101 protein-coding genes and 1 other RNA gene (2 of these 102 cut by a window edge) are annotated in these 115343 nt (G+C 64.4%); 41 read left to right on the forward strand and 61 right to left on the reverse strand.

The features are described from left to right. On the reverse strand, positions 1-832 hold the 5' portion of the coding sequence (locus tag L867_RS0103075) for an FAD-binding oxidoreductase (protein WP_028735519.1). Its footprint begins 578 nt before the window's first position; only the first 832 of its 1410 coding nucleotides appear in the window; it begins with the start codon at positions 830-832; its stop codon lies off the left edge, out of view. Between the two features lie 175 nt (positions 833-1007). Here L867_RS0103075 and L867_RS0103080 point away from each other — a divergent pair, with 175 nt between their 5' ends. Continuing rightward, positions 1008-1970: an alpha/beta fold hydrolase gene (locus L867_RS0103080; protein WP_084638430.1), complete on the forward strand. Its 963-nt coding sequence runs from the start codon at positions 1008-1010 to the stop codon at positions 1968-1970. 10 nt (positions 1971-1980) lie between these two features. On the opposite strand, the gene L867_RS0103085 is transcribed toward L867_RS0103080, so the two are convergent. The 3 genes from L867_RS0103085 to L867_RS0103095 are packed head-to-tail and all read right to left on the reverse strand — an operon-like array spanning position 1981 to position 7185. Further along, the gene (locus L867_RS0103085; protein WP_028735521.1) at positions 1981-2727 is read right to left on the reverse strand and encodes a dienelactone hydrolase family protein; all 747 of its coding nucleotides are present in this window, start codon (positions 2725-2727) and stop codon (positions 1981-1983) included. A 40-nt stretch (positions 2728-2767) separates the two neighbouring features. Beyond that, entirely contained in the window at positions 2768-5944 is a 3177-nt protein-coding gene (locus L867_RS24455; protein WP_084638431.1) for an efflux RND transporter permease subunit, read from the reverse strand. Then, positions 5941-7185 (reverse strand): efflux RND transporter periplasmic adaptor subunit, encoded by a 1245-nt coding sequence (locus L867_RS0103095; protein ID WP_028735522.1) that lies wholly within the window; start codon positions 7183-7185, stop codon positions 5941-5943. The genes L867_RS24455 and L867_RS0103095 overlap by 4 nt, the downstream gene beginning before the upstream one ends. A 304-nt stretch (positions 7186-7489) precedes the next feature. On the opposite strand from L867_RS0103095, the gene L867_RS0103100 reads away from it, so the two are divergent. Together L867_RS0103100 and L867_RS0103105 are read left to right on the forward strand one after the other, a co-directional pair. Continuing rightward, the gene (locus tag L867_RS0103100) at positions 7490-10114 is read left to right on the forward strand and encodes an ATP-dependent helicase (protein ID WP_028735523.1); all 2625 of its coding nucleotides are present in this window, start codon (positions 7490-7492) and stop codon (positions 10112-10114) included. 419 nt (positions 10115-10533) lie between these two features. Beyond that, entirely contained in the window at positions 10534-10905 is a 372-nt protein-coding gene (locus tag L867_RS0103105) for an endonuclease domain-containing protein (RefSeq protein WP_028735524.1), read from the forward strand. Positions 10906-10945: 40 nt separating this feature from the next. Here L867_RS0103105 and L867_RS0103110 read toward each other — a convergent pair whose 3' ends face one another. The 4 genes from L867_RS0103110 to L867_RS0103125 all read right to left on the reverse strand — a co-directional run bounded on the left by L867_RS0103110 (position 10946) and on the right by L867_RS0103125 (position 14611). After that, a complete protein-coding gene (locus L867_RS0103110; protein WP_051438785.1) occupies positions 10946-11224 on the reverse strand; it encodes a DUF6074 family protein in 279 nt (92 codons plus the stop codon). 209 nt (positions 11225-11433) lie between these two features. After that, complete coding sequence (locus L867_RS26300) at positions 11434-12615, reverse strand: cytochrome P450 (protein WP_028735526.1); 1182 nt, start codon at positions 12613-12615, stop codon at positions 11434-11436. Positions 12616-12648: 33 nt separating this feature from the next. Continuing rightward, positions 12649-14070: a coproporphyrinogen-III oxidase family protein gene (locus tag L867_RS24465; protein WP_051438786.1), complete on the reverse strand. Its 1422-nt coding sequence runs from the start codon at positions 14068-14070 to the stop codon at positions 12649-12651. 196 nt (positions 14071-14266) lie between these two features. After that, positions 14267-14611, reverse strand: coding sequence for a hypothetical protein (locus L867_RS0103125; RefSeq protein WP_028735527.1), 345 nt, complete (start codon positions 14609-14611; stop codon positions 14267-14269). Between the two features lie 98 nt (positions 14612-14709). Between L867_RS0103125 and L867_RS24470 the strand changes: the two genes are divergently transcribed. From L867_RS24470 to panB, 4 genes are all read left to right on the forward strand, one after another. Next, positions 14710-15210 (forward strand): S-adenosylmethionine decarboxylase family protein, encoded by a 501-nt coding sequence (locus L867_RS24470; protein ID WP_232363868.1) that lies wholly within the window; start codon positions 14710-14712, stop codon positions 15208-15210. 55 nt (positions 15211-15265) lie between these two features. After that, on the forward strand, positions 15266-15895 hold the full coding sequence (gene pncA, locus L867_RS0103135; RefSeq protein WP_028735528.1) for a bifunctional nicotinamidase/pyrazinamidase: 630 nt from the start codon (positions 15266-15268) through the stop codon (positions 15893-15895). 97 nt (positions 15896-15992) lie between these two features. After that, on the forward strand, positions 15993-16865 hold the full coding sequence (gene panC / locus L867_RS0103140) for a pantoate--beta-alanine ligase (RefSeq protein ID WP_028735529.1): 873 nt from the start codon (positions 15993-15995) through the stop codon (positions 16863-16865). A gap of 1 nt (position 16866) precedes the next feature. Beyond that, the gene (gene panB, locus L867_RS0103145; protein WP_028735530.1) at positions 16867-17700 is read left to right on the forward strand and encodes a 3-methyl-2-oxobutanoate hydroxymethyltransferase; all 834 of its coding nucleotides are present in this window, start codon (positions 16867-16869) and stop codon (positions 17698-17700) included. A gap of 29 nt (positions 17701-17729) precedes the next feature. Here panB and L867_RS0103150 read toward each other — a convergent pair whose 3' ends face one another. Then, positions 17730-17978, reverse strand: a complete 249-nt coding sequence (locus tag L867_RS0103150; protein WP_028735531.1) for a DUF2164 domain-containing protein — start codon at positions 17976-17978, stop codon at positions 17730-17732. A 149-nt stretch (positions 17979-18127) separates the two neighbouring features. Here L867_RS0103150 and L867_RS24475 point away from each other — a divergent pair, with 149 nt between their 5' ends. Beyond that, positions 18128-18841: an AzlC family ABC transporter permease gene (locus tag L867_RS24475; RefSeq protein ID WP_037172368.1), complete on the forward strand. Its 714-nt coding sequence runs from the start codon at positions 18128-18130 to the stop codon at positions 18839-18841. Then, the gene (locus L867_RS0103160; protein ID WP_028735532.1) at positions 18838-19149 is read left to right on the forward strand and encodes an AzlD family protein; all 312 of its coding nucleotides are present in this window, start codon (positions 18838-18840) and stop codon (positions 19147-19149) included. Before L867_RS24475 ends, L867_RS0103160 begins: the two co-directional genes overlap by 4 nt. On the opposite strand, the gene L867_RS0103165 is transcribed toward L867_RS0103160, so the two are convergent. Next, entirely contained in the window at positions 19127-20974 is a 1848-nt protein-coding gene (locus L867_RS0103165; RefSeq protein WP_028735533.1) for an aminopeptidase P family protein, read from the reverse strand. The genes L867_RS0103160 and L867_RS0103165 overlap by 23 nt on opposite strands. A 294-nt stretch (positions 20975-21268) precedes the next feature. Here L867_RS0103165 and L867_RS27660 point away from each other — a divergent pair, with 294 nt between their 5' ends. Then, a complete protein-coding gene (locus L867_RS27660) occupies positions 21269-21442 on the forward strand; it encodes a hypothetical protein (RefSeq protein WP_028735534.1) in 174 nt (57 codons plus the stop codon). Between the two features lie 199 nt (positions 21443-21641). On the opposite strand, the gene L867_RS0103175 is transcribed toward L867_RS27660, so the two are convergent. From L867_RS0103175 to L867_RS27665, 3 genes are all read right to left on the reverse strand, one after another. Further along, complete coding sequence (locus L867_RS0103175; RefSeq protein WP_028735535.1) at positions 21642-22532, reverse strand: 50S ribosomal protein L11 methyltransferase; 891 nt, start codon at positions 22530-22532, stop codon at positions 21642-21644. Positions 22533-22655: 123 nt separating this feature from the next. Next, positions 22656-23255 carry an SCO family protein gene (locus L867_RS0103180; protein ID WP_028735536.1) on the reverse strand — a complete coding sequence of 200 codons (600 nt, stop codon included), beginning with the start codon at positions 23253-23255 and terminating at the stop codon, positions 22656-22658. 136 nt (positions 23256-23391) lie between these two features. Continuing rightward, positions 23392-23541, reverse strand: coding sequence for a hypothetical protein (locus L867_RS27665; protein ID WP_169734060.1), 150 nt, complete (start codon positions 23539-23541; stop codon positions 23392-23394). A 150-nt stretch (positions 23542-23691) separates the two neighbouring features. On the opposite strand from L867_RS27665, the gene L867_RS0103190 reads away from it, so the two are divergent. From L867_RS0103190 to L867_RS0103210, 4 genes are all read left to right on the forward strand, one after another. Next, complete coding sequence (locus L867_RS0103190) at positions 23692-24480, forward strand: DUF2189 domain-containing protein (RefSeq protein WP_028735537.1); 789 nt, start codon at positions 23692-23694, stop codon at positions 24478-24480. A gap of 238 nt (positions 24481-24718) precedes the next feature. Next, positions 24719-26689, forward strand: a complete 1971-nt coding sequence (locus L867_RS0103195; RefSeq protein WP_028735538.1) for a methyl-accepting chemotaxis protein — start codon at positions 24719-24721, stop codon at positions 26687-26689. Positions 26690-26691: 2 nt separating this feature from the next. Beyond that, positions 26692-27156 carry a chemotaxis protein CheW gene (locus L867_RS0103200; protein ID WP_028735539.1) on the forward strand — a complete coding sequence of 155 codons (465 nt, stop codon included), beginning with the start codon at positions 26692-26694 and terminating at the stop codon, positions 27154-27156. A gap of 246 nt (positions 27157-27402) precedes the next feature. After that, a complete protein-coding gene (locus L867_RS0103210) occupies positions 27403-27729 on the forward strand; it encodes a hypothetical protein (protein WP_028735540.1) in 327 nt (108 codons plus the stop codon). 296 nt (positions 27730-28025) lie between these two features. On the opposite strand, the gene L867_RS0103215 is transcribed toward L867_RS0103210, so the two are convergent. Continuing rightward, positions 28026-28514, reverse strand: a complete 489-nt coding sequence (locus L867_RS0103215; protein ID WP_028735541.1) for a CreA family protein — start codon at positions 28512-28514, stop codon at positions 28026-28028. Between the two features lie 49 nt (positions 28515-28563). Then, positions 28564-29175, reverse strand: a complete 612-nt coding sequence (locus tag L867_RS0103220; RefSeq protein WP_028735542.1) for a 3'-5' exonuclease — start codon at positions 29173-29175, stop codon at positions 28564-28566. 254 nt (positions 29176-29429) lie between these two features. Between L867_RS0103220 and L867_RS0103225 the strand changes: the two genes are divergently transcribed. The 3 genes from L867_RS0103225 (at position 29430) to L867_RS0103235 (ending at position 33122) form a co-directional block, all read left to right on the forward strand. Continuing rightward, the gene (locus L867_RS0103225; RefSeq protein WP_028735543.1) at positions 29430-31514 is read left to right on the forward strand and encodes a DEAD/DEAH box helicase; all 2085 of its coding nucleotides are present in this window, start codon (positions 29430-29432) and stop codon (positions 31512-31514) included. Positions 31515-31833: 319 nt separating this feature from the next. Further along, positions 31834-32703, forward strand: coding sequence for a TIGR02587 family membrane protein (locus L867_RS0103230; protein WP_037172369.1), 870 nt, complete (start codon positions 31834-31836; stop codon positions 32701-32703). 8 nt (positions 32704-32711) lie between these two features. Beyond that, positions 32712-33122 carry a TIGR02588 family protein gene (locus tag L867_RS0103235; RefSeq protein ID WP_028735545.1) on the forward strand — a complete coding sequence of 137 codons (411 nt, stop codon included), beginning with the start codon at positions 32712-32714 and terminating at the stop codon, positions 33120-33122. Positions 33123-33131: 9 nt separating this feature from the next. Here the strand turns inward: L867_RS0103235 and ligA are convergent, their stop codons facing one another. The 28 genes from ligA to L867_RS0103375 all read right to left on the reverse strand — a co-directional run bounded on the left by ligA (position 33132) and on the right by L867_RS0103375 (position 66532). After that, positions 33132-35291: an NAD-dependent DNA ligase LigA gene (ligA, locus tag L867_RS0103240; protein WP_028735546.1), complete on the reverse strand. Its 2160-nt coding sequence runs from the start codon at positions 35289-35291 to the stop codon at positions 33132-33134. A gap of 82 nt (positions 35292-35373) precedes the next feature. Continuing rightward, complete coding sequence (locus L867_RS0103245; RefSeq protein WP_028735547.1) at positions 35374-36189, reverse strand: endonuclease/exonuclease/phosphatase family protein; 816 nt, start codon at positions 36187-36189, stop codon at positions 35374-35376. A 115-nt stretch (positions 36190-36304) separates the two neighbouring features. Then, positions 36305-37753, reverse strand: a complete 1449-nt coding sequence (gene cls, locus L867_RS0103255) for a cardiolipin synthase (protein ID WP_028735548.1) — start codon at positions 37751-37753, stop codon at positions 36305-36307. Between the two features lie 62 nt (positions 37754-37815). After that, positions 37816-39489 (reverse strand): DNA repair protein RecN, encoded by a 1674-nt coding sequence (gene recN, locus L867_RS0103260; protein WP_028735549.1) that lies wholly within the window; start codon positions 39487-39489, stop codon positions 37816-37818. 32 nt (positions 39490-39521) lie between these two features. Continuing rightward, the gene (locus tag L867_RS0103265) at positions 39522-40331 is read right to left on the reverse strand and encodes an outer membrane protein assembly factor BamD (RefSeq protein ID WP_408605949.1); all 810 of its coding nucleotides are present in this window, start codon (positions 40329-40331) and stop codon (positions 39522-39524) included. Between the two features lie 302 nt (positions 40332-40633). Next, positions 40634-41590: a UDP-3-O-acyl-N-acetylglucosamine deacetylase gene (gene lpxC, locus L867_RS0103270; protein ID WP_028735551.1), complete on the reverse strand. Its 957-nt coding sequence runs from the start codon at positions 41588-41590 to the stop codon at positions 40634-40636. 283 nt (positions 41591-41873) lie between these two features. Further along, a complete protein-coding gene (gene ftsZ, locus L867_RS0103275) occupies positions 41874-43637 on the reverse strand; it encodes a cell division protein FtsZ (RefSeq protein WP_028735552.1) in 1764 nt (587 codons plus the stop codon). 97 nt (positions 43638-43734) lie between these two features. Beyond that, positions 43735-45066, reverse strand: a complete 1332-nt coding sequence (gene ftsA / locus L867_RS0103280; protein WP_028735553.1) for a cell division protein FtsA — start codon at positions 45064-45066, stop codon at positions 43735-43737. Beyond that, positions 45063-45962: a cell division protein FtsQ/DivIB gene (locus L867_RS0103285; RefSeq protein WP_028735554.1), complete on the reverse strand. Its 900-nt coding sequence runs from the start codon at positions 45960-45962 to the stop codon at positions 45063-45065. The genes ftsA and L867_RS0103285 overlap by 4 nt, the downstream gene beginning before the upstream one ends. Positions 45963-45982: 20 nt before the next feature. Beyond that, complete coding sequence (locus tag L867_RS0103290) at positions 45983-46909, reverse strand: D-alanine--D-alanine ligase (RefSeq protein WP_028735555.1); 927 nt, start codon at positions 46907-46909, stop codon at positions 45983-45985. Positions 46910-47139: 230 nt separating this feature from the next. Further along, complete coding sequence (locus L867_RS24480; protein ID WP_051438788.1) at positions 47140-47994, reverse strand: GGDEF domain-containing protein; 855 nt, start codon at positions 47992-47994, stop codon at positions 47140-47142. A 152-nt stretch (positions 47995-48146) separates the two neighbouring features. After that, the gene (gene murB, locus L867_RS0103300; RefSeq protein ID WP_028735556.1) at positions 48147-49121 is read right to left on the reverse strand and encodes a UDP-N-acetylmuramate dehydrogenase; all 975 of its coding nucleotides are present in this window, start codon (positions 49119-49121) and stop codon (positions 48147-48149) included. Beyond that, complete coding sequence (gene murC / locus L867_RS0103305; RefSeq protein WP_028735557.1) at positions 49122-50534, reverse strand: UDP-N-acetylmuramate--L-alanine ligase; 1413 nt, start codon at positions 50532-50534, stop codon at positions 49122-49124. Continuing rightward, a complete protein-coding gene (gene murG, locus L867_RS0103310) occupies positions 50531-51652 on the reverse strand; it encodes an undecaprenyldiphospho-muramoylpentapeptide beta-N-acetylglucosaminyltransferase (protein ID WP_028735558.1) in 1122 nt (373 codons plus the stop codon). Before murG ends, murC begins: the two co-directional genes overlap by 4 nt. A gap of 6 nt (positions 51653-51658) precedes the next feature. Next, positions 51659-52813: a putative lipid II flippase FtsW gene (ftsW, locus tag L867_RS0103315; protein WP_028735559.1), complete on the reverse strand. Its 1155-nt coding sequence runs from the start codon at positions 52811-52813 to the stop codon at positions 51659-51661. 1 nt (position 52814) lies between these two features. Then, entirely contained in the window at positions 52815-54224 is a 1410-nt protein-coding gene (gene murD / locus L867_RS0103320; protein WP_028735560.1) for a UDP-N-acetylmuramoyl-L-alanine--D-glutamate ligase, read from the reverse strand. A 7-nt stretch (positions 54225-54231) separates the two neighbouring features. After that, on the reverse strand, positions 54232-55332 hold the full coding sequence (mraY, locus tag L867_RS0103325) for a phospho-N-acetylmuramoyl-pentapeptide-transferase (protein WP_028735561.1): 1101 nt from the start codon (positions 55330-55332) through the stop codon (positions 54232-54234). A gap of 24 nt (positions 55333-55356) precedes the next feature. After that, complete coding sequence (locus L867_RS0103330) at positions 55357-56790, reverse strand: UDP-N-acetylmuramoylalanyl-D-glutamyl-2,6-diaminopimelate--D-alanyl-D-alanine ligase (protein ID WP_028735562.1); 1434 nt, start codon at positions 56788-56790, stop codon at positions 55357-55359. Next, positions 56787-58247, reverse strand: coding sequence for a UDP-N-acetylmuramoyl-L-alanyl-D-glutamate--2,6-diaminopimelate ligase (locus tag L867_RS0103335; protein ID WP_028735563.1), 1461 nt, complete (start codon positions 58245-58247; stop codon positions 56787-56789). Before L867_RS0103335 ends, L867_RS0103330 begins: the two co-directional genes overlap by 4 nt. Positions 58248-58308: 61 nt before the next feature. Then, complete coding sequence (locus L867_RS0103340) at positions 58309-60060, reverse strand: peptidoglycan D,D-transpeptidase FtsI family protein (protein ID WP_028735564.1); 1752 nt, start codon at positions 60058-60060, stop codon at positions 58309-58311. Next, entirely contained in the window at positions 60060-60434 is a 375-nt protein-coding gene (gene ftsL / locus L867_RS24485; RefSeq protein ID WP_037172371.1) for a cell division protein FtsL, read from the reverse strand. Before ftsL ends, L867_RS0103340 begins: the two co-directional genes overlap by 1 nt. A gap of 3 nt (positions 60435-60437) precedes the next feature. Beyond that, the gene (gene rsmH, locus L867_RS0103350; RefSeq protein WP_028735565.1) at positions 60438-61463 is read right to left on the reverse strand and encodes a 16S rRNA (cytosine(1402)-N(4))-methyltransferase RsmH; all 1026 of its coding nucleotides are present in this window, start codon (positions 61461-61463) and stop codon (positions 60438-60440) included. A 14-nt stretch (positions 61464-61477) separates the two neighbouring features. Continuing rightward, complete coding sequence (gene mraZ / locus L867_RS0103355; protein WP_028735566.1) at positions 61478-61918, reverse strand: division/cell wall cluster transcriptional repressor MraZ; 441 nt, start codon at positions 61916-61918, stop codon at positions 61478-61480. A gap of 418 nt (positions 61919-62336) precedes the next feature. Then, positions 62337-62735, reverse strand: an RNA gene (gene rnpB / locus L867_RS26330) — RNase P RNA component class A. Between the two features lie 82 nt (positions 62736-62817). After that, positions 62818-64005 carry an FAD-dependent oxidoreductase gene (locus tag L867_RS0103360; RefSeq protein WP_028735567.1) on the reverse strand — a complete coding sequence of 396 codons (1188 nt, stop codon included), beginning with the start codon at positions 64003-64005 and terminating at the stop codon, positions 62818-62820. 242 nt (positions 64006-64247) lie between these two features. Then, positions 64248-64769 (reverse strand): lytic transglycosylase domain-containing protein, encoded by a 522-nt coding sequence (locus L867_RS0103365; RefSeq protein ID WP_028735568.1) that lies wholly within the window; start codon positions 64767-64769, stop codon positions 64248-64250. A 267-nt stretch (positions 64770-65036) separates the two neighbouring features. Continuing rightward, a complete protein-coding gene (locus tag L867_RS0103370; protein ID WP_028735569.1) occupies positions 65037-65798 on the reverse strand; it encodes an N-acetylmuramoyl-L-alanine amidase in 762 nt (253 codons plus the stop codon). Then, positions 65795-66532 carry a J domain-containing protein gene (locus L867_RS0103375; protein ID WP_028735570.1) on the reverse strand — a complete coding sequence of 246 codons (738 nt, stop codon included), beginning with the start codon at positions 66530-66532 and terminating at the stop codon, positions 65795-65797. The genes L867_RS0103370 and L867_RS0103375 overlap by 4 nt, the downstream gene beginning before the upstream one ends. Positions 66533-66769: 237 nt before the next feature. Between L867_RS0103375 and L867_RS0103380 the strand changes: the two genes are divergently transcribed. The 4 genes from L867_RS0103380 to L867_RS0103395 all read left to right on the forward strand — a co-directional run bounded on the left by L867_RS0103380 (position 66770) and on the right by L867_RS0103395 (position 70697). Then, a complete protein-coding gene (locus L867_RS0103380; RefSeq protein WP_028735571.1) occupies positions 66770-67645 on the forward strand; it encodes a DMT family transporter in 876 nt (291 codons plus the stop codon). 93 nt (positions 67646-67738) lie between these two features. Further along, on the forward strand, positions 67739-68953 hold the full coding sequence (locus L867_RS0103385; RefSeq protein WP_028735572.1) for a pyrophosphate--fructose-6-phosphate 1-phosphotransferase: 1215 nt from the start codon (positions 67739-67741) through the stop codon (positions 68951-68953). Between the two features lie 47 nt (positions 68954-69000). After that, positions 69001-69636, forward strand: coding sequence for a LysE family translocator (locus tag L867_RS0103390; RefSeq protein WP_028735573.1), 636 nt, complete (start codon positions 69001-69003; stop codon positions 69634-69636). 104 nt (positions 69637-69740) lie between these two features. Continuing rightward, positions 69741-70697 (forward strand): lytic transglycosylase domain-containing protein, encoded by a 957-nt coding sequence (locus L867_RS0103395; RefSeq protein ID WP_028735574.1) that lies wholly within the window; start codon positions 69741-69743, stop codon positions 70695-70697. Between the two features lie 134 nt (positions 70698-70831). On the opposite strand, the gene L867_RS0103400 is transcribed toward L867_RS0103395, so the two are convergent. Beyond that, positions 70832-72205, reverse strand: a complete 1374-nt coding sequence (locus L867_RS0103400) for a serine hydrolase domain-containing protein (RefSeq protein ID WP_028735575.1) — start codon at positions 72203-72205, stop codon at positions 70832-70834. 187 nt (positions 72206-72392) lie between these two features. Between L867_RS0103400 and L867_RS0103405 the strand changes: the two genes are divergently transcribed. From L867_RS0103405 to L867_RS0103425, 5 genes are all read left to right on the forward strand, one after another. Continuing rightward, complete coding sequence (locus tag L867_RS0103405; protein WP_028735576.1) at positions 72393-73640, forward strand: DUF3419 family protein; 1248 nt, start codon at positions 72393-72395, stop codon at positions 73638-73640. Beyond that, a complete protein-coding gene (locus L867_RS0103410) occupies positions 73640-74305 on the forward strand; it encodes a class I SAM-dependent methyltransferase (protein WP_028735577.1) in 666 nt (221 codons plus the stop codon). Before L867_RS0103405 ends, L867_RS0103410 begins: the two co-directional genes overlap by 1 nt. A gap of 135 nt (positions 74306-74440) precedes the next feature. Next, positions 74441-75226, forward strand: a complete 786-nt coding sequence (locus tag L867_RS0103415; protein WP_028735578.1) for a glycoside hydrolase family 25 protein — start codon at positions 74441-74443, stop codon at positions 75224-75226. 221 nt (positions 75227-75447) lie between these two features. Continuing rightward, entirely contained in the window at positions 75448-76632 is a 1185-nt protein-coding gene (locus L867_RS0103420) for a lytic murein transglycosylase (RefSeq protein ID WP_028735579.1), read from the forward strand. 227 nt (positions 76633-76859) lie between these two features. Further along, positions 76860-77777: a DMT family transporter gene (locus tag L867_RS0103425; RefSeq protein ID WP_028735580.1), complete on the forward strand. Its 918-nt coding sequence runs from the start codon at positions 76860-76862 to the stop codon at positions 77775-77777. A 452-nt stretch (positions 77778-78229) separates the two neighbouring features. On the opposite strand, the gene metF is transcribed toward L867_RS0103425, so the two are convergent. From metF to ettA, 3 genes are all read right to left on the reverse strand, one after another. Next, entirely contained in the window at positions 78230-79144 is a 915-nt protein-coding gene (metF, locus tag L867_RS0103430; protein WP_028735581.1) for a methylenetetrahydrofolate reductase [NAD(P)H], read from the reverse strand. Next, positions 79145-80164: an ArsR/SmtB family transcription factor gene (locus L867_RS24490; RefSeq protein ID WP_084638433.1), complete on the reverse strand. Its 1020-nt coding sequence runs from the start codon at positions 80162-80164 to the stop codon at positions 79145-79147. Positions 80165-80363: 199 nt separating this feature from the next. After that, positions 80364-82013 (reverse strand): energy-dependent translational throttle protein EttA, encoded by a 1650-nt coding sequence (gene ettA / locus L867_RS0103440; RefSeq protein WP_028735582.1) that lies wholly within the window; start codon positions 82011-82013, stop codon positions 80364-80366. Between the two features lie 274 nt (positions 82014-82287). Between ettA and L867_RS0103445 the strand changes: the two genes are divergently transcribed. The 4 genes from L867_RS0103445 to L867_RS0103460 all read left to right on the forward strand — a co-directional run bounded on the left by L867_RS0103445 (position 82288) and on the right by L867_RS0103460 (position 87218). Beyond that, entirely contained in the window at positions 82288-83238 is a 951-nt protein-coding gene (locus L867_RS0103445; RefSeq protein WP_028735583.1) for an alpha/beta fold hydrolase, read from the forward strand. A 154-nt stretch (positions 83239-83392) separates the two neighbouring features. Beyond that, positions 83393-84355, forward strand: a complete 963-nt coding sequence (locus L867_RS0103450) for a DMT family transporter (protein ID WP_028735584.1) — start codon at positions 83393-83395, stop codon at positions 84353-84355. Positions 84356-84366: 11 nt separating this feature from the next. Continuing rightward, on the forward strand, positions 84367-85569 hold the full coding sequence (locus tag L867_RS0103455; protein ID WP_028735585.1) for a CaiB/BaiF CoA transferase family protein: 1203 nt from the start codon (positions 84367-84369) through the stop codon (positions 85567-85569). After that, positions 85566-87218: a thiamine pyrophosphate-binding protein gene (locus tag L867_RS0103460; protein ID WP_028735586.1), complete on the forward strand. Its 1653-nt coding sequence runs from the start codon at positions 85566-85568 to the stop codon at positions 87216-87218. The genes L867_RS0103455 and L867_RS0103460 overlap by 4 nt, the downstream gene beginning before the upstream one ends. Here the strand turns inward: L867_RS0103460 and L867_RS0103465 are convergent. Further along, the gene (locus tag L867_RS0103465; protein ID WP_028735587.1) at positions 87215-88114 is read right to left on the reverse strand and encodes a LysR family transcriptional regulator; all 900 of its coding nucleotides are present in this window, start codon (positions 88112-88114) and stop codon (positions 87215-87217) included. The genes L867_RS0103460 and L867_RS0103465 overlap by 4 nt on opposite strands. Positions 88115-88220: 106 nt before the next feature. Between L867_RS0103465 and L867_RS0103470 the strand changes: the two genes are divergently transcribed. Next, positions 88221-89045, forward strand: a complete 825-nt coding sequence (locus L867_RS0103470; RefSeq protein WP_028735588.1) for an SDR family oxidoreductase — start codon at positions 88221-88223, stop codon at positions 89043-89045. A gap of 63 nt (positions 89046-89108) precedes the next feature. Here L867_RS0103470 and L867_RS0103475 read toward each other — a convergent pair whose 3' ends face one another. From L867_RS0103475 to L867_RS0103490, 4 genes are all read right to left on the reverse strand, one after another. Beyond that, positions 89109-89450 carry a RidA family protein gene (locus L867_RS0103475; RefSeq protein ID WP_028735589.1) on the reverse strand — a complete coding sequence of 114 codons (342 nt, stop codon included), beginning with the start codon at positions 89448-89450 and terminating at the stop codon, positions 89109-89111. 69 nt (positions 89451-89519) lie between these two features. Further along, a complete protein-coding gene (locus tag L867_RS0103480) occupies positions 89520-89858 on the reverse strand; it encodes a TIGR01244 family sulfur transferase (RefSeq protein ID WP_028735590.1) in 339 nt (112 codons plus the stop codon). A gap of 92 nt (positions 89859-89950) precedes the next feature. Further along, entirely contained in the window at positions 89951-90781 is an 831-nt protein-coding gene (locus L867_RS0103485) for a DUF4432 family protein (protein WP_028735591.1), read from the reverse strand. After that, the gene (locus tag L867_RS0103490; protein ID WP_037172373.1) at positions 90778-91260 is read right to left on the reverse strand and encodes a MarR family winged helix-turn-helix transcriptional regulator; all 483 of its coding nucleotides are present in this window, start codon (positions 91258-91260) and stop codon (positions 90778-90780) included. The genes L867_RS0103485 and L867_RS0103490 overlap by 4 nt, the downstream gene beginning before the upstream one ends. Before the next feature lie 183 nt (positions 91261-91443). Between L867_RS0103490 and L867_RS0103495 the strand changes: the two genes are divergently transcribed. Further along, positions 91444-92775 (forward strand): L,D-transpeptidase, encoded by a 1332-nt coding sequence (locus L867_RS0103495; protein WP_037172526.1) that lies wholly within the window; start codon positions 91444-91446, stop codon positions 92773-92775. 102 nt (positions 92776-92877) lie between these two features. Here L867_RS0103495 and L867_RS0103500 read toward each other — a convergent pair whose 3' ends face one another. From L867_RS0103500 to L867_RS0103525, 6 genes are all read right to left on the reverse strand, one after another. Continuing rightward, the gene (locus tag L867_RS0103500) at positions 92878-93597 is read right to left on the reverse strand and encodes a ParA family protein (RefSeq protein ID WP_028735594.1); all 720 of its coding nucleotides are present in this window, start codon (positions 93595-93597) and stop codon (positions 92878-92880) included. Positions 93598-93831: 234 nt separating this feature from the next. Beyond that, on the reverse strand, positions 93832-94977 hold the full coding sequence (locus tag L867_RS0103505) for an iron-containing alcohol dehydrogenase (protein ID WP_028735595.1): 1146 nt from the start codon (positions 94975-94977) through the stop codon (positions 93832-93834). Next, the gene (locus tag L867_RS0103510; protein WP_028735596.1) at positions 94974-96359 is read right to left on the reverse strand and encodes an aldehyde dehydrogenase family protein; all 1386 of its coding nucleotides are present in this window, start codon (positions 96357-96359) and stop codon (positions 94974-94976) included. The genes L867_RS0103505 and L867_RS0103510 overlap by 4 nt, the downstream gene beginning before the upstream one ends. A 252-nt stretch (positions 96360-96611) precedes the next feature. Further along, entirely contained in the window at positions 96612-97976 is a 1365-nt protein-coding gene (locus tag L867_RS0103515) for a glutamine synthetase family protein (protein WP_028735597.1), read from the reverse strand. 110 nt (positions 97977-98086) lie between these two features. Then, positions 98087-99637: an amino acid permease gene (locus L867_RS0103520; RefSeq protein ID WP_028735598.1), complete on the reverse strand. Its 1551-nt coding sequence runs from the start codon at positions 99635-99637 to the stop codon at positions 98087-98089. A 109-nt stretch (positions 99638-99746) separates the two neighbouring features. After that, the gene (locus tag L867_RS0103525) at positions 99747-100520 is read right to left on the reverse strand and encodes an N-formylglutamate amidohydrolase (protein WP_028735599.1); all 774 of its coding nucleotides are present in this window, start codon (positions 100518-100520) and stop codon (positions 99747-99749) included. Positions 100521-100701: 181 nt separating this feature from the next. Here L867_RS0103525 and L867_RS0103530 point away from each other — a divergent pair, with 181 nt between their 5' ends. The 8 genes from L867_RS0103530 (at position 100702) to L867_RS0103565 (ending at position 108525) form a co-directional block, all read left to right on the forward strand. Then, entirely contained in the window at positions 100702-101574 is an 873-nt protein-coding gene (locus L867_RS0103530; RefSeq protein WP_028735600.1) for a MurR/RpiR family transcriptional regulator, read from the forward strand. Between the two features lie 151 nt (positions 101575-101725). Then, the gene (locus tag L867_RS0103535; RefSeq protein ID WP_028735601.1) at positions 101726-102832 is read left to right on the forward strand and encodes an ABC transporter substrate-binding protein; all 1107 of its coding nucleotides are present in this window, start codon (positions 101726-101728) and stop codon (positions 102830-102832) included. A 95-nt stretch (positions 102833-102927) separates the two neighbouring features. Further along, on the forward strand, positions 102928-103818 hold the full coding sequence (locus tag L867_RS0103540) for an ABC transporter permease (protein WP_028735602.1): 891 nt from the start codon (positions 102928-102930) through the stop codon (positions 103816-103818). Continuing rightward, positions 103815-104597, forward strand: a complete 783-nt coding sequence (locus L867_RS0103545; RefSeq protein ID WP_028735603.1) for an ABC transporter permease — start codon at positions 103815-103817, stop codon at positions 104595-104597. Before L867_RS0103540 ends, L867_RS0103545 begins: the two co-directional genes overlap by 4 nt. A gap of 12 nt (positions 104598-104609) precedes the next feature. Beyond that, positions 104610-105668, forward strand: coding sequence for an ABC transporter ATP-binding protein (locus L867_RS0103550; RefSeq protein ID WP_028735604.1), 1059 nt, complete (start codon positions 104610-104612; stop codon positions 105666-105668). Between the two features lie 165 nt (positions 105669-105833). Then, complete coding sequence (locus L867_RS0103555; protein WP_028735605.1) at positions 105834-106994, forward strand: polyamine ABC transporter substrate-binding protein; 1161 nt, start codon at positions 105834-105836, stop codon at positions 106992-106994. A 470-nt stretch (positions 106995-107464) separates the two neighbouring features. Beyond that, positions 107465-107953, forward strand: coding sequence for an HPP family protein (locus tag L867_RS0103560; protein ID WP_028735606.1), 489 nt, complete (start codon positions 107465-107467; stop codon positions 107951-107953). A 2-nt stretch (positions 107954-107955) separates the two neighbouring features. Further along, on the forward strand, positions 107956-108525 hold the full coding sequence (locus tag L867_RS0103565; protein WP_028735607.1) for a TetR/AcrR family transcriptional regulator: 570 nt from the start codon (positions 107956-107958) through the stop codon (positions 108523-108525). Positions 108526-108534: 9 nt separating this feature from the next. Here L867_RS0103565 and metH read toward each other — a convergent pair whose 3' ends face one another. Then, the gene (gene metH / locus L867_RS0103570) at positions 108535-112302 is read right to left on the reverse strand and encodes a methionine synthase (protein ID WP_028735608.1); all 3768 of its coding nucleotides are present in this window, start codon (positions 112300-112302) and stop codon (positions 108535-108537) included. A 194-nt stretch (positions 112303-112496) separates the two neighbouring features. Here metH and L867_RS0103575 point away from each other — a divergent pair, with 194 nt between their 5' ends. After that, on the forward strand, positions 112497-113753 hold the full coding sequence (locus tag L867_RS0103575) for an AGE family epimerase/isomerase (protein ID WP_037172375.1): 1257 nt from the start codon (positions 112497-112499) through the stop codon (positions 113751-113753). 7 nt (positions 113754-113760) lie between these two features. Here the strand turns inward: L867_RS0103575 and L867_RS0103580 are convergent, their stop codons facing one another. Both L867_RS0103580 and L867_RS0103585 read right to left on the reverse strand, forming a co-directional pair. Continuing rightward, on the reverse strand, positions 113761-114228 hold the full coding sequence (locus tag L867_RS0103580; protein ID WP_028735610.1) for a hypothetical protein: 468 nt from the start codon (positions 114226-114228) through the stop codon (positions 113761-113763). Between the two features lie 74 nt (positions 114229-114302). After that, on the reverse strand, positions 114303-115343 hold the 3' portion of the coding sequence (locus L867_RS0103585; RefSeq protein WP_028735611.1) for an efflux RND transporter periplasmic adaptor subunit. 162 nt of this gene lie beyond the right edge of the window; the window shows 1041 of its 1203 coding nt (coding positions 163-1203); its start codon lies beyond the right edge, outside the window — the gene reads right to left on this strand; its stop codon occupies positions 114303-114305.

Raw genomic sequence — 115343 nt, forward strand, 5'->3', positions numbered from 1 at the left:
AGAGCTTGGAATAGGCGTTGACCGCCTTCATCTGCATCTCGTCCAGAAGCTCGATGCGGGCGACCGGAATGCCCATCTGGATGGTCATGATCACGGTGTCGCAGGCCGCCTTGAGGCTCGGAAAGGCACAGACACCGCCGGAGATCTTGGCCGGAATGCCCTGCAGCTTCAGCGTGATCGAGGTGATGATGCCGAGCGTACCCTCGGCCCCGACGAACAGCCGCGTCAGGTCATAGCCGGCCGACGACTTGCGGGCGCGCTGCGCCGTCCGGATCTCCTCGCCGTCGGCGGTGACCACGGTGAGCGCCAGCACATTGTCCTTCATCGTGCCGTAGCGGACCGCATTGGTGCCCGAGGCGCGCGTCGAGGCCATGCCGCCAATCGAGGCATTGGCGCCGGGATCGATCGGGAAGAACAGCCCGGTGTCGCGCAGATAGGTGTTGAGCTCTTCGCGGGTGATGCCGGGCTCCACGGTGCAGTCGAGGTCTTCTGCATTGACCGACAGCACCTTGTTCATCCGGGTGAAATCGACCGAAATGCCGCCGCTCGGCGCATTGATATGACCCTCGAGCGAGGAGCCCGTGCCGAACGGGATCATCGGCACCTTGTGCGCCGCACAGGTCTTCACCACCGTCTTCACATCGTCGCTCGTCTCGACGAAGACAACGCCGTCGGGCAGCTGGGCCGGGAGATAGGAGGTCGTGTGGCTGTGCTGCTCGCGGAAGGACTGGCCGGTCTGGAAACGCTCTCCGAAGCCCTGCTTGAGGATGCCGAGCACGGCCGTGATCCCCTCCTCGTTGCGAACCCCTGCGACGACATCCTTCAAGGCCATGCGAACCGTCTCCCCCGCTCTGCCATCTCGGCAGTATGCTCACCAAAACAGGACCGAGCTATGGGCCAAGTCGCTCCCGCTTGTCCAGTGCCGAGACCATGCCCGTCGACGGTAATGCACAAATCGGCGTGGCGAAAGCATTGCGGTGCGAAATGGCGATGCGTTAGATGGCTTCATGAGAACTCTCCTCAAAAGCCTCGCCATCGTCCTTGTCCTCCTCGGTGCCGCCAGCGGTTATGTCTGGTGGAATTACGCTGCCATGGTGACGATGATTCTCAAGCCCCAGACGGCGACCGCCGGTGACATCACCGAGGAGAGTTTCGGCCTCGTCACGCCCGACGGCAAGCGCTTTGCGCTCGGCGATCTCGAAGGCGCGCTGTCAAGCTTCAAGCCCTCCGCCGATGGCACGCCGCGCCCGCTGGTGCTGTTCGTCCACGGCTTCGGCCCCGATCCGGACGGCGAATTCGGTCTCTATACGATGGGCGAATTGGCAAAGGGAGCGGACGCCGATGTGTTGATGTTCAACTGGCCGTCCTGGATCTCGATGACCGAATTTCCCGTGCTGAACGCCAAGGCGGCGAGCGAACGGCTGATCGTCCTGCTTGAGAAAGTGGCCGAACTGCGCGGCCCGGACCTGCCGCTGGCGGATCGCCAAGTGATGATCGTCGGCCATTCGATGGCCGGCGAGGTCTTCCGCCATCTGGCCGAGGCGGCTCCCGACCTGCCAGCCGGTCTGGTCAAACGCATCCTCCTCGCCGTCCCGGAAACGGCGCTGCCCGATCACCGGCTGTGGATGGAGAAACTCGGCTTTGCCGACGAGATCTTCGTCTTCGTCAACGCGGACGATCCGGCCCTGCAGGTGACCACGCGCATGTACAACACCGCACGGCTCGGCAGGACGCTCACCAATCTCGACGGCTCGGCCGAACCGCTGGCGCAGAATGCGAACTACATCCTGCTCGACCCGGAAAGCTGGCGCCACTATTTCTTCGTCTCCGGCCAGCGCAGCGAAGCGATCGACCAGATCTTCGCCGACATCCTGAAGAACGGCACCCCCGCCCTGAAGAACGACTACCTGCGGCCCGAACCCGCCGGCAATGTCTTCGTCGTGGTCGGTCCGGGCGCCGAAGGCAGCTGACGCCGGGCGATCACGCCTTGAGCGTCTCGGCAAGGAAGGTGGTCAACCGCCGCCAGTGCCGCTCGGCACCAGCCTCGTCGTAGACGCTATGGTCTGGCACACACCAGCCATGCGCCATGCCGACATAGTTCTCCAACAGAAAATCCACCTCGGCCAGACGAAACGCCTCGACGAGACGTGCCGCCTGCTCCGGCGTGAACGACCCGTCGACGCCGGCCGAGCCGATATGCACGCGCGCCTTGATGGAAGCGGCTTTCAGGTGCGGGCTGTCCGGCTTGTCGCTCGCCAGATTGCCGCCGTGGAAGCTCGCGGCCGCCGCGATCCGCTCCGGATAGGCCGCTGCCGCCGAAAGCGCCCGCGAACCGCCCATGCAATAGCCGACCACGCCGGCCGAACCGTCGGCGCCGGCTTCCGTCAGCGCGTCGAGGAAATACGCCGTATCGGCCGCCGTCATCGCCTGGCTCGTGCCGTCGATCATCGCCCGCAGTTGCTTGGCGCTCGCGTCCTGCCTGAACGCGGTCTTCGCATCGAACGGACCATAGGCGCCGAAGCGGTAAAACAGGTCCGGCACCAGCACGACATAACCCTCGCCCGCCAGCCGCTCGGCCATCCCGTCAAGCGCCGGCCTGGGCCCGAAGGCATCCATGTAGAGCACCACGCCCGGGCGAATGATCGCCGGGCTTGCGGCATCGGGCAGAAACAGCCCGGCCTTCGCCGCGCCGTCCCCGGTCTTGATGGCGATCTCGCGTTTGCTCATGGACCGTTCCTCCCGTCTTTCGGCCAGGCGGCGAAGCGGATCACTCGGCCGCCTCGATCGCCGCGGCGACCTGCATTTCCTTGTGCAGCCGCGCCTCCTCGTCGGCATGCGGCTTGGAGAAGCGCGCAAGTCCCAGATAGGCGAGCGGCGTCACGTAGAGCGTGACGACCGTGGCGAAGCCGAGCCCGCCGACGATCACCCAGCCGAGCGCGATGCGCGCCTCGGCACCTGCCCCATGGGCCAGCACCAGCGGTACGCCGCCGAGGATCGTGGCGATCATCGTCATCATCACCGGGCGAAGACGCAGATTGGCAGCGTTCTCGATGGCTTCGCGCACCCCCTGCCCGCGATCGCGCAACTGGTTGGCGAATTCGACGATCAGGATGCCGTTCTTCGCCATGATGCCGACCAGCATGACGAGGCCGATCTGACTGTAGACGTTGAGGCTCGTGCCGGTCAGCAGCAGCGCGAAAACCGCGCAGGCGAGCCCCAGCGGCACCGTCGCCATGATGATGATCGACGACAGCACGCTCTCGAACTGCGCCGCCAACACCAGGAAGATGATGACGATGGCAAAGCCGAAGGTCGAGCCCATGCCGCCGCTGTTTTCGCTGAGCGTCGCCGCTTCTGCGAGCGGCAGAAGCCGCGCACCCGGCGGCAGATGCGGCCCGGCGAGTTCAGTCGCCTTTTCCAGCGCCGCGCCGAGCGACAGCCCGGGTCCGAGACCGGCGGTAATCTGCACGGCGGCGAGCTGCTGTTCGCGCGCCAGCGACGGCGCCACCGCCTTCTCCTCCAGGCTGGCGATCACCGACATCGGCACGGTCTTGCCGTCCGCGGTCTTCAGGAAGATGTTCTCGAGATCGGTCGGATCGTCGATCGGCCGTGTCGTCGACGCCAGCTTGACCGGATAGGCCTCGCCATCGACATAGACGTCGCCGATCGAGCGGCCGTCCAGCAGCGATTGCAGTGCCTGGGCAAGCCCGGTGATGTCGATACCGAGATCGGCGGCCCGCTCGCGATCGATCGACACCCCGAGCTGGGCCTGGCTGATGTCGTTCGACAGGCGCGGATTGTCGAAGCTGCCGTCGGCCTCCAGATCCCCCACCAGCTTGATCGCCGCCTGGGTCAGCTGTTCATGGCTCGAACCGACGAGCGCGAACTGCAACCCGCTGCCGCCGCCGCGGATTCTCAGGCTGTTCGGCTGCATGGCAAAGGCGTTTACGCCCGGAATGCCGGACGCGATCCGCGTCACGTCCTGGACGATCGCGTCCTGGCTGCGCTCACGCTCCCCCCAGGGGGCAAGGGTCAGCACCATGAAGCCGCTGTTCTTGTTGCTGCCGAATCCGGAGATCGAAAACAGGTTGGCGACCTCGCCGCTGTCGCGCAGCGGTTTCATCGCCTCCTCGATCCGCTGCATCTGGTCCTGCATGTAATCGAGGCTCACCCCTTGCGGCGCCGAGACGCGCACCATCACCGCCGAGCGGTCCTCGCGCGGCGTGAGTTCACTGGTGATCAGCGAGAAGGCGGCGAAGGCGACGAGCGAGAAGGCGAAGCAGACGGAAACGACGACGATCGGCGCATTGAGGCAGGCGCTGAGGCTCCGGCGATAGAAGCGCGAAAACGCGTCGCCGAAGCGGGCCAGCGGCCCGCTATTATGCTCGATTGCGTGCGCCGTCAGCATGCGCGAGGCGAGCATCGGGCAAAGTGTCAGCGCGACGATCGACGACAGCGTCACCGAGAAGGCCAGGACGAAGCCGAATTCGCGGAACAGCCCGCCGACCTGGCCCGGCAGGAAGGAAAGCGGAATGAACACGGCGGCAAGCGTCGCGGTGGTGGCGATGACAGCGAAGAACACCTCGCGCGTGCCGAGCACGGCCGCGGCCCGGGGTCCGAGCCCCTGGCTGCGCCGGCGTACGATGTTCTCCAGCACCACGATCGCGTCGTCGACGACGAGACCGGTCGCCAGCACGATGGCGAGCAGCGTCAGGATGTTGATCGAGAACCCGACCAGATAGACGGCCGCCACCGTGCCGATCAGCGAAACCGGCATGGTGACCGCCGGAATAATCGTGGCGCGCCAGTCGCGCAGGAAGAGGAAGATGATGCCGATGACGATCACGGCGGCGAGGATGAGCGCGTTGACCACCTCGTCGATCGAGCCGCGGATGAAGACGGCGTCGTCGCTGGTGATGCGGATCTCGGTGCCTTCAGGCAGTTCCGCCTGCAGGCGCTCGACCATGGCCTTGACGCCATTGGAAATGCTCAGCGTATTCGACTGCGCCTGGCGGATGATGCCCATGCCGATCCCGGCCTTGCCGTTCGAGCGCAACGCCGTGGACGACAGGTCCGGCCCGAAGGTCACGGTCGCCACGTCGCCGAGCCGCACATTGTCGCCGATGAGCAACCGGGTGAAATCCTCCGGCGTCTTCAGGTCGGCGGTGGCGCGCACCACGATGTCCTGCGTCGACGACGTGATCGAGCCGGCCGGAACGTCGAAGGCGATGTTGGATAGGGCCGAGGTGAGCGTCGCAACCGTCAGCCCCCGGCTCGCCAGCGCTGCCTGGTCGACGTCGACGCGGAAGATCTTGTCCTGGTCGCCATAGAGTTCGATGTCGGCCACGCCGTCGACCGAGGCCAGCCGGTCAGCGATCTCGTTGTCGACCAGCAGCGTCAGGTCTTCGAGGTTCATCCGGTCGGAGGTCACCGCCAGCCGCATGATCGGGTCGCTGTCGGAATCCGCCTTGACGATGCGCGGTTCGTCGGCATCGTCCGGCAGGCTGTTCGACACCCGCGAAATGGCATCGCGCACGTCGCTCGCCGCGACATTGAGGTCCGTCGTGTCGGAGAATTCGAGCGTCACGCGGCTCGATCCGAAGGACGAGGTCGACGACATGGACTTGAGCCCGGCGACGCGCGCCACGGCCCCTTCCACCACTGTCGTCAGCTGCTGGTCGATGGTCTGCGGCGAGGCCCCGTCAAACGAGGTCCGAACCGTGATCACCGGCCGGTCGACGTCGGGCAGTTCGCGCACCTCGATACCGTAGAAGGCGGCAAGCCCGGCCACCACCATCAGCGCATTGGACACCGCCGCAAAGATCGGCCGGCGGATGAAGAGCGCGGTGAAACCGGTCTGCTTGTCGGGCGCCGCGCCCGCAGCAGCGCCGTGTACCTCGCCGTCGCCGTTCTTGCCGTCGCTCAAATCCCTGTCCCCGCTCATCGGCTTGCCACCGGTTTTTCGCCGTCGGCGGGCTTCGCGCCGGCTTCGTCGCCGATCACCTGGACGGCCCGGCCGGCGCGCACGCGCTGCACGCCCTCGGTCACCACCCGGTCGCCTTCGGCAAGCTCGGCCTCGACCAGCACGGTGTCCGGATTGCGCTGGACGATCCGCACCGGCACCTTCTCGGCCTTGCCGTCGGTCACGCGCCAGACGAAGGACCCGTTGCTGTCCCACTGCACCGACAGCGGATCGACGGCGGGAAAGCGCTCGCCGTCAAAGCTCATCGCCACGGTAAAGGCCATGCCGGCGCGCAGGTCGTCGTTCTCGTTGGCGATCTTGGCGCGAATGCGCAGCGTGCGGCTCGCCTCGTCGATGCGGTTGTCGACCGCCGCCACGCTGCCCTCGTAGAGCTTGCCCTGACGCGCCACCGCGGTCGCCGTCAGCGGCTGGCCGACCTTGATGATCGGGGCGAAACGTTCGGGCACCCAGAAGTCGATCAGCAGTTCGGAGCGGTCGTCGACCGTGGCGATCGCCGTCGAGGTGGTGACATTGTCGCCCGGATTGACGGTGACGATGCCGGCGACGCCGCCGATCGGCGCGACGATCTCGCGCCGCTTCAGTTCCAGTTCGGCCGAGGAAAGCGCGAGCTTCGCCCCTTCGAGCGCGATCGCCGCATCGAAGGCATCGATGCGGGACACAGCGGATTTCAGGTTCGCATAGAGCTGGTTCTTCTCGGTCGCGCTCTTCAGCGCCACCTGCGCCTGATCGCGGGCGATGCGCTGCTCCTCGTTTTCCAGCCGGGCGATCACCTGGCCCTTGGCGATCCGGTCGCCGGACTTGATGGCGATCTCGGCCAGCATGCCCGAGACCTGCGGCATGACGGTGACCGACTGGATGGCATCGCCGGTGCCGAGCGCCGAAAGCCGGTCGTTGACCGTGCCCACCTCGACCGGCCGCACGACCACGAGCGGCTGTGCCCCTGCCCCGCGGCGGTTGCCGCCCTGGCCCTGCGCGACGCCCTGTCCGGCTCCTTGCCCCTGTGCACCCTGGCCCTGCCGCGCCTGGCCGTTCCCTGCGGCCTCGCCCGCCTCTTCCGCCGCCGGTGCGACGAGCGCAACCACGCTTTCGGGCACGCCGATCCGCCGCAGCACGCCGTCGGCGCCGGGCACGAACCAGACCCACAGGAAAATGCCGGCGGCGATCGCCGCGAGACTGAGGGTCAACTGCTTCCAAAATGCCATGGGGAACTCCGGCCTGTGCCGCATCCGCCGCGCGCCCCGTGGGCACGCAAGGCCAGCATCAGGCGAACTGCGCGATCTTCATTGCCGGCAATATTTCGCTGCAAGGCACAAACGGCAAGGCGCAATGGCCAACATTACGAAATTGTCATCTCGCAAGCCTTCACGCCAATGCGCACAACGGATGAGATCGCCTTGCCGCCCGCATCGGTAAAACCGTCGAAATTCCCTGCGGATAGCGCCCGGATCAGAATGAAAGGGGAACATCTTTTCTGGTCTTTCCGATCCGAATCACTACATTGGCCGCATGAGTAACGGTTTCGACGACATACCCTTCTTCGACGACGAGGAACCCGCCCCGCGCAAAACCGCCGCCGAAGGACGCGCACCCGCTGCGGCACCCGCCGCCGGCGGCCTCGGCATTGCGGCACGCGCCATGGCGGCGCGCGACCAGAACCGCGTGCCCGACTATCTCTCCGGCCTCAACCCGGAACAGCGCGAAGCCGTGGAAACGCTGGACGGCCCGGTCCTGGTGCTTGCCGGCGCCGGCACCGGCAAGACCCGGGTGCTGACCACCCGCATCGCCCATATTCTTGCGACCGGCCGCGCCTTTCCCTCCCAGATCCTTGCGGTCACCTTCACCAACAAGGCGGCGCGCGAGATGAAGGAGCGCATCGGCCTTTTGGTCGGCGGCGCCGTCGAGGGCATGCCCTGGCTCGGCACCTTCCACTCGATCGGCGTCAAGATCCTGCGCCGCCACGCCGAAATGGTGGGCCTGCGCTCCGATTTCACCATCCTCGACACCGACGACGTCATCCGCCTGATCAAGCAGATCATCCAGGCCGAGGGCATCGACGACAAGCGCTGGCCGGCCAAGCAGTTCGCCCAGATGATCGACGGCTGGAAGAACAAGGGCCTCGACCCCTCGCAGATCCCCGAGGGCGACGCCCGGGCCTTCGCCAACGGCAAGGGTCGCGAACTCTACGCCGCCTACCAGAATCGCCTGAAGACCTTGAACGCCTGCGACTTCGGCGACCTGTTGCTGCACCCGATCCGCATGTTCCGCGCCAATCCGGACATCCTGAAGGACTACAACGAGCGCTTCCGATACATCCTGGTCGACGAATACCAGGACACCAACACCGCGCAATATATGTGGCTGCGGCTGCTGGCGCAGCGGTCGGGTCCCTCCTCTCCCCAGCGGGGAGAGGGTGGCGCGAAAGCGCCGGGTGAGGGGGCGGCACCCACGAACCTTGGCGGACAGGCCCCCTCATCCGGTCCTTCGGACCACCTTCTCCCCGGTGGGGCGAAGGGAAAGCCGGTCGTCAACATCTGCTGCGTCGGCGACGACGACCAGTCGATCTATGGCTGGCGCGGCGCGGAGGTCGACAACATCCTGCGCTTCGAGAAGGATTTTCCCGGCGCCAAGGTCATCAAGCTTGAGCGCAACTACCGCTCGACCGAACACATCCTCGGCGCCGCCGGCCATCTGGTCGCCCATAACGAGGGCCGTCTCGGCAAGACGCTGTTCACCGACCGCGTCAATCCCGACGACGAGAAGGTGGTGGTGCACGCCGCCTGGGACAGTGAAGAGGAAGCCCGCGCCGTCGGCGAGGAGATCGAGCGGCTGCAGCGCGGCGATGCCGACGGTAAGAAGCACGCCCTCAACGACATGGCGATCCTGGTGCGCGCCTCCTTCCAGATGCGCGAGTTCGAAGACCGCTTCGTCACGCTCGGTCTCAACTACCGCGTCGTCGGCGGCCCGCGCTTCTACGAGCGCCTCGAGATCCGCGACGCCATGGCCTATTTCCGCCTGGTCTGCCAGCCGGCCGACGACCTCGCCTTCGAGCGCATCGTCAACACCCCGAAGCGGGGCCTCGGCGACACCACCATCCGCACGCTGCACGACTATGCCCGCGCCCGCGACGTGCCGATGCTGGCGGCCGCCGTCGACCTGATCGAGACCGACGAGGTCAAGCCCAAGGCCCGCAAGGCGCTGTTCGACGTGATTCAACACTTCAGGCGCTGGTCGGAACTGCTTGAAACGGTACCGCATACCGAGCTTGCCGAGCAGATCCTCGAAGAGTCGGGCTATACCGACATGTGGAAGAACGACAAGTCGGCGGAAGCCCCCGGGCGCCTGGAAAACCTGAAAGAACTGATCCGCTCGATGGAAGCCTTCGAGAGCCTGCGCGGCTTCCTCGAACACGTCTCACTGGTCATGGACACCGAGCAGAATGCCGAGATGGACGCCGTGTCGATCATGACGCTGCATTCGGCCAAGGGGCTGGAATTCGAGACCGTCTTCCTGCCCGGCTGGGAGGAAGGTCTTTTCCCCCACCAGCGCGCGCTCGATGAAGGCGGCCGCTCCGGCCTTGAGGAGGAGCGTCGCCTCGCCTATGTCGGCATCACCCGGGCAAAACGCCGCTGCCACATCTGGTTCGTCTCCAACCGCCGCATCCACGGCCTGTGGCAGTCGACCATGCCGTCGCGCTTCCTCGACGAGCTGCCGGTCACCCATGTCGAGGTCGCCGAGAGCGAGCAGTCCTATGGCGGCTATGGTCGCGGCGGCTACGGCCAATCGCGCTTCGACAAGGCCGATCCCTTCGCCAACAACTATTCTACCCCCGGCTGGAAACGCGCCCAAGCCAACAAGTCGGACGCCACCCGCGACAACTGGGGCAACCGCTCCGGCCACGCCATCGAGCGCATCGGCTATGGCGAGAGTGGCCCGAAGGCCAAGACCATCGACGGCGAACTGGTGGCCAAGTCCACCACCACCGAACCGTCGAAATTCACCATCGGCGACCGCGTCTTCCACATCAAGTTCGGCAACGGCAACATCGCCTCGATCGAGGGCAACAAGCTCACCATCAACTTCGACCGCGCCGGCGAGAAACGCGTGCTGGACGGGTTTGTCGAGAGGGTGTGAGGACGGCGTCGACTGGATTGAACTTCCGGCTACCCCCCTCTGCCCTGCCGGGCATCTCCCCCTCAAAGGGGGAGATCGGCCACACGCCTGCCTCGCGATTTCGGTCTCCGCCGAACACCGCAGGCCTCGCGCTGTCCGCGTTCATCCCATTGCAGCAGGTTTCCCACATCGCAGCAGAGCATCCCGCGCCATCGACACACGGAAAGGTTCGGAAGCGCGCCGCGATTTGACACGTTCAAGGCGGGCACGACGTGTCCGCCCCGATCTCCCCCCTTGAGGGGGAGATGTCACGAAGTGACAGAGGGGGGTGTCTTGCGCAGCCGCTAGGAAGGAGTCGCCTCGACAAATACCCTCAAATTCAGTGATTTTGCGCGCGGGACAGCTCTGCCAGACTGGATGCAACCGTCTGGAGCCACCGCATGCCGCACCATTCCGTTCCGCACGTCAACCGGCGCCATGCGCGGCGCATGCGCAAGGCGATGACGGATGCGGAATTGAAATTCTGGAATGCGGTGCGTGCCCACCGGCTGATGGGTCTGAGCTTTCGCCGCCAGTTGCCGATTGCAGGTTACATCGTCGATTTCGCCTGCCCCGAACACAACCTGATCATCGAAATCGACGGAAGCACGCATAGCCACGACCACGCAATTTCGCGCGACGCGGCACGGGACGAAAGGTTTTCGGCGCTGGGCTGGCGGGTGATCCGCGTGACCAATGACGAGGCGATACGCCACCTCGACGAGGTATGCTCACACATTGTCCGGGCGATCGGTGGGGAAAGCCACGAATGACCTACGATGTCGCTCCCTGAAGCGGTAGCGACCAAGCCCCTCACCCCCGCGCCTCTTGCGCCCGGTGCAGCCACATCAGTTCCATCTGCACCGCCGCCTGGAAATCCATGATCTCGGCGCGCATGTCTTCTTCCGGGCAGCCGAGCGCCAGAAGCTCAGTGCCGAGCGCGCGGCAGGTCGTGCGCCAGAAATCGACGGCGGCCGGGCCATGGCATTTGTCGAGCGCGACAGCCGAGCGGCGAACGAGGTCGCGGCGGCTGGCAAGCGGGAAAAAGGCGATGGACGGGGTGGCCTGGCCGATCATGGCGTCGTTACTCATGCGTTACATCCTCACGTTGACAAAACACGTGTAGAATCAACATGGTTAACGTTCCGTTGCCGGGCCTGGAGAATGCGCCCGAAAAGGAACGGCACGCCCGTTTGCCGTCCGAAAAGCCGCAGGTGACGCCCCCGCAGCGACCGACCCTCTGGCAAGCGGCGGCCGAAAGCCCCCTGCCCGGCCAGCCTCCGCCGAGCCACGGTCAGCGGTCAAAGGCTGAGCGCAAGTCCCCCGAAGGAACGGCCGGCAAGCCCGTGTTCGAAGCTTGACGCGTGAACGCAGAGCCGGCGTTCGCCGAGGAAACGTAAGGCCGCCGCGAGAAAGACCTCCGCCTCGACCAGAGCGAGGTTCATGCCGACGCAGCGGCTGGCTCCAAGGCCGAAGGCCAGCAATCCGCCGCCACGCCGCCGCGGGTCGAAGCGGTCGGGCGTCGCGAAGCGGTCCGGATCGCGGTTGGCGGCACCGACATGGAGAAAGACGCGCTCGCCGGCGCGGATCCGGCCGCCGGCACCGAGATCGAGATCGTCGCGCGCCACCCGGCCGATCAGTTGGATCGGGCTGTCAAAGCGCAGCGCCTCGAGCAGATGGGCGCGCAGGTCCGACGCCCTGCCGGGCCGCATCGCCGGATCCCCCAGCATCCCAAGGGCCGTGCCGAGCGCAAAGGCGGTGCTTTCGTGCCCTGCGACCAGGGTCAGCGCATAGTCGGCGATCCAGCGCTCTCTGTCGTCGATCGGCTGGCCGTCGCAGCCGCGCAGCCGGTCGAAATGCGCGCCGACATAGTCGCCGAGCAGCGCCAGCGAGGCCGCGGCCCCCGCAGCACTGCCGGTCGTCGCCTTGCCGTCAAGGAAATCGGCATAGCCGTAGATGAGCGGATAGAGCGCGGCCCGTTCCGCCTCCCGAAGCGACAGCCGCGCGGCGACCGCCCGCGACACGTAGGGGCGCAGCGCCATGCGGTAGAAATCCGGAGCCGCCGCGTCGAAGGTGGCAAAGGTCGCCGCGGCCATGTCGGCCAGCGCGCGGCGGAAGGCGCTCCTCCCGTCGATCGTGAGGATCCGCTGCCAGCGGTGATGCGAGCGGCCAGCGGACTCGCTTTCGTCGAACGACATCTGCCGCCCGACGATCTCCTGGGCGCTGAGGGCGAGATCGCCGAGCCGCTCCCGGACGGCCGGCGTGTCGAGCCGCAGCCGGGATTTCGACAGCGCCGACGAGGCCAGAAGCCGCGCGCAGAGCGCATGCCCGGTCACCACCCAGGCCTGCATGTCGGGATCGAAGAACAGCCGACGTTCGCCACCCAGCGCCCGCAGCGCCTGATAGTAGCCGCTGGCGTCGTCGCCATGGGCTTCGAGCACCTCGCGCACGCTGCCCTGCGTCGGACCTAGGCTGATCGGCATGGGGAACCTCCGGGGTAAGACGCCACAGATTGCTCAGGCGACGCGTGTCAGTCGGTCTATCGTGCCCTTGGGAAGCAACGAGCCCTCGGCATCGCGCATGACGATCGCGGCAATGGCGGCCTGTTCCCCGGGCGGCGCGAAGTAGAACATCAGGTTGACATACCAGTGCCAGCCCGCGTGGGTGAGCCTCAGTTCGTCCTCGTCCCGCTCCACCAGGCCATGGTCGATCGCCTCGCCCAGCTGCCGGGCCGTCTGGTCCGGCAGGTCCTCGAAACGCACCCGGTCGAGCGGCAGATGGCCGAGATAGGGCAGGCTGATGGCGATCGCCTTGCTGGCGTTCACCGGCGGCGGGTGCCGAACCACATCGACGGCCAGCCGGTTGCGGCCGAGAAGATCGTTGACGTAGCGCTGGCGCGACATCTCGTTGGTCAGCGTGCGCCCGCCGACATAGGACAGCGCGCTGTTGCCGATGCCGATATATTCGTTGTCGTCCGGGCCGTAGACATGCTGGTGGTACTTGAAGGCATAGCGCCGGGTGACGACCGGATTGCGCGCAGCCTCCTCCGCCGGCACCCGCACGAAGCCGTGCCCGTTATGCGGCAGGAAACCCTTGTCGCGCATCAGCTCGCGCAGCGCCCGCGTCATGTGGAACTTGGTCGCGCCCGACAGCGGCTCGACCGCCTCGCCCTGATAGTTGCGGTGCAGCTTCTTCTGCACGACGAAGACGTTCAGCGGATAAAAATCGATATTGTCGAGGCCAAGGCCCGTCACCGCCTCGATGTCGTCGACGAACTCGTCGCCGGTCTGCCCGTGCAGGCCGTAAAGCATGTCGCCGGAGGCATGCGGAAAGCTCTTCCTCAGCAAATCCGCCGCCCGGCCGATCTGCTCGATCGAGGCGGTGAGGTTGAGCGAGCGGCGATGGCGGGGACTGAAGGTCTGGATGCCGAAGCGGGCATGGGTCACGCCGATGGCGCGAAAGGCCGCGACCCGCTCGGGCGTTATGCTCTTCGCCTCCATCTCGACGGAGAATTCCTCGAGCGCGGAAAGGTCGAAGGCCTCTGCCAGCGCCACGCCGATCCGCAGGATCTGCGCCGGCTGCAGCAGGGACGGCGTACCGCCGCCAAAGAAGATCGCCCGGATCGGCAGCCGCGCAAGTTCGCCGATCCCGCCCTTCAGCGCAATCTCGGCGATCACCGCGCGCACATAGACCTCCAGCATCTCGGCATCGGCCAGCGGTCCCTTGACCAGCGGACAGAAGGTGCAGATCGTGTCACAGAAGGGAACGTGCAGGTAGAGCGCCCGCGCCCGGCCGGAGCGCCTCTCGCCATCGCCCGCCAGGGGCATCGCCCCGGCTTCATAGACGCCGGCCGAACGCTGCCCGGTGACCGGATAGATCCAGTTGTAGATCGGCGAGAAATGGCTGAACGGATAGACCGGATCCTCAGTGAAACGCATGCTCCCTCCCCCATCCATCGATCCCGGCGCCCCGTGCGCCGGGCCATGCCGCCCGCGCGCAGCCAGCCGCTGCAGGGGCAAAGGACATCCACCAAGACATCGAACCCGAGCCGGCGGCGCCAGCCCGCGTGATCGCAGCGCGGGCCGATCGGGCCGGCCCCCCGGCCAGCCCAGCCAGTCCCGCCAGCGGTTCAGGTCACCAGGCGACCAGAACCGCCGATATGCCGCGACCCTTCTCCACCTGCTGCAGCTCGCCCAGCAGGCTGCTCAGTTCGGCGGTCCAGGCTTCCGGCTTGTCCGCCTCGCCCGACAGCGCCGCCGAGGCCTTGGAGTAGGCCGCGGCGATCCGGGCAACCGTCGCGTCGCCCTTGCGGTCGAGCCGCTCCAGCGCGAAAGCCCGCGATGCCTGGATGTGCTGGTTGCCGGGATCGGACGCCAGCAGCTTGTTGAAGGTCTCGAGTGCCTCGCTGTCCTTGCCCTGCTCCTGAAGAAGCCGGGCGTTGAGGAAGCTCTTCCATTGTTCGGTATTCAGGCTAGCCATGCTCAACTCTCCCATTGATTGAGTGCAATTTCACTTTACACGCACTAAGGGCTTTTGCAATAGTTGCATCACCTAAATTAACAACCATAAAGGGAGCCATGAAGATGATCGTTCATGAGACATTGGCAGAGATCTACGGCTGCACGCGTCTGCTGGAGGACGGCGAGGCCCTCAAGCGCCTCGCCCGCGAGGCCGTCGTCTCGCAGGGTGCCACGGTGGTCGGCGCCTCGGAGGTCCACTATGTCCCGCACGGACTGACGATCGCCCTGTTCCTCGCCGAATCCCACATCATCCTGACCACCTGGCCGGAACTCGGCCTGCTGCTGGTCGATGTCATGCTGTGCAATCCGGCCATGGACTGCTGCCGCGTGCTTGACCGCATCCAGGAGGCCGTCGCGCCGCAAGGCAGCCGTGTCGATCACCATGTCCCGAGGGCGCTTGCCCGCACGCCGCACGCGGCGACAACCTGGCCGCATGCCGCGGAGGCGGCAGTCCAGCTTGGATGCCCCCCTCTGTCGGCTACGCCGACATCTCCCCCACAAGGGGGGAGATCGCACGCCGGCCCCAGCGACACGCAAACACGACCGCTTCCCCCTTGATCCCGCCGTCCCGCCTTGCCATCTTGCGCCGCACCCGAACCAAAGGACGACGACCATGACCAAGGCTCTGCTGCTGATCGATATCCAGAACGGCTTCTGCCCGGGCGGCAATCTGCCCGTCGAAGATGGCGACAAGGTCGTGCCCGTCGCCAATGCGCTGATGAAGAGCGGTCGCTACGACCTGATCGTCGCCTCGCAGGACTGGCACCCCGCCGACCATGGCAGCTTCGCCTCGCAGCATACCGACGCAAAACCCTTCGACATGGGCGAGCTCTCCGGAAAGCCCCAGGTGCTGTGGCCTGACCATTGCGTTGAGGGCACGGCCGACGCCGAATTCCACCCCGGTCTCGACCTCTCCGCCATCGCCTATGTGCAGAAGAAGGGCGAGAACCCGGCCGTCGACAGCTATTCCGCCTTCCGCGACAACGACCGCGCAGCACTTACCGGCCTTGCCGACTATCTCAGTCAGAAGGGCGTGACCGAACTCGACCTCATGGGGCTAGCCACCGACTACTGCGTGAAATTCTCCGCCCTCGACGCCATCGACATGCTGCCGGGCGTCAAGGTCCGCTTCATCGAGGACGGCTCGCGCGGCATCGACCCGCAAGGCGTGAAGGCGGCGATCGACGAGATGAAATCCGCCGGCGTCGCCATCGTATCGAGCAGAGACATCCTCGCCGCCTGATCCCGCGGACTCCCTTCCCCCTCCTTACGGCCGATTGATTTCCCCGCTCATCCACGCTAGGGGACCGGCGCGCCATAAGGTATTGCGGAGGACCGATATGGAGACCGTCACCACCATTGCCGAACTCAGGGAGAGGCTGGCCCCCCATCGCCGGGCCGGACGCTCGATCGGCTTCGTGCCGACCATGGGCTATCTGCACGAAGGTCACCTGACGCTGGTCGGCCGGGCGAAAGCGGAAAACGCCGTCACCGTCGTGTCGATCTTCGTCAACCCGCTGCAATTCGGCGCCAACGAGGACCTGGCGAAATATCCGCGTGATCTTGAGCGCGACAGCGCCCTGCTCGATAAGGCCGGCGTCGACTTCCTCTTCGCCCCCGGCGTCACCGACATGTATCCGCACCCGATGCAGACCGTCGTCGACGTGCCAAAACTCGGCTCGGAACTCGAAGGCGCCGCCCGCCCCGGTCATTTCGCCGGCGTCGCGACCGTCGTCACCAAGCTATTCAACATCGTCCAGCCCGACGCCGCCTATTTCGGCGAGAAGGACTACCAGCAGGTGGCGATCATCCGCCGCATGGTGGACGACCTCGCCCAGCCGGTCCGGGCCGTGGCCGTGCCGACCGTGCGCGAGGCCGACGGCCTCGCCTGCTCGTCGCGCAATGTCTATCTGACGCCCGCCGAGCGCACCGCCGCCGTGATCGTGCCGAGCGCCCTCGACGAGGCCGCAAGGCTGATCCGCTCCGGCCTCAAGGATATCGCCGCGATCGAGACGAAGATCGCCGATTTCATCCGCGCCGAGCCGCTGGCCGAGCCCGAGGTCGTGGCGCTCCGCCACCCCGAGACGCTCGCCGAGATCGACACTGTCGCCGGCCCGGTCCTGCTGCTGCTCTTCGTGCGCCTCGGCCAGACCAGACTTCTCGACAACCGGGTGATCGACATCGCATCCGAGAACGGCATGGAGGCCGCCTGACATGAGCACCCCGCCCCGCCAGAAGCGGCTGACACCGAACGACATCACGGCGCTCAAGGGCCAGCGTCCGGTCGTCTCGCTCACCGCCTACACCACGCCGATGGCGCGTCTGTTCGACCCGCATTGCGACCTGCTGCTGGTCGGCGACAGCCTCGGCATGGTGCTCTACGGCATGGACACCACGGTCGGGGTCACCGTCGAGATGATGATCGCCCATGGCCAGGCAGTCATGCGCGGCGTGACCCGCGCCTGCGTCATCGTCGACCTGCCCTTCGGCTCCTACCAGGAATCGAAGGAACAGGCCTTCCGCACCGCCGCCCGCATCATGAAGGAAACCGGCTGCGACGGCGTCAAGCTCGAGGGCGGCGAGGAAATGGCGGAAACCGTCGCCTTCCTGGTGTCTCGCGGGGTGCCGGTCTTCGGCCATGTCGGGCTGATGCCGCAGCAGGTCAACACCTCGGGCGGCTACCGCTCCAAGGGCCACACCGACACGGAAGCCGACAAGATCCGCCGTGATGCCCGCGCCATCGACGAGGCCGGCGCCTTCGCCATGGTGATCGAGGGAACGGTCGAGCCGCTCGCCCGCGAGATCACCGGCACGGTCTCGGCCGCGACCATCGGCATCGGCGCCTCGCCGGCCTGCGACGGTCAGGTTCTGGTGTCCGACGACATGCTCGGCCTGTTCAACGACTTCAAGCCGCGCTTCGTCAAGCATTTCGCCGAACTGGCCGAGGTCATCTCCAGGGCGGCCGAAGACTACGCGACCGAAGTTCGGGCGCGCACGTTTCCCGGGCCGGAACACACATTCCAGATCCGCCCGAAGAAACAGGACTGAAAAAACGGAAACGACATGGCCCGGCAGCCTTATTTGCCGGGCGATTGCTCAAGCTGGTAGATCGCGTCGTTGATCACCTCGATCTGGTTGGTGATCACCGCCTGGGCGTCGTAAAGCCCGCGATTGTAGAAATGCGCGCCGATCTCCTTGGCGAAGAACTCCAGCATGGCTTCGGCTTCGAATCGACCGACGTCGAGTTCGAATTCGGTGAGGAAATAGTCCCGCACCTCAGCGACGATCGCCGCCTGGTCTTCATTGGAGAAATCGAGTTTCGGCACCGACCAGTTCCCTTGTGTTGCCCACCTCATCCGGACGCCGAGAGACTAGGGCGACATGTCAGGGGAATCAATCGATCCATCAGGCTTATTCGTTTGTTTGGACGGCGGCTTGCCTCTAAGGGCTTTCCTCAAACGAGGTGCGACATCCGATGAATTCCGATTTTACCGAGGGTCTGCGCGGCAGCACGCCGATCCTCGTCTCGACCATCCCCTTCGCCGCCCTGTTCGGCGCGATTGCCGTCAGCAACGGCCAGACGGTCGCCGAGGCGACGCTGATGAGCGCCATCGTCTTTGCCGGCGCCAGCCAGCTGGTGGGCATAGAGCTGTTCGGCCATTCGGTGCCGCTCTGGGTCATCGTGCTGTCGATCTTCGCCGTCAACTTCCGCCACATCCTCTATTCGGCGGCGATCACGCCCTTCATCGCCCATTTCTCCCCGCTGCAGAAAGCCGTGTCATTCTTCCTGCTGACCGATCCGCAATTCGCGCAGACCCTGACGCGCGGCGAGACCGGACGGAGGGTGTCGTTTGCCTGGTACATGGGATTTGCCACGACGATCTATGTCGGCTGGGTCAGCGTCAGCGCGATCGGCGCCGGCTTCGGCAGGCTCATCGGCAATCCGGCGGCCTGGGGCTTCGACGTACTTCTGCCGATCTATTTCATGGGGCTGGTACTCGGCTTCCGCAAGCGGGCGAACTTCCTCGCCGTGGTCTTCGTCAGCGCCGTGGTCTCGGTGCTGGCCCAGCAGCTGGTCGGCTCGCCCTGGCATGTCAGCATCGGCGCGCTTGCCGGCGTCATCCTCGCAGCCCTGCTGCCGCCCAAGGCTGCCACAGCGCCTGCTGCCGAAGGAGAGGACAAGGCATGAGCGAGTTCTTCACGCCCTACATGACCCTGCTGATCCTCGTCGGCGCGGTCGCCACCTACCTGACCCGGATCGGCGGCTACCTGCTGATGAGCCGGCTGAAGAACGTGCCGCCGCGCGTCGATGCGGCGCTCAATGCCGTGCCGGCGGCGGTGCTGACCACGCTGGTCGCCCCCGCCTTCTTTTCCGGCGGGCTGGACGTCAAGGTCGCCATGGCCGTTTCGCTGGTGATCGGCCTTGGCGCCTCCTCCATCCCCATGCTGATCGGCGGCTGGATCGTCGTGATGCTCATGCGCCAGCTGATAGGCTGAACGGCTCGGTCGCCCGCTCAAGCCACGCCTTCGCCTTTTCGTCGTGCATCAGCGGCATCAGCTCGTCTCGGGTCTTGGCATGATAATCGTCGAGCCAGCGCAATTCCTCGTGCGTCAGCAGGTCCGTCACCACGAGATATTTGTCGATCGGCACATAGGTCAGCGTCTCGAAGCTCATCATCGGCATGTCGCCGCCTTCCACCGCCTCGGCCTCGCGCACATAGACGAGATTCTCGATGCGGATGCCGAAGGCGCCCGGCCGGTAATAGCCGGGCTCGTTGGAGAGGATCATGCCGGGCAGCAGTTCCTGGGTGGCGAGACGGGCGATGCGCTGCGGCCCCTCGTGCACGGAGAGATAGGAGCCGACGCCATGGCCCGTGCCGTGGGCATAGTCGGCGCCCGCCTTCCAAAGCGCGATGCGCGCCAGAGGATCGAGGTCGCAGCCGCGCGTGCCCTTGGGGAAGCGCGCCGTGCTGATGGCGATCATGCCCTTCAGCACCAGGGTGAAGAAGCGCTTGTGCTCGTCCGACACCGCGCCGATCGCCACCGTGCGGGTGATGTCGGTCGTGCCGTTGACATATTGCGCGCCGCTGTCGATCAGGAACAGGTCGCCGGAATGGATCGGCCGGTCGGACGTGGTCGTGGCGCGGTAATGGATCACCGCCCCGTGCTCGCTGGCACCGGCGATCGTGTCGAAGGAAATGTCCTTGAGCGGGTTCTGCATGCGCTCGCCGACGCGAAGCCGCGCCTCCTCCAGCGCCTTTGCCGCGCCGATCTCGGTAATCGTGCCCGGATGCTGGTCGTCCAGCCAGGAGAGGAATTCGACGACCGCCGCGCCGTCCTGCAGGTGGGCGGCGGCCGAGCCGTTGAGTTCGACCGAGTTCTTCACCGCCCGGGCGATCTTTGCCGGATCGGCACCGGTCACGACTGTCCCGCCGTGGCCGCGAATGAGTTCGACCAGGGCGAAGGGCGCCAATTCGGGGTCGACCAGGACACGCTTGCCCTCGACGGAAAGCTTCTCCAGATGCGCGACCAGCATGCGCGGGTCAAGCTGGCGGCACATCTGCCCCAGATAGGCCTCCGCCTCGATGCCGGTCTTGCGTTTGTCGAGGAAAAGTTCGGCCGCGCCATCGGCCTTGATGATGGCGCGGGCCAGCGGATGGGGCGTGTGCGGCACGTCGCTGCCGCGGATGTTGAAGATCCAGGCGATCGACGAGGGATCGGTGATCAGCGCGGCGTCGATCTGCTTGTCGGAAAGGTCGGCGGCGATCCGGGCGATCTTGTCTTTGGCCAGCACGCCGGAATATTCGATCGGCTGGATGACGACCGGACCGAGCGGCTCGGCCGGACGATCCGTCCAGATCGCGTCGAGCGGATTGGCGCCGAGAACCACGAGCGCGCCGTCCTGCTCGGCGAGCGCCTTTTCCAGCCGCTCCACCTCCTGGCTGGTGTGCAGCCACGGATCGATGCCGAGACGAAAACCCTTGTGCGCGTGCTTGACGATCCACCTGTGCGGCGGCTCGCCCACCAGATCGCCGGGGGAGAACACGGCGGGGTCGACCTGCTCGGCCAGCTGCGTCACATAGCGCCCGTCGACAAAGACCACCGCCTTTCCCGTGGTGATCAGTGCCTGGCCGGCCGAGCCGGTGAAACCGGTGAGCCAGGACAGCCGCTCGGCACAGGCCGGAACATATTCGCCCTGGTATTCGTCGGCGCGCGTCACGAGGAAACCGTCGATGCCGAGCGCGTCGAATTGCGCCCTAAGCGCCTCCACCCGTTCGCGGCCGAACTCAGGCGTGGAGGTGACATCGAAGGATTGGAACATGGCGGCCGCTTTCTTCAGGCTGGAATCTGGAACGCCCCTTATAGCAAGACGCGCCGATCCTGCACCATGGCAAAAGCCGCCACACGCCCGGCTCCGCAGAATGCCGCAATGCACCATGAAGAATGCAAGACGCCCAATTTTCGATCAAAGATTCAGCACAAATGGCGCATGGAAGCCATACTCATGCGCCAGACGCATAACACCCATGTAGCAAGCCCTCTCACTCAAAGCGTTTGCAGCGCCTATATTCCTCTCATTGAACAATACAGACGCAACCGTGCAAGGACTATGGCAATGGCAAACTCCTTCTTCCGCAATGCCTTCAACCGCTTTGTCGCAGCCCGCGAACTTCAGGCCAGCCGCCACGTCAACAGCGCCCTGATGAGCCTCGACGACGAGACCCTGAAGTCGCTGGGCACCAGCCGCGAAGAGCTGCGCCGCAAGGGTGTTCGCGCTTCGGCATTCTGAGCCGGACCGCCTGAAAGGCGGAAATGACGGCTTCACGACATCACTAGCCTGCTTGTAGCTCTCCTCCCAAAGCTCGCAGGTTCCGATCAGGCGACTGATCTGAAAAAGGCGGCATCCCCGGATGCCGCCTTTTTCATGTTCTCTGTGTCGATCGCGCCATGCATCTGGCGCAATTGTGCAGCGCGGAAGTTTCTGACGCTTAGGCCAGCCCGCGGCCATGCCGCAGATGGATCGTCACCCAGCCATTGCGCCAGATCGTCCTGACATGGGCGAGGCCCGCGCCGTTGTAGGCGGCAATGACCTTCCAGCGCTGGCTGGCAAGGATGCCCGACAGGATGACGGAGCCGCCAGGTGCCAGATGCGTAGACAGTTGCGGCGCCATCTTCATCAGCGGGCGGGCGAGGATATTGGCGATGATCAGGTCGAACGGGCCGTATTCGCCAAAGGCCGTCGAATGGAAGCCGGGGGCGACGCGGAACTCGATGCCGTCGACGAGGCCGTTGCTGCGGGCATTCTCCCGGGCGACCCGCACGGCGATCGGATCGATGTCGGTCGCGAGAACCGGAATATGCTTCAACTTGCGCACCGCGATCGCCAGCACGCCGCTGCCGGTGCCGAGGTCCAGCGCATTGCGCACGGTCCGCGACCGCACCACCTCATCGATTACTTCGAGGCAGCCGGCAGTCGTCCCGTGATGGCCGGTGCCGAAGGCCTGGCCCGCCTCGATTTCGATCGCCAGGTCGTTGACCCGCACCTTGTCGCGGTCATGCGAGCCATGCACGATGAACCGCCCTGCCCGGACCGGCTTCAAACCTTCCAGCGACTTGGCGATCCAGTCGATGTCGGGCAGCACCTCCCTCTCGATCGGCAAGTCGGCAAAGGTTTCAGCGAAAAGCTCTTCGAGCCGCGCACGGATCTCGTCCTCCTCGTCGGTCATCATGTAGACGGAGGCTTCCCAGACATCGTTCTTCTCGTCCACCTCGGTGGTGGCGATCGCCAGATCCTCTTCACCGAAGCAGAACGTCATGAGATCGAGGATCTCCGACGCCATGGCTTCGGTCGTCGTCACAAAGAGGCGAATTTCACTCACGGTCGGGCATCCTGTCGAAAAGGGAGAGAACGGGACGGTAACGGAGCACCGCCCGGCGTTTGCGCCTGCGGTACAACGCAACGACGCCATTGGCAACAGGTGAGCACCCGCCGGGAGCCCCGGTCAGCCCTTGGCGAGGTTCTCGAGCTTCTTGATCGCCACGTCCGGGTTCTCGCCATAGGAGATGGTACCGACAAACCGGCCTTCCTTGTCGAGCAGGAAGACCGAGGCGGTGTGATCCATGGTGTAGTCGCCGTTCGGATCCTTCTCGTCGAGCGGGACCTTCTTCGCATAGACGCGGAAGCCCTTGACGACCTCGCCCACCTTCTCCGGATCGCCGGCAATGCCGATCACCCGGTCGGTGACGTTGGAGATATAGGCACCGAGCATTTCGGGCGTATCGCGCTCCGGGTCGACGGTGACGAAATAGGCCTGCAGCTTGGTTTTGTCCGGATCGACCGTGGTCAGCCAGCCATTGAGCTCGAACAGCGTCGTCGGGCAGACTTCCGGGCAATGGGTGAAGCCGAAGAACAGGGCCGTCGGCCTGCCGCGGAAGGCCTGCTCGCTGATCGGCTGGCCGTTCTGGTCGACGAGCTGGAACGGCACGCCGAACGGCGCCTCGGCGATCTTGTCCTTGGTGTCGGTCACCGCCAGCGTCAGCCAGCCGAGCACGCCGGCCAGCACGACGACGCCGGCCCAGAGGATAATGCGCAAAGTCTTCATCGAAGGTCAGGTCCCTTTGGAACGACGGCAGGAAAGTCACCTGCCGATACGTCGAACGGTGCCGAAGTGCAAATCAACTCGCCGTTTGCACGCCGCGGCGCGCCGATTTGTCCCAGGGCATGCCGGCATACGCCAGTCAAAAACAGGAGGACAGGCCGTTCTCGGCATAGGTCAACACGATATCGGCGCCGAATCGCATCCAGCCGGCAAAGACGACGACGGTGAACGCCACGCCGCCGGCGACGAGGGCGGCGATCAGGGCATGATTGAGCGGTCTTGGCGCCAAGGGATCCATGCCTGTTACATAATACGCGACCCCGCCCGGCGAAAGGGGCAATGCTCGCGCGCCGCCGCGAAATAAATCGATGAATACCGGGAGTTCTTAAGGTCGCAGTCACATGCTATGATTCCTATACAAACGTTTTGGGAGGGACGAATGGAAGAACAGGTCATTCAGGCGGCGCTGCCGCCGAAATTGCGGATCAATCCGCTCGAGATGAAAGACGTGACGGGGGCGCTGGCCGATGGGGTCAGGGACTTCCGGCGATTCCCGTTGCTCGGCCTGTTCTTCGGCGGCATCTATGCGCTCGGCGGTCTCTTCATCGTCGTCATGCTGAGCCTCTACCACCAGCCGTGGATGATCATCCCGGTCGCCATCGGCTTCCCGCTGATCGGCCCGTTCGTCGCCGTTGGCCTCTACGAAGTCAGCCGCCGCCACGAACGCGGCGAGCCGATCAGCTGGCGCGGCGTGCTCACCGAAGTCTTTCGCCAGCGGGAGAGACAGCTCTCCTGGATGGCCTTCGCCGTGCTCTTCATCTTCTGGATCTGGATCTACCAGGTGCGGCTGCTGCTCGCCCTGTTCCTCGGCTTCAAGATCCCCGCCTCTCTGGCCGCCTTCGCCACGGTGGTGACGACGACGCCGGAAGGCATGCTCTTCCTCCTGGTCGGCACGATCGTCGGCGCCGTGATCGCCACCGTGCTCTTCTCCCTGACCGTCATCTCCATGCCGCTGCTGCTCGACCACGACATCGATTTCGTCACGGCCATGCTGACCAGCATCCGCACGGTGGTCGAAAACCCGGTGCCCATGCTGACCTTCGGCCTGATCGTCGCCGTAACCGCGTTCATCGCCCTGCTGCCCTTCTTTGCCGGCCTGTTCATCGCACTGCCGGTCCTTGGCCACGCGACATGGCACCTCTATCGGCGCGCCATCGCATCGGCATGAGAACCAAGTCGGGCGGCGCGTTCCAAGCCGCCCGGTCTTCAACTGAAGCGGCGTTTCCGCTTGCAATATTATTCGTTGCTTAACCACTATTTGAGATCATCTAGACGCGAGATGACCGGTTCGGTCATTCGGACATAACGTCCACCGGGACGGGTTTCTCTTCTCCTCGGGCCTCTGCATGCGAAACGAAATTGCCGATGCAGTGCATCGGTGATGCATCTGGGCATTGGGGAGGCGCATGCTAGACTCTATTTCGGGAAGTGGACTGTCGGTCCGACAGCGCCTGATGACGCTCGGCGCGGCAACCTCGCTCGGCATCGGTTCGATGCTGGCGGTCGGCTGGTACGAGAACGTGCAGGTCGACACGGCCCTGACGCGAGCGCTGTCGCTCCAGCAACAGGTCGAGCAGTTGAACGAAATGCAGCTGGCCAATTCACGGCTGGTACTCGCCGCGATGGACAGCATCATCGATCGCAGCGAGGGCGCCATCCAGAAGGAACGCGCCGAAACGATTCGCTCCGCCGCATCCCTGCTTGCCGCAGGCACTCCCATTTTGAGGTCCTTCGCCCAGGAAGCCGGCAACGCCGCCCTAGCGGAGGCCTATGACGCCGACCTCACCGAAATCGTCAAAGCGATCGAAGTGGATCTCAAGCGCCTGGTCGAGACCGGCGCCCCCGAAACCGAGTATGCCGCGATCGACGACGCCATCGACGGCGCCGGCGATCGGTTGTCGTCCACCCTCGACCAGACGGCCACGCTTGCCGGTCAGATCATGCAAGAAAGCGTCGAAGGCGCCACCGCAAGAGCGGGCGCCTCCCTCTACATCCAGCTCGGCCTCGGCCTTCTCGCGCTGTGCACCACGCTGCTGCTCCAGGCCATTCACGGCAACGCCATCGTCAACGGTATCCGTGCCGTCCGCTCCGCCATGCAGCGCGTACTCGACGGCGATCTCGAAACCTCCGTCGAGGCGAACGGCCGCCGCGACGAGATCGGCGAAATGGGCCGCTCCGTCGACATCTTCCGCAACGCCGCCATCGAGAAGCGCGCACTGGAATCCTCGTCCGCCGAGGCCAACCACAGGAACGAACAGGAGCGCGAGGCCCGCGCCGCGGCGCTCGCCGCCGACAATGCCGCCGTCAAGCGTGCCGTCGACCAGCTGGCGCTTGGCCTCAACCGTCTGTCGGAAGGCGACCTCTCGGTGACCATCGCCGAGGCCTTCCCGGGCGATCTGGAACGGCTGCGCGCCGACTTCAACCAGACGACCCATCGCCTGCAGAGCGTCATGGGCGAAATCGCCTCCAACAGCAGCTCCATTCGCGCCAACGGCCTGCAGATGCGCAGCGCCGCCGACGATCTCGCCCGCCGCACCGAACAGCAAGCGGCATCGCTGGAGGAGACATCCGCGGCCCTCGACGAGATCACGGCAACGGTGCGCAACGCCACCGAGCGCGCCGAAGAGGCGAGCCACATGGTCGACAACGCCAAGGTCTATGCCGAGAAATCCGGTTCCGTCGTCAGCGATGCCATGGCAGCCATGGAACGCATCGAGGACGCCACCGGCGAGATCGGCAAGATCATCAACGTCGTCGACGAGATCGCCTTCCAGACCAACCTGCTGGCGCTGAATGCCGGGGTCGAGGCCGCCCGCGCCGGCGAAGCCGGCAAGGGTTTCGCCGTGGTCGCCCAGGAAGTGCGGGCTCTTGCCGGCCGTGCCGCCGAAGCCGCCCGCGACATCAAGACCCTGGTCGGGCGCTCCAGCGCCGAAGTGAAGACCGGCGTCGAACTTGTCACCGCAGCCGGCGAGGCGTTGCACCGCATCGGCGAAGACGTGCTGCGCATCAACGAACATGTGAAGTCGATCGTCACCTCGGCCCGCGAGCAGTCGGTGGGCCTCAGCGAAATCAACTCGGCCGTCGGTCAGATGGACCAGGTCACGCAACAGAATGCCGCCATGGTCGAACAGACCAATGCGGCCAGCCACACCCTTGCCGGCGACGCGGAGAACCTCTCGCGTCTCGTCGGCCAGTTCAGGATGACCGGGAGCGCCTATGCCGCCCCCGTTCAGCTGCAGGCGGCCAGCGCCGCCTCGCTGCCGAAGCCGTCCCCCGCGAAGAGCCTGATCGACAAGGTCGCGGGGACATTCAACCGAAGCGCTGTCGCCCGTGTCGCAAGCCAGGGCGCTGCAGCCGAAAACTGGGAAGAGTTTTGAAAATGAGCAATGCCATCAAGCAGTCCGGCGCCTATCTCGAGATCGTATCCTTTCATCTCGCCGAACAGGAATTCTGCATCGACATCATGGCGATCCGCGAAATCCGCGGCTGGGCGCCCGTGACCCCGATGCCGCATACCCCGCCCTACGTGCTCGGTCTCATCAACCTGCGCGGTGCGGTGATCCCGGTCATCGACATGGCCTGCCGCCTCGGCATGAAGATGACCGAACCGTCGGAACGTGCCGCCATCATCGTCACCGACATCGCCGGCAAGCTGGTCGGCCTGCTGGTCGAACAGGTCTCCGACATGATGACCATCAAGGGCGAAGACCTGCAGCCTGCACCGGAAATCATTCCCGAAGAACAGCGCGCCTTCTGCCGCGGCATCGTCGCCCTGGAGAAGTCGATGGTCTGCTTCCTCAACCTCGACACCGTCATCGCCGACGAGCTCGCCCAGGCCGCCTGATCGCCTGAGCCTTTCGGATCTTCCCACCCATAACCCCGCTGACGGCGGGGTTATGGGCCGTTTTCGTGCGTCCAGCGAGGACGGCCTGCCGTGGCGCGGCCATTTTTCCGCCACGCGAAGAACACATTAAGCTTATGAAATAATTATATTATTAGACGATTTCAAAGGAACAGAACCCCCCTCCCGGCGTTTCTCCGGTGCATTCCCGACATGTCGAGAATGAAGAGATAACCAAGGAGAAATATCATGAACAACGCTATCAAGATCGCTCTCGCTTCCGTACTCGCCCTCGGCTCGGTCTCGGGCGGCGCCTTCGCCCAGACCGCTGCAGTCACCGCCGAGCAGAACGTCAGCGTCATCCGCATCGACAGCCTCAACAACGACGCTGGCCGTAGCGAATATGATCGTCTGACGCAGATGTCGTCCAACCAGGCCGGCATGGCCGAAGCCCAGGCGATGGTATCGGCCGATCCGATGCTGGTTGCCGCGCTCGAATCCCAGAACGTGCAGCTGACGAACGTCGTGCATGTTCAGACCGCGGCAAACGGCGGCAAGGTCGTCTATGTCCGTTAAGGATGGCATCAGCCGAAACCAGTTGCGCTCCGAACTCGAAAGAGATCGGAGCGCAACTTTGTTCGAATTCGAGGCTGCAACCCCTCGAGTGGCAAGACATGAACAGCAAACGAGCACTTTGGGGTGATGCACCCGTTGTCTGATGTCCTTTAGAAGCTTGCCAAACTTTAGTCGGCAGTGAAAGTGACATCATCCGGAAAAGTGAACATTCGGCCGTGTCGGACTGACCAATTTTGGGCGGGATCACTAGCGCGGCACTGCGCCGGCGCGTCCGAATGCCCGTCGGCCAAAGCTCCTTACGGCTTGCCCTTTGCCCAGTTGACCGGCTGGCCGAACAGCGGCACCGTCGAGATCGCCATCTTGGCCGAGCCGTCGACGACCTGGCGCGAGTGGATCAGGTAGATCAGCGTGTCGTTGGCCTTGTCGTAGATGCGGTTGACGACGAGCTGCTTCCAGATCAGCGACATGCCCTCGCGGAACACTTCCTCGCCCTCCTTCGACAGATCGATGTCGCCGATCTCGATCGGTCCGGTCTGACGGCAGGCGATCGAATTGTTGGACGGATCCTCGAACCAGTTGCCCTTCGACAGCCGGTCGATGATCGAGCGGTCGAAATAGGTGACATGGCAGGTGATGCCCTTGATCTTCGGATCGGTGACCGCCTCGACGATGATGTCGTTGCCGACCCAGTCGACGCCGACCTCACCCACGACCTCGGCGGCGGCCGGGGTGGCAAGGGCCGAGAGAGCGACCGTGGCGGACAGAAGCAGGGAACGGATCGACATGGCAAATCTCCAGGGATGACTGCAATCTAGATAAGCGAAGCGAGCCGCCTTACAAGGCCGGCTCACGCTTGCGGATGCGCCGTACCGAGCAGGCGTCGTAGCCGCCGCGGTATAGCCGACCGACCGAAATCCCGACCCGCTCCGGCAATTCCGCGAGATGCGCGGCCCCCGCCTCGCGCATCATGGCAATCGAGGCGAGCGCACAGACCCGGGCATCGTCGGCGGCATTGTGATGCATGAATGTGAGCCCCAGATGGGCGGCAAGGCTGTTCAGACGATGCGAGCCGAGCTGCGGCCACATGCGCTGGGCCATCTTGACGCTGCACAGATAGGACAGTTCCGGATAGGGCCGCCGATAGGCATCAAGGGCGGAGCGCCAGACCGAGAAGTCGAAGGCGGCATTGTGGGCGATCATCAGCGCGCCTGAGAAATCCTCGGCGAATTCGTCCATCACCTCGGGAAACTCGGCCGCGTCCTCGACATGCTCGGGCCGAATGCCGTGAATGGAGATGTTGAATGGCGAGAACCGCATGGACTTCGGCCGGATCAGACGCTCCTCGACCCGCACCACTTCGCCGCCCTCAATCCAGGCGAGCCCGACCGAACAGGCGCTGCCGCGCTCTTCGCTCGCTGTTTCGAAATCGATGGCGATGGTTTTCAAGGAGGACGACTCTTCGCATTCGTTGGCACTGTCCGGTCATACGGCTTACGCTGAGGCGAAGCAATTACGACATATCCCCGCAGCATGGCCCGCCGGCCGGGCCTCGACATCCCGCCTTGCCTGCATTTCTCGCCTTTTTCGAGCCTCCCCCTATACATTTCGGCGTTTGCCGGGTAGGAACGGCCCAAACATACCCGCAATCGGCGGGCGCGGTGCATTGGCCCGCTCCACATCCAATTCGAAAGACTTAATCCATGACAGAATTCAACGGCATCGTAGCGCCGATCGCAGAGGCATTGTCCAAGCGCGGTTATGCGACGCTGACCCCGGTGCAGCAGGCCATGCTCGACCCGGAACTCGAAGGCAAGGACGCGCTGGTCTCGGCCCAGACGGGCTCGGGCAAGACGGTCGCCTTCGGCCTCGCCATCGCGCCGACGCTCCTCGCCGGCGAAAACCGCTTCGGCCGCGCCGGGGCGCCCTTGGCGCTCGCCATCGCGCCGACCCGCGAACTGGCCATGCAGGTCATGCGCGAACTGGAATGGCTCTATGAGAAGACCGGCGCGGTGATCGCGTCCTGCGTCGGCGGCATGGACGTGCGCAACGAGCGCCGGGCGCTCGAACGCGGCGCCCACATCGTCGTCGGCACGCCGGGCCGCCTGCGCGACCACATCACCCGCCGCGCCCTCGACCTCTCGGGCCTGCGCGCCGTGGTGCTGGACGAGGCCGACGAAATGCTCGATCTCGGTTTCCGCGAGGATCTCGAATTCATCCTCGATGCCGCCCCCGACGACCGCCGCACGCTGATGTTCTCGGCCACCGTGCCGCGCTCGATCGCCGACCTGGCCAAGAGCTACCAGCGCAATGCCAAGCGCATCGAGACGGTGTCGGAGAAGAAGCAGCATGTCGACATCGAATACCGCGCGCTGACGGTCGCCAATCCCGACCGCGAGAACGCCATCATCAACGTGCTGCGTTTCTACGAAGCCCGCAACGCGATCGTCTTCTGCTCGACCCGCGCCGCCGTCAACCATCTGACGGCCCGGCTGCACAATCGCGGCTTCTCCGTCGTGGCGCTGTCCGGCGAGCTTTCGCAGAACGAGCGCACCCATGCGCTGCAGGCCATGCGCGACGGCCGGGCCCGTGTCTGCATCGCGACCGACGTCGCCGCCCGCGGCATCGACCTGCCCGGTCTGGAACTCGTCATCCATGCCGACCTGCCGACCAATTCGGACACCCTGCTCCACCGTTCGGGCCGCACCGGCCGCGCCGGCAACAAGGGCGTCTCGGCGCTGATCGTGCCGATGAGCGCCAGGCGCAAGGCCGAGCGCCTGCTGTCCGGCGCCAATGTGCAGCCGAGCTGGGCCCTGCCGCCGTCAGCCGACGACGTGCTGGCCCGCGACGACGAACGTCTGCTGGCCGATCCGGCCCTGTCGGAGAAGATCAACGAGGACGAAGCCCCGTTCATTGCCACCCTGCTGGCCACCCACGGCGCCGAACAGGTGGCCGCCGCCTTCCTGCGCCTGCAGCGCGGCAATCGCTCGGCACCGGAAGACCTGATCCCTGTCAGCCTCGACGCCGGCGCCAAGCGCCGCGAACCGGACTATGCCAATCCCTCGAGCCCAGCGACGAAGCCGCGCTCGGATTTCGGCGCCAGCACCTGGTTCTCGCTCTCCGTCGGCCGCCGCCAGAGCGCCGAGCCGCGCTGGCTGATCCCCATGCTCTGCCGCAACGGCAACATCACCAAGGCGGTGATCGGCGCGATCAAGATGCAGCCGGAAGAGACCTTCGTGGAGATCGCCGAGAGCGGCGTCGACGGTTTCGTCGAAGCGATCGGCCCGAACAAGACGCTGGAGCGCGGCATCATCGTCAAGCGCCTGGACGGCACGCCGGACTTCAGCGCGCCGCCGAAGGAGCGCCCGGTGCGCGACGCCAAGCCCTTTGCCGAGAAGAAGCCCTACGAAGGCAAGAAGTCCTACGATGACGCCAAGCCGCAGGGCGACAGGAAGCCCTGGGCCGAGAAGCGGGCCGCAGCACCGGCGCGCGGCGCGACGGATGACCTGGCCCAGGCCGATGCCGAGGTCTGGGGTGCTGCACCGGCCAAGCCCGCCCGCGACGACTGGAGCAACGACAAGCCCGCCTTCAAGAAGAAGCCGAAGAGCGCTTCCAACGCCTATGACAAGCCGGCCAAGCCCGACTGGGCCGGCAAGCCCAAGGGGGACAAGCCCGCCTATGCGGCCAAGGGTGACAAGCCGGCCTATGCCGGCAAGCCGAAGGGCAAGTTCGACGATCGCGGCCCGGCATCGGGTCCGAAGAAGAAGAGCTTCAAGCCGAAGGGCTGATCCCGCTCGAATGTAATCTTACGACAAGGCCCGCGCATTGCCATGCGCGGGCCTTTGCATTTGCCGCCTTGTCCGCTTAGCCGGCACTGGTTTGCGATCGTGGCATTGCCCCTCACCCTGGCCCGACCGGGGTCGAGCCGCGTGTCTCGACCCGTCCTTCGGCCCCCCCGCAGGCGGGGAGAGGGAATTCCGTCTGACCCTTCTGCCTCGTGCCCCCTATGGCCCGACCGGCCCCGCCCCCCGCCATCGCCGAGGGCGGCAAGGGAACAATTGTCCCGCCTCCGCGTTGTCGAGCGCGCAAGGATAGAGCGGGGGCGGTATGTCGGATTTTGCAGCGCGGGCTCATGCTCTGGACCAGCGGCGAAAGGCGAGATCGGCCTTTCTCGCCGGCATGGGGCGTGGGCTCGCCGGGGCGCTCCTCTTCTCCCTCCCCATGCTGATGACCATGGAAATGTGGCAGCTCGGCTTCCATATCGCCCGCGAAAAACTGCTGTTCCTGATGGTCGTCGACCTGCCGCTGCTGGTCATCCTGTCGCATCGCATCGGCTTCGAGGAAACCTTCGACTGGCGCGAAGACGTGCGCGACGCGATCGTTGCCTATGGCGTCGGCATTGCGGCGAGCGCGGCGATCCTGTTCCTGTTCGGCCTGCTGAACCTCGATATGCCGTGGAGCGAAGTGATCGGCAAGATCGCCATTCAGGCGGTGCCGGCCAGCATCGGCGCCATGCTCGGCCGCAGCCAGCTGACGCGCGACGAGGATGCCGACTGCGAGGGGCCGGAGCCGCGCCAGCGCCGCACCTCCTATGTCGGCGAGCTGTTCCTGATGGTGGTCGGCGCGCTCTTCCTGTCGCTGAACGTCGCGCCGACCGAGGAGATGATCCTGCTCTCCTACAAGATGACCGCCTGGCATGCGCTGGCGACCATCCTGCTGTCGATCGGGCTGATGCACGGCTTCGTCTATGCCGTCTCCTTCGAAGGCGGCCACGAGCTGTCGCCCGATACCCCCTGGTGGCACGCGCTGATCCGCTTCACCCTGCCCGGCTACGTCATCGCGCTTTCGATCAGCCTGTTCTTGCTGTGGATCTTCGAGCAGGTCGACGGCACGGCGCTGACGCCGCTGGTCTTCGCCATGATCGTGCTCGCCTTCCCTGCCGCCATCGGCGCCGCTGCGGCGCGTCTTATCCTGTGAGGTATCCCATGAGCCCGTCGCACAGCCGCAGACATACCGAAGCCGACGATCCGCACTGGCTGGAATGGCTGACCGGCCTGATCGCGCTCACCGTCATCGCCGCGCTGATCGGCTGTGTCGGCTGGAACGCCTTGACGGAGCGGATGGAACCGCCGGAATTCGCCATCGAGGCGACCGGCATGGAGCACGTACCGGGCGGCTACCGGATCACCTTCGACATCGAGAACCGAGCCAACAGCACGGCTGCGGCTGTCATCGTCCGGGGGGAACTGACGCGCGGCGAGGAGAGCGTCGAATCGGTTGACGTCACCTTCGACTACGTGCCGGGCCAGTCCCAGTCGAGCGGCGCGATCCTGTTTTCGACCGATCCCGGCAGCGCCCGACTGACGCTGAGAGCGATCGGCTATACCGATCCGTGAACGGTCCCCTCACCCGCCGATCAGCGTCAGCCACTCGTCCTCGGTGAGGACCGAAACCCCGAGTTCCTGGGCCTTGGTCAGCTTGGAACCGGCGTCCGCGCCCGCGACCACGTAGTCGGTCTTCTTCGACACCGATCCGGCGACCTTGGCGCCGAGGCTCTCGGCCCTCGCCTTCGCTTCGTCGCGGGTGAATTTTTCCAGAGAGCCGGTGAAGACCACGGTCTTGCCGGCGACCGGGCTACCGCTTACGACCGGCGCCTCGGCGTCGATCGGCGTAATCTCCTGAAGCAGCCTGTCGACCACTTCGAGATTGCGCGGCTCCTTGAAGAACTCGACGATCGAGGCAGCGACCACCTCGCCGATGCCGTCGATGGCGTTGAGTTCGTTCCAGGCATCGCCGAACATCGGCGCGGCCGCCTTCATCGCCTCGGCAAAGGCGCCGTAGGAGCCATAGGAGCGCGCCAGGAGCTTGGCCGTGGTCTCGCCGACATGGCGAATGCCGAGCGCGAAGATCAGCCTGTGCAGGGCGATTTCGCGGCGTGCGTCGATGGCGTCGAACAGCTTTCGAACGCTGACGCGGCCAAAACCCTCGATATTCTCGAGCTTGACCAGCGGCGAGGCCTCCTGCCGGCGCTTCAGGGTGAAGATGTCGGGTGCGGTGCGGATCTGGATCGCCGGATCCTCGGCCTCGAAGAAGAAGTCGACCTGCTTGGTGCCCAGCCCCTCGATGTCGAAGGCGTTGCGCGAGACAAAATGCTTGATGTGTTCCTTGGCCTGCGCCGAGCAGACGAAGCCGCCGGTGCAGCGCGTGACGGAATCGAACTTGCCGGTCTTCTCGTTCATTTCCCGCACGGCATGGCTGCCGCAGACCGGGCACTTGGTCGGAAAAGCATAAGGCACGGCATCCGCCGGGCGCTTTTCCAGCACCACGTCGAGCACCTGCGGAATGACGTCGCCGGCCCGCTGGACGATGACCGTGTCGCCGACCCGGATGTCGTGATCGTCGGGCCGGATACGCTCGCCGGAATTGCCGATTCCCTGGATGTAATCGGCATTGTGCAGCGTCGCATTGGTCACCACCACGCCGCCCACCGTGATCGGCTCGAGCCGTGCCACGGGGGTTAGCGCCCCGGTGCGGCCAACCTGGATGTCGATCGCCTCGACGGTGGTAAAGGCCTGCTCGGCCGGGAACTTGTGGGCGGTCGCCCAGCGTGGGCTACGGGAGCGGAAGCCGAGGCGTTCCTGCAGGTCGAGCCGGTCGACCTTGTAGACGACACCGTCGATGTCGTAGTCGAGATCGGCGCGCATCAGGCCGATCTGGCGATAGTGGTCGAGCACTTCGGCGGTCGAGGTGAGCCGCTTCATCAGCGGATTGACCGGGAAACCCCATTCGCGGAATTTCTCCACCATGCCCATCTGCGTGTCGGCCGGCATGTCGGACATCTCGCCCCAGGCATAGGCGAAGAATTTCAGCTTGCGGCTGGCCGTTACCTTCGGATCGAGCTGGCGCAGCGAGCCGGACGCGGTGTTGCGCGGATTGACGTAAAGCGGCTTGCCTTCGGCCTCCATCTGGGCGTTGAGCGCCAGGAAGGCGCTTTTCGCCATGTAAACTTCGCCGCGCACCTCGACCACGGCCGGCGCACCCGCCGGCAGCTGCCGCGGGATCTCCTGAATGGTCAGGATATTGGCGGTGACGTTTTCGCCGGTCGTACCGTCACCACGCGTCGCGGCCGTGACGAGCCGGCCGTTCTCGTAGCGGATCGACATGGAAAGCCCGTCGATCTTCGGCTCGGCGGTAAAGGCGATCGAATCGTCCGGCAGGCGTCCGAGGAAGCGATAGACCGAAGCGACGAAATCGGCGACGTCCTCGTCGGAAAAGGTATTGTCGAGCGAAAGCATCGGGCGGGCATGGACGACCTGGGCGAAGGTCACCGAAGGGGCGGCGCCGACGCGTATGGACGGGCTGTCGGGGCGGATGAGGGCCGGGAAACGCGCCTCGATCGCGTCGTTGCGGCGCTTCAGCGCGTCGTAGTCGGCATCAGAGATCTCCGGCCGGTCCTTGCCGTGATAGAGCGCATCATGGCGGGCGATCTCCTCGGCCAGCCGCGCAAGCTCGGCCCTCGCCTGCTCCTCGTTCAGGTCCTCGACCGCGATCATCTGCTCTGCCATTGCCCAGCTCCGAAATTGACTCGACGGTCTTAGCCGAATTTCTCCGGATGAAAAACCTCAGGCCTGCATCCGGACGGATTGATCAGCCAAGACTGCCGGCGCAGAGATCGATCCGTGCCAGAAGCGGCAGGTGATCGGAGGCCTTGCGGGCGAGCGGCGTGTCATGCACCGCCATTTCGGCGATCAGGTCGGCGCGGTTGGCCATGATTCGGTCGAGCGAGAGCACCGGCATGCGGGCCGGATAGCTGGGGATCGGGGTGGGCAGCGGGCCGAACACCGATTCGAGGCGGGTGAGCGCCGATCCGGGGCCGAGCCGCCATTCGTTGAAATCGCCCATCAGGAGGGTTGGTCGGTCTTCGCGCCGGCCGATGATGTCGAGTATGGTATCCGCCTGCTGGCGGCGGGCCCAGCGCAGCAGACCGAGATGAGCAGCGATGATTCGCAGTCCTTCACGCGCCTCGAGATCGATTTCGGCGACCAGCGCGCCACGCGGCTCGAGCCCCGGCAGGGCCACCTGGTGCACGTCGCGCACCACGCCCTCCTTGAACAGCAGCACATTGCCGCGCCAGCCATGGGATTTCGGCTTGTGCAGCACCGGCACCGGCATCAGCCCGGTCTCCAGCCGAAGCCTCGGCAGGTCGAGCAGGCCGGACCGCTCGCCGAATCGCTGGTCGGCCTCCTGCAGGGCGATCACGTCCGGGTCCATCTCGCGGATGACCTCGATGATCCGCTCCGGATCGAAGCGGCCGTCGGTGCCGACGCATTTATGGACATTGTACGAGGCGACCAGCATGGAGCCGTCGCGCGCGTCCCGCGTCAACGGATTGTGGATGCGATTGGACCGGTTCTTGATCGAGGCGATGACTGCGGAAGCCAGATTGTTTTTGGTCTTCGTCATTTCACTTCCATGCGCACTGCGCCGTTGCCGAACCGGTCCCAAGCATAGGGCTCGAAGAGGGAGAAACCACGCCCGATCGGGAATGACGACAGGATTTCGACAAGACAGATCTCCATCACAGATAGGGCGAACCGAGCCAGAGGACACGGTCGAACAGACGGTAAACGAACGGGCGCCGGCGCAGTTCCTCCTGCGTGACGGGTTCGGCCCCTTCGAGCGAGGCGTCGATGCGCGCTTCGATCGTCGCGGCAAAGGCGGTATCGAAGACCTCCAGGTCAATCTCGAAATTGAGCCTGAGCGAACGCGAATCGAGATTGGACGAGCCGACGAAGGACCATTGCCCGTCGACGGTCATCAGCTTCGAATGATCAAATTGCCCCCCGGCGCGAAAGATCCGGCTTCCGTCCTTGAGAATCTGGTCGAATTGGGCGGCCATGGCATGGCTGACGATCGCGAGATTGTTCTGCGCCGGGATGACGATGTCGACGGTCACCCCGCGCCGCGCCGCGGTTGCGAGCGCGCCCAGCAGAATATTGTCGGGCAGGAAATACGGCGACATGATGCGGATCGACTTCTCCGCGACGGAGAAGGCGCCCATCATCATTTTCTGGTTGGTTTCGAGATTGGTGTCGGGTCCGGAGACGACAGTGCGCACGAAGCTCGGCGTGCCGGGCTCGGCGGCGAAGGGCGCCACACCCCAGTCGGCCCCGGTGAGAATTTCGCCCGTCTCGAAATGCCAGTCCTCGGCCGCCACGGCGAAGATGTCGGCGACCACCGGGCCGGTCAGGCGGAAATGCGTGTCGCGCGCCGCCTCGTCGCCCTCGAAGGCGGAGCGGATGTTCATGCCGCCGAGGAAGGCGACAGCGCCATCGGCCACCAGGATCTTGCGGTGGGTGCGCAGATTGGCATAGGGCAGCCGAAGCCCCATGATGACCTTGCCGTTGAAGGTGGCAACCGCGACGCCTGCATCGGTGAGATAGCCGATGATGCTCGGCACGCTGTAGCGGGCACCCACCGCGTCGATCAGCACGCGAACCGCCACGCCGCGCCGGTGGGCAGCGATCAGCCGGTCTGCCACCCGAAGCCCCGCGGCGTCGCGGTCGAAGATGTAGGTCTCCAGGATGACGCTGCGCTCGGCGGCGTCGATTGCCTCGCAGAAGGCGGCATAGGTCTCGGCGCCAGAGGACAGCATGTCGATCCGGTTGCCGGAGGAAAGCGCGTGCTTGGCGACGCGGTCGCCGAGCGTCTTCAGCCCCGCCATGCGGCTGCCGAAGCGGGTCTCCACCGCCTCGCGCGACACGCCGTAGTGCGAAAGCGTCCGCCACAACTCGTCGAGATGCAGCGCGCGGCGCGAAATCAGCGACTTGCGACGGATGCGGTTGACGCCGACCACGGCATAGATCAGCGCGCCGAGCAGCGGCGACAGCAGGATGACGCCGACCCATCCCAGGGCCGAGCGGACCTCGCGCTTGGTCATCGCCGCATGGATAGCGGCCACCGCGCCCATGGCGATCGACAGGACGGCGAGGATATGCGGCCAATAGGAAGACAGGACTTCGAACATCGTGCACCGAGGGAAACAGGTTTCGGCCTTGAATGCAATCGCCGCACCAAAGGTCCGTCGGCTCAGTTTTCTCCGGCCAGAAGACGCGCGGCGGCCGCCCTCGCCTCGTCGGTGACGGAGGCGCCGGCGAGCATGCGGGCGATCTCCTCACGCCGGTGTTCCGGCTCCATGGTGGCGACGCGGGTGGCGATCTTCTCGCCGCCCTCGCCTGTCGGTCCCTTGGAAATCAGGAGATGGGTGGCAGCGCGGGCCGCGACCTGCGGAGCGTGGGTGACGGAGAGGACCTGCACCTTGGCCGACAGCCGCTTGAGGCGCTGGCCGATCGCATCGGCGACGGCACCGCCGACGCCTGTGTCGATTTCGTCGAACACCAGGGTGGGCGCCGAACCGCGATCGGCGAGCGCCACCTTCAGCGCCAAAAGGAAGCGTGACAGCTCGCCGCCGGAGGCGACCTTCATGATCGGCCCCGGACGCGTGCCGGGATTGGTCTGGACGTGGAATTCCACGGTGTCGATGCCCTCGGCCGTCGCAGCGTCCGGATCGCTCGTCACCTCGACCATGAAGCGCGCGCGCTCCAGCTTCAGCGCCGGCAGCTCGGCCATGACCGCCTCGGACAGCGCAGAGGCCGCATTGCGGCGTTTCGTCGACAGAGCCCCGGCCAGGTGGTCGTAATGTGCCTTCGCCTCGATCACGCCGGCCTCCAGCGAACCCAGCTTCTCCTCGCCGGCGTCGAGCTCTGCAAGATCGGCAATCATCTTCTCGGCGAGCGCCGGAAGACCGGTCACCGGCACGGAATATTTGCGGCCCGCGGCGCGCAAGCCAAACAACCGCTCTTCGACCCGCTCCAGCTCGTTCGGATCGAATTCGGTGCGCCGAAGTGCCGCCTCGACTTCCATCTGCGCATTGGAGAGATTGTCGAGCGCACTGTCGAGCAGTTGCACCGTATCCTCGAGAAGGCCCGGCGCCTCGTGGCTCTTGCGCTCCAGCCGGCGGACCAGCGAGGCGATCAGCGGCACGGGCGAGGCATGGCCGTTGAGGAATTCGGACGCCTCGGCGATGTCGCCGGCAATCCGTTCCGACTTCTGCATCACAGCCCGGCGTTCGGCGAGTTCGTCCTCTTCGCCGTCACGCGGCGAGAGCTTTTCCAGCTCCTCGACCGAAGCCCGAAGATAATCCGCCTCGCGGGCGGCGGCCTCGACGCGGGCGCGATGGGCTTTCAGCACCCGGTCGGCGTCCCGCCAGCGGCGATAGCTCTCGCCGAGGCTGACTGCCTCGTCGGAGAGGCCGGCAAAGGCGTCGAGCAGCATGCGGTGGGCATCGGTGTCGACGAGCGCCCGGTCGTCGTGCTGGCCGTGGATCTCGACGAGCAATTGGCCCGCCTGACGCATCAGTTGCACGGAGACCGGCTGGTCGTTGATATAGGCGCGGGTGCGGCCGTCGGTCGACTGGACGCGGCGGAAGATCAGGTCGCCGTCGTCATCCACGCCATTGCCGCGCAGGATGGTACGAGCCGGATGGCCCATGGCGACGTCGAAAACCGCCGTCACCTGCCCCTTGTCCTCGCCATGGCGAACGAGCGAGCCGTCGCCGCGCCCGCCAAGCGCCAGCGACAGGCTGTCAAGCAGGATGGACTTGCCGGCGCCGGTTTCGCCCGTCAGGACGGACAGTCCGGCCTCGAAGGCAAGATCCAACCGCTCGATCAGTACGATATCGCGGATCGACAGCTGGACCAGCATGGAACACTCATCTCGCGTCTAGGAAGGAAGGGTCAGCTCCCGACAAGAATCTTCTTGCCGGCCCTTGCGATCCACGAACCGGAATTCTCGCGGGGCTCAAGGCCGCCGGACTTCAGGAGCTTGTAGGAATCGGCATACCACTGGCTGTCGGGATAGTTATGGCCAAGCACGGCGGCCGCGGTCTGCGCTTCCGTCACCACGCCCATGGCGAAGTAGGCCTCGACCAGGCGCGCCAGCGCTTCCTCAATCTGGTTGGTGTTCGGATACTTCTCGACCACGACGCGGAAGCGCGAGATCGACGCAAGGTATTCCTTGCGTTCCAGATAGTAGCGGCCGATCTGCATTTCCTTGCCGGCCAGCTGGTCGCGGGCGAAACGGATCTTGGCCTGGGCGTCGTCGATGTATTCGGAGTCCGGATAGTTATCGACCACCTTCTGCATGGCGTCGATCGTCTGCAGAGAAGGCTTCTGGTCCTGCGTGACGCTGGTGATCTGCTTCCAGTACGAAAGGCCGACGAGATACTGCACGTAGGCGGAATCGTCCGAACGGGGATAAAGGTTGAGATAACGGTTGCCGGCTGCGACAGCATCGGTATAGCGCGCCTGGCGATATTTGGTGAAGGTACTCATCACCAGCGCCTTCTGCGACCATTCGGAGAACGGATGCTGGGCATCGATGGCATCGAACTTGCGCGACGCTTCGACGATGTTGCCGGCCTTGATGTTGGCCAGGCCCTGATTGTAGAGCGCTTCCGGCGGGTCGGTTTCGATGCCGAGCTTGGTGATGTCGATATCGGGATCGGACTGGCAGGCGGCAAGCAGCGCGCCGGATACCGTCATCATCACACATATACTGGCTATACGCGCGGCTTTATTCACAACGACCGACCCTACATGACTCATTCGACAGTTCCCGATTGCAGCGCCGCTAGAAAACAGTCGCTTTCAACACGCGTTTCTAGCCATAAAAGCAGTATGAGAGCAACGCAATGATGGCGATTTAACGCATTTTTGTGGCGGGCCGACAGGAAAGCCCGGAAATGGTTCAAGCTCCGCTGCGCCGGGCAAACGCGCAGCAATTCGTCCCGGCATAAAAAAGGGCCGAGGATAGATACCCCGGCCCCAGTCTGGAGGTAATTTGAAGGTCAGGCCGACCAGGGTGCGAATTCCGGCACGTTGACCGCGACGAATTCGCGCGCCCGCGCCTGGAGGCTGCGCGCCGGGGCCTCGACGACCTCGTAGGCATCGCGGTTTTCCAGGAGCGCCTTGAGCGCATTGGCATTGAGCTTGTGGCCGCCGCGATAGGAGCGGTAGCAGCCGATGAACTGCGCACCAGCAAGCGCCAGGTCGCCAACGGCGTCGAGCGTCTTGTGGCGGACGAACTCGTCCTTCTCGTAACGCAGGCCCTCGACGTTGATGACCGTATTGTCGTCGGAGATGACGACGGAATTCTCCAGCGACGACCCGAGCGCGAATCCGGCCGCCCACAGGCGCTCCACATCGCGCATGAAGCCGAAGGTACGAGCCCGCGACAGTTCGTTCTTGAAGGTGGCGGCGGTGAGGTCGCCGGCCCATTTCTGGCGGCCGATCAGCGGGCTTTCGAAGTCGATCTCGACCTCGAAGCGCGTGCCGTCATAGGGACGGAATTCCGCCCAGGAGGCGCCGGACTCGATGCGTACCGGCTTGGTCACGCGGATATAGCGGCGCTTGACGCCGAGATTGACGATGCCGACCTGCTCGACCGCATCGATGAATACTTCCGAGCTGCCGTCCATGATCGGCATCTCGGCGCCGTCGACCTCCATCACGAGGTTGTCGAGGCCGAGCGCATAGATCGCCGCCATGACATGCTCGATGGTGGCGATGGAGCGGGCCGGAGAAAAGCCGAGAACGGTGCAGAGATCCGTATTGCCGACCTGAGAGGAAACCGCCTTGAACTCGACCGAACTGCCATCGTCGTAGGTACGAACGAACACGATACCCGTGCCGGCCTCGGCCGGCAGCATGTTGAGGGTCACCTGGCGCCCCGAATGGACGCCGATACCCGTCAGGCTGAGGGGAGCTGCGATAGTGGTCTGGAAGCCGAGCAATGCGATTGCCATGAAAATTGCCTTTAGCGGTGCAGCCCGCCCGGCCCTCGGGGCTCGGATGTTGCGGCTGCTCTTGTCATTTCCGGATCGGGGAATCATCGGCCGCTGCCGTCCATGCCCATTTCCGATCCCATACATACGGACAGGCCCGCGTCGTGCCAAATCACTGTTTCTTTCGCATTGTAACGAAACCATACGATTGAAAACAAAGGGCAAAACGGATCAGTTTGGCACGTGTGAAACACAAAGGGCCCGGGTCGTGAGACCCGGGCCCTTGATCACTGAAAGCGCTCGATCAGTTGGATTGGCGGCGAAGGAAGGCCGGGATTTCCAGCTGGTCGTCCTCGTGGCTCGAACGCGACGGGGGCGTGGCGCGACCCTGGTCGTCAAGCTGGCCGCGACGCGGCGCATAGAGGCTGGCTTCCGGCGAAAGAGCGCGACGCTGCGGAGCGGCCGTGGCCGGAGCAGAGGCGGTCATGTCGACGGCGGGTTCTTCGTCCTGATGGCGGCCAAGCGAGTTGGTGATCCGCTTCAGGAGACCCATCGGACCGCGTTCGTCCTGGGCGGCCGGAGCTGCCGTCTGGGCGCGGTGATCGATTTCGGCACGCAGCACCGGCGGAAAATCTTCCACCTTCGGCATGCGGACCTGATCGACGGTCTGGCGGACTGCCGGAGCAACCGGCTCGTGGCGAACCGGCGCCGGAGCAAGCGGAGCCTGCATTTCCGGTGCGACGTGCATGGCCGGAGCCGGACGGCTCATCACCGGAGCAGGAGCGGCAACCGGCTCGACCGCCATGCGGACGGCGGGCTGTGCTTCGGCAGCCGCAGGCGTGGCGAACAGCCGGCTCTGCGGACGGAATTCCGGCTCGGCGGCCGGCTGCGGTGCGATAGCAGCCTGACGCGCGATGGCGATTTCCAGTTCACGTTCCATTTCAGCTTCGGCCGAACGGATGGTTTCTGCCACCGGGTCGATGGTCTTGGGTGCCTGCGCCATTGCAGGCTGAACTGCGGCCGGAGCCGAAGCAACGGCCGCCGAAGGACGGATAAGGGGCTTTGCCATCGGAGCGGCATCGCGGCCGGCCATCGCATTGGCTGCACGATCGATGCCGGTGGCAACGACGGACACGCGGATCAGGCCTTCAAGCGCTTCGTCGAAGGTCGCGCCGAGGATGATGTTGGCATCCGGATCGACTTCTTCGCGGATGCGGGTGGCAGCCTCGTCGACTTCGAACAGGGTCATGTCGCGACCGCCGGTGATCGAGATCAACAGGCCCTGTGCGCCCTTCATCGAGGTTTCGTCGAGCAGCGGGTTGGCAATGGCGGCTTCCGCAGCCTGCATTGCGCGGCCCTGGCCCGAAGCCTCGCCGGTCCCCATCATCGCACGGCCCATTTCGCGCATCACGGAGCGAACGTCCGCGAAGTCGAGGTTGATCAGGCCTTCCTTGACCATCAGGTCGGTGATGCAGGCGACGCCCGAATAGAGCACCTGGTCGGCCATGGCAAAGGCGTCCGCGAAGGTCGTCTTGTCATTGGCAATGCGGAACAGGTTCTGGTTCGGGATGACGATCAGCGTATCGACAGACTTCTGCAGTTCCTCGATCCCGGCTTCGGCCAGACGCATGCGGCGAGCGCCTTCGAAGTGGAACGGCTTGGTGACGACGCCGACGGTCAGGATGCCCTTGTTGCGGGCGGCCTGGGCAACGACGGGTGCCGCACCGGTGCCGGTGCCGCCGCCCATGCCGGCGGTGACGAAGCACATGTGGGTGCCGTTCAGGTGATCGATGATCTCGTCGATGCATTCTTCAGCGGCAGCGCGGCCGACTTCCGGCTGCGAGCCGGCGCCGAGGCCTTCGGTGACGCTGACGCCGAGCTGAATGATTCGCTCGGCCTTGGTCATGGTCAACGCCTGGGCATCCGTGTTGGCGACGACGAAGTCGACGCCCTGGAGGCCGGCGGTGATCATGTTGTTGACAGCGTTGCCGCCGCCGCCGCCGACGCCGAACACGGTGATCCGAGGCTTCAGCTCGGTGATATCTGGCTTTTGCAGCTTGATGGTCATTTCAGACTTCCTTCTTTCTCCGGCCGCAGCGCCACGCCGGCCATTTCATCTTAACTTTTCGCCCCGACCGGTCCCGCGAGACCGACCTGGACTGAACTCAAAAACTTTCCTTCAGCCATTGGCCCATGCGGGCTATCCGGCTGTTTCCGTTGCCGAAGGGGGAGAACAGACCGCCCTGCCCGGCATGGGTTTCCTGATCGGCGACCTGCGGATAAATCATCAATCCGACTGCGGTCGAAAAAGCGGGCCCCTTGGCCGCGGCCGGCAGGCCAGCGACACCCATGGGGCGCCCGATTCGCACGTTGCGGGCCAGAATGCGGCGAGCCGCCTCCGGCATGCCGGTCAGCTGGCTGGCGCCGCCCGTGAGGACGACTCGCTTGCCGACCACGGGCGAGAAGCCCGACTTCTGAATCCGATCGCGCAACAGTTCAAGAGTCTCTTCGATGCGAGCGCGAATAATGCGCGTCAGCAATGCCTTGGGCACCTGCAGCGGCTGGTCACGGTCGTCCTCGCCGATCGGCGGAACGGAAACCACGTCGCGTTCGTCGGCGCCGTTGGCCAGAGCCGAACCATGGACCACCTTCAGGCGCTCGGCGTCTTCGATGCGGGTCGACAGGCCGCGCGCCAGGTCGGTGGTCACATGGTGACCGCCGATGCTGATGGCGTCGGTGTGAATGAGCTTGCCTTCGGCAAAGACCGAGATCGTCGTCATGCCGCCGCCCATGTCGATCGCCGCACAGCCGAGTTCGACCTCGTCGTCAACCAGGGCAGCAAGGCCGCTGGCGTAAGGGGTGGCGACCACGCCCTCGACGGTCAGGTGCGCACGGTTGATGCAGAGTTCGAGATTGCGCAGCGCTGCCCGCTCGGCGGTCACCACATGCATGTCGACACCGAGGACGTCGCCGTACATGCCGAGCGGATCGCGGATGCCGCGCTCGCCGTCGAGCGAGAAGCCCGTCGGCAACGAGTGCAGCACGGCCCGGTCATTGCCCTGGGACTGCTGGCCGGCGGCGACGAGAACCTTCTTCAGGTCGCCCGATTCGACTTCCTGGCCACCGAGATCGATGGTCGCGGTGTAGACGTCGGAACCGATACGGCCGGCGGACACGTTGACGATCAGGCTCTCGACGGTCAGACCCGCCATGCGCTCGGCCGCATCGACAGCTAGGCGGACGACGCTCTCGACCGCATCAAGATCGGAAATCACGCCGCACTTCACGCCGCGCGAACGCTGGTGGCCGATGCCGATGATCTCGACATTGTGGGTACGGCCCGGCAGAACCGAGCTTTCCTTGCGGGGCGTCAGCCGGCCGATCATGCACACGACCTTGGTCGAGCCGATATCGAGCACCGAGACCACGTGCGCCCGCTTCGACGAAAGCGGCTTCATGCGGGGCAGACCGAAATGGGAGCTTCCGAACAAACTCATATGCTCAGCCCCGCCTTCTTCAGCATCTTGCGCCGCTCTTCGACGGCAACCAGACGGCGCTCCTGCGCACCCGGCGTCAGCTGGATGGTGGTGCGATCGGGAAGGCGAAGGTCGACCGCAGCGATGTCGCGCTCCAGCAGACGCTGTTCGGCGTCCAGGCGCGACAGCTTGGCCAGCGCCACGCCGATATCGTCTTCCGGCAGCTTCACGACAACGCCGTTGTCGAGATGGATGTCCCAGCGGCGACCGGCGACGCGCACGAAGGCTTTCACCCGCGAGGCGATCTCCGGGAACTTGGAAAACTCGCCTTCGACGGCGGCAGCGGCCGTCTCGGCGTCGCGTCCGACGAACAGCGGCAGGGAGGCAAACTTGTTGTCGCGCAGCGGAGCAATTACGCTGCCGGACTTCTCGATCAGCGAAAGCTCGGTGCCGTGCTGCCAGATGCCGTAGGCCTGACGCTCGCGCAGGACGACTTCGACGGCGCGCGGATAGATCTTGCGAACCTCGGCCGATTCGACCCAGGGCAGATCGGAAAGCGCCGCACGGGCCGAGGCGATGTCGAGACCGAGCAGACTGGTCGAGCCGTCGAGACCAAGCAGCTGAAGGATGTCGATTTCGGATGTGTGCTCATTGCCGGAGACGCGCACGTCCTCGACGGCGAAACCGGCGCCGGTGGTGACAGCTTGAACGACTGCCGGACCATGACCGCCGACGACGATGCCGTAGAGCGCAACGGCGGAATAGAACCCAACCAGGGAAACCTTGCCGGCATGAGCTGGAATGGCGATGCGGCCGGAGCAGAGGCTCACGACGAAGCGCACGACGCGGCGCATCGGCCGAGGCAGGACACGCCCCTCGCCGGCAGAAACGGAGGCCACGCCGTAGCGCCCACCCATATCCGCAGATCTATCGCCGTTCACCGCAAACAAGACGCGTCCTCCACCATCCACCGAAGAAACTCACCAAAACCAAGACCGGCATGTGCCGCCATTTCCGGCACCAGCGAGGTCGGGGTCATGCCGGGCTGGGTATTAATCTCCAGCCAGATCAGCTCGCCATCCTCGGAGAAACGATCGTCGTAACGGAAGTCCGAGCGACTCACTCCGCGACACCCGACCGCCTGGTGTGCCATGAGGGCCAATGATTGTATTTTTTGGTAAATTTTCGGTGAAATTTCCGCAGGAAGTACGTGACGGGACCCGCCCGCAACATATTTGGAATCATAGTCATAGAAGCCATGCCCCTGCGGCACGATCTCGATGACGCCAAGCGCCTTGTCGCCCATGACGCCGCAGGTGAGCTCGCGGCCGGCGACGTAATGCTCGACCATGACGCGGTCGCCATAGCGCCACTCGCTGGAACCCAGCGACTGCGGCGGATGCGACGCATCTTCGCGGACAATGACGACGCCGAAGCTCGACCCTTCACGGACCGGCTTGACGACATAAGGGGGCGCGATCGGATGTTCGTTGCCGATATCGAAGCGCGACATCACTTTTGCCTCGGCGACCGGGACACCGGCATGAGCGGCGACGATCTTCGCCTGCCCCTTGTCCATGGCGAGCGCTGAAGCGAGCACGCCGGAATGCGTGTAGGGGATCTGGAGATATTCGAGCACGCCCTGGATCGTGCCGTCCTCGCCGAAGGGGCCATGCAACGCATTGAAGGCCACGTCCGGACGAAGGTTAGCGAGCACCTGGCCGATATTGCGGTCGACGTCGATGCGCGTGACGCGATAGCCTTCGGCTTCCAGGGCAGCAGCACAGGCATTCCCCGAGGACAGCGACACCGGCCGCTCGGAAGAAAGACCACCCATCAGGACGGCTACATGCTTGCCACTCATCAACGCCCCCGCAAATCGCAGACCAACTGTCGGACATCGGGCGGCGATGAAGTCATCGCTAAAGGCCCTGTCCTTTGCTTAAGTTAGACAACAGTAAGGTTAATGAAGTGTTTACTTTCGTTAACCGGCCGTCGCAGAGGGCCGATTTATTTGCTCGCGGCGCGCACGACAAAGCCCACCCAAGCTATTGGAATATCGCATTGATCTGGAACTTCTTGGTCGACCGGAGCTCAGCCGGCGCGACGCCCGGAATGCGCTACCGGGATGGGCGCCGACATGACGATCGTACCCGTCGACAGCGAGTCGATGTCTCGATGGTGCACGATTCGATTGCGCCCGCTCGCCTTGGCGACATAGAGGGCCCGGTCAGCCTCGGAGAAGATCTCGTTGAAGCCGCGGGCTCCGGCCAGGTCGGCAATGCCGCCGGATATGGTGATGCGCACGCTCCTTTCGCCGGCCGCGACCTCGAGTGCGGCGACCCGCTGGCGCGCCAGGTCGGCCCGCTCGGCAATGGTCCCGGCATCGTCCCTCGACCAGAGCACGGCGAATTCCTCGCCACCAATCCGGGCGCAGATCTCGCCGTCGGCGAAGGTATCGCGGATGACCTCGGCCACCGCGGCGATCACGTCATCGCCGGCCGAATGGCCGAAGGTATCGTTGACCGCTTTGAAGCGGTCGATGTCGAAGAGCACGAGCGAGGCGTCGCCATGGCTGTCGTCGAAGGCCTTGTGGAAGGCCCGACGGTTGAGCAGCCCGGACAGCATGTCGATCCGGCTGATTCGCTCAAGTTCCGAGCGCGAGACGCCGAGATCGTAGATGGCGAAGCCCACCACGGAATAGGCGATCACCGCGACGATGAAGGAGACCGGCGGCGTCAACACGGTGGCGATGACCAGGGCGGGAAAGAGATCGTAAGGCAGAAGACCGAAGGCGACGAGGGCAAAATGGGCGCAGATGTTGAGGCCATAGGCCAGCATGGCGATCTTCGACGCCATCCACACCGCACGCCAGACCACTGCGCGGCGGCTGGAAAATTCGCCAAGCGTCAGTTGCCGCACGATCCAGTTTCTGGTCGCATTCCCCATGAACCACTCTCCTAATACGCCCGGAGAATAGGGGCGCCCGCTTAACAATTCGTCGAGCGGGCACGCGAGGGGTGAAATTATCTGGAATCAATTTTCCGCGTTGGGCGGGATAAGGGGAGAAATCGGGAGCAGGCAATTCCCGCTCCCGCCCACTATTCAGTCGTCGCGCCGTGGAACGGCTTGACCTCGCGGCCCGGCATGAAGATGCCGATCCGCTTGATTTCCCATTCGAGCTTGACGCCGGAATGTTCGAAGACGTGCTGGCGCACGGTCTCGCCGAGATATTCCAGGTCGTAGGCCGTGGCATGGCCGACATTGATCATGAAATTGCAGTGCAGCGACGACATCTGCGCGCCGCCGATCATCAGGCCGCGGCAGCCGGCCTGGTCGATCAGTTCCCAGGCCGAATGGCCCTCCGGGTTCTTGAAGGTCGAGCCGCCCGTCTTTTCCTTGACCGGCTGCACCGTCTCGCGGTGATGGCGAACCGCGTCCATGTCGGCGCGGATCTTGGCCTTTTCTTCCGGATAGCCCTCGAACAGCACGCTGGTGAAGATCAGTCCTTCCGGCGCGTTGGAGTGACGATAGCTGTAACCCATGTCGGCCTTCGACAGGACATGGACATTGCCCTTGCGATCGACCGCCTCGACTTCGATCAACCGCTCGGCCGTCTCTCCGCCGTTGGCGCCGGCATTCATCAGCACGGCGCCGCCGATCGAGCCCGGAATGCCGTAGTAGAAGTGGAAGCCACCGATATTGTGGTCCATCGCCATGGCGGCAATGTGCTTGTCGGGGCAGATCGCGCCGGCCCGGATGCGGTTTTCGCCGGCGAGCTCGACCTGGCCGAAACCCTTGGCGGACAAACGGATGACCACGCCCGGAATGCCGCCGTCGCGCACCAGAAGGTTGGAGCCGACGCCGACGACGGTCAGCGGAACGTCTTCAGGCAGAAGCTTGAGAAAGGCGATGAGGTCTTCCCGGTCGTGCGGCTGGAACATCAGCTCGGCAAGACCGCCGGCCTGGAACCACGTCACGCGATCCATCGGCGCATCCGGCGTCAGCCGACCGCGCAATTGTTCAACACCGGGCCCGAGCGAGGCCAGCAGCTTTTCCCCATCCACCTGTTTCATTCAAGACTTTCCCGAAAACGCTTCCAGTTCGCGCGGCAGCGCTGCCGCCCACTGGGTGATGTTACCTGCTCCCAACAGAATCACGAAATCACCCGGTTGTGCAATGCCCCCGACGATCGGCGCCAGCTGATCGGGCGATGCGAGATAGCGGGCGTCGCGATGGCCGCCGGCGCGGATGCGCTCGACCAGGGCCTCGGCATTGGCGCCTTCGATCGGATCCTCGCCCGCAGCATAGACCGGGGCGAGCAGCAGCGTGTCGGCATCGTTGAAGCAGTTGGCAAAATCCTCGAACAGGCTCGACAGGCGCGAATAGCGATGCGGCTGGTGCACGGCGATGATCCGGCCCTGGCAGGCCTCGCGGGCCGCCTTGAGCACGGCCTTGATCTCGACCGGATGATGGCCGTAATCGTCGAACACCTGCACGCCATTCCATGTGCCCGTCAACGTGAAGCGCCGCTTGACGCCGCCGAAGGACGAAAGCCCCTTGCGGATCGCCTCTTCCGGAATGTCGAGACGGTTGGCGACCGCAATCGCCGCGCAGGCATTGGCGATGTTGTGGCGACCGGGCATCGGCAGCCGCAGGTCCTTGAAATTGAACACCCGGCCGGTGCGACGGCGGCGGATCTCGACGTCGAAGATCGAATGCGTGCCCTCGAGCCGGATGTTGGAATAGCGCACGTCGGCCTGCGGGTTCTCGCCATAGGTGATGACCTTGCGATCCTCGATGCGGCCGACCAGCGCCTGGACTTCCGGATGATCGAGGCACATCACGCCGAAGCCGTAGAACGGCACGTTCTCGACGAACTGACGGAAGGCGGCGCGCACGGCGTCGAAGGTTCCGTAATGGTCCAGATGCTCGGGGTCGATATTGGTGACGATCGCCACTTCGGCCGGAAGCTTCAGGAAGGTGCCGTCCGATTCGTCGGCCTCAACCACCATCCACTCACCCTCGCCCATGCGGGCATTGGTGCCATAGGCATTGATGATGCCACCGTTGATGACGGTCGGGTCGAGCCCGCCGGCGTCGAGCAGGGCTGCAACCATCGAGGTCGTCGTGGTCTTGCCATGCGTGCCACCGATGGCGATGGCATTGCGGAAGCGCATCAGTTCGGCCAGCATTTCGGCCCGACGCACGATCGGCAGCAGCTTTTCCCGCGCCGCGACGAGTTCCGGATTGTCCCTCTTGATCGCCGTCGAGACGACCACGACCTCGGCCTCGCCGAGGTTCTCGGCCGTGTGGCCGACATGGACTTCGATGCCCTTGGCGCGCAGCCGCTGGACGTTGGCACCGTCGGACTGATCCGATCCCTGGACGCGATGGCCCAGATTGTGCAGCACTTCGGCAATGCCGCTCATCCCGATCCCACCGATGCCGATGAAATGGACGAGCCCGATGGAGGTCGGCATTTTCATGAATTGGCTCCCTTCACGTGAGCGATATCCTTGCCAGCGGCAATAGACTCAACGAGGTCGGCGAGCAAGCGTGTTGCGTCGGGCTTTCCTGCTGTTCTGGCGGCCTCGGCCATCCGTGTCAGCCTTTCCGGCTCCTGCATGGCGCTCGTGAGCAGCTGCGCCAGGCGCTCAGGCGAAAGCTCCGACTGGGCAATGACGCTCGCGCCGCCGGAGGCCGCAAGGGCCGCAGCATTGGCCGCCTGGTCGTGGTCGAGCGCATAGGGATAGGGCACGAGGATCGACGGGCGCCCGACCACCGACAATTCCGAGACCGTCGAGGCGCCGGAGCGGCAGATCACCAGATGGGCAGCTGCGATGCGGCCGGCCATGTCGGTGAAGAAGGGCGAAACCTCGGCCGGAACGCCGAGCTTTTCGTAACAGGACTTGACGCGTTCGGCATCCTCCGGCCGTGCCTGCTGGGTGACCGTCAGGCGGTTCCGCAGGGATGCGTCCAGCAGGCTGATGGCGTTCGGAAGCGCCGAGGAAAAGAACTGCGCGCCCTGGCTGCCGCCGAACACCACGAGACGGAACGGGCTGCCGGGCTGCGACGGGCTGTAGGGGATGGACGAAGCAGCGATCACGGCAGGACGCACCGGATTTCCGGTCACCACCGTCTTGTCGGCATAGGTCCCGCCCTCGGGAAGGAAGCCGCCGGCAATCGCCTTGACCCGCGTGGCGAGCGCCTTGTTGGCGCGCCCCATGACCGCGTTCTGCTCGTGCAGCAGCGTCGGCACGCCGAGGCCGGCGGCGGCCAGCAGCGGCGGCACCGTCGGATAGCCGCCGAAGCCGATGACGGCCTTCGGCTTCAACTGGCGGATCAACCGCTTTGCCTGGCGAAACCCCTTCCACAGCGACAGCAGCGCGCGCGCCACCGCGATCGGGTTCTTCGAGCCGATGGTCGCGGAGGCGACGGTGTGGATCGCCTCAGCCGGGAAAGTGCCGGCATAACGTTCGGCGCGGCTGTCGGTCACCAGATGCACGGAATAGCCGCGCTCGGCGAGCAGATGCCCCAGCGCCTCGGCCGGAAAGAGATGGCCGCCGGTACCACCGGCGGCGAGCAGGATGATGCCTTTTGTCATGATGGCTTACTCCGCCGGAACGCCGTGCGCGGCGCGAAAGAGACTGCGCTCCTGGGCGCGCTTTTCCGGCCGCCGACGCGTCAGCGCCAGGATGAAGCCGGCAGTCACGCAGATCGCGATCATCGACGAGCCGCCATAGGAGATGAGCGGCAGCGTCATGCCCTTGGCCGGCAGCAGTTCGAGGTTCACGCCGATGTTGATCATCGACTGCGTGCCGATCAGAAGCACCAGGCCTGCGACGGCGAAACGGTTGAAGTCGTTGCGTTCCCTGAAGGCGTGGCTGAGGCCGCGCAGAACGAGGAAGCCGAAGATGGAAACCAGCACCATGCAGAAGAAGATGCCGAACTCTTCCGCCGCGACCGAGAAGATGAAGTCGGTATGGCTGTCCGGGATGATGCGCTTGACGATGCCCTCGCCCGGCCCCTGGCCGAACCAGTCGCCGCGGATGATCGCCTGGCGGGCGGTATCCACCTGGAAGGTGTCGCCCTCGCCGGTGAGGAACCGGTCGATACGCCCGGCGACGTGCGGCAGGGTGAGATAGGCGCCGAAGACGCCGGCAACGCCGATACCGCCGAGCAGCGTGATCCACAGCCACGGCATGCCGGCCATGAAGAACATGCCGCCCCAGACGACCGAGGTCAGGATGGTCTGGCCAAGGTCGGGCTGGGCGACCAGAAGGGCGGCGACGATGCCGAACAGGATGATGGCGAAGAGGTTGCCGGGGATTTCCGGCTGGCGCGCATGCTCGGCAAACAGCCAGGCGCAGATGACGACGAAGGCCGGCTTCATGAACTCTGAGGGCTGGATGGAGATGCCGGCAATGGTGATCCAGCGCCGGGCGCCCTTGACCTCGATGCCGAAGAACAGCGCCGCCACCATCATCAGCAGCGAGACCGCCAGGATGACCATGGCGGTGCGGCGCACCTGACGCGGCGACAGGAAGGACAGGCCGATCATCACGCCAAGCGCCGGGATCATGAAGGCGGCATGGCGCTTGACGAAGTGGAAGCTGTCGAGGTTGAGCCGCTCGGCGACCGCGGGCGACGCCGCAAACGAGAGCATGAAACCGATCCCCATCAGGAGGATGAAGGTGATCATGAACAGACGGTCGATCGTCCAGAACCAGTCGGCGACCGGACCTCTCTCAACGCGGCTTACCATCTCAGTTGCCTCCTGTTGGCACGTCGACCAGCATCGTCACTCCGTCGAGGGCCGCGACGTGGCCGACGAACGCATCACCTCTGACTTCGAAGTTCTTATATTGATCGAAGCTTGCGCAAGCCGGTGATAGCATCACCGCAACCGGATTATTTTCCGCCGCCGCATCGGCAGCCGCATGGGCGACGGCCTGGGCGAGCGTGCCGGAGATTTCGTAAGGCACCGCATTGCCGAGCGTCGAGGCGAAGGCCGATGCCGCCTCGCCGATCAGATAGGCCTTGGCGATGCGCGAAAACAGCGGCGAAAGGCTGGCGATCCCGCCTTCCTTCGGCAGGCCGCCGGCGATCCAGTAGATCCGTTCATAGCTCGACAGCGCCGGCGCCGCGGCCTCGGCATTGGTGGCCTTGCTGTCATTGACGAAGACGACATGGCCGCGCCGGCCGACCGGCTGCATGCGGTGTTTCAGGCCGGCGAAGGAGGAGAGCCCTGCCCTCACCTCGTCCGGCGACACGCCGACGGCGAGGCAGGCGGCAATCGCAGCTGCCGCGTTCTGCGCATTGTGTGCGCCGCGCAGCGTCTGGATGCCGTTGAGGTCGGCGAGTACCGCTGTCGCACCGCCATGCGCCTCGATGATCCGGTGCCCGTCGTTGTAGAGGCCATCGGCCAGCGGCTGGCGCTTGGAAATGCGCATGACCTTGCTGCCGGCCCGCTCGACGCGGTCGGCGATCAGTTCGCAGTAGCTGTCGTCCACGCCGACGACGGCCGTACCGCTGCCGGCGACCAGGCGTTCCTTGACGTCGGCATAGTGCTGGATGGTGCCGTGACGGTCGAGATGGTCGGGCGTCACGTTGAGCAGGATGCCGGCGGTCGGATTGAGCGTCGGGGCGAGATCGATCTGGTAGGACGAGCACTCGACGACGAAGAAACGGCCGGCCTTGGGCGGATCGAGCGTCAGCACGGCCCGGCCGATATTGCCGCCGAGCTGCGTGTCGCGACCGCAAGACTGGAGAATATGGGCGATCAGCGCCGTCGTGGTCGATTTGCCGTTGGTGCCGGTAATCGCGATGAACGGGCAATCCGGCGCATGGACCCGGCGCTCGCGCACGAAGATCTCGACGTCGCCGATGACTTCGACGCCTTCCGCCCGGGCGAGTTCGACCGACCAATGGGGCTTCGGATGGGTAAGCGGCACGCCGGGCGACAGCACCAGCGTGGAGACGGCCTTCCAGTCGATGCCGCGCAGGTCCTCGGTCGGGATGCCCTCGGCCTTGGCCTTGGCGACACTGTCGGGATTGTCGTCCCAGCAGGCCACGTCTGCACCGCCCGCCACCAGCGACTTCGCCGTGGCGAGACCCGAGCCGCCGAGGCCGAACAGCGCTACCCTCTTGCCCTTGAACGTGGTCGCCGGGATCATTGCACCCTCACCGCAGTTTCAGGGTGGAAAGGCCGAGCATGGCGAGGCCGACCGCGATGATCCAGAAGCGGATCACCACCTGGCTCTCGGTCCAGCCGAGCTTTTCGAAATGGTGGTGGATCGGCGCCATCAGGAAGACGCGCTTGCCGGTGAGCTTGAAGTAGCCGACCTGGATGATGACCGACAGGGTTTCGGCGACGAACAGACCGCCGATGATCGCCATGACGATCTCGTGTTTGGTAGCGACCGCGACCGAACCGATCAGGCCGCCGAGCGCCAGCGAGCCGGTATCGCCCATGAAGATCGCCGCCGGCGGGGCGTTGAACCACAAGAAGCCGAGGCCGGCCCCGATCACCGCGCCGAGCACGACGGCCAGTTCGCCGGTGCCGGGCACGAAATTGATCTGCAGGTAGTTGGAGAACACCGCATTGCCGGTGAGGTAGGCGATGATGCCGAAGGACGCGGCCGCGATCATCACCGGTACAATGGCCAGCCCGTCGAGGCCGTCCGTCAGGTTGACCGCATTGCCGGCCGAAACGATGACGAAGCCTCCGAAGACGATGAAGAACAGGCCGAGGTCGATGCTGAAGTCCTTGAGGAAGGGAAAGGCGATCGAGGAACCGAAGGTCGAGCCCTGCGGCCCGGAACTGAGCGCCGTCGTCATCATGAAGTAGACGGCGATGCCGGCGATGACGAACTCGATGCCGAGGCGCGCCTTGCCGGAAAAGCCCTTCTCGGTCTGCTTCGTCACCTTGAGATAGTCGTCATAGAAGCCGATGGCGCCGAACCCGAGCGTGACCAGCAGGGTGGCGACCACGTAGACGCTGGAAAGGTCGGCCCAGAGCAGCGAGGAGACGACGATGCCGGCAAGGATCATCAGCCCGCCCATGGTGGGCGTGCCGGCCTTCTTGAAATGGGTCTGCGGCCCGTCGGCGCGGATCGGCTGGCCCTTGCCCTGACGGACGCGCAGCGAAGCGATCATTGCCGGCCCGAACAGGAAGACGACCAGGGCGGAGGTAAGGAGCGCGGCTCCCGTGCGGAACGTGATGTAACGGAACAAGTTGAAGAATTGAAAATTGTCCGACAGTTCCACAAGCCAGATCAGCATTGGAGCCCTTTCCAAAAGCCCGGATTAAATTTGGCGCCCCGTGTCGTGGAATGCCGGATACTTGTCAAGCAGAGCGGAGACGATCTTGCCGAATCCGAGGCCGAGCGAGGACTTGATCATGATCACGTCGCCGGGCGCTACGGCTCCGGCGACGAATTCGACCATTTCGGCCGTGGTCGGCCGGTATTCGACATGAACGCTCTCCGGAAGGGCATCGCGGAGCGCCGCCATCTCCGCACCGGCCAGCCAGACATGCTCGATGCCGGCGGCCAGCAGCGGGCTCACCAGTTCGGCATGCACCGCGGGCGAGAACTCGCCCATCTCCAGCATGTCGCCGAGTACAGCGATGCGCCGCCCCTCGCCCTCGGGCTGGGAGGCGGCCAGCACGGCGATCGCGGCGCGCATGGATGCCGGGTTGGCATTGTAGCTCTCGTCGATCAGCGTGAAGCTCGCATTGCCGATCGACAAGCGGTGGCGCGCGCCACGGCCCTTGACGGCGGAAAGCTGTGAAAGGGCGTCGATGGCCGCATCCATGTCGGCGCCAACCAGCGCCACCGTGCCGAGCACGGCCATGGCGTTTTCGGCAATGTGACGGCCCGGTGCGCCGATGATGACTTCGCGGGTCTCGCCGCCATGGGAAAACCAGACCGTCGAAAGCTCGGCCGCGCCGTCGAATTCGGCGAGCCGAAACTCCGCCTTGGCATGCTGTCCGAAGCTGTGAATATTGTCGATACCCGCCGCCTGCGCCGCCTGCTCGAGGAAGTCGAACTGGCTGTTGTCGCGATTGAGGATGACATCGCCACCCGGCACGACACCTTCGAAGATCTCGGCCTTCGCCGCGGCGATTTCCTCGATGTCCTTGAAATTGCCGAGATGGGCGGGCGCGATCGTGGTGATGATGGCCACGTCGGGGCGGACCATGCGCGACAGCGGTCCGATCTCTCCGGCATGGTTCATACCGATCTCGAACACGCCATAGCGGGCCTCGACCGGCATGCGGGCAAGCGTCAGCGGCACGCCCCAATGATTGTTGAAGGATGCGACTGCGGCATGCACATTGCCGGAGGGCTCAAGCGCCAGCCGCAGCATTTCCTTGGTGGTCGTCTTGCCGACCGAACCGGTCACCGCGATGATCGTGGCGGAGCTTCTGTCCCGCGCCGCCAGCGCCAGCTTCTGCAGGGCGCCGAGCACGTCTTCGACGACGATCATCGGCACCGTCAGGCGCCCGAGCGCCGGAAGCTTGCCCTCGGCGACGACCAGCAGCGAAGCGCCGTTGGCGATCGCCAGGCTGGCAAAATCATGACCGTCCACCCGGTCGCCCTTGATGGCGAAGAAAGCTTCGCCCTGCGCAACCGTCCGGCTGTCGATGGATATGCCGGTGATCCCCGCGGGCAGCGACCCGAAGGGACGCCCCGCCATGGCCTCGATCATTTCCTGCGACGTCCAAAGAAAGGTCAATGGTCAAACTCCTCCAGTGCTTTGCGCAATTCCGCATGATCCGAGAACGGCAGCGTGACATCGCCGACGGTCTGGCCCTCCTCATGCCCCTTGCCGGCCACGATCAGCGTGTCCCCCGCCGACAGCATGGCGACCGCGGCACGGATCGCCTGCGCCCGGTCGCCGATCTCGATGCCCCTGGGCGCCGCCGCCATGATTTCCGAGCGGATGACCGCCGGGACTTCGGAACGCGGATTGTCGTCGGTGACGATGACGATGTCGGCGAGCCGGCAGGCGATCTCGCCCATGATCGGCCGCTTGCCCTTGTCGCGATCGCCGCCGCAGCCGAAGACCGCAATGACGCGGCCGGTGGTGAAGGGCCGCACCGAGGTCAGCACGTTCTCCAGCGCATCCGGCTTGTGTGCATAGTCGACATAGGCGAGCGCCCCGGCCTTCGACTGCCCGACTAGTTCGAGACGGCCGGAGGCGCCCTGAAGCTTTTCCAGCGCCTTCATCGCGACAGCCGCCGGAACCCCGGTGGCGATCGCAAGGCCGGCGGCGACCAGCGCATTGGCCACCTGGAAATCGCCGGCAAGCGGGATGTGCACCTCGAATATCTGATCGCCGAAATGCACTTCCGCGACCTGCTTGTGGCGGAAATGCTCGACCCGCTTCAACGCCAGGAACTGACCACTGCGACCGACGGTCAGCACCTCGTGGCCGGCCTCGGTCGCCACCCGGATCGCCTCGGCCGACCACGGATCATCGGCGAAGATCACCGCCGGCGAGCCCTTGGGCAGCAGCGTGTCGAACAGCCGCATCTTGGCGGCCATATAGTCCTCGACCGTCGGGTGATAGTCCATGTGGTCGCGGCCGAGATTGGTAAAGGCGGCGGCGGAAAGTTTGACGCCGTCGAGGCGGCACTGGTCAAGACCGTGGCTGGAAGCTTCCATCGCCGCATGGGTGACGCCTTCGTCGGTGAGCTCGGCAAGCAGCCTGTGCAGCCCGATCGGATCGGGCGTGGTCAGCGAACCGTAATCGTTGCGGGTCGGCGAGACGACGCCGGTCGTGCCGATCTGCGCGGCCGCATGCCCGGCCTCGGCCCAGATCTGCCGGACGAAGGAAGCGACCGACGTCTTGCCGGCGGTGCCGGTGACGGCGACCATGGTGGCCGGCTGGCGACCGAAGAAGTTGGCTGCGGCAAGGGCGAGGAAGCGGCGCGGATTGCCGACGACGATGACCGGCACGGTGGCTTCAAGAGCATGGCCGGCGACGATCGCCGCTGCACCGCGCGCAACGGCATCGGCCACATAAGCCGCACCGTCGGCCTTGGTGCCGGCGAGAGCGACGAACAGCATGCCCTTTTCGATTTTGCGGCTGTCGGCGGAGAGGCCGGAGATCTCGAGGGCGCCGACCGATTCGCCGGCCTCGTCGACCTGATTGTGAAACTCCTTGCCCGCCAGATCCCGCAACAACATCGATTATGTATCCACTGCTGAGAGGCGATCTTGACGAATCGCCTCCTGAATTGAGGTTCGTTCAATAAGAAACGAGCAAGGCAGAGCCGTCGTCCCCGAATTTGGGTTCTACACCGAGAATTGCGGCGCTTCTGCGGATGATCTCGCCGACCATCGGTGCAGCCGAGGTGCCGGCGAGTGCGGCGCCATTGCCCTTGTCGGTCTTCGGTTCGTCGATGACGGCCAGCACCACATAGCGGGGATCGTCGATCGGGAAAGCGGCGAGGAAGGCATTGAAGTTCTTGTCGCCGACATACCGTCCGTTGACGACCTTGTCGGCCGTGCCGGTCTTGCCGCCGACGTTGAAACCATCGACGCGGGCGTTGCGGCCCGACCCCTTCACGCCGTTCACCTCGAAGAGGTAGCGCATATCCTTGCTGGTCGAGGGCTGGATGACCTGCTGTGCCACCAGATCGGCCTGCTCCGGCGTGCGCGGCAGGAATGTCGGCTCGATCAGCCGCCCGCCATTGACCAGCGCGACCCCGGCAACAGCCGTCTGCAGCGGCGTGGTCGAGACACCGTGGCCGAACGAGATGGTGATCGAATTGAGCTTCTTCCACTGGCGCGGTTGCGAGGGCATCGCCACTTCCGGCAGTTCGGTCTGCATCTTCGACAGCAGCCCGAGCCGGGTGAGGAATTCCTTGTGGGCGTCCGTGCCGACGATGTCGGCGACCTTGGCCGTGCCGATGTTGGACGAATACTGGAAGATCTCGGGCACGGTCAGGATGCGGTGCTTGCCGTGGAAGTCCTGGATGGTGAAGCCGCCGATGCGGATCGGATAGCGGGCGTCGAACGAATCGTTGATCGACACCTTTCCGGAATCCAGTCCCATGGCGATGGTGAAGGACTTGAAGGTCGAGCCCATCTCGAACGTACCGTTCGACATGCGGTTGAGCCAGCCTTCCTGGGCGCTGGCCGCCGGATTGTTCGGATCGAAGTCAGGAAGGGACGACATGGCGAGTACTTCACCGGTACGCACGTCAAGAACGACCGCGCCGGCGCCGAGCGCCTGGAATTTGGCGACCGCCCCCGCCAGAACGTCGCGCACGATGTTCTGCACCCGAAGATCGATCGACAGCTTGACCGGCTCGAGCGGGGAATCGCCCGTCATGCCGAGGTCGCGCAGGTCCGCGAGGCCCTGATTGTCGATGTACTTCTCCATGCCCGACATGCCGTGGTTGTCGATGTTGACGTAACCGACGACGTGGGATGCCGTTGCGCCGCCGGGATAGAAGCGGCGCTTTTCCGGGCGAAAGCCGATGCCGGGAATGCCGAGCGCAAGAACCTGGCTCTGCTGCTTGGGCGTCAGCTGGCGGCGAAGCCACTGGAAGTGGGAATTCGGATTGGAGAGCTTCTTGTAGGTGCCCTTGATATCCAGGTCGGTCAAAACCGTCGCCAGCTTTTCCACCGCCTCGTCCGCATCGACGATCTTGTGCGGCTCGGCGAACAGCGAAACCGTGCGGATGTCGGTCGCCAGCACCTCGCCATTGCGGTCGAGGATGTCGGGACGCGAGGCCATCAGGCGGTCGGCCGGCAGAATGCTGGAGGTCACTTCCGGCTGGGCATAGCCGTATTGCACGAGGCGGCCGCCGATCACCGCGTAGGCGACAGTGAAGCCGGCGATCATCAGGCCGACCCGCTTGCGGGCAAGTTCGGTCTTGCGCTTGCCGGTACCCTTGAAGGCGGCGCCGTTGATCGAGGTCCCGCCCCGCTGCACGTCGGTCGAGAAATGCGCCTGGCTCTTCAACAACATGATTCGCGAAAGGAAAGTCATCAGGGCTTCACCGATCCGGTTGTGATGAGATCCGAGACCGCATCCTTGCTCTGCTCGCCTTCGGCCACTTCGGGCTTCGGCAACTGGTCCCTGGGCATGGGAAGCTCGACCGGCCGCGCCAGCTGTTCCGGCTGGGTGGGCTCGAGCTGCAGTTCCGCGCCATAGACCTTGAGCAGTCGCTCCAGCCGGTTCGGCTGCGTCAGCAGCGCCCAGTCGGCCTTGAGCAGGTCGATCGTATCCTTCTCGAGCTTGATCTCGGCCTCGAGGCGGCGGACTTCCTCGAGCCTGTTATCGGTGTGGTGCTTGATCTGGTAGGTGACGGTCGCCGCGGCCGCCATGGCACCGATCAACAGGAGGTCGAAGGTTCTAATCATCGATCACACTCCGATCTTGTCGAGACTTGCGAGGTCCGGCAGGTCGAAGATCGCCATGTCCGGACGCTCGGCCGGCGCGCTGGTGCGCTGGCCGGCGCGCAGCTTGGCGGAACGGGCGCGCGGATTGATCTCCGCCTCGGCCTCGCTCGCAGCGATCATCGGCTTGCCGACGGGCTCGAAGGTCGCCGCGCGCTCATGAACCATGGGCAGGTGGCGCGAGCCGGAGGCCTTGCCGGAACGCTCGGTGAAGAACTTCTTGACGATCCGGTCCTCCAGCGAATGGAAGGTGACGACCACCAGCCGCCCGCCGGGCTTCAGCGCCTGCTCGGCGGCAAACAGCGCCTGGGCAAGTTCGCCGAGTTCGTCATTGACGAAGACGCGCAGCGCCTGGAAGACGCGGGTCGCCGGGTGGATCTTGTCCTTGGCCTTGCGCGGGGTGACGACTTCGATCAGCCCGGCGAGATCGCGGGTCGTGCGGAAGGGCTCGCGCAGGCGCTGCTTCTCGATGGCGCGGGCTATGCGGCCCGCCTGCTTCTCTTCGCCGAGAAAGCCGAAGATACGGATGAGGTCGCCGACCTTGGCACGATTGACGACATCGGCGGCGGAAACGCCGGCACCCGACATGCGCATGTCGAGCGGTCCGTTGCGCTGGAAGGAAAAGCCGCGCTCGGCCTCATCGATCTGCATGGACGAGACACCGATGTCGAGCACCACGCCGTCGAGACCGCCTTCCGGAGCGTAGTCAGCAAGATGGGAGAACTGGGTGTGATGGAGCGTCAGGTGCCCGCCGCGCGCCGCGACCAGCGCCTGACCGGCGGCAATCGCCGTCGGGTCGCGGTCGAGCGCTATGACGTCGGCGCCCGCATCGAGGATCGCCATCGTATAGCCGCCGGCACCGAAGGTACCGTCGAGAATGATCTTGCCCGGCCGCGCGTCGAGCGCCGCCAGGACCTCGGAGAGGAGGACCGGAATGTGGCGAACCGGTCCGCCATCGGCATCAGTAGAACCTCCGCCAAGATTCGCCGCCATTCCGTTTCCCCGTCTTATGAAGTTTGCAGTCCTCGCAGCCTGCGCCCTTCCCTCGCCGCCACCTGCGCCTCGTGAAACGCCTGCGGCTGCCAAAGCTGAAAATGATCCGACCGCCCGACGAAGCAAACCTCCGTCGCGATGCCGGTAAAGTCCCGGATGAAATCCGTGACCATGAGACGCCCTTCGGCATCGAGCCGCACGAAGACGCCGCCGCCATGAATCAGCAACGACATCTCGTTCCCCTCGCGCGCAAACGGATCTTCCGCCGAAATCTGCCGTTCGTAGCGCTCCAGCAGATCGGGGCCGCCGACGCTGATTGCCGGAAAGACGAAATCCTGGATGCAGTAGAGCTCCTGGATATCGCGCTGCGCCAGAACGGCACGGAACGGCGCAGGCACGGAAACCCGCCCCTTGGCATCGATCCTGTTTGTCGCACTGGACAGAAAGCGGTTCATGACAATCGACCGCTCTCCCTTCTGGCAAGAGGCTCCATATCGAGCCCCGCAAATCCGAAAACACCCGCACCGCAGAACTGCCGCAGAAGACCGGGGGCCACCCTTCACATCCGGTGACCGACCCACTTTCGACTGCGATTTCCGGGACTTCAATCAGCCCCTCAACGGTACGTTTATGGGATAACATGGGACTATATGGGCGTCAATGGGACAGAGCTTCCGCGATCCTCCAAGGGATTCAAATATTGATAAGCGGTTAAGCTTAACGAATCGTTAGAACCACCTGTTGTGCCATTGCTTTTTCACCCCGGACCTTGACCGTAGCTGGACAACGGCAAGCCGAAATTGTGACGGTTTTTCAGAGCATTGGATTTGTTCGCTAAATCCGTTCCCACCGGTCCGCAAAGGGGAAGGAAAAATCGCCAGTTGGCCTGTAAGCCGGGTTCTGTATGGCTCCGGTCGCCCGGAACGTGGCAGCCATTCATCTGGGACAGCGTTTGCACACTGCCTCACGCAACCCACCCGGATGACTGGCCCGGAAACAGGCTGTGGCCGCGCTTGCGCGTGACCCGCGTCATCCCTATTCGGTCTTGCTCCCGGTGGGGTTTACCGTGCCGTCCCTGTTGCCAGCGACGCGGTGGGCTCTTACCCCACCCTTTCACCCTTACCTCGCGAGCGAGGCGGTTTGCTTTCTGTGGCACTTTCCCTGAGGTCGCCCCCGCCGGACGTTATCCGGCACCGTGTTTCCGTGGAGCCCGGACTTTCCTCACCCTACCGCCTTTCGGCATTGGTAAAGCGCGGCTGCCCGGCCAACTGGCACCGCGTCCTTAACCGAGCAGCCCGGCGATTGCCACCAAAAAGGAGTCTCCTCCAATGGCAGGACGCCGGATGGTGAACAATCAGCGGAAAGCGGGGCGGAAAACATCACCATAGGCAGCCTCGTCGAGGTCTCCGCCTTGAAGGAGGACTGCGCCCAGCCGGCCGATCTCGTCCGAACTCTTGGCCGCGGCACCGCAGCCGCCGGTCAAGACCGCGATCCGGTCGCTGGCAAAGCCGATCGCCGGATAGTTGCTCGGCGTGAACGAGGTGACGCAGGCAGCCATACTGAGCGGCGCGGCGGCAAGAGCCGGAACGAGGCCGTCGATGATTCGCTTGAGATGATCGCGGGTGCCGGCGCGGCCGCCGCTGCGGAACCAGGCACGAACCTCGGGTTCCGTTTCAAGCCGGAGATCGTCCGGATCGCCGCCGATCTTCAGATAGGTCTTGCCGTCCGGATAGCGCACCGGCGGAAGCAGATAGATGTGGTCACGCGGGTCGTCGGGCTGGTGGATCAGCGACGGCATGCCGGCATAGCGGGAAAGCTCTGCCTCGGGGATCTCGAAGAAGGCGACGGTGCGCGCATAAACCGACAGATCAACCGGTCTCGGCAAGAGATTCTCGCCAATGGAGAATCCACCGGCGGCGACGAGCACCTTGTCGCCCCTCACCTCGCGCCCCTCCGCCGTCCGGACGACGACGCCTCCGCCGGACTCGTGCGTACTGACGACGGTATCAGTAATGACCGTTGCGCCGGCGCGCGCCGCCAGAACCGACTGCGCCTCGACCAGACGCCGTGGATTGACATAGCCGGCCTCGGCCGCCTCGAACACGCCTTCACAACCGCTGCCGAAGGAGAAATACGAAAACCGTTCGGCCAGCTTCCTGTCGTCGATCATTTCGACATCCGCACCGACCCGTTCGGCCGCAGCGCAGATGTCGGCGACATAGGGATCGCGGCCGCCGCGCTCAGGTCCGACCATCAGGCAGCCCGTCGGGTGGAAGAACTCCATCCCGCTTTGCGCCGCGATCTCGCCATAGCGGGCGATCGAACGCTTTGCCAGCAATGCCCAGACCGGGTTCGGATCGATGGTGCGGGTGATGCGCGCCTCGTCGTAGTGACTGGCGAAAACGCCCTCGTGCCGGGCGGCATCCTTGGGCTCATCCGGGCCGATCAGTGCGACCCCGTCGGTCTGTTCTGCCAGATGGCGGGCAGCGGCGGCGCCCATCATGCCGCGACCGATGATGATGTATTTGAAGCTTTCGCCCATGCCATGTCCCCTGTCGACGCACTTGCCGACAGCTTTTCCCGATCAGGGCTTTGCCGGCAAGTGTGGAATCGGACCTGGAGGAAGCACGGCTGCAATTTTGTCGTGGAGACGACGGGCCGCCGTTCTTGGGCGTCCCCTGGAGGCCGCGCGGAATTCCGCCGCCGTGGACTGCCGTGCGAACCTTGCAGGCGAGATCGCGAGACGGCCAGGGTGTGCACACGCCTGGCCGTTCTCTCAGAGGCTTACGAAGCGATCAGCGCCAGCACCTTGCCGCAATAGCGCTTGGAGACCGGGTTCATCCGCTTGGCGGCGTGGCCGGCATTGTATTTCAGGATGGTCGAGCAGGTCTGGCCGTCGCCCAGGTCATGCGCCATCGACAGGTACTTCATGCCGTAGCGGATGTTGGTCTCGGGATCATACAGCCCCTTGGAGGAGCCCGAATAGCCCATCATGCGCGCCGTGGCCGGCTTGATCTGCATGAGGCCGATCTCGCCGGCGCTGCCGCGCGCCTTGGGATTGAAATTGCTTTCGACCCGCACGACCGCATGGGCGAGCGCCACTGGAACCCCGTAGGTCTTGGCGTATTTGGAGATCAGGCTCGTATAGGGGCTCTTCGAGAAGGAAGGCGCAGGATAGCCGGCCGCGCGGTTCACGGTCTTGAGCGGAGCCCTGAAGCTGCGCTCCTCGTCTCCGGCCGATGCCGTCATGGACGAGGACAAAAGAATACCGAGGCATGCCGCAGCAGCAACAATTCGCTTCATCATGTAAAAGTCAGTCTCCGAACCAGAGAGGCGGGCGAACGTCCCTTGCGGACGCAAATCTTCCTCGTTCGCCCTACCCGTCGGGTAGGTCGCCGCCCATGCTCTCATCGTTGATATTTGCAAACACGGTCCGCAAAAACTGGGTGCCCGTGCCGCCGTTCAGTTCGTTCTTTAGAGCGGCGAAATGGGGAATTCGTGTGGCGATGCAACAAATTGGCGTTTCACGCGTTCATTCGGCCCTTCGAAAAGCAGTGCTTTCGGCCTGCCAATTCAGGCGTAACGGGGCAGCGTCGTCAGCAGCCGATGCAGCGTCTCGATCGTCGACATGTCGGCGATCCCGTCCACCCGTTCGGTGCGGAAATGGCGCTGGAACGCGGCCACGACGCCCTCCGTCTTGTCGGAGTATTCTCCGGTAATTTCAATATCATATCCATAAAGGGACAGCATCGACTGCAAGGCTTCGACCGGCTGGCCGTGGTCGCCCTTCTGGAAGAAGCGTCCGCCCTGCACCGGCACGGGCTCGACGAAGTGGCCGACGCCCGCCGCGTGAAGCCGTCCCCAGGGGAAATTTTCACCCGGATCGACCTTGCGAACCGGCGCAACATCGGAGTGCGCCAGCACGCGTTCAGGGGCGATATCGAGCCTGCGGCCGCAATCGAGACACAATTGAATGACCGCTTCGATCTGCTTGTCGGGGAATCCGGGGAGCCCGGCGGGGTGCCCGGCATTGGCGATCTCGATGCCGATCGAGCGCGAATTGATGTCGGTCTCGCCCGCCCAGAAGCTTTTTCCCGCATGCCAGGCACGCCGGTCCTCCGGCACCATCTGCACGATCCGACCGTCCTCGTGGACGAAGTAGTGGCTGGAAACCTGGCTTTCGGGATTGCACAGCCAGGCGAGCGCGCCGTCATGCTCGGGCATGCCGGTATAGTGCAGAAGGATCATGTCGGGGCGACAGCCGCCGGCCCGTTCGCCCTGGTTGGGCGACGGCATCACGGTGGCGCCGGCGAAATCGGCGGTGAAAGGCTTCATGCGGCGCGGCGTTCTTTCTCGATCGCCGAATAGGCGGCGTTCAGCTTGGCCATGCGGTGGTGGGCCACGGCATGGAACTCGCTCGGCACGCCGCGGGCATGCAGCCGGTCGGGATGGTGCTCGGCGGCGAGCGCCCGGTAACGCTTGCGGATGGTGGCGAAATCGTCCGACCGCTGCACGCCCAGCACGCCATAGGGATCGCCCTCGAGATGCAGGTGCCGCTGGGTAATCGTGTGGAAGCGCTCCTCGGACAGGCCGAAGATCTCGGCGATGCGCGACAGGAAGTCGAGTTCCTTCTCATGCACCAGACCGTCAGCCGTGGCGATGTGGAACAACGCGTCGACAATGTCCTCAAGCACCGGGCAGAAATTGTCGCAGGTCCGGCAGAGCTTGGCGAGCTTCTCCGCATAGGCCTCGAAGCCGGCCACGTCCTGACGCGCGAGATTGTACAGCCGGGCGACGTTCTTCGCCTCTTCCTCGGGGAAATCGAAGATGCCGCGGAAGGCATCGACCTCGGCCACCGTCACGATTCCGTCGGCCTTCGCCATCTTGGCGGACAGCGCGATGATCGCAACAGAGAAGGAAACACGGCGGCGGGTCTCGGGGTCGCCTTCGAAAACGGTTCGAACCGCCTCGACCATACCCGACAGGACGCTGCCCGCTGCATCGCCGATAGCGCCCAGCAGACGATCCCACAACGACGCGATCTGTTCGCAGGCGAAATCGAAAATCATCAGCGAGTTTGACCAAATATCGCCTGAAAAAGCAAGCCGCGGCGCCAGTCTGCGACATTAAACTTTATTCACGTTCGGTTGCGAAACGCTGAACCACAGCCATCGAGGCTCTACCCCGATCGGCCTCGAAGGCCGTCGAATCGCACCATGCGCCGCCCCTGGTCCATCTCGCGGATTGATTGGACTATTCCTTGGGCTCATGCGACCACCGCCACATTTCCTCCCAGCGGAGCCCGCATGAAATCGGCAATCCCCTCCCCCGCGCTCGGCCTCATCCTCGGCGCGATCGGCGTCACCATCTTCGGGCTCACCCTGCCGATGACCCGCATCGCGCTCGACGGCTTCTCGCCGCTTTTCATCACCTTCGGCCGGGCGGTGATCGCCTCGGCGGCAGCCGGCACCGCACTTCTCGTGCTCGGCAAACGCTGGCCGCGGGGCGCCTTCCCGGCCCTGTTCCTCGCCGGCATCTGCCTCGTCTTCGGCTTTCCGATCTTCTCCTCGATCGCCATGCAGAGCCTGCCCGCCGCCCATGGCGGCGTCGTGCTCGGGCTGCTTCCGCTGCTCACCTCGATCTTCGCCGTCGTCGTCGATGGCGAACGGCCAAGCCCGCTCTTCTGGCTGTGCGGTTTCGCCGGAGCGGCCCTCGTCGTCGCCTTCTCCGCTCGCCAGAGCGGTTTCCATCTTGAGGTCGGCGATCTCTGGCTGCTCGCCTCCGCCGTTTCGGCCTCGCTTGGCTACGTGCTGTCCGCCCGGCTGGCGCGCCGCCTGTCGGGCTGGGAGGTCATTTCCTGGGCGCTCGTCGTCATGCTGCCGCTGTCGCTGGTCGGCGCGGTGCTGACCTTCTCGAGCGGCGTCACGGCACCCGGCCATGCCGCGATCGGCGCCCTCCTCTACCACGGACTGCTGTCGATGTTCGGCGGCTTCATCTTCTGGAATGCGGGGCTGGCGATCGGCGGAATTTCGCGCGTCGCGCAGATCCAGCTGATGCAGACTTTCGTCACGCTGCTGTTTTCCACACTCCTGCTCGGCGAGCACATCGGCATTGAAACGATTATATTCGCGATCGCCGTCGCCTTCGTCGTCTGGCTGGGCCGAAAGGCCCGTATTTCCTGAACTTTTCGCTTTACAAGGCCATCCGGTCGTCGCATCCATTCGCGCGGAAAAGCTGAATGTCACCGGCGCCCGAGGCGCGCCGAAGGAGGATCAATGGCCAAACAGAAAGTTGCAATGCTGACCGCCGGCGGTCTGGCGCCCTGCCTCTCGTCCGCCGTCGGCGGATTGATCGAGCGCTACACGGACATCGCGCCCGAGATCGAGATGATCGCCTACACGTCCGGCTATCGCGGCTTGCTGATGGACTACAAGATCGAAATCACCAAGGAGATGCGCGAGAAGGCCCATGTGTTGCACCGCTATGGCGGCTCGCCGATCGGCAACAGCCGGGTGAAGCTCACCAACACGGCCGATTGCGTCAAACGCGGCCTGGTCAAGGAAGGCGAAACGCCGCTCCGGGTCGCCGCCGAACGGCTGGCCGCCGACGGCGTCACAATCCTCCACACCATCGGCGGCGACGACACCAACACGACCGCGGCCGATCTTGCTGCCTATCTCGGCGCCAATGGCTATGACCTCACCGTCGTCGGCCTGCCGAAGACCGTCGACAACGATGTCGTGCCGATCAAGCAGTCGCTTGGCGCATGGACGGCAGCCGAGGTTGGCGCGCGCTTCTTCGACCACGTTTCCAACGAACAGAGTGCAGCACCGCGCAGCCTTGTCATTCACGAAGTCATGGGCCGCCACTGCGGCTGGCTGACCGCAGCGACCGCCCACGCCTACATCAACCGTACCCGGAACAACGAGTATATCGAGGGTATGATGATGAACAGCGAGTTGAAGAACATCGACGGCCTTTATCTGCCGGAAACCCATTTCGACATGGAAGCGGAGGCCGAGCGCCTGCGCGAAACCATGGACCGCTCCGGCTTCGTCACGCTTTTCGTCTCCGAAGGCGCCTGCCTCGAAGAGATCGTCGCGGACCGCGAGGCTGCCGGTGAAGAAATCAAGCGCGATGCCTTCGGTCACGTCAAGATCGACACGATCAATGTCGGCAACTGGTTCCAGAAGCATTTTGCCAAGCTGCTCGATGCCGAACGCTCGATGGTTCAGAAGTCCGGCTACTACGCCCGTTCGGCTCCGGCCAATTACGAGGACCTGCGCCTCATCCACAGCATGGTCGATCTCGCCGTCGAAAGCGCGCTCAACAAGGTGTCGGGCGTGACGGGTCACGACGAGGACCAGGGCGGCCGCCTGCGCACGATCGAATTCCCGCGCATCAAGGGCGGCAAGGCCTTCGACCTGAAGACCCCGTGGTTCCAGGAGGTAATGGATCACATGGGCCAGAAATTCCACCCGGCCAATTGACGGAACGGGCGAAAGCTGGCTTGCTCTTCAGTGGAGGAGTCGAAACGATGTCACTGGAACACTGGCTGGCTTTCGCCGTCATATCGGCGATCTGTCTGATTTCGCCCGGCCGCGTGCTGATGCTGATCGTATCCTATACGCTCGGCCAGGGCCGCAAATCGATGCTGGCGACCATTCCGGCTGCAACCCTCGGCACGGCGATGGCACTGGCCATCGTCATCCTGGCGCTCGGCTGGCTGCAGTTCGCAGCGCCGGAGATCCTCGATCCGATCCGCTGGATCGGCGGCGCCTATCTCGCCTTCCTCGTCATCCGAACCTGGCGCAGGCCCGGCGGCGGCGTTCCGCTCGCCGACAACGACAACCTGCCCCAGGAGAAGCCCCTGCGAATCATACGGCATGTCTTTTCCGAGACAGGCCTCGATCGCCGCAGCTACGCCTTTTTCGTGGCACTCATCGCGCAGTTCCTCGATCCGGCAGTGCCCTTGCCCGAGCAGGCGCAGGCATTTGTCGAGACATTTCTCGGGCTGGCGCTGGTCTCCTGGCTCGCAGCCGCGATCGGAGCAGGCCCGCTGCATCGCTTCATCCGCAGCCATTCTCCGAAGCGTTCGACCAAACGACGCGATCGCAATGTGCTGATTTCGTCCAGTTCCGTGACGGCGGGCTATCGCAAGATTGCCGCATGACCAATAGTCAGCTTGCCGCAATTTAGCCCATCCATTATGACAACGGAATGTTAACGCACGGCGCTCGCTTCGCTTGCTGCTTGGGGATTGATTGGGACGTCGGCATGATTGCAAAAAGAGACCACGGATTGCACCTCGGCCTCGCCGCCGTCCTGATTGCCGGACTGGCCGGCTGCACGAGCAGCATGGAAGACGCAGCAAAGCAGGAACTGAAGGCCAATCCGGTCGCGGGCACCGCCGCCGGACAGACCCAGACCGCAGCCGCCGAGGCCGCGAGCACCCTTCCCGCCCCCGTCGATCCGGCCGCAGCCGCAGTGCCCGCGCCGATCATTCCGGGCACCGCGACGCCGGCCCCCATTCCGACCTTCAAGGCCGTCGCGCTCGCCAATCCCGGCGCCACGCCGGTGGCCATGGCCATGGCGGCCGGCCAGGAAAACATCGCGATCCAGACCGCGGCCATGCCGACCTCGCCGAATACGGTGACCACGCTGCAGATGTCGACGGATACGGCCGATCCCGCCGTGCTGCCACCCGAGGTCACCGCCCAGCAGACGATCGTGCCGGTCGCCAAGCCCGCCGGCGGTGCACTCGCCTATGCCTCGCCCTCTGCCGCCACCTCGCTTGCCGCACTCGACTCGCAGTTCGACGTGACACCGCCCGGCCCCGCCCCGATGCTTGAGGCCACGAAGCCGGCCACGTCCGGCCCGACGGTGATCAACGCGCTGATCAAGAAATATGCGGCGATCTACCAGATGCCGGAAGCGCTGATCCACCGCGTGGTCAACCGCGAGAGCACCTACAAGCCGACCGCCTACAATAACGGCCATTACGGCCTGATGCAGATCAAGTATTCGACCGCCAAGTCGATGGGCTACGACGGCCCGGCCTCCGGCCTGTTCGATGCCGAAACCAATCTGAAATACGCGATCAAGTATCTCAAGGGTGCATGGCTCGTCGCCGACAAGAGCCATGACGGCGCCGTCCGGCATTATTCGCGCGGCTACTATTACGATGCCAAGCGAAAGGACATGCTCTACGTTCTCCAGCCCGGCTTCATGTGATGCGGCTCGCGGCCTCGGCGCATCGCCTCGGTCCCGCCCCATGCATCTTCAATCCCACACCCTGGCCGGCGTGCTGCCGTAAGACCTCATACCTCAGGACCCGTTGCAAGACGGCCGTCACACGTCCGTCCCTTTCAGCGCAGCGCGTCCGAGACGGCCTTTACCAGCTTCTGCGGCCGATAGCCGAGCTTTGACGGCGTGAGGCCGAGCCGCACGACCACCAGGCGCTCCGAAGGGATGACCGCGACGACCTGCCCGTCATGCCCCTGCAGCCAGAAAGTCTCCGGCGTCAGGCCGAAGCTCTCGTCGGGCTCGTCGCCCGGCCCGACCTGCCAGGCCTGCATTTCCGTATAGCGCCCGCCCGACGCGGCCGTCGGCCGCTGCATCGCCGCAACGAACCCTTGAGGCAACAGCCGCTCTCCGTTCGACACGCCGTCATCGACGAGGAACTGGCCGAATCGCGCCCAGTCGCGGGCGGTGGCATAGAGATAGGAACTGCCGACGAAGGTTCCGGCGGCATCGGCCTCGAGCACGGCGCTCGTCATGCCGAGCGGGTCGAACAGGGCTTTGCGGGGATAAGCGAGCGCTTCGCTCGGGTCTGAGAACCTGCTCATCCAGATTCGGGTGAGCAGAACGCTCGTGCCCGAAGCGTAGCTGAAGCTCGCGCCCGTCCTGGCCATGACCGGTTTCGCCAGGCTGAAGCCTGCCATGTCCGGCTCGAGATAGAGCATGCGGGTCACGTCGGTGACGTCGCCATAGTCCTCGTTGAATTCAAGCCCGCTCTCCATCGCCAGCAGGTCTCGCAGGCGGATCGCGGCGTGCGGCCCATCCGTCCAGTCCGCCAGAAGCCGGTCATCGTCGAGAGCGAGACGCCCCTCCTCAACCAGTCGACCAATGATCGCCGCATTGACGGTCTTCGCCATGGACCAGCCGAGGAGCGGCGTGGTGGCGGAAAAGCCCGGCCCATAGGCTTCGCCGACAAGTCGACCGTCCTTGATCACCACGACCGCCCGCATGCCGGGACCGCCAAGCGCCGGGTCGGCCAGGAGCGCGGCGATGCGGCTGTCTGTCGGGCCGGTTTGCTCGCCATTCGGCCACAGCGCCGCAGGGTCGGCCGCAGGTCTCGGCGGCACTGGTGTCGCAGCGACGGCGCGGGCCGCCTCGACCTCGCCATCGGGAACGCTGGCACAGCCGAGGCCCTCACGGTAGACGGCCGTGCCGGCGGCAAAGGCCCCCAGCATTCGCGCCGCGACCACCTTGTCTTCCGCGTCCACCTCGATACCGATCAGCTTCAGCAGTGGATGACCGGGCGCCTGGACGTCGAGCGCCAGGACCGCCTCGGGATCGCGCCTGGCGAGGAAGACGTTGGAACAGACCATCTTCGCCGCATAGCCGGTGCCGACCCGAAGCAGTTCGGGTGGCGCGAGAGCCAGCCAGACGAACACGCCGGTCACCAGCAGGATTGCGGCCAGCACGGCTGCCTTCAGCACCTTCACGATCAGTCGCATAAACGTCTCCTCCGCCGATCTAGCCCCATGCAAGCAGGAATTGCCGATGCACGAAAGGCGTCAGATGCCCCTGCACACGGCTTTTTTAACGGAGCAGGACCCGCCCGCCTTAGCCAACAGGCCTCGTCATCAAACTGTAGCAGTGCGCGGCTAAACGCCATCAACGTTCAATGGATGGCTGACAAAGATGACCGATGTTGCGCCCGATGCCGGCTTTCGCAAGAACCACAAACTCAAGAACGCCCTGCTGCAGCACAAGCCGCTGAGCCGCGACGGTCTTTCGGAGCGGCTGTTCGAACTCCTGTTCTCCGGCCTGGTCTATGCCCAGATCTGGGAGGACCCGGAGGTCGACATGGAGGCCATGGAGCTTGGCGAGGGCCATTCGATCGTGACGATCGGTTCGGGCGGCTGCAACATGCTTGCCTACCTGTCGCGCCACCCCTCGCGGATCGATGTGGTCGACCTCAATCCCAATCATGTCGCGCTGAACCGGCTGAAGCTTGCCACCTTCCGCCACATGCCGGATCACGAGACCGTCGTGCGCCAGTTCACCGGCGAGCGGAACCGCACCAACAGCCGTAACTTCGACCGCTACGTCGCCCCCAATCTCGATGACTGGACGCGCACCTACTGGAACCGGCGCGGCCTCGACGGCAAGCGCCGCATCGCCGCCTTCGACCGCAATTTCTGCCGCACCGGCCTGCTCGGCCGCTTCATCGGCGCCGGCCATCTTCTGGCAAGGCTTCACGGCGTGAATCTCACAGAATTCGCCCAGACGAGATCGCTGCGCGAACAGCGCCAGTTCTTCGACATGCGCATCGCGCCGCTGTTCGAAAAACCGCTGATCCGCTGGATGACCAGCCGCAAGAGCTCGCTCTTCGGTCTCGGCATCCCGCCGCAGCAATATGACGAGCTGGCGAGCCTTTCGGAGGGCGGCACGATCGCGCCGGTGCTGCGCCACCGGCTGGAAAAGCTTGCCTGCCATTTCCCGCTCAAGGACAACTACTTTGCCTGGCAGGCCTTCGCCCGCCGCTATCCGAAGCCGAACGAAGGCGCGCTGCCGACCTACCTCAAGGCGGAGAACTATCCGGCGATCCGCGCCAATGCCGGGCGGGTGACGGTCCATCACGCCAACTTCACCGAGCTCTTGACCTCGAAGCCGGCCGCCAGCGTCGACCGCTACAGCCTGCTCGACGCCCAGGACTGGATGAACGACGACCAGCTCAACGCCCTGTGGAGCGAGATCACCCGCACGGCCGCCCCCGGCGCCCGCGTGATCTTCCGCACCGCCGCCGAAAAGAGCGTGCTCGACGGACGCCTCTCCGAGGCGCTGCTTGGCCAGTGGACCTACCACGCCGACCGGTCGCAAGAGCTGAACAAGCTCGATCGCTCGGCGATCTACGGTGGTTTCCACATCTACGAGAGGAAGGCCTGATGGCCGTCGAGCCGACCGCCGCGGCAAACCTCGATGCCGAACATGCCGAACGCATGGACGGCATGTATCGCTACCAGCGTCACATCTACGACCTGACGCGCAAATACTACCTTTTCGGCCGTGACCGGATGATCGCCCGCCTCGACGTGCCGCGCGACGGCACGCTGCTGGAAGTCGGCTGCGGCACGGGGCGCAATCTCCTGCTCGCCCACCGGATTCATCCGACGGCCAAGCTCTACGGCCTCGACATTTCCGCCGAGATGCTCGTCTCGGCGCGGGCGAATTTTCGCGGCATTCCGGTCATGCCGCAGCTCCAGGTGGCCGATGCCACCACCTTCGACGCGGCGGCCTTCGGCGTCGCAGGCTTCGACCGGATCATGATCTCCTACGCCCTGTCGATGATCCCCGACTGGGAAAAGGCGATCGACGCATCGCTTGCCGCGCTCAAGCCCGGCGGATCGCTGCACATCGTCGACTTCGGCCAGCAGGAGCGCCTGCCCGCCTGGTTCCGTGGCATGCTGCAGGGCTGGCTTTCCCGCTTCCATGTCACACCCCGGGAAACGCTGCGCGATGTGCTGTCGGCCAGGGCCGATGCGGTCAAGGCCCGGCTGGAATTCGAAGCTGTCGGTCGCGGTTACGCCTGGCACGCGGTAATTCGCACCTGAACTGCATAAGAACAGTTGAAAATAACCTATATTTAACGATGATGGAGGCAAAAGGAGGTTTGCGCTCCTTTTGTATCTGCGTGTGCGCGCGCCGCATCAGGGGCATGACCTCGAATTCGTTTCTATGGATGTTCCATGCGGTGGCTTCTCCTCTCGCTCCTGCCGATCGCGCTGACCTTCAGCGGCTGCACATCCGCCAGCTATGACCTGATGGAAACCGCGTCGATCTCGGCGCCGCGTTTCGGCGACAAGGACCCGCAGGATTTCGGCGAAAAGACGCCGAATCGCCACAAGGTTCATGGCATCGACGTGTCGAAATGGAACGGCGACGTCGACTGGGCCAAAGTGCGCAAGTCCGGTGTCTCCTTCGCCTTCATCAAGGCGACCGAAGGCAAGGACATCGTCGATACGCGCTTCGACGAATACTGGCGCCAGGCAGCCGCCGCCGGCATTCCGCATGCGCCCTATCACTTCTACTATTTCTGCTCGACGGCAGACGAACAGGCTGACTGGTTCATCCGCAACGTGCCGAAGGCCTCGATGCACCTGCCGCCGGTGCTCGACGTGGAATGGAACCATACCTCGAAGACCTGCAACTACCGCCCGAGCGCCATGACCGTGCGCGCCGAGATGAAACGCTTCATGGACCGCATCGAGGCCCATTACGGCAAGCGGCCGATCATCTACACCTCGGTCGACTTCCACCGCGACAATCTCGAAGGCAGCTTCCAGGACTACCATTTCTGGGTTCGCGCCGTCGCCCAGCATCCCGAAGAAATCTACCCGGACCGGCGCTGGGCCTTCTGGCAATACACCTCGACCGGCGTCATCCCGGGTATCAAGGGCGATACCGACATCAACGTCTTCGCCGGCACCGAGAAGAACTGGAAGAACTGGGTCGCCGCCGTCTCGAAGCACTGAGCGTCGTGGCTTCGCCGCGAAAAATGTCGCGTCCGGCCTGGTTTTTCGGCGACGATCTCGCTTTCGTCAAAAAGTCGGCCAATATCGTGTCTCGCATCGTTCCGCCCGGCCGCCGTTTGCGACCGGGCGGATTTCGTCAAGCCATTCACGGCGCCGTCACGACCGGGGTATTTGCTCGGCCGCAGCGCCCAGTCACTGCCCGAACCCGCAAGGATGTTTCCATGAAGACCGTCTCCCGCCTCGCTCTTGCCCTCACCGCCCTTCTCGCCACCTCCTCGCTTGCCGCAGCCCAGCAATGCGGCGGCGATCTCGGCTCCTTCCTCGAGGGCGTGAAGGCCGAAGCGGTTGCCGCCGGCGCATCTCCCGAGGCCGCGGACGCAGCGCTTGCCGGCGCGCAGATCGATCAGAAGGTTCTATCGCGCGACCGCTCGCAGGGCGTCTTCAAGCAGACCTTCCTCGAATTCTCCAAGCGCACCGTCAGCCAGGCCCGCCTCGACATCGGCCGCCAGAAGATGCAGCAATATGCCGAAGTCTTCGGCCGCGCCGAACAGGAATACGGCGTGCCGGCCGGCGTGATCGCCGCCTTCTGGGCCATGGAAACCGATTTCGGCGCCGTGCAGGGCGATTTCAACACCCGTAACGCGCTCGTCACGCTCGCCCATGACTGCCGCCGCCCCGAACTCTTCCGTCCGCAGTTGCTCAACCTCATCACCATGGTCCAGCACGGTGACCTCGATCCGGCCACCAACACCGGCGCCTGGGCCGGCGAGATCGGCCAGGTGCAGATGCTGCCCAAGGACATCGTCGCCTTCGGCATCGACGGCGACGGCGACGGCCATGTCAACGTGAAGAAGAGCTCGCCCGACGCCATCCTGACCGCGGCCAAGTTCATCGAACATCTCGGCTTCCGCCGCGGCGAGCCGTGGATCCAGGAAGTCGTGGTTCCGGACAACCTGCCCTGGGAGAAGACCGGATTCGGCAGCACCATGACGGCCGCCGACTGGTTCGCGCTCGGCGTCAAGCCGCGCGACGGCAACACCGCCTCTAGCGCGCTTCCGGCCTCGATCGTGCTGCCGCAGGGCCGCAAGGGCCCGGCCTTCATCACCTATCCGAACTTCAACATCTATCTCGAATGGAACCAGTCGTTCATCTACACGACCTCGGCCGCCTATTTCGCCACCCGCCTGATGGGCGCCGAACCCTACCAGAAGGGCAATCCGGAGCCGGGTCTCGGTGATGAGGAGATGAAGGCGCTGCAGACCAAGCTGCAGGCGATGGGCTACGACGTCGGCAAGATCGACGGCATTCTCGGCTCCGGCACGCGCATCGCCATCCAGAAGGAACAGCAGCGCCTCGGCATGCCGGCCGACGGCTGGGCGACACCTGCCCTTCTCGGCGCACTCTGATCCGGACAGGGCGACCCAGGTCCTGGGTCGCCCGTTCGCCTCCCGTGACGCATAGCGGCCGTCACGATTTCTCGCCCACAGCCGCCAACCGCCTGCATTCCGTCGCCTCGTTGATAGGCGTCCTCCGGGAGTGGGGCGAGGACGATCGACACGCGGCAGGTTTCGGGTGGCCCATCGGGCGCCCTTCGCCTAAAGCTGGCTCCAGTTCATTTCCATGGAGCCAGCCGATGCCGCCTGTCACCCCGCCACGCCTCAATACCATGACCTGGTCGCTGCTCGCCCTGCTCGGCCTGATCTGGGGCGGCTCGTTCTTCTTCGGTCGGGTCGCAGTGCCCTATGTCCCGCCAGTGACGCTCGCCTTCCTGCGATTGTCGATCGCGGCGCTGGCACTGCATATCTACCTGCATGGCCGCATGGACCTCTACCGGTCGCTGTGGCAACGCTGGCCCGCATTTCTCCTGCTCGGCCTCATCAACAACGCCATCCCGCACACGCTGATTCTCTTCGGCCAGACGGAGATCGGCGCAGGCCTCGCCGCCATTCTCAACGCCACGACGCCCATCTGGACCATGCTGATCGCCAACCGTTTCACCGCGGACGAGAAGCTCTCGCCCGCCAAGCTCGCCGGCACGGTGCTCGGCCTTGCCGGCACCGCCGTTCTGATCGGCCCGAGCGCGCTCAAGGCCAGCGACATCCCGCTGTGGGCCGTAATCCTGCCGGTCATGGCGGCGATCTCCTACGGATTCGCCGCGACCTACGGCAAGCGCTTCCGCGACCTGCCCGCGCCCGTGACCGCCACAGGCCAGCTGACCGCCTCCTCGCTGATCATGCTGCCGACCGCGCTTCTGGTGGATCATTTGTGGCAGATCCCCGTCCCCCCGATCGAAGCGGTCGCCGCAATCCTCGCGCTGGCCCTGATCTCCACCGCCTTCGGCTATATCCTCTTCTTCCGCATCATGGCGCTGGCCGGCGCCACCAACACGTCGCTCGTCACACTGCTGGTGCCGCCGAGCGCGATCCTGCTCGGCGCGCTGTTCCTCGGCGAAACCTTGCAGGCCCTGGATCTGGTCGGAATGCTGCTGATCGGCATAGCCTTGCTCGTCCTCGACGGACGCCTTCCGGCCTTTCGCCGCAGCGCAACATGATCGGGGTGGGAGACCGGAACTGTGCCTGTAGGAGGCGATGCGAAGCTGCTCCGATCACGCTTGTTAAGCAACATTAATAAACGCTGAAATTATCCAAGCGGTTGATTTTTCTACAGAAGACCGGGGGTGCGACAAGATTTCCACAGTCTACAACGGCACTGCAGCACATTAATCGCTTTCCTTGCGACACAAATCCGACATATTATCTAACGGTCAACACAAGGAGGCAGACATGGGACTTACAAACTCTCTCAATGTCCTGATCGTCGGTGCGGCGTTTGTGTTCATTGCCACGATGCTGTTCATCTAACCCAAATGAGTTGAACAAGAGGCCTTAGAGGAACCGTCAGCGGTCAGGCCCTAAGCCGTAAGAGCTTTCCAGTTTCCATGAAAAAGGCGCATGATCCGATCGGACGTGCGCCTTCTTCGTATCTGCCGGTCGGGCGGCTGCATCACGCGGCAGCGCCGGCCCCTTCCCGCGAGCGGTTCTGCGGCCTGAGGCCGAGATTGCCAAGGGTTGAAGCGACCAGCGCCGAGCGGTTCATCGTGTAGAGATGGAAATCGGAAATACCGCGCCGGACGAGATCCTCAATCTGCTCGGCCGCCACTACGGCTGCGACCTCGGCGCGCGCCTGCGGCTGCTCGTCGAGACCGGCGAAGCGCTCATCGAGGAAGCCCGGGATGCTTGCGCCGCACATCGAGGCGAAGCGCTTCAGCTGGGTCAGATTCTGGATCGGCATGATGCCGGGCACGATCGGGATCGAGATCCCCGCCGCCCTCACCCGCTCAAGGTAACGCTCGAAGATGTCATTGTCGAAAAAGAACTGGGTAAGCGCGCGGCAGGCGCCGTTGTCCACCTTGCGCTTGAGCATGTCGATGTCGCTCGTCGCGTCCGGGCTCTCGGGGTGCTTTTCCGGATAGGCCGACACAGAGATCTCGAAGTCGCCCAGCTCGCGCAGACCGGCAACCAGCTCCGCGGCATTGGCATAACCGCCCGGATGCGGCTGGTAGGGCGTGCCCATGCCGCCCTGCGGATCGCCGCGCAGTGCCACGAAGTGCTTCACGCCGACGGCGCGGAACTGCTCCACCACCTGGTGCACCTCCTCCTTCGTCGCCCCGACGCAGGTGAGGTGCGAGGCTGTGCGGAGCGGCGTCTCGGCAATCAGCCGGCGCACGGTCGAAAGCGTCGGCTCGCGGGTCGTGCCCCCGGCACCATAGGTGACGGACACGAAGTCCGGTGCCCAGTCGGTCAGGTCGTCGACGGTCTTCCACAGCTGGTCCGCCATGTCTTCCGACTTCGGCGGAAAGAACTCGAAGGAGTAGCGCAGGGGCTCGGCGGTCTTGCCGTTTCGATCGTCAATCGCCATTCACCTGCTCCCGGCCTGTGCGGTGGTCCCGCTGATTTGCACTTCCAAGGCCTCGCCGCCCTTGCGCGCGAGCCAGATGGTCACGGTCAGCCCGCGGCTGGCGGTGCTGCCCGGCGGCAGGTCCACGGTCCGCTCGACAGCCATGCCGTATTTCGCCAGCCATTCGGCCATGGTCTGATGCGAGAAACCGAGCCGCACATGGGCATGCTCGTCCCGCAGGTATTCGAGGGTGTGCGGGGCAAGATCGATGATGATCAGCCGGCCGCCCGCCTTCAGCATGCGGCTCGCCTCGGCGAGCGCCAGCTCGGGCTGGACGAGAAAGTGCAGCACCTGATGGATGATGACGATGTCGTATTCGTTGCCGTCGAGCGGCAGGTTCAGGATGTCGCCGTGACGGACCGAAGCCTTGAGCACGCCGGCCTTGTCGAGATTGGCGCGCGCCACCGCCAGCATGTCGCGGCTGGCATCAATGCCCGTCGCGCGGCGGTAGCCGTCCTGCAGGAGTTGCAGGATGCGGCCGGTGCCGGTTCCGAGATCGAGCAGCGCGTCGACCGTCTCCGTGCCGATCAGTTCAAGCAGCTTGGCCTCGACGGCGGCGTCGTCGACGTGCAGGCGGCGCAGCTCGTCCCATTCGGAAGCGTTGCGCTTGAAGTATTCCTGGGCGCGCTCGGCCCTCGCGCGCTTGACGGCCGCGAGACGCTCGCTGTCGCGCAAGAGCACGGCGTCGTTCTCGCAGGTGGCGGCCAGCAGCACATTGGCAAGCGCTGCCGCATCGCCGTCCTGCTTCAGCCGGAAATAGGCCCAGGCGCCCTCCTGGTAGCGGTCGATCAGGCCGGCCTCGGTCAGCAGCTTCAGATGGCGGGATATGCGCGGCTGCGACTGGCCGAGAATGTCGGTGAGGTCGGTGACCGTCAGGTCGCCCGCCGAGAGCAGCGCCAAAAGCCTCAGGCGTGTCGGCTCGCCGGCCGCCTTCAACAGTTCCACCAGGGCGTCGACGCCGAATTTCATGTTTGCCGTCATTCTTCACCCAATCAAGACATAAACATATCTTTATGTCAGTCCCGATTTTTGCGCAAGGGCAAAGTGCGAAATCCTGCGAACGAGCGGCAACCGTCCACAACGGAGGGGATCGCGTCCGGGCGCAGAAAGCCGGGCGGCAACCGACCGGGCGGCAACAAAAAAACCCCGGCGAACCGGGGTTTCTGATGGAGCCTGAAGTTCAGCGCGTCAGGCGCTTGTAGCTCATCCGCTTCGGATTGACCGAATCGGCGCCGAGGCGGCGGATCTTGTCTTTCTCGTAGTCCTCGAAGTTGCCTTCGAACCACTCGACGTGGCTGTCACCCTCGAAGGCGAGGATGTGGGTGGCGAGACGGTCGAGGAACATGCGATCGTGCGAGATGATGATCGCGCAGCCAGCGAAGCTTTCCAGCGCGTTCTCGAGCGCACCGAGCGTTTCGGTGTCGAGGTCGTTGGTCGGTTCGTCGAGCAGCAGCACATTGCCGCCGGCCTTCAGCATCTTGGCCAGATGCACGCGGTTGCGCTGGCCGCCGGACAGGTTGCCAACCTTCTGCTGCTGGTCGCCGCCCTTGAAGTTGAAGGCGCCGCAGTAGGCACGCGAATTCATGTCGAACTTGCCGAGCTTGATGATTTCGGCGCCGCCGGAAATTTCCTCCCAGACGGTCTTGTTGCCGTCGAGCGTGTCGCGGCTCTGGTCGACATAACCGAGATGCACGGTGTCACCGACGCGGACCGTTCCGCTGTCGGGCTTCTCCTGGCCGGTGATCATGCGGAACAGTGTCGTCTTGCCGGCGCCGTTGGGGCCGATGACGCCGACGATGCCGCCCGGCGGCAGCTTGAGCGTCAGGTCCTCGATCAGCACGCGATCGCCGTAACCCTTGGTGATGCCGTCCATCTCGATGACCACCTGGCCGAGACGCTCGCTGACCGGAATGATGATCTGCGCATCGCCGGGGCGCACGTTTTCGGCCGCTTCCACCAGCTGCTCGTAGGACTTGATACGTGCCTTCGACTTGGCCTGGCGGGCCTTGGGGCTGGACGCGATCCATTCCTGCTCGCGCGAAATCGCCTTCTGGCGCGAGGCGTCTTCGCGGCTTTCCTGCTGCATGCGCTTGGCCTTCGCCTGCAGGTAGGCCGAGTAGTTGCCTTCGTAGGGGATGCCGCGGCCGCGGTCGAGCTCGAGGATCCAGCCGGTGACGTTGTCGAGGAAGTAGCGATCGTGGGTGATCATCAGCACGGCGCCGGGATATTGGCGCAGGTGATTTTCCAGCCAGCCGATCGTCTCGGCGTCGAGGTGGTTGGTCGGTTCGTCGAGCAGCAGGAGGTCCGGCTGCGACAAGAGCAGCTTGCACAGCGCGACGCGACGGCGCTCGCCGCCCGAAAGGCTGGTGACATCGGCATCGCCCGGCGGGCAGCGCAGCGCGTCCATGGCCATTTCGACCTGGTTTTCCAGATCCCAGAGGTTCTGGCTGTCGATCATGTCCTGGAGCTTGGCGCCCTCGTCCGCCGTCTCGTCGGAATAGTTCATCATCAGTTCGTTGTAGCGCTCAAGGATCGCCGTCTTCTTGGCGACGCCTTCCATGACGTTCTCGAACACCGTCTTGGTCGGGTCGAGATGCGGCTCCTGCTCGAGATAGCCGAGGGTAGCGCCTTCGGCGAGCCAAGCTTCGCCGGTATATTCCTTGTCGAGACCGGCAATGATCTTGAGAACGGTCGACTTACCCGCACCGTTCGGACCCAGGATACCGATCTTGGCATCGGGGTAGAAGGACAGGTTGACGTTTTCGAGGATCTTCTTGGCACCGAAGGCCTTGTTCAGGCCGGCCATGTGATAGATGAACTGACGTGCCATCGTGTTGAATTGCTCCGCGGGCGTGAAGGGGATTTGCCGCTATGTAGGCGAAAGCGCCGCACGGGGCAATGCGAAACGCAGAAGAGCCGGGCTCTTTTCTGGCCGGGGCCGCGACTGGTTGAGCCGTTTCAGCGCCAGCCGAGCCCTCCGCTCGCTCCGGCGGAGGCTTCCCGGATTGGCTAGGCCCGGATCGGCAAGGCACTGTCAGAAAAAATTCCTTTGCGGCTCTGCCTTCTGCCCTTTAACCCTTGATCCGAGTTTGGGGAGGACGGCAATGGCATTCGAGACCAGCAGGCAGCTTGCAACGGTAACGGGCGCGGAGCTCAGCTATCACCTGGAGGAAGCAACAGGCCCGGCGCGCGGCGTCGTCGTCGTCTGCCATGGCCTCGCCGAACATTCGCGCCGCTACCGCCGCTTCGCCGAGGCGCTGTCGGCCGCAGATTACCATGTCTTCGCCCACGACCACCGCGGCCATGGCGAGACCACGGCGATCGGCGCGCCGCGGGCACGTTTCGCCCGGCGCGAGGGCTGGAAGGCCGTGATCTCCGACACGCTGTCCATGCGTAACCTGGCGGTCGGACAGTATCCCGGGTTGCCGGTCATCCTCTTCGGCCATTCCATGGGCGGGCTCTTGGCCCTCAACACCGTGACGGATCATCCCGACGCCTTCGATGCGCTGGCTGTATGGAATTCCAACTTCAACCCGGGCCTGGCCGGACGTTTTGCTCAAGGCGTGCTGGCAATCGAACGCATGCTGAAGGGCTCCGACGTGCCGAGCCTGATCCTGCCGCGCGCCACCTTCCTCGCCTGGGGAAAGCGCATTCCCAACCGCCGGACCGATGCCGACTGGCTGTCGCGCGATGCGCAGGAGGTCGATGCCTACGTCAACGACCCGCTCTGCGGCTTCGACGCCAGCGTTTCGCTGTGGCGCGATGTCTTCACGCTGACCTTCCGGGGAGCTTCGCGAGCGCAACTGGGCCTCCTGCCAAAGGACAAGCCGATCCACCTGGTCGGCGGCGGACAGGATCCCGCGACCGACAATGCCAAGGCGATCGAATGGCTCGGTAAACGACTCGGCAGACTGGGTTTCGCCGCGGTCACGACCCGCATCTATCCCGACATGCGCCACGAAACCCTGAACGAGATCGGCCGGGAAGACGCGACCGCGGACTTCGTCAGCTGGTGCGACGCGGTGACGGCGCAGACTGGGGCGCAGAGGGCCTGAAGCCTTGGCGATGCCGAAACGGAATGATCCCATGAGAGAAATTCAAGTGCTTCCGGCACAGCGCGAAGCTATAGATATTGCAAGAGTAACTTGTCCGTAGCACCGCAAGCGCAAAGCTGCACGCGGTCCTGACCGCAGAAGAGCAAGGCCCGCGATGACCACCCCACCCGGACAACCTGCGCAGGCCCTGCCCGCCCCGTCCGCGGATGTGACGGTCGGGCTCCTGCTCATGGTCGCCGCAGTGCTGATCGCGCCGTTCATCGACATCTTCTCCAAGCTGGCAACCGAGACCACCTCGCCGATGGAGATCACCGCCGTGCGGTTCTTCTTCCAGATGGTCTTCATGCTGCCGATCTTCGTCTGGCGGCAAACCCTTCCGCGTTTCTCGCGGACCAACACCCGCTATCACGTCGCGCGCGGCGGGCTGATCGCGCTTTCCATGGTCTGCTACGTCACAGCGCTCTCGGTCATGTCCGTTGCCGATGCCGTGGCGATCTTCTTCATCGAGCCGATCATCCTGACGGTCCTTTCCAGCATCTTTCTCAAGGAAACCATCGGCTGGCGTCGCTACACCGCCTGCGCAGTCGGCTTTTGCGGAGCGCTCCTGATCATCCAGCCGAGCTTCGAGGAAGTCGGCTTCATCGCCCTTCTGCCGGCCGTTTCGGCCCTCTGCGTCGCCATCTTTGCCATCCTGACGCGCAAGCTCGCTCATCGCGAGGACCCCTGGTCGATGCAGATCGAGACCGGCTTCTGGGGTCTTGTCATCTCGGCCGCGGCCATCGCCCTGTTCGGCCGGAGCATGCCCTCGATCTTCGCGCCAAGCATCCCCGATCTCACCAGCATGGTGTGGATGACCAGCGTCGGCCTTGCCGCCGCGATCTCCGGCATATTCGGTGTCTATGCCTATCGCTCGGCACCGGCGTCGACGCTCGCGCCGCTGCAATATCTCGAGATCGTCACGACGACGATCTTCGGTTGGCTGGTCTTCCGTGACTTCCCCGACCCGATCAAATGGCTGGGCATCGCCATCATCATCGGCTCCGGCCTCTTCATCATCTGGCGGGAACGCCGCTTCACCTCGAAGCCCGTCTCCGAAAACGCCACGCTTGCGCCATGACAGGACCCAGCATGACCGAAAACCCCGTCAAGAAGCCGCCGCTTAACGGCATCCGCGTGATCGAGCTCGCCCGCGTGCTCGCAGGGCCCTGGGCCGGGCAGATGCTCGCCGACATGGGTGCGGACGTCATCAAGGTCGAGAACCCGGAAGGCGGCGACGACACGCGCGCCTGGGGACCGCCCTTCGTCGAGGGCAAGGATGGCGAGAACCTGTCGGCCGCCTATTACCACTCGACCAACCGCAACAAGCGCTCGATCGCCATCGACTTCCGCTCGCCGGAGGGCCAGGAGATCGTCAAGCGCCTGATCGCCAGCGCTGACGTGGTGATCGAGAACTTCAAGCTCGGCGGGCTGAAGAAATACGGCCTCGATTACGAGAGCCTGAAGGCGGTCAATCCAAAGCTCGTCTACTGCTCGATCACCGGCTTCGGCCAGAACGGGCCCTATGCCGAGTTCGCTGGCTACGACTACATCGTCCAGGGCATGTCGGGCTTCATGTCGATCACCGGAGAACCGGACGGCCAGCCGATGAAGGCGGGCGTGGCGATCGCCGACATCTTCACCGGCATCTATGCCGTCACCGCCATCCAGGCCGCGCTGATCCATGTGATGAAGACCGGCGAAGGCCAGTTCGTCGACATGGCGCTGCTCGACGTGATGTCCGGCGTGCTCGCCAACCAGAACCTCAACTACCTGATCTCGGGCAGGGCGCCTGTCCGGCTCGGCAATGCCCATCCCAACATCTCGCCTTACGAGGTCGTGCCGACCGCCGACGGCCATCTGATCCTCGCCGTCGGCAATGACGGCCAGTTCAAGCGTCTCTGCGCCATTCTCGGCATTGCCGCGATCGCCGAGGACGAACGCTTTTCGACCAACAAGGCCCGCGTCGCCAACAAGGTCGAGGTCCGCCGCGTGGTCACCGCCGAGACGGCAAAATGGGCCAAGCGCGATCTGCTGACCGCCTGCGAGACCAACGCCGTGCCGGCCGGGCCGATCAACTCGATCGCCGAGATGTTCGACGACCCGCAGGTCAAGGCCCGCGAGCTGCGCATCGAACTCGAGGACGCCGACGGCAACGTCATCCCGGGCGTGCGCACCCCCATCGTCCTGTCCGAGACGCCGCTGCGCTACGCGCGCCCAAGCCCGCGCGTCGGCGAGCATCAGCAAGAAATTCTCGCCGAACTGGCCGAGATCGAAAGGGAGAGAGACCAATGAAGAAGACTGGCGGGGAACTGATCGTCGAGGCGCTCAAGGCGAACGGCGTCGAGCGCGTCTCCTGCGTGCCGGGCGAAAGCTATCTGGCCGTTCTCGACGCGCTGCGCGACAGCGGCATCGAGACGCTCGTCTGCCGCCAGGAAGGTGGCGCTGCGATGATGGCCGACGCCTGGGGCCGCCTCACCGGCAAGCCCGGCATCTGCATGGTGACCCGCGGTCCGGGCGCCACCAACGCCACCGCCGGCCTGCACATCGCCAAGCAGGATTCGATCCCGATGATCCTGTTCATCGGCCAGGTCGGCCGCGACATGCGCGAGCGCGAGGCCTTCCAGGAGGTCGAATACCGCCGCGCCTTCACCGAATTCGCCAAATGGGTCGGCGAGATCGACGATGCGCGCCGCATCCCGGAATTCGTCACCCGCGCCTTTGCCGTCGCCACCTCCGGCCGTCCCGGACCGGTCGTGCTGTCGCTGCCGGAAGACATGCTGGTGGATGAGGTCGAGGCGCCGGCGGCCAAGGCCGCCATGCCTGTCGAGGCCCATCCCGGCCCGTCGCAGATCGAGCGGCTGGGCGAGATGCTCGCCACCGCCAAGCGCCCGATTGCCATTCTCGGCGGCACGCGCTGGACGAAGAAGGCCGTTTCCGAGTTCGAGGAATTCGCCAACCGCTGGAAACTGCCGATCGGTTGCTCCTTCCGCCGCCAGATGCTGTTCGACCACCTGAACACTTCCTATGCGGGCGATGTCGGCATCGGCATCAATCCGGCGCTGTCGAGGGAGATCAAGGAGGCCGACCTCGTGCTGCTGATCGGCGGACGTTTCTCGGAAATGCCGTCCTCCAGCTATACGCTGCTCGACGTGCCCTATCCGTCGCAGACGCTCGTGCATGTCTATCCGGATCCCTCCGAGCTTGGCCGCGTCTATCGCCCGGACCTCGCCATCTGCGCCGCGCCGGTCGAGTTCGTCGGCGCGCTCAAGGCGCTGAAGGCGCCGGAACAGCCGATCTGGGCCGCCCGCACCGAGGCCATGCACGCCGCCTATCTTTCCTGGTCGACGCCGCCGACCCAAGGCCCCGGCCCGGTCCGCATGGGGCCGATCATGGACTGGATCGAGGCCAACACGGCCGAGGACACCATCTTCACCAACGGTGCCGGCAACTACGCCACCTGGGTCCACCGCTTCCACCGCTTCCGCGACTTCGCCACCCAGGCAGCCCCGACGTCGGGCTCGATGGGCTACGGCCTGCCCGCCGCCGTCGCCGCCAAGGCGCTGCATCCGGACCGGGAGGTCATCTGCTTTGCCGGTGACGGCTGCTTCATGATGCACGGCCAGGAATTCGCCACTGCCATCCGCTATGACCTGCCGATCATCGTCTGCCTGGTGAACAACGGCATCTACGGCACCATCCGCATGCACCAGGAGCGCGAATATCCGGGCCGTGTCAGCGCCACCGACCTGACCAACCCCGACTTCGCCGCCTTCGCCCGCGCCTATGGCGGGCATGGCGAGACCGTCGAGGCGACGGAGGACTTCGCGCCCGCTTTCGAACGCGCCCGCGCCTCCGGCAAGCCGTCGATCATCGAGATCAAGCTCGACCCGGAGGCGATCACGCCGATGAAGACGCTCACACAGATTCGCGAGAAGACCTAGGCTTTCCGCGACATCTGTCGGGCCAGGTCGGCAAAGGCGCGCAGGGCCGGCGGCAGATGGCGGTGGCCCGAATAGTAGAAGCACAATCCCGGAAATGGCGGCGTCCATTCCTCCAGCACCGTGACCAGACGGCCGGCCGCAAGGTCGGCCGCAACGTTTCGTTCGGTCATATAGGCAAGCCCTGCGCCACCGACGGCCGCCTCGCGCATCAGGTGCATGTCCTGCAGCGTCAAAGGACCCTCGACATCGACGCGGATCTCCTCCCCATGGCGCTCGAACTCCCAACGATAGATCGTCCCGCTCGGCAGGCGCAGACGCAAGCAGGCATGTCTTGTCAGATCGGCCGGAACCAGCGGTTTGCCGTGTCGTTCGAAATATTGCGGTGATCCGACGACGACGAAACGCTCGTGCTGCGTCAGGGGAATGGCGATCATGTCCTGCGGCACCGTATCGATCAGCCGGATGCCGATGTCGAAGCCCTCGGCGACGATGTCGACCATGCGCCCATCGCTGACGATATCGACATGCACGTCCGGATAGCGGCGGAGGAATTCGAGGACGATCGGCATCAGCAGGCCCCGCGCCGCGCCATCCGACGTATTGATGCGCAACCGCCCCGCCGGCGTGGCGCGCGACTGCGTGGCCGCCTCCATCGCCGCTTCGATCTCCTTCAGCGCCGGCCCGACCTTGTCGAGGAACTGCTCGCCGGCTTGCGTCAGCGAGACGCTGCGCGTGGTGCGGTTGAACAGCTTGACGCCCATGCGGGTCTCGATCGCCGCAACCGCATGGCTGAGCGCCGAAGCCGACATGCCAAGCTCCGTGGCCGCCGCCCGGAAACTCCGTGCCGCCGCCACGGCCGCGACCGCATGCAGTTCAACCAGTCCCGACTTCTTCATTGTCCAACATCCTGCATCACATCATGCACAAATATGCCGGTTATCAGGACAATGCCAGCGGCCTATCTGAGTTTCCGTCACTGAACCCAGATGAACGAGGCACATCATGACCAAGACAGTTTTCATCACCGGCGCATCCTCCGGCATCGGCAAGGCATCGGCCAAGCTCTTTCAGGAGAAGGGCTGGAACGTGGTTGCGACCATGCGCACTCCAGAGAAGGAGTCCGAACTCAACCAACTTGACGGTGTTCTGGTGGCGCGCCTTGACGTCCAGGACCCGCAGAGCATCGAGACCGCCGTCGAAGCCGCGATCGCGCGGTTCGGCCGCATCGACGTGCTGGTCAACAATGCCGGTTATGGCCTCTACGGCGTGTTCGAAGCGGTGCCGCGAGAGAGCATCCAGCAGCAGTTCGACGTCAATGTCTTTGGCGTCATGGATGTCACCCGCGCCCTTCTCCCGCACTTCCGTGCCAAGGGAGCCGGGACCATCGTCAATGTGAGCTCAGGCGCCGGCCACTTCACACTGCCGATGATCTCGCTTTACTGCGCCAGCAAGTTCGCGCTGGAGGGCTTCACCGAAACGCTTTCCTATGAGTTGCTGGCACTGGATATCGGGGTGAAGCTGGTGGTCCCGCACGGCGGCGTTGCCGAGACAGCCTTTCAGCAGCGCTCGGCCGCGGATTTCGCCCAGGAGGACATGCCGGCCGATTACCGCCCGTTCCTCGATCGCTCCACCGCTGCCTTCGCCAGAATGGGCGGCGCGTTGACCATGACGTCCCGGGATGTGGCCAACGTGGTGCACGAGGCGGCGACCGATGGAACCAGCCGGTTGCGCTACTTCGTCGGCGACGACGCACGCGGCTTCGTCAAGGCGCGCAGCGAAATGGCCGACCAGGACTATGTCGACTTCATGCGCTCGCACTTCGCCTGAGCTCAAGAAAAAAGCCGACGCATCAACAAGATGCGCCGGCTTTCGGAATCGCTTTGGCAGACTTCAGATCGCAGCCGTCACGATGAACTCGACCTTGTAGTCCGGGGTCGCCAGCGCGGCTTCGCTGGTGGCGCGGGCCGGCGGGTTCTTCGGGTCGATCCAGGCTTCCCAGACGGCGTTCATTTCGCCGAAGGTCGACATGTCCGAGAGGTAGATGATCGTCTGCAGGATCTTCGACTTGTCCGAGCCGGCCAGCGCCAGCAGGCGTTCGACTTCAGCCAGGGCCGACTTCGACTGTTCGGTGACGGAGGTGCCGTCGCCGACCTGGCCGGCGAGATAGACGGTGTTGCCGTGGACGACGGCGCCGCTCATGCGGGCGCCCGGCTCGATACGCTTGATGGTCATAGGAAATACTCCTGTTGCACGTGATGGAATTGAAAGGCGGGAGGGCGAGCGAAAGCCGCGATGGCTTGCTCAGCCGCGCAGGTGCTGGCTCTTCTGGTAGGTCGCGGTGGAACGCGCGCCGGAACGGCAATAGCCGAGCATCGGCCGGTCGAAATCGTCGAGCGCATCGACCATGCCGGAAATGGCGTCGGGCGTGACGCCCATCGGACCGACCGGCACATGGGCGATCTTGAGGCCCAGTTCCTCGGCGCGCCGAGCGATCTCGGCAAAGGTCGGCTGGCCGGCCTCTTCGCCATCCGGACGGTGGCAGACGATGGACTTGAAGCCGAGCGCCTTGATCGTGTCGAGATCGTCGACCGAGATCTGGCCGGTCACGGAATATTCTTCGTCAATCTGCGAAATGTTCATGGCGGTCTCCCTGCTTGCGAGGGGCAAACATCTACGATGCGGGCAGGCGGGCGTCAATCGTCGAGGGCCCCGTTTCCCCGCCGCGCGAGGCCTCAGACGAAGGCGAAGGAGAGTGCGTATTCGCGGCTTTCGCCGGGTGCGACATCGACGAATTCGCCTCGCTCCGAAAGCTTTTCGCGCGACTCCCAACGATGCGATACCGGCTCGATGCCGAGCACATTGGCGGGTGCCCCCTGATTGCGCCAGACCTGCAGGAAGGGCAGCGTGTCGGTGCGGAAGCGCACCACCAGGGTCTTGCCGCCGATCGCCGCGATCGGCCCGAGCCGGACTTCGGCCCACCCGCCCTTGCCGGCCGGCACGCAGAACACGCCGCCATCGCCCTCGCCGAAGGCCCAGGGAAAGCCGCCGCCGTCCAGCATCGCGCCTTCGAGCCGCACGCCGTCGTTGAAGTGCCTTGCCCCGAGGTTCATGTGGTACATGAGAAACGCCGGGAAAGCGCTCTTGCCGGTATTGGTCACGGTATCGGAAAGGCTCACCTCCCCCGTCTCGCCATTCATCCGCCAGCAACGTTCCAAACGGGCGCTGCCCCCGTCCGCCAGCGTCACATCGACGATCGCGCGACATTCGGTGTCTCCACCCTCGCCCGCGATCAAGATGTCGCGGGCCGGATGCGACGAAAAGGATCCATGCAGCGGATAGTTCCCGCCGCGTCCGCCGTCGATCGGTTCGGGGTGGCGGATATGGTCCGGGCCGCAGGTGAAGAGAAAACCTTCGAGCGAATGATCGATGCGCGGGTCGCCATCGTCGGGGATTGCCCGGCCGGGCGCCAGGTCGATACCGCCGACCACGCAGGCGCCGATATCCAGAACGGAACCTTCGTCCAGCATCAGCGCCGGACCCTTCCGCCCCTTGAATTCCATCATGCCGCAGGCTCCTCGATCAATAGCGGTGGCACCATCAACTGGCCGCTGGCGATCATCACCTCAACGCCAGACAATCCGTCGTCGATCGCCGTGAGGTACGGCATATCGATCACCCCTTCAAGCCACCGCTGGTAGTCGGTGGCCCGCCTCTTGAGAAGCGCGTAGCTCTCCCTGCCGGGAGCCGTCAGCGCCAGCAACTCGAACCGGCGGTCGTCGTGATCGCGGCATCGCTCCAGCCAGCGGCGATCCTCGAGCGCCTTCACCGCCCGGCTGATTTTTGTCTTGGTCAATCCGGAATGGCCGGAGATCGCCTTGGCCGTCCTGTGGATCTGCTCCCCCAGCGACCAGAGAACCTGCCACTCCGCCCAGGAAATCTCCTCGCCGACTCCGCTGAATCGCATGAAATGCGCACTCAGTCGTTCAGCGACACGGCTGAGCCGGTATGGCAAGAAATTATCAATATCGAATCGATCGTGCATCGTTCCCCCTACGATGAACAGGCAAGATCATGCCTGCGCTGCAGCGCTCCCAAAAAGCATCCGCCTCCCCCCTAGGAGTCGGTTTTTAAAACAATATTCACCATGAATTCACCTTTTCCACACTAGTGTCAAATTTGCTGGGTTAGTCAGACGGGCAAAAGAAGGAAGCGAATCTTGATCGACATGCTGAAAGCGGGAGTGATTGTGGCATCCGTCGCGGCCCTCCAGGCCGGCGTGGCTACCTCCGCCCTCGCCAACGACCCCTATGGCTACCGAAACGGTTCTGTCCTGCTGGTCTCGCCGGACGGCGACCTGCTCGACTACGTGCCTGAAGAGGGCGATGTGGTGATCAGCCGCGACCGCATGGGCCGGCGCGTCCTGATCGACCGCTACGGCAATCTGGTGGCCACCGAAGTGCCGGCCGAGACCTATTTCCCCCGTCAGCGCGAGGCCCGTGCGCCCGCAGCCTATGACGAGTTCGGCGCCCCGCAGCCCGTCTGGGAAGATGATGGCATCGTGACGGGTGCGATCCCCTCACCCGGCGCGGTCGACCGCCAGGACCTCGGCGAGCCGCTGCCGGGCATGCCGTCCGGCGGACCGGACATGGCACCCCCGGCGGATCAGGCCCCGGCCCGCACAGTGACCCCCGAAATTCCCGTAAAGAGCAATCTGTCGCAGCTGGAAATCACCGCGCTGCAGGTCTTCCTCGACCGCGAGGGCGTTTCGCCCGGCGTAATCGACGGCAAGATGGGCCAGAACGTCAACAAGGCGCTGGTCGCCTGGCAGGAAATCACCGGCGAGACGATCGACCCGAACAATGCCGAGGACATTCTGGAACGCCTTCGCCTGTCGGGCGGACTGGCGATCACCGCCTACACGATCACACCCGGAGACGCGGCAGGCCCCTACGTCGCCGCCATTCCCGAGGACTATGCGCACAAGGCTCAGCTTCCGGCGCTCTCCTTCACCTCGACCACGGAAATGCTGGCCGAGAAATTCCACATGGACGAGGCCTATCTGAAGGCCCTCAACCCCGGCGTCGACTTCACCATTCCCGGCACGACCATCAAGGTGGTCGATCCCGGCCAGACCAGGAAGGGCGAGGTCGCGCGGATCGTCGCCAACAAGGGGCTGAAACAGGTCTTCGCCTACGGCGCCGACGGCGCGCTGATTGCCGCCTATCCGGCGAGCATCGGCTCCACCGATACCCCCTCCCCGTCGGGCACGGTGACCGTCGAGCGTATCGCCTTCGATCCGGGTTACACCTACAATCCGAAGATCAACTTCCAGCAGGGCGCAAACGACAAGGTACTGTCCATCCCGCCAGGCCCGAACGGTCCGGTCGGCACGGTCTGGATGGCGCTGTCGAAGCCGACCTACGGCATTCACGGCACGCCGGAACCGTCGAAGATCGGCCGCACGCAGAGCCACGGCTGCATTCGCCTGACCAACTGGGACGCGACCGAACTCGCCAAGATGGCCAAGCCCGGCGTCACCGTCGAATTCATCGACTGACGCCCGCTTCTCCCCTAAAGTCGCACGGCAATACGAAAAGAGCCGCCAGATGCAAATCTGGCGGCGCTTTCATTGCGCTGCTTGGGAGGAGTGGGAGGAGGATCAAGCAGCGTTTCGAACGACCCGGAACATTCGGCGCGGCTCCTGGCTGCGGATGACCTTGGTCGGCAACAGGCGGCGAACCTCGCCGGCGAAGGCCTGGGCATTCTCGCGCGCCTTGTCGAGATTGCTGATTCTGGCGGCGTCCATGCTGTAGAGCGTGCCGCCACAGTCGAAGATCTCGCGGAACGCGCTGCGCTCGACGATCGGCGTGTCCATGACGTTGACGCCGCGGGCCGAAAGCAGGCCCTTGATGGTGAGCAGCGCCCGCGTCGTCACCATAGAGGTGACCCGCGTGAGAACGACCGAATGGGCGATCTTGAACCGGCCGGCGGTCTCCATCATCTTGATCAGGTCGAGGATCTGCGCCGCACCCTTGGCGTCCATGGCACAGCCCTGCACCGGGATCATCACGTGGTCGGACAGGCCGATCGCCGTTGTGACGATGGCATCGCGCGCACCGGCGAGATCGATGATCGTGTAGTCGGCCGTGCGTGACGATTCGCGCAGATGTCCCTGGATCGATGCGACGGAGACTTCGGAAATCACTTCGATATTGTGCTGGGAGCCGGAGGCTTCGTGCCACTGCGTGATCCAGCGCTGCGGATCGGCATCGAGGATGGCGACCCTATAGCCCTGATGGGCCAGTTCGGTCGCGAGCAGCAAGGCGGCAGTGGTTTTGCCGGCTCCACCCTTGGCATTGGCAAATGAGATGACTGGCATGCTGTTTCCTCGAAAGGGTATGGACCGAGCGTCTCATCGCTCTTGCAGGCACCCTTGGCTCATGGTGTCAGTAAATGCATCATTGCTAATTATGGTTAACAAACAGGAAAGAGCCGCCTCTTCCCGCCTCCCCAAAAATGGTAGTACCGCCGCCTCATGCCCCTGATCGGCAAAGAAAAAAGCCCGCGGCACTGTCCGTGCCGCGGGCCTTGACGTTTGTTAACTTTCGGCCACTCAGAAGCAGTCGAGGAAGAGCGCCTTGGTGTTCTCGAGCGTCATCTTCACCGGGTTGCCGCCGCAGCTCGGATCCTCGATCGCCATGGCGGTCAGTTCATCGACCCGGTCGGACTTGATGCCCATGGCAGTCAGATTTTCCGGAACGCCGAGCTCGGCGCGCAGCGACAGGACATAGTCGTAGAAGCCGTCGAAACCGCCCGAGATGCCGAGATAGGCCGCCGCACGGGCGATCTTTTCTTCGATGGCCGAGCGGTTGAAGCGCAGGACGGGCGGCATGACGACCGCATTGGTCATGCCGTGATGGGTGTTGTAGACCGCGCCGATCGGATGCGACAGCGAATGGATCGCGCCGAGCCCCTTCTGGAAGGCGACGGCACCCATGGCGGCGGCCGACATCATGTTGGTACGGGCTTCGAGGTCGGTGCCGTCCTTGTAGGCGCGCGGCAGGTATTCCTTGACCAGACGCATGCCTTCAAGCGCGATGCCCTGGCTCATCGGATGATAGAAGGGCGAGGAATAGGCCTCGAGGCAATGGGCGAACGCGTCCATGCCCGTGCCAGCGGTAATCATCTTCGGCATGCCGACGGTCAGTTCCGGGTCGCAGATGACGACGCCGGGCAGGAACTTCGGATGGAAGATGATCTTCTTCACATGGGTGACGGAATTGGTGATGACCGAGGCGCGGCCGACCTCGGAACCCGTGCCGGCCGTGGTCGGGACCGCGACGATCGGCGCGATGCCGTCGGAATTGGCGCGCGTCCACCAGTCGCCGATGTCCTCGAAATCCCAGACCGGGCGCGTCTGGCCGGCCATGAAGGCCACGCACTTGCCGAGGTCGAGGCCCGAACCGCCGCCGAAGGCGACGACGCCGTCGTGGCCGCCGTCCTTGTAGGCCTTGATGCCGGCTTCGAGATTGATCTCATTGGGGTTGGGATCGACGTCGGCGAACAGCGCGCGGCCGAGGCCGGCTTCCTCCAGCACGTCGAGCGCGGTCTGGGTGATCTGCATCGGTGCCAGGCCCCGGTCGGTGACCAGCAGCGGCTTCTTCATGCCGAGCGTCTTGCAGGCGTCCGCCAGTTCCTTGATGCGGCCGCGTCCCATCTTGATGGCGGTGGGATAGCTCCAGTTTGCGACGATGTTCATTTCGTGACCTTCTTGAGGTGGTAGGATTTCGGACGGGTGAGGTTCTGGAAGCCGAGGACCGAGAGCGAACCGCCCTTGCCGGTCTCCTTGCAGCCGGTCCAGCACAGGGCCGGGTCGAGATAGTCGGCGCGGTTCATGAACACGGTGCCGGTCTCGATCTCGCGGCCGATGCGGGCGGCCCGCTCGGGATCCTGCGTCCACAGCGAGGCCGTCAGGCCATAGGGGCTGTCGTTCATCAGGGCGAGCGCTTCCTCGTCATTCTTCACCTTCATGATGCCGACGGCCGGACCGAAGGTCTCATCCTTCATGAAGGACATGGAGTGATCCACGTTCACCAGGATCTGCGGCATCAGATAGGCATGGCCGTCATCCTGCGGGAACAGCTTCGGATCGACGAGCGTCTTGGCGCCCTTGGCGACGGCCTCGGCGATCTGCTCGCGCACATGCGCGGCAAAACGGCGGTGCGCCATCGGACCGAGCGTCGTTTCCGGATCGAGCGGATTGCCGAGCTTGTAGTTCGACACCCAGGCGACCGACTTCTCGACGAAGGCGTCGTAGAGGTTCTCGTTCACATAGATGCGCTCGATGCCGCAGCAGCACTGGCCCGAATTGTAGGTGGCGCCGTCCATCAGCGTGTCGACGGCGGCGTCGAGATCGGCGTCCTCCATCACATAGCCCGGATCCTTGCCGCCGAGTTCGAGGCCGATGCCGGCGAACGTGCCGGCGGCGGCCCGCTCGATGGACCGGCCGCCCTCGACCGAACCGGTGAAATTGATGAAGTTGAAATTGCCGGTGGCGATCAGCGCCGAGGTGGTGGCGTGGTCGAGGAACAGGTTGACGAAGACGTCGTCGGGAACACCGGCCTCGACAAAGGCGCGCACCATGCGCTCGCCGACCAGAAGCGTCTGCGTCGCATGCTTGATGACGACGGTATTGCCGGCCATCAGGGCGGGCGCGACCGTGTTGATCGCCGTCATATAGGGGTAGTTCCACGGCGCGATGACGAGCACGACGCCATGCGGCTCGCGCTCGATGCGGCGCTCGAACGTCGCGCTGTCCTCAACGACAAGCGGCGCAAGCGCGTCGGCAGCGATCGAGGCAACGTAGTTGGAACGCTCGTTGAAGCCCTTGTACTCGCCACCGTAGCGCACCGGGCGGCCCATCATGTGGGCGAGTTCCGGCACGACTTCGTCGGCCATCTCGTTGAGGCGCGCGACGCCCTTGAGGACGAGCTGGACGCGCTCCTCGAGCGGGCGGCGTGCCCAGGCCTTCTGTGCCTTGCGGGCGCGCGCCACCGCCTCGCTGGCGGCATCCAGCGACATGGCCGGACGCTCGGCGTAAACCGATCCGTCGATCGGCGAAATGCATTTGATCATGGTCATTTTCAGTTGCTCCTTGAAAGCCTCGCCAGCCAGTAGCGCGAAGTCGGATCGCGCGCCATCTGCCAAGATGGCGCAACCGCCCTGCCCCGCCCGGACCGCGCGAGCGCGTGTCCGGTGCCTGCCGGCACAAACGCCCTCCCCGGTCGAACCGCGAAGGGCCGTGAATGTGTCATACCGCCATTCGAGCGGCGGGAATATCACCCGAAAGGGATAGGGCGGCCGGCCGGCATCGCTGTCGGCGGCCGCACCGGATCAGGCGCGCTCGAACCCTCTCGCCACCTCCCAGTCGGTGATCTTGCGGTCGTATTCCTCCTGCTCCCACTCGGCGGCGCGCACATAGTGCTCGACGACGTCGTCGCCGAAGGCATGCCGCAGCATGGCCGAGCCGTTGAGCGCGACGGCAGCCGAGCGCAGCGTGCGCGGGATTTCGCGCACGTCGCTAGCCCCGTAGGCATCCCCGGTGAAGGCCGGCTCCAGCTCGAGCTTGCGCTCGATGCCGTCGATGCCGGCGGCGATGAGCGCCGCCATGGCGAGATAGGGATTGAGGTCGGAGCCGCCGACGCGGCATTCGACGCGGATGCCCTTGGAGCCCTCGCCGCAGAGCCGGTAGCCGGCGGTACGGTTGTCCTTCGACCAGATCGCCTTGGTCGGCGCGAACGTGCCGGCCATGAAGCGCTTGTAGGAATTGATGTAGGGCGCGAGGAAATAGGTGATCTCGCTGGCATGGGTGAGAAGCCCCGCCATGTAGTGCTTCATCGTCGTCGACATGCCGTACTGGCCGTTCGGATCGAAGAACAGCGGCGTCTTGCCGTCGACGCTCCACAGCGACTGGTGGATGTGCGACGAGGAACCGGCGGCATTGTAGTGCCACTTTGCCAGGAAGGTGATGGCTTTGCCGCGCGACCAGGCGATCTCCTTGCAGGCGTTCTTGATGATGACGTGGCGGTCGGCCATGGTCAGCGCGTCGGCATAGCGGACGTTGATCTCTTCCTGGCCGGCGGAGGCTTCGCCCTTGGAATTCTCGACCGGGATCTCGGCGCCCTGCAGACCCTTGCGGATCGCCCGCATCACGTCTTCTTCCTTGGTGGTCTGGAAGATGTGGTAGTCCTCGTTATAGCCGCTGGCGAGCTGCAGGTCGCGATAGCCGGAGGCACGCGCGTCGTCATAGGTCTGGTCGAACAGGAAGAACTCCAGTTCCGTCGCCATGAAGGCCTTGAAGCCCATGGCCTCGAGCCGGGCCACCTGCTTCTTGAGGACGGCACGCGGCGAATGCGGCACGTCCGCATGGGTGTGATGGTCCTGGACGTCGCACAGCACCAGAGCCGTGCCTTCGAGCCACGGCACCCGCCGGAGCGTCGCGAGGTCGGGCTTCATGGTGTAGTCGCCATAGCCCTTTTCCCAGCTCGTCGCCTTGTAGCCCGGTACGGTTTCCATCTCCATGTCGGTCGCGAGAAGATAGTTGCAGCTATGGGTTTCCTCATAGGCGCTCTCGACGAAATACTCCGCCTGAAAGCGCTTTCCCATCAGCCGTCCCTGCATGTCGACCTGACAGGCGAGCACAGTGTCGATGCGGCCTTCGGCAACATCCTTCTTCAAATCGTCGAATGTGTAGGTCATTTGAGTGAGCCCGCTGATTATTGTTGTTGCCGGCCCTGCCGGCCCGCTTTTCCCATGTGTTCAGGAGACCCCGGCCGCCGGGCGGCCGGGGAGATTGTCGGATGCAAGGCTCAGGCCTCGCCGACCGCCTTTTCGGCTGCGGCGATCCCGGCCTGGCGCCGGGCGACTTCGTCGCCGATCGGCGGGCCCTTGAAGCGCTTGTTCTCGAACGCGAACCACACGACGGCGGTGATCACGAAGAAGCCGATGGTGATCGGAAGCGCCCAGTCGTTCGGCGGCTGGATGCCGATGTAGAAGATCAGCGCCATTGCCAGGATGACGAGAACGGCCACAACACGGAAGGCGCCGGCACCGATGTTCCACGGACCCATGGTCGGCCACTTCGGCGTGCCGATGGCGACGAAGCCGAGCGCGATCGGCAGGGCGAAGGAGAGGAACAGGAAGATGACCGTGCACGACACGACGATCGAATAGGCCGGCGTGCCGGCGATCGTGATGGCCGAGGTGAACCAGACGAACAGGACCGACAGGATGGCGCCGATCCAGATCGCAGCAACCGGGGTGCGGTGCTTGGGGCTGACCTTCGAGAGCGCGGCGGAGCCCGGCAGGCCCTTGTCACGCGAGAAGGCGAAGATCATGCGCGAAAGCGAGGTCACGGTGGCAAGGCCGCAGAGGAACTGCGAGAGGAAGATCAGGAAGTACATGACCTCCTTGACCGTCGGGTTGACCTGGCTGTCCATGGCCCAGAAGAACACGTTCCAGCCCTGCTTTGCGGCGTCGTCCATGTTCGGCAGCATGAGCACGAACGAGCACAGCATGACGTAACCGAACACCGCCGACCAGATCACCGAGGTGATCATGCCCTTCGGCACCGAATGCGCGGCCTTGACCGTTTCTTCCGACGTGTGCGCGGACGCGTCATAGCCGGTGATCGTGTAGATCGGCAGAAGCAGGCCGAGCAGGAAGGCCATGCCACCCGAGACGGCGAAAGGCCAGACCAGCGAAGCACCTTCCGTGCCGGTATAGTTGGAGAAGGTGAACAGGCGGGCGACCTCGAAGCTCGGTGCGGACACCAGGCAGACGATCGTCAGAAGGATGGCCGTTGCGAAGATCAGGTAGCCGGAGAAGTCGGTCAGCTTGGCGGTGAGCCCGATGCCGAAGTGGTTGATCAGGGCCTGGACGGCTGTGATCGCCGCGACGAAGGCCACGCGGTGCATGAGTGTGTCTTCGATGCCGAAATAGGAACCGAAGGCGCCGAAGAAGAAGTAGAATGTGCCGACGTTGATGGCGCCGAGAACGGTCACCAGGCCGAGCAGGTTGAGCCAGGCGGCAAGCCAGCCGGTGAAGCGGTTGCCGAGGATCGAACCCCAGTGGTAGAGGCCGCCGGCCGTCGGATAGGCCGAGCTGATCTGCGCCAGGCCGATGGCAAACAGGCCGGAGATCAGGCAACCGACCGGCCAGCCGATTCCGATGGCGGCACCGCCGGCACCCGATGTCGCCTGGCCGAGCGAATTGATGCCGCCGGACAGAATGCAAATGATCGAGAAAGAAATGGCGAAGTTGGAAAACGAGCTCATTCGCCGCTCGAGTTCCTGGGCATAACCCATTGAGTGCAATATGTGCACGTCGTGCTTTTTATCTGCTTCGGTATAATCTGACATGACGTCCCCCAATTAACCGATCATCCGCGGGATTGCGGATAATTTCGTATCCTGCGCCGCCGGCATTGCCGACGGCTTTTTCGCAGATCAACTGATCCCCGGGGCCTTGTTATTGGCTGGCAGTATCGATCGCCTTGGCGATCAATTCCGCCAGATAGTCGGCCACAACCCCTTGGCCGACCTCATCTCGTATCAGGTCGTTTCGGACCTCGATCATTACGTTCAAATGCCCGTCCGGCAGGCCGTGCAGCTTGAGACTATGGGTAACACCGTCCTCCGGTCCATAGGGTTCGTTGCGCTCCACGCGGTAGGGACCACCGTCGGCCGCCTTCAGCATGCTGTCGGCGAGCCGGCTGTCTTCGTCATGCAGGATGCCGATTTCGACGTCGCGCTGCTTGCCCATATACACCGGCGTGAAGCTGTGGACGGTGACGATCACGGTCGATTGCCCGCGTGCGCTACGCGCCGCCGCGATGGCGCTAACCCGGTCATGGAACGGCACGTAGAGAGCGGCGGTGCGCGCATAGCGCTCAGCGTCCGTCAGCCCGTGATTGCCGGGAATATCGTAGATCTCGCTTCTTTCCGGCATCGCGGCCGGGGATTCCGGCGGGCGGTTGCAGTCGTAGACGAGCCGCGAGAACCGCTGATACACCAAGGGGCCGTCGAGCATGCCGGAGAGGCGCTTGGCAACGTCGAGCGCGCCCGGATCCCAGGCGATGTGGCTGACCAGGGCGTCGCTGTCGAGGCCGAGATTGCCGGCCCGCTCGGGCATGCGGCGAGAGGCATGCTCGCACACGAACAGGCAGATGCCCGCCCCTTCGGGATTCTCGACGGCAACGGCCTCGCCGTCTGCCTCTGTCAGGATGTCCGACCTCAAGAGCATGCGAAAAACTCCCCGGCGCCTTGCGGCTTTTTATCATTGCGAAGAGAATTCTTCACGATTGCCGGGCTGTCAACCGCATTGTGAAAATTTCTCTTCAATTTGCACATTGACAGATTTTCGTACTGCTAGGATAGTTTTGTGACAGACCGGCAGAAGATCGGTCCCAGGGGAAAAACAGCACTTGAGCAATACGCCGAAGACAGTCTCGGACGTGATCCGCGCCCATTTCGATGGGCTGACGCGGGCTGAACGCCAGCTCGCGGAGAGCCTGCTCGACAATTATCCGGTGTCTGGCCTCGGCTCCATCACCACTGTGGCGGAAAACGCCGGAGTCTCCACCCCGACCGTCGCGCGCATGGTGCAGAAGCTCGGCTACAAGGGCTATCCCGAGTTTCAGGCGCACCTGCACCACGAACTGGAGGCTACGCTCTCCAATCCGATCGCCAAGCACGACCGCTGGGCGTCGAACGCGCCTGGAACGCATATCCTGAACCGCTTCGCCGAAGCGGTGATGAACAACATGCGCCAGACGCTGAGCGAGCTCGACACCGCAACCTTCGATCAGGTCGCCAAGCTGCTCGCCGACCGCAAGCGCAACATCTATTTCGTCGGCGGCCGTATCACCGGCGCGCTGGCCGAATACTTCTTTACCCACATGCAGGTCATCCGGCCGAAGACGACGCTGATGTCGTCGAACACCAGCGCATGGCCGCAGCATATGCTGAACATGAGCGCCGGGGACGTCCTCGTGATCTTCGATATACGTCGTTATGAGGACGATATCGCGACGCTGGCAAACGTAGCCAGAACGGGCGGCGTGACTATAGTGCTGTTTACCGATCACTGGACTTCGCCCGTCGCCAAATATGCGCAGCACAGTTTCAAGGTTCAGATCGAGGCGCCGTCCGCCTGGGATTCCTCGGTCGTCACGCTGTTCGTCATCGAGGCGCTGATCGAGGCAGTGCAGAGTTCGGCGTGGGAGGAGACACGCGAGCGCATGAATACGCTCGAAGGTCTCTTCGAGCAGGCGCGGCTGTTTCGCCGGCCACGTTGATCGTCATCGCACCGAAAGGGGAGAAGAGAGGAGCCAGAACAACGGGAAGAAGCGACGAGCCAGCACAGAAGCGTTGCCGCGCCCGTCACATAACTATCATGCAAGCTGCATATCAGTCCCGCATCGCTGTACACCAACAAGGAGAACTTCAGTGATTACGAATTTTCGCCGCGTGCTCTCGCTGTCGACCGCCATGGTCGTCGCATCCACCTCGCTCGCATTCGCTGAGCCGAGCGCCGAACTGGTCGAAGCCGCCAAGAAGGAAGGCATGCTGACCACGATCGCCCTGCCCCACGACTGGTGCGGTTACGGCGCCGTGATCGACGGCTTCAAGAAGAAGTATCCGGAAATCACCGTCAACGAACTGAACCCGGATGCCGGCTCGGCCGACGAAGTCGAAGCCGTCAAGGCCAACAAGGACAACAAGGGCCCGCAGGCTCCTGACGTCGTCGACGTCGGCCTCGCCTTCGGCCCGCAGATGAAGGCCGACGGCCTGCTGCAGCCCTACAAGGTCTCGACCTGGGACGAAATTCCGGACACCGTCAAGGACGCCGAAGGCTTCTGGTACGGCGACTATTACGGCGTCATGTCGATGATCGTGAACAAGGATCTCGTCAAGGAAACCCCGAAGGACTGGTCCGACCTGCTGAAGGCCGACTATGCCGGCCAGGTCGCTCTCGCCGGTGACCCGCGCGCTTCGAACCAGGCCATCCTCGGCGTTCTCGCCGCTGGTCTCGCCTCCGGCGCCAAGGCTGGCACGGAAGCCGGCGAAGCCGGTCTGAAGTACTTCGCCGAACTCAACAAGGCCGGCAACTTCGTTCCGGTCATCGGCAAGTCTGGCACGCTCGCTCAGGGCTCCACGCCGATCGTCGTCGCCTGGGACTACAACGCCCTGTCCTGGAAGGACACGCTGGCCGGCAACCCGCCGGTTGACGTCATTGTTCCGGAAAGCGGCGTTCTCGCCGGCGTCTACGTTCAGGGTATTTCGGCTTACGCGCCGCACCCGAACGCTGCCAAGCTCTGGATGGAATACCTCTATTCCGACGAAGGCCAGACCGCATGGCTCGCAGGCTATTGCCACCCGGCCCGCTTCAACGCCATGTCGAAGGCCGGCAAGATCCCGCAGGCCCTGCTCGACAAGCTGCCGCCGGCCGCTTCCTACGAGAAGGCCTACTTCCCGACCCTGGAAGAAGTCGATGCCAACAAGGCTGCCGTCACCGGCGGCTGGGACAAGGTCGTCGGCGCCAATGTACAGTAATTAAAATGCTGTGAAATGCCGCCCCGGTCTTGAGGCCGGGGCGGCTTTTCTCTTGAATAGAAGCCGCGCATGAAGCGCGGACGGGGGACAATTCGATGGCGTCTGACAGCACGGCCGTATCACAGACCACGCGCCCGACGCGGCGGCTTCCGCTCCAATGGGTCGGCATTGCGCCCTTCGCGGCCTTTACGCTGCTTTTCCTGATCCTCCCGACGATGAAGATCGTCGTTGGCGCGTTCCAGACCCCGGATGGCAGCTTCACGCTCGAAAACATTCAAGGCCTGTTCACGCCCTCCATCCTCGCCGCCTACTGGATCTCGATCAAGATCAGCCTGTCTTCAGCGCTGCTCGGCTGCCTGATCGGCTTCGGCATGGCGACCGCCGTCATTCTCGGCGGGCTGCCGCTGTGGATCCGCGGTCCGCTGCTGACCTTTTCCGGTGTCGCCTCCAATTTCGCCGGCGTGCCGCTCGCCTTCGCCTTCCTGGCGACGCTCGGTCCGATGGGCCTGGTGACCGTCTTCCTGCGCACGCAGATCGGCATCGACCTGCGCTCGCTTGGCTTCAACCTCCTATCCTTCTGGGGGCTGACGCTCACCTATCTGTTCTTCCAGATCCCGCTGATGGTGCTGATCATCACGCCGGCCATCGACGGCCTGAAGCGCGAATGGAAGGAAGCCGCCTCGATCCTCGGCGCCACCAACCTGCAATACTGGCGTTTGGTGGCCTTCCCGATCCTGCTGCCCTCCATCCTCGGCACGCTTGCGCTGCTGTTCGCAAATGCGTTCGGCGCCGTCGCAACCGCGATCGCGCTCACCGGCTCGTCGCTGAATATTGTGCCGATCCTGCTCTTTGCCCAGATTCGCGGCGACGTGCTGGGGAACCCGCACCTCGGATACGCGCTGGCCTTCGGCATGATCGTCGTCACCGGTGTCGCCAATGCGATCTATATCTGGCTGCGCGCCCGCAGCGAAAGGTGGCTGAAATGAAGAAGTTCTGGGCCTGGGGGGCCTTGGCATTCGGCCTCCTCTATTTCCTTTTGCCGCTCATCGGCATGACCAATTTCTCGCTGAAGATGCGGCGCGGCGAATATTCCTTCGACGCCTATGCCAAGGTTCTCGGCGATCCCCAGTTCCAGCAGACCTTCACCTATTCGGTGACCATGGCGCTGGTGACCATTATCTTCGGCGTCATCCTGGTGGTTCCGACCGCCTATTGGGTCCGCCTGCGCCTGCCGGGCCTGCGCCCCTATATCGAGTTCGTCACCCTGCTGCCGCTGGTCATTCCGGCAATCGTCATCGTCTTCGGCTATATCCGTCTCTACAACACGTCGAGCTGGCTGCCGCTGACGGGATCGTTGACAGGCACCAACCTCCTGCTGATGTTCGGCTATGCGACCCTTTCGCTGCCCTACATGTATCGGGCGGTCGACACCGGCCTGTCGTCGATCGACGTGCGCACGCTGACCGAAGCCGCGCAGAGCCTCGGCGCCGGCTGGACGCGCATCCTCTTTCGCATCATCCTGCCGAACGTGCTGATCGCCGTCCTGTCGGGCGCCTTCCTGACCTTCGCCATCGTCATTGGCGAGTTCACCATGGCGGCGCTGCTGAACCGGCCGGCCTTCGGCCCCTACATGCAGCTGCTCGGCGCCAATCGCGCCTATGAACCGGCGGCGCTGGCGGTTATCGCCTTCGGCATTACCTGGGGCTGCCTCGGGCTTATCCAGCTCGTCTCGCGCTTCCAGAAAACCACGCAACGCCCGGCCTGAGGATCAAATCCCATGACATTCCTGACCCTGACCAACATTCAGAAGTCCTTCGGGCCGGTCAAAGTCGTCCATGACTTCAACATGGCGATCAACAAGGGAGAATTCGTCTCCTTCCTTGGACCGTCCGGCTGCGGCAAGACCACCATCCTGCGCATGGTCGCGGGCTTCGAGACCCCGACCGGCGGGGCGATCGTCATCGACGGCCGCGACCAGTCGAACCTGAAGCCCAACCAGCGCAATATCGGCATGGTGTTCCAGGCCTATGCGCTGTTTCCCAACATGAACGTCTTCGACAATGTCGCCTTCGGCCTCAAGATCCACGGCATGCCCAAGGCCGACATCGAGAAGCGCGTCAAGGAAATGCTGGCGCTGATCAATCTCGATCATCTGGCCGAACGTTATCCCTACCAGCTGTCGGGCGGCCAGCAGCAGCGCGTGGCGCTGGCCCGCGCGCTTGCGCCGAAGCCGCAGGTCCTGCTGCTCGACGAGCCGCTCTCGGCGCTGGACGCCAAGATCCGCGTGTCGCTGCGCGAGGAAATCCGCCAGATCCAGCGGCAGCTCGGCATCACCACGATCTTCGTCACCCATGACCAGGAAGAGGCCCTGTCGATCTCCGACCGGGTCGTCGTGATGAATGCCGGCCGCGCCGACCAGATCGGCACGCCTTTCGAGATCTACAACAAGCCGTCGACCCGCTTCGTCGCCTCCTTCGTCGGCACGCTGAACCTGATCGAGGCGAAGGTCGTCAATCCGCAGGACAGCACCGTCGCCATCGGCGACCTGACGATCGCCATCAAGGAGAAGATCGACGCCCCGGCGGGCAGCACGGTCCAGCTCGCCATGCGCCCGGAAGCGGGCTCGATCATGGACGGCGCCAAGGGCGACACGACATTGCGCGGCGAGGTCGTCTCCAGCCATTTCCTCGGCTCGGTCATCCGCACCCGCATCAATGTCGCCGGAAACATCGTCTCCTTCGACATGTTCAACGATCCGAGCATTGCGCCGCCTTCGCTTGGCGACACCGTGGCGCTGAAGATCGATTCCGCCGATCTTCTGATCCTTCAGGCCTGACGCGCCGCGTCCTGACCGGACGCGCGCCACGCCCCTGCCGGCCCCACTGCGCTCATTCTGGCAGCGAAGTCTTTCGCACGCCTGAATTGTTTCGGACCAAGCCATTTTCTTTACAAAATCATGGAACCATAGGACGGAACAAATAGAAGCGTGAGGATCCTGCGCATGTGGAAGCATGACAGAGATGATCTGCCGGTGACGCCTTCCCGTTTCATGGACGAGTTCATGCGGCTCAAGCGCGGCTCGGTGAACCGCCGGCATTTCCTCGGCGTCACCGGTCTCGGCCTTGCCGCTGCTGTGATGGGCGCGGGTGGGCGGCCTTCATGGCGTGAGGCGAAAGCACAAGAGCTCGGCGACCATGTCCGGCTCAACTCCTGGCCAAACTACCATGATCCGGCGACCTTCGAAGCCTTCACTGCCGCAACCGGAATTACAGTCCACCTCACCGTCTCCAATTCCAACGAGGAGATGCTGAAGAAACTCCGCACCGGCGTGGCACACTGGGATCTTTTCGTCCCGACCAATTACGCGATTTCCACCTATGTCGAACTCGGACTGATCGACGAACTCGCGCTCGAGCGCTTCACCCATTACAGCGCGGCCAGCCAGAACCTGCTCTTCACCTGGGCCGGTCAGGTCTCCGGTCGGACCTATGCCGTACCGAAGAACTGGGGCACCACCGGCATGGCGACCAATACCGACCAGATCAGCGCGCCGATCGCAAGCTGGAAGGATTTTTTCGCTGTGGCTATGGCCGAGGCCAGCGGCCGCACAGTGGTGCACGACTACCAGTTGACGACGATCGGCAGCGCGCTGGTTTCGCTCGGCCACTCGTTCAATTCGGTCGATCCGACCGAACTGGCGGCGGCAGAAAAGCTGCTGCTTGCGGTCAAGCCCCACCTGCTGGCCGTCGACAGCGACTATCAGCCCGCCATGCGCGCCGGCGATGCCTGGCTCGCCATGTGCTGGGCCAGCGACGGCCAGCAATTGCACCGCGACTTGCCGGAGATCGAGTTCAGGCTCGGCAAGGACGGGGGCGAAATCTGGACGGACTACTTCGCCATCCCGAGCGCAGCGCGGAACAAGGCGGCCGCCTACGCCCTGGTAGACTTCATGATGGACCCGCAGATCGCGGTGAAGGAGCACATCGTCAACGGCGCGGCGACCACGGACAGCCGCGTTCTCGAACTTCTGCCGCGGGAGATCCGGACGAACAAGATCATCTATCCGGACAAGGCAGCCTTGACAGAGCTGGAGTTCGGAGCCGCCGTCACGCTGACCGACCCCGGCCGGGCGGAGCTGATGGCACGGTTCAAGGCCGCCTGAAGGGCACGATCGGGGGGAGGCCGCATCCCCGTTCATCCTCGACCGACAAGGCAAGCCCTTGTTAATCACATCTTGCTAAAATTAGGAAAATCCAGACGGGCCGGAGCCGATCCGCTCGCTGGCGCGGAGAGTTTTGCGATTCAGCATCAACGCCTTGCGGCCGGCGCCTGACTCAACTCGGCAACGACTTGAATCAACCTCTGAACAACATGAATCAAGACATTAGGTACGCCGGACCAGGGCCAAAACAACCGGACCCCTACCCCGAGACGTCCCAAAATTATCCGTCCATTCCAGCGCCTGAGCGCCCGTTGGGAATTGCCGTTCCAGCCACCCAACCCATGCAAGGCCGCCCTCCCCGCAAGACCCGGCACGGGCATGGTCGCCGAGCCGTACCCGTCACCCGCAACTTGACAGATCAGGAGCGAAACCGTACCGATCGGTAAACACAAGGACAAAAGGTACAGACAATGCAAGCCTTCCTCCGCCGCCATCAGCCGCCCGTTGCCGCCAGCCGCTGCCTCCTCTCCGGGATCGGCGGTCTCATCGCCATTGCCCTGGCCGGGGCGCTCAGCCACTATGCCGGCACGCCCTTCCTGATGGCGCCCTTCGGCGCCACCTGCGTCCTGATCTTTTCGGCGGCGGCCAGTCCCTTCTCCCAGCCTGCGAATGTCGTCGGCGGCCATCTGGTCTCGACGCTGATCGGCCTCGTCTTGCGGTCAGCCCTGCCCAACGAATGGTGGGCGGTCGCGCTGGCCGTCGGCCTGTCGATCGCCGCCATGTCGGCGCTGAGGATCACCCATCCGCCGGCCGGAGCCGATCCGATCGTCGTTTTCGCCGCCGATCCGGGCTTCGACTACCTGCTCTTCCCCGTGCTGTCCGGATCGCTGTGCCTCGTCGCGGTCGGCGCGCTGTTCCACCGCGTCACGCGCACGCTCTATCCGCTGAAGGCAGGTTGACCATGGCCCGCCTCGTCGCCGAACGCCATGACGTCATCCCGCAGCTCGCCGAAATCTTCCGCGAGCAGGGTTACGAAGGAACGAGCCTGAAAATCATCACGGAGCGGACCGGGCTTGGAAAGGGAAGCCTCTACCACTTCTTCCCCGGGGGGAAGCAGGAGATGGCGGAGGCCGTGCTCGACGACGTCGACGGGTGGTTCCGCATGCATATCTTCGCCCCCCTGCGCGAGACGAAGGATGCGAACGCGGCGATCGAGGCGATGTTCGCCAGCGTCGAGACCTATTTCCGTTCCGGCCACCGGGCCTGCCTGATGGGCGTCATCGCCTCGAGCGGCGCGATCGACATCTTTTCCGAGCGCGTCCAGGATTATTTTGCGGCATGGAAACGTGACCTCGCCGCCACCCTGGCGCGCGCCGGATTTGCCGGCGACGAAGCCGGCGCCCTCGCCGAAGAAGTCCTGGCCGGCATCCAGGGCGGACTGATCCTTGCCCGCGGCCTGGAGGACACGCCGGCCTTCACCCGCGTTCTGGAACGGTTGAAGGCCCGCTGCCGTCCGCCCCGGCCTCAATAGCCGCGAGGATTACACCGCCTCTTCGCCGGGGACCGCCGGCACATAGTTGAGCACCGGTCCCAGCCAGCGTTCGATCTCCCGGATCGTCATGCCCTTGCGGGCCGCATAGTCTTCCACCTGATCGCGCTCGACCTTGGCCACGCCGAAATAATAGCTGTCCGGGTGGCCGATATAGAGGCCGGATACGGACGAGCCGGGCCACATGGCATAGCTCTCGGTGAGCTTGACGCCGGTCGCCTTCTCCGCGTCCAGCAGGGCAAACAGCGTGGTCTTCTCGGTGTGGTCGGGCTGGGCCGGATAGCCCGGCGCCGGCCGGATGCCGGCATAGGCCTCGGCGGCCAGTTCGTCCGGCGTGAAGGCTTCAGCCGGCGCATAGCCCCAGAATTCGCGCCGCACCCGCTCGTGCATGCGCTCGGCAAAGGCCTCGGCGAAACGGTCGGCCAGCGCCTTCACCAGGATCGAGGAATAGTCGTCATTGGCCCGCTCGAACCGCTCGGCAATGGCGATCTCCTCGAAACCGGCCGTGACGACGAAACCGCCGACATAGTCCTCGACACCGCTCTCCTTTGGCGCAACGAAATCGGACAGCGCCACATTCGGCCGCCCGTCGCGCTTCGACAGCTGCTGGCGCAGGGTGAAGAACGTTGCCAGCTCCTCGCCGCGGCCTTCGTCGGCATAAAGCCGGATGTCGTCGCCCATCGCATTGGCCGGCCAGAAGCCGACCACCGCCCGCGGCCGGAACCATTTTTCCGCGATGATCTTGGACAGCATGGCCTGCGCGTCGGCAAAGAGCTGCCGTGCCGCCTCGCCCTGCTTCTCGTCCTCGAGGATCGCCGGATAGCGGCCCTTCAGCTCCCAGGTCTGGAAGAACGGCGTCCAGTCGATGTAGCGGGCAAGTTCTTCCAGATCATAGTCGTCGAAGACCTTGGTCCCGAGGAAGCTCGGCTTGACCGACCGATAGGTCGACCAGTCGAGCCTGACGGCGTTTTCCCGGGCCCGCGCCAATGGCAGGCGCTGCTTTTCGGCCTCGGCACGGGCATGGGCTTCGGCCACCTTGGCATATTCTGCGCGGATGCCATCGCTGTAAGCCTGCTTGCTGTCCGGCGACAGCAGCGCAGAGACGACGCCGACGGCGCGGCTGGCATCGGTCACATAGACCGCCTGGCCCGCCTTGTACTGCGGCGCCACCTTGACGGCCGTATGCACGCGGCTCGTCGTCGCCCCGCCGATCAGCAGCGGGATGGAAAAGCCCTGCCGCTCCATTTCGGCGGCGACATGCACCATTTCGTCGAGCGACGGCGTAATCAGGCCCGAGAGGCCGATGATGTCGACCTTCTGCTCGCGCGCCACCTCGAAGATCTTCGTGGCCGGCACCATGACGCCCAAGTCGATGATCTCGTAATTGTTGCAGGCGAGCACGACGCCGACGATGTTCTTGCCGATGTCATGCACGTCGCCCTTCACGGTCGCCATCAGCACCTTGCCGGCGGCTTCACGCTCACCGGTGCCACCATTGGCGCGCTTTTCCTCTTCCATGTAGGGCAGCAGAACCGCGACCGCCTGCTTCATCACGCGGGCGGACTTCACCACCTGCGGCAGGAACATCTTGCCGGCGCCAAAGAGGTCGCCGACCACGTTCATGCCGGCCATCAGCGGACCTTCGATCACATGCAGCGGACGATCGGCCTTGAGCCGCGCCTCCTCCGTGTCGGCCTCGATGAACTCGGTGATGCCGTTGACCAGGGCGTGCTCCAGCCGCTTCTCGACCGGAAGCTCACGCCAGCTCATGTCCTGCGTGCGGGCCTGTTTCTCGCCCGTGCCGCGATAGCGCTCGGCGATTTCCAGCAGCCGCTCGGTGCCGTCGGCGCGGCGGTTGAGCACCACGTCCTCGCAGGCCTCGCGCAATTCCGCATCGATGCTTTCATAGACCGCCAGCTGCCCTGCATTGACGATGCCCATGTCCATGCCCGCCTGGATGGCGTGGTAGAGGAACACGGCGTGCATCGCCTCGCGCACCGGCTCGTTGCCGCGGAACGAGAAGGACAGGTTGGAAACGCCCCCGGAAATATGCACCAGCGGCATCTTCTGGCGGATCGTGCGGGTCGCCTCGATGAAGTCGACGCCGTAATTGTTGTGCTCCTCGATCCCGGTCGCGACGGCAAAGACGTTGGGGTCGAAGATGATGTCTTCCGGGGCAAAGCCGGCTTGTTCCGTCAGCAGCGTGTAGGCCCGCTCGCAGATTTCGACCTTGCGATCATAGGTGTCGGCCTGGCCCTTTTCGTCGAAGGCCATCACGACCACGGCGGCACCGTAATTGCGGACGAGTCTGGCCTGCGCCACGAAGGCGTCTTCGCCCTCCTTCATCGAGATCGAGTTGACGATCGCCTTGCCCTGCACGCATTTGAGCCCCGCTTCAATGATCGGGAACTTCGAGCTGTCGATCATCACCGGCACGCGGGCAATGTCCGGCTCGGCGGCGATCAGGTTGAGGAATTCGACCATGGCCTTTTCCGAGTCGATCAGGCCTTCGTCCATGTTGATGTCGATGATCTGCGCGCCGTTCTCCACCTGGTCGCGGGCGACAACGAGGGCTGCCGAATAGTCTCCGGCGGTGATCAGCTTGCGGAACTTGGCCGAGCCGGTGACATTGGTGCGCTCGCCGACATTGACGAAGGGAATGTCCTTGGTGAGCACGAAGGGCTCCAGGCCCGACAGCGCCATGAACGGCCGGTGCTCGGCCGGACGACGCGGCGCCTTGCCGGCCACCGCCTCGGCGATCGCCCGGATATGCTCGGGCGTCGAGCCGCAGCAGCCGCCGACCACATTGACCAGTCCCTCCTCGGCAAAGCCTGAAATCTGGCGCGCCATGTCTTCCGGCGTTTCGTCATACTGGCCGAACTCGTTCGGCAGGCCGGCATTCGGATAGGCACAGATGAAGGTGTCGGCGGCGCCCGACAGTTCCTGCAGATGCGGCCGCATGGCATCGGCGCCGAGCGCGCAGTTGAGCCCGATCGTGAACGGGTTGGCGTGACGCACCGAGTACCAGAAGGCCGACGGGGTCTGACCCGACAACGTGCGGCCGGAGAGATCGGTGATCGTGCCGGAGATCATCACCGTCAAACGCACGCCCTTGGCAAGGAAGCGTTCTTCGCAAGCGAAGATCGCCGCCTTGGCGTTCAGCGTGTCGAAGATGGTCTCGATCAGGATGATGTCGGCACCGCCGTCGATCAGGCCGTCGATCTGCTCGCCATAGGCGATCCGCAGGTCGTCGAAGGATACGGCGCGGTATCCGGGATTGTTGACATCGGGCGAGATCGACGCGGTGCGATTGGTCGGGCCGATGGCGCCAGCGACGAAACGGCGCCGGCCATCCTCGCGCTCGGCCCGGATCGCGGCACGGCGCGCGACCAGCGCGCCGTCGCGGTTGAGGTCGTAGACCGCCTCTTCCATCTGGTAGTCGGCCTGGGCAATGCGGGTGGACGAAAACGTGTTGGTCTCGATAATGTCGGCACCGGCCATTGCATAACGGAAATGGATTTCCTCGATCGCGTCCGGCTGGCTGAGGATCAGCAGGTCGTTATTGCCCTGCTGATGGCAGGCGCAACCGATGAAGCGTTGCCCGCGAAAGGCCTCCTCGTTGAGGCCCAGCCCCTGGATCTGCGTGCCCATGGCGCCGTCGAGGATCAGGATGCGTTCGCTGGCCGCCTGGCGCAGCGCCCGCATGACCTCCGCCCCATCCCGCTTCGTGGCTTGCGAACCGAACAGCGTGTCGAGCATGGGCTACCCCTTCCTTACAAAAGACAATACCGGCAGATCACATAAAGATATGTTTATGTCAACATACGAATGGCGTTCTTCGTCTATTTACCCTTCGCGCCGCGACCAGTGGAGGAAGCCTCCAGCCGCGGTGACAAGCACGGCATTTGCCGGTAAGGAATTCAAACGATTAGATGCACGATGGGAGGAACGTCATGTCTGCGGTCACCACAACTTCGACCCTGGCAGAAAACTGGACCGGCCGACCCTACCACCGCAAATGGCTGCTGAACCAGGCAAACGGCCTGTTCGACTTCTTCCAGTATGGCAGTATCAATCCGAAAGGCGGCTTCTTCGACCTCTCCCGCGACGGCAAGCCGCTGAACGCGGACAATCCGGTACGCGGCATCCATGCCAGCGCCCGCATGGTGCATTGTTTCGCCATCGGCGACCTGCTCGGCCGGCCCGGCGCGGCCGATATCGTCGATCACGGCATGCAGTTCCTGTGGAACCGCCATCGCGACGAGACCCATGGCGGCTATTTCTGGCAGGTCGACGACCAAGGCGCAGCCGACGCCTCGAAGCAGGGCTACGGCCACGCCTTCGTCCTTTTGGCCGCCGCTTCCGCCAAGACCGTCGGCCATCCACTGGCCGACCGCATGCTGGCAGACATTACCGAGATCCTGGAGACCCGGTTCTGGGAAGATCGCCACGGCGCGATCGCCGAGGAGTTTTCGGCCGACTGGCAGCCCGTGCCCGGCTATCGCGGCCAGAACTCCAACATGCATTTGACCGAAGCGTTGATGGCGGCCTTCGAGGCGACCGGCGAAAGCCACTATCTCGACAAGGCGACGGGCATCGCCGACCTGCTGATCCGCCGCCGCGCTGCCGAACAGGGTTATCGCGTGCCGGAACATTTCGACGAGGACTGGACGCTCGACCGCATCTACTATCACCCCAACGAGATGTTCCGCCCGGCCGGCACGACGCCCGGCCACTGGCTGGAATGGGCCCGCCTGGTGCTGCAGCTCTGGGTGCTCGGCGGCAATAAGCACGACTGGATGCCGGAAGCGGCGCGCGGCCTGTTCTTCCAGTCGATGTCGCTCGGCTGGGACAAAGAAAGGGGCGGCTTCTTCTATACGCTCGACTGGGAAAACGTGCCCGACAAGACGATGAAACTCTGGTGGCCCTTGTGCGAGGGCGCTGCCGCCGCGCATTTCCTCAACCAGCACCTGCCCAGCGACTTCCACGAGGAAAGCTATCGCAAGATCTGGAGCTTCATCGCCAACAACAGCCTCGACCATGCCTTCGGCGGCTGGCACGAGGAACTGACCGAGGACCTAAAACCCTCCAATTCGCTTTTCCCCGGCAAGGGCGACATCTACCACGCCCTGCAGGCCTGCCTGATCCCGCTCTTTCCGGCCACCGGCAGCCTGACGCGCGTGATCGGCGAAACCGGCGGAGCGGTCTGACCGCCGCCTACTGCTTTGGCGGTTTTCCGTTCGAGCGGAAGGTCGCCGAGAACACCATGCCCTGCGGCGTCCTGCCCTTGCAGCGGACGGTCACGGGTCCCTTGGCGGGATCGCCATGGCTGCAGGCGCCGCTCGCCGACGCAACCATCGGCTTGGTCGCAGACGTCCCGTCATTGTAGATGACCCGGTCGAGCGCATAGGTGCTCCGGTCCCCGCCCTTGGCGAAACCGGAAAAGGTCAGCATCCTGTCCTTGGCGAGCAGGAAGTAGAAGCCCGTGCGTCCGTCCGCATAGCGCATGATGCCGACCTTCGGGCCGCAGCCCGCGGTGAGGTCGTCCTTGCCGGCAACGACCTCGAGGCATTGCCCCTCGAGCGCCTGGAAGCCGAGCACGGCCGGCCGTTCTGCGGCACCGGCGAGGCCGGGCGGCAAGTGGAACGCGAGCGCCAATCCGCTAATCAAGATGGTCTTCCGCATCAGCCTGCCCCTCCTCGTTGCGGTTTGAAACTTGCCTCGACACCCCGCGAACTTCAAGAGCCCCGGCGCCTCCTCTATTCCTGCCGCTGTTCGACCAGCGTCCCGTCGCTGATCACGTCGCTCGGATGCAGGATGACCTGGTCGCCCTCGGCCAGTCCGCCGATCAGTTCCGCCACCTCGTCGTTCATGTGACCGATCTCGACCGGAACCTGCTTCGCCCGGCCGTCACGGATGGCGAACAGACTCCACTGACGGCCGTCGCGGAACAGCGCGCTGATCGGCAGTTGCAGCGTCTCCTCGCTCTGCCAGAGCGTAAGGCGCGCATAGACCCGAAAACCGTGGCCGAGGCGCGGATCCTTGTCCTCCAGATCGAGCACCAGATTGACCCGCTGCTCCTCGATGCCAAGCGCCGAGACCTTGGTGAAACCGGCCGGATCGATGCGCCGGACCGTGGCCGAAAGCGCCCTGTCGCCGCCCCAGTCGAAGATCTCCGCCTTGGAACCGGGAGCGATACGAACCGCATCCGAGGACAACAGATCGACCGTCACCTCGAGATCCGCCGGATCGCCGATCTCGGCGATCTTGCTGCCGACCGCCACGGGTTGCTCGCTCTTGGCGAAGACCGACAGGATGACACCATCGACCGGTGCGGTCAGATAGACGCAACAGGCGCTCTCATCTCTCCTGTTCGGATCGCTCGGCGGAATGAGCCGCGCCTCGGCGCTGGCAAGCTCGGCCTTGCGCAACTCGATGGCGGCCTCGGCCGACCCGATCTGCGCCTCCAGAACCTCGACGTCGGTGCTGGCCTTCTGCAGCGTGCTTTGGGCGAGGAAATTGATCTTGGCGAGCGCCTGCGCCCGTTTCAGGTTGTCACGCGAGAACTGCAGGTCCGATTGCAGGCGCTTGAGATCGATCTCCGCCATCGAGACCGCAGCCCGCGACGCATCTCGCGCCGCCACGAGTTCGGCCTGGCTGCGGCTGTCGATCAGCGGCGGATCGAGCGGATGGATCGCCGCCACCACCGTCACGTCCGCCTTCACCGCATCCCCCTCATCAAGCACGGTGCGCGCCAGATGCCCGGCAATCGGCGAGGATACCGCGTAGACCTCCCTCAC

Source organism: Paenirhizobium selenitireducens ATCC BAA-1503 (genome assembly GCF_000518785.1).
Lineage (GTDB): Bacteria > Pseudomonadota > Alphaproteobacteria > Rhizobiales > Rhizobiaceae > Allorhizobium > Allorhizobium selenitireducens.

Coding starts and splice junctions, on each gene's coding strand:
- L867_RS0103080 (WP_084638430.1), top strand. CDS start 1,008: ATGAGAACTCTCCTCAAAAGCCTCGCCATCGTCCTTGTCCTCCTCGGT.
- L867_RS0103085 (WP_028735521.1), bottom strand. CDS start 2,727: ATGAGCAAACGCGAGATCGCCATCAAGACCGGGGACGGCGCGGCGAAG.
- L867_RS24455 (WP_084638431.1), bottom strand. CDS start 5,944: ATGAGCGGGGACAGGGATTTGAGCGACGGCAAGAACGGCGACGGCGAG.
- L867_RS0103095 (WP_028735522.1), bottom strand. CDS start 7,185: ATGGCATTTTGGAAGCAGTTGACCCTCAGTCTCGCGGCGATCGCCGCC.
- L867_RS0103100 (WP_028735523.1), top strand. CDS start 7,490: ATGAGTAACGGTTTCGACGACATACCCTTCTTCGACGACGAGGAACCC.
- L867_RS0103105 (WP_028735524.1), top strand. CDS start 10,534: ATGCCGCACCATTCCGTTCCGCACGTCAACCGGCGCCATGCGCGGCGC.
- L867_RS0103110 (WP_051438785.1), bottom strand. CDS start 11,224: ATGAGTAACGACGCCATGATCGGCCAGGCCACCCCGTCCATCGCCTTT.
- L867_RS26300 (WP_028735526.1), bottom strand. CDS start 12,615: ATGCCGATCAGCCTAGGTCCGACGCAGGGCAGCGTGCGCGAGGTGCTC.
- L867_RS24465 (WP_051438786.1), bottom strand. CDS start 14,070: ATGCGTTTCACTGAGGATCCGGTCTATCCGTTCAGCCATTTCTCGCCG.
- L867_RS0103125 (WP_028735527.1), bottom strand. CDS start 14,611: ATGGCTAGCCTGAATACCGAACAATGGAAGAGCTTCCTCAACGCCCGG.
- L867_RS24470 (WP_232363868.1), top strand. CDS start 14,710: ATGAAGATGATCGTTCATGAGACATTGGCAGAGATCTACGGCTGCACG.
- pncA (WP_028735528.1), top strand. CDS start 15,266: ATGACCAAGGCTCTGCTGCTGATCGATATCCAGAACGGCTTCTGCCCG.
- panC (WP_028735529.1), top strand. CDS start 15,993: ATGGAGACCGTCACCACCATTGCCGAACTCAGGGAGAGGCTGGCCCCC.
- panB (WP_028735530.1), top strand. CDS start 16,867: ATGAGCACCCCGCCCCGCCAGAAGCGGCTGACACCGAACGACATCACG.
- L867_RS24475 (WP_037172368.1), top strand. CDS start 18,128: ATGAATTCCGATTTTACCGAGGGTCTGCGCGGCAGCACGCCGATCCTC.
- L867_RS0103160 (WP_028735532.1), top strand. CDS start 18,838: ATGAGCGAGTTCTTCACGCCCTACATGACCCTGCTGATCCTCGTCGGC.
- L867_RS0103165 (WP_028735533.1), bottom strand. CDS start 20,974: ATGTTCCAATCCTTCGATGTCACCTCCACGCCTGAGTTCGGCCGCGAA.
- L867_RS27660 (WP_028735534.1), top strand. CDS start 21,269: ATGGCAAACTCCTTCTTCCGCAATGCCTTCAACCGCTTTGTCGCAGCC.
- L867_RS0103180 (WP_028735536.1), bottom strand. CDS start 23,255: ATGAAGACTTTGCGCATTATCCTCTGGGCCGGCGTCGTCGTGCTGGCC.
- L867_RS0103190 (WP_028735537.1), top strand. CDS start 23,692: ATGGAAGAACAGGTCATTCAGGCGGCGCTGCCGCCGAAATTGCGGATC.
- L867_RS0103195 (WP_028735538.1), top strand. CDS start 24,719: ATGCTAGACTCTATTTCGGGAAGTGGACTGTCGGTCCGACAGCGCCTG.
- L867_RS0103200 (WP_028735539.1), top strand. CDS start 26,692: ATGAGCAATGCCATCAAGCAGTCCGGCGCCTATCTCGAGATCGTATCC.
- L867_RS0103210 (WP_028735540.1), top strand. CDS start 27,403: ATGAACAACGCTATCAAGATCGCTCTCGCTTCCGTACTCGCCCTCGGC.
- L867_RS0103215 (WP_028735541.1), bottom strand. CDS start 28,514: ATGTCGATCCGTTCCCTGCTTCTGTCCGCCACGGTCGCTCTCTCGGCC.
- L867_RS0103225 (WP_028735543.1), top strand. CDS start 29,430: ATGACAGAATTCAACGGCATCGTAGCGCCGATCGCAGAGGCATTGTCC.
- L867_RS0103230 (WP_037172369.1), top strand. CDS start 31,834: ATGTCGGATTTTGCAGCGCGGGCTCATGCTCTGGACCAGCGGCGAAAG.
- L867_RS0103235 (WP_028735545.1), top strand. CDS start 32,712: ATGAGCCCGTCGCACAGCCGCAGACATACCGAAGCCGACGATCCGCAC.
- ligA (WP_028735546.1), bottom strand. CDS start 35,291: ATGGCAGAGCAGATGATCGCGGTCGAGGACCTGAACGAGGAGCAGGCG.
- L867_RS0103245 (WP_028735547.1), bottom strand. CDS start 36,189: ATGACGAAGACCAAAAACAATCTGGCTTCCGCAGTCATCGCCTCGATC.
- cls (WP_028735548.1), bottom strand. CDS start 37,753: ATGTTCGAAGTCCTGTCTTCCTATTGGCCGCATATCCTCGCCGTCCTG.
- recN (WP_028735549.1), bottom strand. CDS start 39,489: ATGCTGGTCCAGCTGTCGATCCGCGATATCGTACTGATCGAGCGGTTG.
- L867_RS0103265 (WP_408605949.1), bottom strand. CDS start 40,331: ATGATGACGGTATCCGGCGCGCTGCTTGCCGCCTGCCAGTCCGATCCC.
- lpxC (WP_028735551.1), bottom strand. CDS start 41,590: ATGGCAATCGCATTGCTCGGCTTCCAGACCACTATCGCAGCTCCCCTC.
- ftsZ (WP_028735552.1), bottom strand. CDS start 43,637: ATGACCATCAAGCTGCAAAAGCCAGATATCACCGAGCTGAAGCCTCGG.
- ftsA (WP_028735553.1), bottom strand. CDS start 45,066: ATGAGTTTGTTCGGAAGCTCCCATTTCGGTCTGCCCCGCATGAAGCCG.
- L867_RS0103285 (WP_028735554.1), bottom strand. CDS start 45,962: ATGGGTGGGCGCTACGGCGTGGCCTCCGTTTCTGCCGGCGAGGGGCGT.
- L867_RS0103290 (WP_028735555.1), bottom strand. CDS start 46,909: ATGAGTGGCAAGCATGTAGCCGTCCTGATGGGTGGTCTTTCTTCCGAG.
- L867_RS24480 (WP_051438788.1), bottom strand. CDS start 47,994: ATGGGGAATGCGACCAGAAACTGGATCGTGCGGCAACTGACGCTTGGC.
- murB (WP_028735556.1), bottom strand. CDS start 49,121: ATGAAACAGGTGGATGGGGAAAAGCTGCTGGCCTCGCTCGGGCCCGGT.
- murC (WP_028735557.1), bottom strand. CDS start 50,534: ATGAAAATGCCGACCTCCATCGGGCTCGTCCATTTCATCGGCATCGGT.
- murG (WP_028735558.1), bottom strand. CDS start 51,652: ATGACAAAAGGCATCATCCTGCTCGCCGCCGGTGGTACCGGCGGCCAT.
- ftsW (WP_028735559.1), bottom strand. CDS start 52,813: ATGGTAAGCCGCGTTGAGAGAGGTCCGGTCGCCGACTGGTTCTGGACG.
- murD (WP_028735560.1), bottom strand. CDS start 54,224: ATGATCCCGGCGACCACGTTCAAGGGCAAGAGGGTAGCGCTGTTCGGC.
- mraY (WP_028735561.1), bottom strand. CDS start 55,332: ATGCTGATCTGGCTTGTGGAACTGTCGGACAATTTTCAATTCTTCAAC.
- L867_RS0103335 (WP_028735563.1), bottom strand. CDS start 58,247: ATGTTGTTGCGGGATCTGGCGGGCAAGGAGTTTCACAATCAGGTCGAC.
- L867_RS0103340 (WP_028735564.1), bottom strand. CDS start 60,060: ATGACTTTCCTTTCGCGAATCATGTTGTTGAAGAGCCAGGCGCATTTC.
- ftsL (WP_037172371.1), bottom strand. CDS start 60,434: ATGATTAGAACCTTCGACCTCCTGTTGATCGGTGCCATGGCGGCCGCG.
- rsmH (WP_028735565.1), bottom strand. CDS start 61,463: ATGGCGGCGAATCTTGGCGGAGGTTCTACTGATGCCGATGGCGGACCG.
- mraZ (WP_028735566.1), bottom strand. CDS start 61,918: ATGAACCGCTTTCTGTCCAGTGCGACAAACAGGATCGATGCCAAGGGG.
- L867_RS0103360 (WP_028735567.1), bottom strand. CDS start 64,005: ATGGGCGAAAGCTTCAAATACATCATCATCGGTCGCGGCATGATGGGC.
- L867_RS0103365 (WP_028735568.1), bottom strand. CDS start 64,769: ATGATGAAGCGAATTGTTGCTGCTGCGGCATGCCTCGGTATTCTTTTG.
- L867_RS0103370 (WP_028735569.1), bottom strand. CDS start 65,798: ATGAAGCCTTTCACCGCCGATTTCGCCGGCGCCACCGTGATGCCGTCG.
- L867_RS0103375 (WP_028735570.1), bottom strand. CDS start 66,532: ATGATTTTCGATTTCGCCTGCGAACAGATCGCGTCGTTGTGGGATCGT.
- L867_RS0103380 (WP_028735571.1), top strand. CDS start 66,770: ATGAAATCGGCAATCCCCTCCCCCGCGCTCGGCCTCATCCTCGGCGCG.
- L867_RS0103385 (WP_028735572.1), top strand. CDS start 67,739: ATGGCCAAACAGAAAGTTGCAATGCTGACCGCCGGCGGTCTGGCGCCC.
- L867_RS0103390 (WP_028735573.1), top strand. CDS start 69,001: ATGTCACTGGAACACTGGCTGGCTTTCGCCGTCATATCGGCGATCTGT.
- L867_RS0103395 (WP_028735574.1), top strand. CDS start 69,741: ATGATTGCAAAAAGAGACCACGGATTGCACCTCGGCCTCGCCGCCGTC.
- L867_RS0103400 (WP_028735575.1), bottom strand. CDS start 72,205: ATGCGACTGATCGTGAAGGTGCTGAAGGCAGCCGTGCTGGCCGCAATC.
- L867_RS0103405 (WP_028735576.1), top strand. CDS start 72,393: ATGACCGATGTTGCGCCCGATGCCGGCTTTCGCAAGAACCACAAACTC.
- L867_RS0103410 (WP_028735577.1), top strand. CDS start 73,640: ATGGCCGTCGAGCCGACCGCCGCGGCAAACCTCGATGCCGAACATGCC.
- L867_RS0103415 (WP_028735578.1), top strand. CDS start 74,441: ATGCGGTGGCTTCTCCTCTCGCTCCTGCCGATCGCGCTGACCTTCAGC.
- L867_RS0103420 (WP_028735579.1), top strand. CDS start 75,448: ATGAAGACCGTCTCCCGCCTCGCTCTTGCCCTCACCGCCCTTCTCGCC.
- L867_RS0103425 (WP_028735580.1), top strand. CDS start 76,860: ATGCCGCCTGTCACCCCGCCACGCCTCAATACCATGACCTGGTCGCTG.
- metF (WP_028735581.1), bottom strand. CDS start 79,144: ATGGCGATTGACGATCGAAACGGCAAGACCGCCGAGCCCCTGCGCTAC.
- L867_RS24490 (WP_084638433.1), bottom strand. CDS start 80,164: ATGACGGCAAACATGAAATTCGGCGTCGACGCCCTGGTGGAACTGTTG.
- ettA (WP_028735582.1), bottom strand. CDS start 82,013: ATGGCACGTCAGTTCATCTATCACATGGCCGGCCTGAACAAGGCCTTC.
- L867_RS0103445 (WP_028735583.1), top strand. CDS start 82,288: ATGGCATTCGAGACCAGCAGGCAGCTTGCAACGGTAACGGGCGCGGAG.
- L867_RS0103450 (WP_028735584.1), top strand. CDS start 83,393: ATGACCACCCCACCCGGACAACCTGCGCAGGCCCTGCCCGCCCCGTCC.
- L867_RS0103455 (WP_028735585.1), top strand. CDS start 84,367: ATGACCGAAAACCCCGTCAAGAAGCCGCCGCTTAACGGCATCCGCGTG.
- L867_RS0103460 (WP_028735586.1), top strand. CDS start 85,566: ATGAAGAAGACTGGCGGGGAACTGATCGTCGAGGCGCTCAAGGCGAAC.
- L867_RS0103465 (WP_028735587.1), bottom strand. CDS start 88,114: ATGAAGAAGTCGGGACTGGTTGAACTGCATGCGGTCGCGGCCGTGGCG.
- L867_RS0103470 (WP_028735588.1), top strand. CDS start 88,221: ATGACCAAGACAGTTTTCATCACCGGCGCATCCTCCGGCATCGGCAAG.
- L867_RS0103475 (WP_028735589.1), bottom strand. CDS start 89,450: ATGACCATCAAGCGTATCGAGCCGGGCGCCCGCATGAGCGGCGCCGTC.
- L867_RS0103480 (WP_028735590.1), bottom strand. CDS start 89,858: ATGAACATTTCGCAGATTGACGAAGAATATTCCGTGACCGGCCAGATC.
- L867_RS0103485 (WP_028735591.1), bottom strand. CDS start 90,781: ATGATGGAATTCAAGGGGCGGAAGGGTCCGGCGCTGATGCTGGACGAA.
- L867_RS0103490 (WP_037172373.1), bottom strand. CDS start 91,260: ATGCACGATCGATTCGATATTGATAATTTCTTGCCATACCGGCTCAGC.
- L867_RS0103495 (WP_037172526.1), top strand. CDS start 91,444: ATGCTGAAAGCGGGAGTGATTGTGGCATCCGTCGCGGCCCTCCAGGCC.
- L867_RS0103500 (WP_028735594.1), bottom strand. CDS start 93,597: ATGCCAGTCATCTCATTTGCCAATGCCAAGGGTGGAGCCGGCAAAACC.
- L867_RS0103505 (WP_028735595.1), bottom strand. CDS start 94,977: ATGAACATCGTCGCAAACTGGAGCTATCCCACCGCCATCAAGATGGGA.
- L867_RS0103510 (WP_028735596.1), bottom strand. CDS start 96,359: ATGACCATGATCAAATGCATTTCGCCGATCGACGGATCGGTTTACGCC.
- L867_RS0103515 (WP_028735597.1), bottom strand. CDS start 97,976: ATGACCTACACATTCGACGATTTGAAGAAGGATGTTGCCGAAGGCCGC.
- L867_RS0103520 (WP_028735598.1), bottom strand. CDS start 99,637: ATGTCAGATTATACCGAAGCAGATAAAAAGCACGACGTGCACATATTG.
- L867_RS0103525 (WP_028735599.1), bottom strand. CDS start 100,520: ATGCTCTTGAGGTCGGACATCCTGACAGAGGCAGACGGCGAGGCCGTT.
- L867_RS0103540 (WP_028735602.1), top strand. CDS start 102,928: ATGGCGTCTGACAGCACGGCCGTATCACAGACCACGCGCCCGACGCGG.
- L867_RS0103545 (WP_028735603.1), top strand. CDS start 103,815: ATGAAGAAGTTCTGGGCCTGGGGGGCCTTGGCATTCGGCCTCCTCTAT.
- L867_RS0103550 (WP_028735604.1), top strand. CDS start 104,610: ATGACATTCCTGACCCTGACCAACATTCAGAAGTCCTTCGGGCCGGTC.
- L867_RS0103555 (WP_028735605.1), top strand. CDS start 105,834: ATGTGGAAGCATGACAGAGATGATCTGCCGGTGACGCCTTCCCGTTTC.
- L867_RS0103560 (WP_028735606.1), top strand. CDS start 107,465: ATGCAAGCCTTCCTCCGCCGCCATCAGCCGCCCGTTGCCGCCAGCCGC.
- L867_RS0103565 (WP_028735607.1), top strand. CDS start 107,956: ATGGCCCGCCTCGTCGCCGAACGCCATGACGTCATCCCGCAGCTCGCC.
- metH (WP_028735608.1), bottom strand. CDS start 112,302: ATGCTCGACACGCTGTTCGGTTCGCAAGCCACGAAGCGGGATGGGGCG.
- L867_RS0103575 (WP_037172375.1), top strand. CDS start 112,497: ATGTCTGCGGTCACCACAACTTCGACCCTGGCAGAAAACTGGACCGGC.
- L867_RS0103580 (WP_028735610.1), bottom strand. CDS start 114,228: ATGCGGAAGACCATCTTGATTAGCGGATTGGCGCTCGCGTTCCACTTG.